The organism is Blastococcus sp. TF02A-26, from assembly GCF_003319125.1.
Lineage (GTDB): Bacteria > Actinomycetota > Actinomycetes > Mycobacteriales > Geodermatophilaceae > Trujillonella.
Genome location: NZ_QOHG01000016.1, coordinates 1 through 115,343 on the forward strand (window position 1 = coordinate 1; position 115,343 = coordinate 115,343).

At 73.4% G+C, this 115,343-nt stretch carries 103 protein-coding genes, 4 tRNA genes and 1 pseudogene (1 of these 108 running past the window's edge); 34 read left to right on the forward strand and 74 right to left on the reverse strand.

The features are described from left to right. Positions 1–43: 43 nt before the first annotated feature. Both DQ240_RS16960 and DQ240_RS16965 read right to left on the reverse strand, forming a co-directional pair. Positions 44–559 carry a diguanylate cyclase domain-containing protein gene (locus DQ240_RS16960; RefSeq protein ID WP_113840807.1) on the reverse strand — a complete coding sequence of 172 codons (516 nt, stop codon included), beginning with the start codon at positions 557–559 and terminating at the stop codon, positions 44–46. Then, positions 560–973: a HAMP domain-containing protein gene (locus tag DQ240_RS16965; protein ID WP_113840808.1), complete on the reverse strand. Its 414-nt coding sequence runs from the start codon at positions 971–973 to the stop codon at positions 560–562. A 174-nt stretch (positions 974–1,147) separates the two neighbouring features. Between DQ240_RS16965 and DQ240_RS16970 the strand changes: the two genes are divergently transcribed. Further along, on the forward strand, positions 1,148–1,495 hold the full coding sequence (locus tag DQ240_RS16970; protein ID WP_113840809.1) for a hypothetical protein: 348 nt from the start codon (positions 1,148–1,150) through the stop codon (positions 1,493–1,495). A 397-nt stretch (positions 1,496–1,892) separates the two neighbouring features. Here DQ240_RS16970 and DQ240_RS16975 read toward each other — a convergent pair whose 3' ends face one another. After that, positions 1,893–2,141 carry a hypothetical protein gene (locus DQ240_RS16975; RefSeq protein WP_113840810.1) on the reverse strand — a complete coding sequence of 83 codons (249 nt, stop codon included), beginning with the start codon at positions 2,139–2,141 and terminating at the stop codon, positions 1,893–1,895. Positions 2,142–2,441: 300 nt separating this feature from the next. On the opposite strand from DQ240_RS16975, the gene DQ240_RS16980 reads away from it, so the two are divergent. The 3 genes from DQ240_RS16980 to xerC all read left to right on the forward strand — a co-directional run bounded on the left by DQ240_RS16980 (position 2,442) and on the right by xerC (position 4,585). Next, the gene (locus DQ240_RS16980; protein ID WP_113840811.1) at positions 2,442–2,804 is read left to right on the forward strand and encodes a hypothetical protein; all 363 of its coding nucleotides are present in this window, start codon (positions 2,442–2,444) and stop codon (positions 2,802–2,804) included. A 267-nt stretch (positions 2,805–3,071) separates the two neighbouring features. Next, positions 3,072–3,287 carry a helix-turn-helix domain-containing protein gene (locus DQ240_RS16985; RefSeq protein ID WP_233498788.1) on the forward strand — a complete coding sequence of 72 codons (216 nt, stop codon included), beginning with the start codon at positions 3,072–3,074 and terminating at the stop codon, positions 3,285–3,287. Positions 3,288–3,439: 152 nt separating this feature from the next. After that, positions 3,440–4,585 carry a tyrosine recombinase XerC gene (gene xerC, locus DQ240_RS16990; protein ID WP_147262014.1) on the forward strand — a complete coding sequence of 382 codons (1,146 nt, stop codon included), beginning with the start codon at positions 3,440–3,442 and terminating at the stop codon, positions 4,583–4,585. A 125-nt stretch (positions 4,586–4,710) separates the two neighbouring features. Here the strand turns inward: xerC and DQ240_RS16995 are convergent. Then, a tRNA-Asn gene (locus tag DQ240_RS16995) sits at positions 4,711–4,783 on the reverse strand. A 140-nt stretch (positions 4,784–4,923) separates the two neighbouring features. Here DQ240_RS16995 and DQ240_RS17000 point away from each other — a divergent pair. Next, the gene (locus DQ240_RS17000; protein ID WP_233498796.1) at positions 4,924–5,124 is read left to right on the forward strand and encodes a hypothetical protein; all 201 of its coding nucleotides are present in this window, start codon (positions 4,924–4,926) and stop codon (positions 5,122–5,124) included. Position 5,125: 1 nt separating this feature from the next. On the opposite strand, the gene DQ240_RS17005 is transcribed toward DQ240_RS17000, so the two are convergent. The 8 genes from DQ240_RS17005 to dusB form a co-directional block, all read right to left on the reverse strand. Further along, positions 5,126–5,707, reverse strand: coding sequence for a hypothetical protein (locus tag DQ240_RS17005; RefSeq protein WP_113840815.1), 582 nt, complete (start codon positions 5,705–5,707; stop codon positions 5,126–5,128). After that, positions 5,707–8,055: a DNA primase gene (dnaG, locus tag DQ240_RS17010; protein ID WP_113840816.1), complete on the reverse strand. Its 2,349-nt coding sequence runs from the start codon at positions 8,053–8,055 to the stop codon at positions 5,707–5,709. Before dnaG ends, DQ240_RS17005 begins: the two co-directional genes overlap by 1 nt. Then, complete coding sequence (locus DQ240_RS17015) at positions 8,055–8,567, reverse strand: hypothetical protein (RefSeq protein ID WP_113840817.1); 513 nt, start codon at positions 8,565–8,567, stop codon at positions 8,055–8,057. The genes dnaG and DQ240_RS17015 overlap by 1 nt, the downstream gene beginning before the upstream one ends. A gap of 9 nt (positions 8,568–8,576) precedes the next feature. Further along, entirely contained in the window at positions 8,577–9,209 is a 633-nt protein-coding gene (locus DQ240_RS17020) for a YdcF family protein (RefSeq protein ID WP_199589367.1), read from the reverse strand. Between the two features lie 68 nt (positions 9,210–9,277). Next, positions 9,278–12,004: a pyruvate, phosphate dikinase gene (gene ppdK / locus DQ240_RS17025; RefSeq protein ID WP_113840818.1), complete on the reverse strand. Its 2,727-nt coding sequence runs from the start codon at positions 12,002–12,004 to the stop codon at positions 9,278–9,280. Positions 12,005–12,126: 122 nt separating this feature from the next. Next, the gene (locus DQ240_RS17030; protein ID WP_113840819.1) at positions 12,127–12,642 is read right to left on the reverse strand and encodes a hypothetical protein; all 516 of its coding nucleotides are present in this window, start codon (positions 12,640–12,642) and stop codon (positions 12,127–12,129) included. 98 nt (positions 12,643–12,740) lie between these two features. After that, the gene (locus DQ240_RS17035; protein ID WP_113840820.1) at positions 12,741–13,187 is read right to left on the reverse strand and encodes a hypothetical protein; all 447 of its coding nucleotides are present in this window, start codon (positions 13,185–13,187) and stop codon (positions 12,741–12,743) included. Beyond that, the gene (dusB, locus tag DQ240_RS17040) at positions 13,184–14,347 is read right to left on the reverse strand and encodes a tRNA dihydrouridine synthase DusB (protein ID WP_113840821.1); all 1,164 of its coding nucleotides are present in this window, start codon (positions 14,345–14,347) and stop codon (positions 13,184–13,186) included. The genes DQ240_RS17035 and dusB overlap by 4 nt, the downstream gene beginning before the upstream one ends. 167 nt (positions 14,348–14,514) lie before the next feature. Between dusB and DQ240_RS23350 the strand changes: the two genes are divergently transcribed. Continuing rightward, the gene (locus tag DQ240_RS23350; protein WP_158548761.1) at positions 14,515–15,588 is read left to right on the forward strand and encodes a type IV toxin-antitoxin system AbiEi family antitoxin domain-containing protein; all 1,074 of its coding nucleotides are present in this window, start codon (positions 14,515–14,517) and stop codon (positions 15,586–15,588) included. 124 nt (positions 15,589–15,712) lie between these two features. Beyond that, complete coding sequence (locus DQ240_RS17045) at positions 15,713–16,549, forward strand: acyl-CoA thioesterase II (RefSeq protein WP_158548763.1); 837 nt, start codon at positions 15,713–15,715, stop codon at positions 16,547–16,549. 48 nt (positions 16,550–16,597) lie between these two features. Here DQ240_RS17045 and DQ240_RS17050 read toward each other — a convergent pair whose 3' ends face one another. From DQ240_RS17050 to DQ240_RS17060, 3 genes are all read right to left on the reverse strand, one after another. Beyond that, positions 16,598–18,001, reverse strand: coding sequence for a glycine--tRNA ligase (locus DQ240_RS17050; protein WP_113840823.1), 1,404 nt, complete (start codon positions 17,999–18,001; stop codon positions 16,598–16,600). Positions 18,002–18,074: 73 nt separating this feature from the next. After that, positions 18,075–18,338: an antibiotic biosynthesis monooxygenase gene (locus DQ240_RS17055; RefSeq protein WP_233498789.1), complete on the reverse strand. Its 264-nt coding sequence runs from the start codon at positions 18,336–18,338 to the stop codon at positions 18,075–18,077. Positions 18,339–18,373: 35 nt separating this feature from the next. Continuing rightward, positions 18,374–19,198 carry a hypothetical protein gene (locus DQ240_RS17060; protein ID WP_113840825.1) on the reverse strand — a complete coding sequence of 275 codons (825 nt, stop codon included), beginning with the start codon at positions 19,196–19,198 and terminating at the stop codon, positions 18,374–18,376. Positions 19,199–19,502: 304 nt separating this feature from the next. Here DQ240_RS17060 and DQ240_RS17065 point away from each other — a divergent pair, with 304 nt between their 5' ends. Together DQ240_RS17065 and DQ240_RS17070 are read left to right on the forward strand one after the other, a co-directional pair. After that, a complete protein-coding gene (locus DQ240_RS17065) occupies positions 19,503–21,368 on the forward strand; it encodes a serine/threonine-protein kinase (protein ID WP_158548765.1) in 1,866 nt (621 codons plus the stop codon). Between the two features lie 121 nt (positions 21,369–21,489). Continuing rightward, a complete protein-coding gene (locus DQ240_RS17070; protein WP_113840827.1) occupies positions 21,490–22,530 on the forward strand; it encodes a hypothetical protein in 1,041 nt (346 codons plus the stop codon). Here DQ240_RS17070 and DQ240_RS17075 read toward each other — a convergent pair. Beyond that, a complete protein-coding gene (locus DQ240_RS17075) occupies positions 22,517–23,356 on the reverse strand; it encodes a protein kinase (RefSeq protein ID WP_113840828.1) in 840 nt (279 codons plus the stop codon). The genes DQ240_RS17070 and DQ240_RS17075 overlap by 14 nt on opposite strands. A 234-nt stretch (positions 23,357–23,590) precedes the next feature. Here DQ240_RS17075 and DQ240_RS17080 point away from each other — a divergent pair, with 234 nt between their 5' ends. Further along, positions 23,591–25,678, forward strand: coding sequence for a cation:proton antiporter (locus DQ240_RS17080; protein ID WP_199589368.1), 2,088 nt, complete (start codon positions 23,591–23,593; stop codon positions 25,676–25,678). On the opposite strand, the gene DQ240_RS24450 is transcribed toward DQ240_RS17080, so the two are convergent. From DQ240_RS24450 to DQ240_RS17095, 3 genes are read right to left on the reverse strand one after another with little or no spacing between them, the layout of a single operon-like run. After that, complete coding sequence (locus tag DQ240_RS24450; RefSeq protein ID WP_113840829.1) at positions 25,672–27,105, reverse strand: FHA domain-containing protein; 1,434 nt, start codon at positions 27,103–27,105, stop codon at positions 25,672–25,674. The two genes, DQ240_RS17080 and DQ240_RS24450, sit on opposite strands and share 7 nt — an antisense overlap. Beyond that, the gene (locus DQ240_RS17090) at positions 27,102–27,539 is read right to left on the reverse strand and encodes a hypothetical protein (RefSeq protein ID WP_113840830.1); all 438 of its coding nucleotides are present in this window, start codon (positions 27,537–27,539) and stop codon (positions 27,102–27,104) included. Before DQ240_RS17090 ends, DQ240_RS24450 begins: the two co-directional genes overlap by 4 nt. Positions 27,540–27,580: 41 nt before the next feature. Then, complete coding sequence (locus tag DQ240_RS17095; RefSeq protein WP_113840831.1) at positions 27,581–29,110, reverse strand: hypothetical protein; 1,530 nt, start codon at positions 29,108–29,110, stop codon at positions 27,581–27,583. Positions 29,111–29,268: 158 nt separating this feature from the next. On the opposite strand from DQ240_RS17095, the gene DQ240_RS17100 reads away from it, so the two are divergent. Further along, positions 29,269–30,843, forward strand: coding sequence for a serine/threonine-protein kinase (locus DQ240_RS17100; protein ID WP_199589369.1), 1,575 nt, complete (start codon positions 29,269–29,271; stop codon positions 30,841–30,843). Between the two features lie 16 nt (positions 30,844–30,859). Here DQ240_RS17100 and DQ240_RS17105 read toward each other — a convergent pair whose 3' ends face one another. The 9 genes from DQ240_RS17105 to DQ240_RS17145 all read right to left on the reverse strand — a co-directional run bounded on the left by DQ240_RS17105 (position 30,860) and on the right by DQ240_RS17145 (position 38,137). Further along, entirely contained in the window at positions 30,860–31,636 is a 777-nt protein-coding gene (locus DQ240_RS17105; protein WP_113840833.1) for an isoprenyl transferase, read from the reverse strand. After that, entirely contained in the window at positions 31,633–32,379 is a 747-nt protein-coding gene (gene recO / locus DQ240_RS17110) for a DNA repair protein RecO (RefSeq protein WP_113840834.1), read from the reverse strand. Before recO ends, DQ240_RS17105 begins: the two co-directional genes overlap by 4 nt. After that, the gene (gene era / locus DQ240_RS17115; RefSeq protein WP_113840835.1) at positions 32,380–33,297 is read right to left on the reverse strand and encodes a GTPase Era; all 918 of its coding nucleotides are present in this window, start codon (positions 33,295–33,297) and stop codon (positions 32,380–32,382) included. It lies immediately after the preceding gene. 113 nt (positions 33,298–33,410) lie between these two features. Continuing rightward, positions 33,411–33,743, reverse strand: a complete 333-nt coding sequence (locus DQ240_RS17120; protein WP_113840836.1) for a cytidine deaminase — start codon at positions 33,741–33,743, stop codon at positions 33,411–33,413. Between the two features lie 87 nt (positions 33,744–33,830). Continuing rightward, positions 33,831–35,183, reverse strand: coding sequence for a hemolysin family protein (locus DQ240_RS17125; protein ID WP_113840837.1), 1,353 nt, complete (start codon positions 35,181–35,183; stop codon positions 33,831–33,833). Between the two features lie 7 nt (positions 35,184–35,190). Further along, entirely contained in the window at positions 35,191–35,694 is a 504-nt protein-coding gene (ybeY, locus tag DQ240_RS17130; protein WP_113840838.1) for an rRNA maturation RNase YbeY, read from the reverse strand. Positions 35,695–35,699: 5 nt separating this feature from the next. Further along, positions 35,700–36,683, reverse strand: a complete 984-nt coding sequence (locus tag DQ240_RS17135) for a PhoH family protein (RefSeq protein ID WP_113840898.1) — start codon at positions 36,681–36,683, stop codon at positions 35,700–35,702. A gap of 257 nt (positions 36,684–36,940) precedes the next feature. Continuing rightward, entirely contained in the window at positions 36,941–37,756 is an 816-nt protein-coding gene (locus tag DQ240_RS17140) for an enoyl-CoA hydratase/isomerase family protein (protein ID WP_113840839.1), read from the reverse strand. A 21-nt stretch (positions 37,757–37,777) separates the two neighbouring features. Continuing rightward, positions 37,778–38,137: a histidine triad nucleotide-binding protein gene (locus DQ240_RS17145; protein WP_233498791.1), complete on the reverse strand. Its 360-nt coding sequence runs from the start codon at positions 38,135–38,137 to the stop codon at positions 37,778–37,780. Between the two features lie 121 nt (positions 38,138–38,258). Between DQ240_RS17145 and DQ240_RS17150 the strand changes: the two genes are divergently transcribed. Genes DQ240_RS17150 through DQ240_RS17160 form a run of 3 tightly spaced genes read left to right on the forward strand, consistent with a single transcriptional unit; the run spans position 38,259 to position 41,577 of the window. After that, complete coding sequence (locus DQ240_RS17150) at positions 38,259–39,215, forward strand: putative selenate ABC transporter substrate-binding protein (protein WP_233498792.1); 957 nt, start codon at positions 38,259–38,261, stop codon at positions 39,213–39,215. A 53-nt stretch (positions 39,216–39,268) separates the two neighbouring features. Further along, complete coding sequence (locus DQ240_RS17155) at positions 39,269–39,955, forward strand: phosphonate ABC transporter ATP-binding protein (RefSeq protein ID WP_255410912.1); 687 nt, start codon at positions 39,269–39,271, stop codon at positions 39,953–39,955. Next, positions 39,952–41,577, forward strand: coding sequence for an ABC transporter permease (locus DQ240_RS17160; RefSeq protein WP_113840841.1), 1,626 nt, complete (start codon positions 39,952–39,954; stop codon positions 41,575–41,577). The genes DQ240_RS17155 and DQ240_RS17160 overlap by 4 nt, the downstream gene beginning before the upstream one ends. Before the next feature lie 6 nt (positions 41,578–41,583). Here the strand turns inward: DQ240_RS17160 and DQ240_RS17165 are convergent, their stop codons facing one another. The 3 genes from DQ240_RS17165 to hrcA are packed head-to-tail and all read right to left on the reverse strand — an operon-like array spanning position 41,584 to position 44,512. After that, positions 41,584–42,339 (reverse strand): 16S rRNA (uracil(1498)-N(3))-methyltransferase, encoded by a 756-nt coding sequence (locus DQ240_RS17165; RefSeq protein WP_113840842.1) that lies wholly within the window; start codon positions 42,337–42,339, stop codon positions 41,584–41,586. A 4-nt stretch (positions 42,340–42,343) separates the two neighbouring features. Beyond that, positions 42,344–43,474 (reverse strand): molecular chaperone DnaJ, encoded by a 1,131-nt coding sequence (dnaJ, locus tag DQ240_RS17170; protein WP_113840843.1) that lies wholly within the window; start codon positions 43,472–43,474, stop codon positions 42,344–42,346. Positions 43,475–43,489: 15 nt separating this feature from the next. Further along, the gene (hrcA, locus tag DQ240_RS17175) at positions 43,490–44,512 is read right to left on the reverse strand and encodes a heat-inducible transcriptional repressor HrcA (protein ID WP_113840844.1); all 1,023 of its coding nucleotides are present in this window, start codon (positions 44,510–44,512) and stop codon (positions 43,490–43,492) included. Positions 44,513–44,787: 275 nt separating this feature from the next. On the opposite strand from hrcA, the gene DQ240_RS17180 reads away from it, so the two are divergent. Then, positions 44,788–45,108: a type II toxin-antitoxin system VapB family antitoxin gene (locus DQ240_RS17180; RefSeq protein WP_029429630.1), complete on the forward strand. Its 321-nt coding sequence runs from the start codon at positions 44,788–44,790 to the stop codon at positions 45,106–45,108. A gap of 25 nt (positions 45,109–45,133) precedes the next feature. Here the strand turns inward: DQ240_RS17180 and DQ240_RS17185 are convergent, their stop codons facing one another. Both DQ240_RS17185 and hemW read right to left on the reverse strand, forming a co-directional pair. Continuing rightward, a complete protein-coding gene (locus DQ240_RS17185; RefSeq protein ID WP_113840845.1) occupies positions 45,134–45,967 on the reverse strand; it encodes a mycofactocin-coupled SDR family oxidoreductase in 834 nt (277 codons plus the stop codon). Positions 45,968–46,074: 107 nt separating this feature from the next. Continuing rightward, positions 46,075–47,298, reverse strand: coding sequence for a radical SAM family heme chaperone HemW (gene hemW / locus DQ240_RS17190; RefSeq protein ID WP_113840846.1), 1,224 nt, complete (start codon positions 47,296–47,298; stop codon positions 46,075–46,077). A 50-nt stretch (positions 47,299–47,348) separates the two neighbouring features. Between hemW and DQ240_RS17195 the strand changes: the two genes are divergently transcribed. Then, positions 47,349–48,110, forward strand: a complete 762-nt coding sequence (locus tag DQ240_RS17195; RefSeq protein WP_113840847.1) for an enoyl-CoA hydratase-related protein — start codon at positions 47,349–47,351, stop codon at positions 48,108–48,110. A 91-nt stretch (positions 48,111–48,201) separates the two neighbouring features. On the opposite strand, the gene selB is transcribed toward DQ240_RS17195, so the two are convergent. The 3 genes from selB to DQ240_RS23355 form a co-directional block, all read right to left on the reverse strand. Beyond that, a complete protein-coding gene (gene selB / locus DQ240_RS17200) occupies positions 48,202–49,956 on the reverse strand; it encodes a selenocysteine-specific translation elongation factor (protein ID WP_233498793.1) in 1,755 nt (584 codons plus the stop codon). Continuing rightward, on the reverse strand, positions 49,953–51,263 hold the full coding sequence (gene selA, locus DQ240_RS17205) for an L-seryl-tRNA(Sec) selenium transferase (protein ID WP_113840849.1): 1,311 nt from the start codon (positions 51,261–51,263) through the stop codon (positions 49,953–49,955). The genes selB and selA overlap by 4 nt, the downstream gene beginning before the upstream one ends. 51 nt (positions 51,264–51,314) lie before the next feature. Further along, positions 51,315–51,410, reverse strand: a tRNA-OTHER gene (locus DQ240_RS23355). A 121-nt stretch (positions 51,411–51,531) separates the two neighbouring features. Between DQ240_RS23355 and DQ240_RS17210 the strand changes: the two genes are divergently transcribed. The 6 genes from DQ240_RS17210 (at position 51,532) to DQ240_RS17235 (ending at position 55,383) form a co-directional block, all read left to right on the forward strand. Further along, complete coding sequence (locus DQ240_RS17210; RefSeq protein ID WP_113840850.1) at positions 51,532–52,149, forward strand: YafY family protein; 618 nt, start codon at positions 51,532–51,534, stop codon at positions 52,147–52,149. Between the two features lie 19 nt (positions 52,150–52,168). Further along, positions 52,169–53,176, forward strand: a complete 1,008-nt coding sequence (gene selD / locus DQ240_RS17215; protein WP_199589370.1) for a selenide, water dikinase SelD — start codon at positions 52,169–52,171, stop codon at positions 53,174–53,176. 36 nt (positions 53,177–53,212) lie between these two features. Further along, the gene (locus DQ240_RS17220) at positions 53,213–54,181 is read left to right on the forward strand and encodes a zinc-binding dehydrogenase (RefSeq protein ID WP_113840851.1); all 969 of its coding nucleotides are present in this window, start codon (positions 53,213–53,215) and stop codon (positions 54,179–54,181) included. Between the two features lie 16 nt (positions 54,182–54,197). Further along, positions 54,198–54,506 carry an antibiotic biosynthesis monooxygenase gene (locus DQ240_RS17225; protein ID WP_199589371.1) on the forward strand — a complete coding sequence of 103 codons (309 nt, stop codon included), beginning with the start codon at positions 54,198–54,200 and terminating at the stop codon, positions 54,504–54,506. Between the two features lie 109 nt (positions 54,507–54,615). Continuing rightward, positions 54,616–54,849, forward strand: a complete 234-nt coding sequence (locus DQ240_RS17230; protein ID WP_113840852.1) for an RNA polymerase subunit sigma-70 — start codon at positions 54,616–54,618, stop codon at positions 54,847–54,849. 3 nt (positions 54,850–54,852) lie between these two features. Then, complete coding sequence (locus tag DQ240_RS17235) at positions 54,853–55,383, forward strand: Clp protease N-terminal domain-containing protein (RefSeq protein WP_113840853.1); 531 nt, start codon at positions 54,853–54,855, stop codon at positions 55,381–55,383. A gap of 4 nt (positions 55,384–55,387) precedes the next feature. Here DQ240_RS17235 and DQ240_RS17240 read toward each other — a convergent pair whose 3' ends face one another. Next, on the reverse strand, positions 55,388–56,044 hold the full coding sequence (locus DQ240_RS17240) for an MOSC domain-containing protein (RefSeq protein ID WP_113840854.1): 657 nt from the start codon (positions 56,042–56,044) through the stop codon (positions 55,388–55,390). Beyond that, positions 56,041–57,885 carry a translation elongation factor 4 gene (lepA, locus tag DQ240_RS17245; RefSeq protein WP_113840855.1) on the reverse strand — a complete coding sequence of 615 codons (1,845 nt, stop codon included), beginning with the start codon at positions 57,883–57,885 and terminating at the stop codon, positions 56,041–56,043. Before lepA ends, DQ240_RS17240 begins: the two co-directional genes overlap by 4 nt. A 208-nt stretch (positions 57,886–58,093) precedes the next feature. On the opposite strand from lepA, the gene rpsT reads away from it, so the two are divergent. Further along, entirely contained in the window at positions 58,094–58,360 is a 267-nt protein-coding gene (gene rpsT, locus DQ240_RS17250) for a 30S ribosomal protein S20 (protein ID WP_113840856.1), read from the forward strand. Between the two features lie 99 nt (positions 58,361–58,459). On the opposite strand, the gene holA is transcribed toward rpsT, so the two are convergent. The 11 genes and pseudogenes from holA to DQ240_RS17300 form a co-directional block, all read right to left on the reverse strand. Beyond that, positions 58,460–59,443 carry a DNA polymerase III subunit delta gene (gene holA / locus DQ240_RS24090; protein ID WP_233498794.1) on the reverse strand — a complete coding sequence of 328 codons (984 nt, stop codon included), beginning with the start codon at positions 59,441–59,443 and terminating at the stop codon, positions 58,460–58,462. A gap of 307 nt (positions 59,444–59,750) precedes the next feature. Next, positions 59,751–61,859 (reverse strand): annotated as a pseudogene (locus DQ240_RS24095) (ComEC/Rec2 family competence protein); the annotation flags it as partial. After that, positions 61,856–62,719 carry a ComEA family DNA-binding protein gene (locus DQ240_RS17260; RefSeq protein WP_113840857.1) on the reverse strand — a complete coding sequence of 288 codons (864 nt, stop codon included), beginning with the start codon at positions 62,717–62,719 and terminating at the stop codon, positions 61,856–61,858. The gene DQ240_RS17260 and the pseudogene DQ240_RS24095, both read right to left, overlap by 4 nt. Positions 62,720–62,866: 147 nt before the next feature. Continuing rightward, positions 62,867–63,739, reverse strand: a complete 873-nt coding sequence (locus tag DQ240_RS17265; protein ID WP_113840858.1) for a DegV family protein — start codon at positions 63,737–63,739, stop codon at positions 62,867–62,869. 56 nt (positions 63,740–63,795) lie between these two features. Next, complete coding sequence (locus tag DQ240_RS17270; protein ID WP_113840859.1) at positions 63,796–64,536, reverse strand: histidine phosphatase family protein; 741 nt, start codon at positions 64,534–64,536, stop codon at positions 63,796–63,798. Then, a complete protein-coding gene (gene rsfS / locus DQ240_RS17275) occupies positions 64,533–64,949 on the reverse strand; it encodes a ribosome silencing factor (protein WP_113840860.1) in 417 nt (138 codons plus the stop codon). Before rsfS ends, DQ240_RS17270 begins: the two co-directional genes overlap by 4 nt. Further along, entirely contained in the window at positions 64,946–65,680 is a 735-nt protein-coding gene (nadD, locus tag DQ240_RS17280) for a nicotinate-nucleotide adenylyltransferase (RefSeq protein ID WP_233498795.1), read from the reverse strand. The genes rsfS and nadD overlap by 4 nt, the downstream gene beginning before the upstream one ends. A 480-nt stretch (positions 65,681–66,160) precedes the next feature. Next, entirely contained in the window at positions 66,161–67,606 is a 1,446-nt protein-coding gene (locus DQ240_RS17285) for a VWA domain-containing protein (protein WP_113840904.1), read from the reverse strand. A gap of 5 nt (positions 67,607–67,611) precedes the next feature. After that, positions 67,612–68,502 (reverse strand): MoxR family ATPase, encoded by an 891-nt coding sequence (locus DQ240_RS17290; RefSeq protein ID WP_113840862.1) that lies wholly within the window; start codon positions 68,500–68,502, stop codon positions 67,612–67,614. 23 nt (positions 68,503–68,525) lie between these two features. Continuing rightward, entirely contained in the window at positions 68,526–69,785 is a 1,260-nt protein-coding gene (locus DQ240_RS17295) for a glutamate-5-semialdehyde dehydrogenase (RefSeq protein ID WP_113840863.1), read from the reverse strand. A 40-nt stretch (positions 69,786–69,825) separates the two neighbouring features. Continuing rightward, on the reverse strand, positions 69,826–70,260 hold the full coding sequence (locus DQ240_RS17300) for a MarR family winged helix-turn-helix transcriptional regulator (RefSeq protein ID WP_113840864.1): 435 nt from the start codon (positions 70,258–70,260) through the stop codon (positions 69,826–69,828). Between the two features lie 69 nt (positions 70,261–70,329). Between DQ240_RS17300 and DQ240_RS17305 the strand changes: the two genes are divergently transcribed. After that, positions 70,330–70,992, forward strand: a complete 663-nt coding sequence (locus DQ240_RS17305) for a maleylpyruvate isomerase family mycothiol-dependent enzyme (RefSeq protein WP_113840865.1) — start codon at positions 70,330–70,332, stop codon at positions 70,990–70,992. Beyond that, complete coding sequence (locus DQ240_RS17310) at positions 70,989–71,297, forward strand: hypothetical protein (RefSeq protein ID WP_113840866.1); 309 nt, start codon at positions 70,989–70,991, stop codon at positions 71,295–71,297. Before DQ240_RS17305 ends, DQ240_RS17310 begins: the two co-directional genes overlap by 4 nt. A gap of 7 nt (positions 71,298–71,304) precedes the next feature. Here DQ240_RS17310 and DQ240_RS17315 read toward each other — a convergent pair whose 3' ends face one another. The 12 genes from DQ240_RS17315 to ndk all read right to left on the reverse strand — a co-directional run bounded on the left by DQ240_RS17315 (position 71,305) and on the right by ndk (position 85,020). After that, positions 71,305–72,087 (reverse strand): isocitrate lyase/phosphoenolpyruvate mutase family protein, encoded by a 783-nt coding sequence (locus tag DQ240_RS17315; RefSeq protein WP_113840867.1) that lies wholly within the window; start codon positions 72,085–72,087, stop codon positions 71,305–71,307. 28 nt (positions 72,088–72,115) lie between these two features. Continuing rightward, entirely contained in the window at positions 72,116–72,598 is a 483-nt protein-coding gene (gene def / locus DQ240_RS17320) for a peptide deformylase (protein WP_113840868.1), read from the reverse strand. A 13-nt stretch (positions 72,599–72,611) separates the two neighbouring features. Then, a complete protein-coding gene (gene proB, locus DQ240_RS17325) occupies positions 72,612–73,733 on the reverse strand; it encodes a glutamate 5-kinase (RefSeq protein WP_199589373.1) in 1,122 nt (373 codons plus the stop codon). After that, positions 73,730–75,211, reverse strand: coding sequence for a GTPase ObgE (gene obgE / locus DQ240_RS17330; protein ID WP_113840869.1), 1,482 nt, complete (start codon positions 75,209–75,211; stop codon positions 73,730–73,732). Before obgE ends, proB begins: the two co-directional genes overlap by 4 nt. Before the next feature lie 89 nt (positions 75,212–75,300). Beyond that, positions 75,301–75,558, reverse strand: coding sequence for a 50S ribosomal protein L27 (rpmA, locus tag DQ240_RS17335; protein WP_113840870.1), 258 nt, complete (start codon positions 75,556–75,558; stop codon positions 75,301–75,303). Between the two features lie 7 nt (positions 75,559–75,565). Beyond that, on the reverse strand, positions 75,566–75,877 hold the full coding sequence (gene rplU / locus DQ240_RS17340) for a 50S ribosomal protein L21 (RefSeq protein ID WP_113840871.1): 312 nt from the start codon (positions 75,875–75,877) through the stop codon (positions 75,566–75,568). A 188-nt stretch (positions 75,878–76,065) separates the two neighbouring features. Beyond that, positions 76,066–79,179: an Rne/Rng family ribonuclease gene (locus tag DQ240_RS17345; protein WP_113840872.1), complete on the reverse strand. Its 3,114-nt coding sequence runs from the start codon at positions 79,177–79,179 to the stop codon at positions 76,066–76,068. 252 nt (positions 79,180–79,431) lie between these two features. Continuing rightward, positions 79,432–80,199 carry a TIGR03936 family radical SAM-associated protein gene (locus DQ240_RS17350; protein ID WP_113840873.1) on the reverse strand — a complete coding sequence of 256 codons (768 nt, stop codon included), beginning with the start codon at positions 80,197–80,199 and terminating at the stop codon, positions 79,432–79,434. Between the two features lie 2 nt (positions 80,200–80,201). Beyond that, positions 80,202–82,130, reverse strand: coding sequence for a TIGR03960 family B12-binding radical SAM protein (locus DQ240_RS17355; protein ID WP_113840874.1), 1,929 nt, complete (start codon positions 82,128–82,130; stop codon positions 80,202–80,204). 114 nt (positions 82,131–82,244) lie between these two features. After that, on the reverse strand, positions 82,245–83,438 hold the full coding sequence (locus tag DQ240_RS17360) for an acyl-CoA dehydrogenase family protein (RefSeq protein ID WP_113840875.1): 1,194 nt from the start codon (positions 83,436–83,438) through the stop codon (positions 82,245–82,247). A 14-nt stretch (positions 83,439–83,452) separates the two neighbouring features. Next, the gene (locus DQ240_RS17365; protein ID WP_113840876.1) at positions 83,453–84,490 is read right to left on the reverse strand and encodes an acyl-CoA dehydrogenase family protein; all 1,038 of its coding nucleotides are present in this window, start codon (positions 84,488–84,490) and stop codon (positions 83,453–83,455) included. Positions 84,491–84,609: 119 nt separating this feature from the next. After that, positions 84,610–85,020, reverse strand: a complete 411-nt coding sequence (gene ndk, locus DQ240_RS17370; RefSeq protein ID WP_113840877.1) for a nucleoside-diphosphate kinase — start codon at positions 85,018–85,020, stop codon at positions 84,610–84,612. 54 nt (positions 85,021–85,074) lie between these two features. Between ndk and DQ240_RS17375 the strand changes: the two genes are divergently transcribed. After that, positions 85,075–85,839 (forward strand): sugar phosphate isomerase/epimerase, encoded by a 765-nt coding sequence (locus tag DQ240_RS17375; RefSeq protein WP_113840878.1) that lies wholly within the window; start codon positions 85,075–85,077, stop codon positions 85,837–85,839. Between the two features lie 2 nt (positions 85,840–85,841). Here DQ240_RS17375 and DQ240_RS17380 read toward each other — a convergent pair whose 3' ends face one another. Together DQ240_RS17380 and DQ240_RS17385 are read right to left on the reverse strand one after the other, a co-directional pair. Continuing rightward, on the reverse strand, positions 85,842–86,228 hold the full coding sequence (locus tag DQ240_RS17380; RefSeq protein WP_113840879.1) for a DUF4233 domain-containing protein: 387 nt from the start codon (positions 86,226–86,228) through the stop codon (positions 85,842–85,844). Beyond that, positions 86,225–87,577, reverse strand: coding sequence for a folylpolyglutamate synthase/dihydrofolate synthase family protein (locus DQ240_RS17385; protein WP_113840880.1), 1,353 nt, complete (start codon positions 87,575–87,577; stop codon positions 86,225–86,227). The genes DQ240_RS17380 and DQ240_RS17385 overlap by 4 nt, the downstream gene beginning before the upstream one ends. A gap of 122 nt (positions 87,578–87,699) precedes the next feature. On the opposite strand from DQ240_RS17385, the gene valS reads away from it, so the two are divergent. Continuing rightward, the gene (gene valS, locus DQ240_RS17390; RefSeq protein WP_113840881.1) at positions 87,700–90,282 is read left to right on the forward strand and encodes a valine--tRNA ligase; all 2,583 of its coding nucleotides are present in this window, start codon (positions 87,700–87,702) and stop codon (positions 90,280–90,282) included. Position 90,283: 1 nt separating this feature from the next. Here valS and DQ240_RS17395 read toward each other — a convergent pair whose 3' ends face one another. After that, positions 90,284–91,198, reverse strand: a complete 915-nt coding sequence (locus DQ240_RS17395; RefSeq protein WP_113840882.1) for an oxygenase MpaB family protein — start codon at positions 91,196–91,198, stop codon at positions 90,284–90,286. Between the two features lie 24 nt (positions 91,199–91,222). Further along, positions 91,223–91,825: a hypothetical protein gene (locus DQ240_RS23360; RefSeq protein ID WP_158548767.1), complete on the reverse strand. Its 603-nt coding sequence runs from the start codon at positions 91,823–91,825 to the stop codon at positions 91,223–91,225. Between the two features lie 735 nt (positions 91,826–92,560). Here DQ240_RS23360 and DQ240_RS23365 point away from each other — a divergent pair. Next, positions 92,561–93,028: an endonuclease domain-containing protein gene (locus tag DQ240_RS23365; protein WP_158548769.1), complete on the forward strand. Its 468-nt coding sequence runs from the start codon at positions 92,561–92,563 to the stop codon at positions 93,026–93,028. 121 nt (positions 93,029–93,149) lie between these two features. Here the strand turns inward: DQ240_RS23365 and clpX are convergent, their stop codons facing one another. The 5 genes from clpX to DQ240_RS17425 form a co-directional block, all read right to left on the reverse strand. Beyond that, positions 93,150–94,418, reverse strand: coding sequence for an ATP-dependent Clp protease ATP-binding subunit ClpX (clpX, locus tag DQ240_RS17405; protein ID WP_113840884.1), 1,269 nt, complete (start codon positions 94,416–94,418; stop codon positions 93,150–93,152). A gap of 329 nt (positions 94,419–94,747) precedes the next feature. Next, positions 94,748–95,383: an ATP-dependent Clp protease proteolytic subunit gene (locus DQ240_RS17410; RefSeq protein WP_113840885.1), complete on the reverse strand. Its 636-nt coding sequence runs from the start codon at positions 95,381–95,383 to the stop codon at positions 94,748–94,750. Between the two features lie 19 nt (positions 95,384–95,402). Beyond that, positions 95,403–95,981: an ATP-dependent Clp protease proteolytic subunit gene (locus DQ240_RS17415; RefSeq protein ID WP_113840906.1), complete on the reverse strand. Its 579-nt coding sequence runs from the start codon at positions 95,979–95,981 to the stop codon at positions 95,403–95,405. A gap of 324 nt (positions 95,982–96,305) precedes the next feature. Beyond that, positions 96,306–97,745 (reverse strand): trigger factor, encoded by a 1,440-nt coding sequence (tig, locus tag DQ240_RS17420; protein ID WP_158548771.1) that lies wholly within the window; start codon positions 97,743–97,745, stop codon positions 96,306–96,308. A 107-nt stretch (positions 97,746–97,852) separates the two neighbouring features. Continuing rightward, positions 97,853–97,926 (reverse strand) — tRNA-Pro (locus tag DQ240_RS17425). A gap of 50 nt (positions 97,927–97,976) precedes the next feature. Between DQ240_RS17425 and DQ240_RS17430 the strand changes: the two genes are divergently transcribed. Both DQ240_RS17430 and DQ240_RS17435 read left to right on the forward strand, forming a co-directional pair. Further along, on the forward strand, positions 97,977–98,606 hold the full coding sequence (locus DQ240_RS17430; protein WP_113840887.1) for a class I SAM-dependent methyltransferase: 630 nt from the start codon (positions 97,977–97,979) through the stop codon (positions 98,604–98,606). A 32-nt stretch (positions 98,607–98,638) separates the two neighbouring features. Next, positions 98,639–98,712 (forward strand) — tRNA-Gly (locus DQ240_RS17435). A gap of 308 nt (positions 98,713–99,020) precedes the next feature. Here DQ240_RS17435 and DQ240_RS17440 read toward each other — a convergent pair. From DQ240_RS17440 to DQ240_RS17450, 3 genes are all read right to left on the reverse strand, one after another. Continuing rightward, on the reverse strand, positions 99,021–103,799 hold the full coding sequence (locus DQ240_RS17440; protein WP_113840907.1) for a type ISP restriction/modification enzyme: 4,779 nt from the start codon (positions 103,797–103,799) through the stop codon (positions 99,021–99,023). Positions 103,800–104,223: 424 nt separating this feature from the next. Further along, on the reverse strand, positions 104,224–105,660 hold the full coding sequence (locus tag DQ240_RS23145; RefSeq protein ID WP_147262016.1) for a hypothetical protein: 1,437 nt from the start codon (positions 105,658–105,660) through the stop codon (positions 104,224–104,226). Then, on the reverse strand, positions 105,660–106,268 hold the full coding sequence (locus tag DQ240_RS17450) for a hypothetical protein (RefSeq protein WP_147262017.1): 609 nt from the start codon (positions 106,266–106,268) through the stop codon (positions 105,660–105,662). The genes DQ240_RS23145 and DQ240_RS17450 overlap by 1 nt, the downstream gene beginning before the upstream one ends. Positions 106,269–106,896: 628 nt before the next feature. Here DQ240_RS17450 and DQ240_RS17455 point away from each other — a divergent pair. From DQ240_RS17455 to DQ240_RS17465, 3 genes are all read left to right on the forward strand, one after another. Beyond that, complete coding sequence (locus DQ240_RS17455; RefSeq protein ID WP_113840890.1) at positions 106,897–107,937, forward strand: IS110 family transposase; 1,041 nt, start codon at positions 106,897–106,899, stop codon at positions 107,935–107,937. A gap of 428 nt (positions 107,938–108,365) precedes the next feature. Further along, on the forward strand, positions 108,366–113,861 hold the full coding sequence (mobF, locus tag DQ240_RS17460; protein ID WP_233498799.1) for a MobF family relaxase: 5,496 nt from the start codon (positions 108,366–108,368) through the stop codon (positions 113,859–113,861). Positions 113,862–113,983: 122 nt separating this feature from the next. Beyond that, a complete protein-coding gene (locus tag DQ240_RS17465) occupies positions 113,984–114,796 on the forward strand; it encodes a DUF3800 domain-containing protein (protein ID WP_113840892.1) in 813 nt (270 codons plus the stop codon). 209 nt (positions 114,797–115,005) lie between these two features. On the opposite strand, the gene DQ240_RS17470 is transcribed toward DQ240_RS17465, so the two are convergent. Continuing rightward, positions 115,006–115,218, reverse strand: coding sequence for a hypothetical protein (locus DQ240_RS17470; RefSeq protein WP_113840893.1), 213 nt, complete (start codon positions 115,216–115,218; stop codon positions 115,006–115,008). A 121-nt stretch (positions 115,219–115,339) separates the two neighbouring features. On the opposite strand from DQ240_RS17470, the gene DQ240_RS17475 reads away from it, so the two are divergent. After that, positions 115,340–115,343, forward strand: the 5' end (the start) of a protein-coding gene (locus DQ240_RS17475) for a DUF5343 domain-containing protein (RefSeq protein ID WP_113840894.1). It continues 743 nt past the right edge of the window; 4 of the gene's 747 nt are visible here — the first part of the coding sequence; its start codon is at positions 115,340–115,342; the stop codon falls past the right edge of the window.

Sequence of the window (115,343 nt, forward strand, 5' to 3'; positions counted from 1 at the left end):
AGCAGGCGAGCATGATCCGTCGTTACATCGCCTGGCGGAACCGTCACGTCACCGACCCCCGACTCCGCAAGGTCATCCGCCGAGCCGAAACCATCAAGAGGGCGAAGGTTGCCTGACTCGGCACTAGGTCAGCGTCGCGCAGGAGCGTCTGCGCGTCGCGATCCGCAGCGCCGGCCGCCACGCCAACGCTGGCATCGATGACCAGTCGTCGGCCGGCGATGCACATCGGTATGCGGATGGCTTCACGAAGCCGGTCGGCGGCTTCGAGCGCGCTGTTCAAACCGGCGGACTGAGCGATCAGGACGGCGAACTCGTCCCCGCCCAGGCGCGCGCACACGTCAGTGTCCCGAACGACCTCCCGCAATCTGCCGGCCATCTCGATGAGCACCTGATCCCCGACGATATGGCCGAAGGAGTCGTTCACGGACTTGAAGTCGTCCAGGTCGACCAGCAGCAGCGCCCAGTCGCCGCCGTCGACGCCCAGTTCGGCGATGCGCCGCAACAGCAGTCGGCGGTTCGGGAGTCCGGTCAGCGGATCGTGCTCCGCGCCGTGGGCCAGCTACGACTGGGTGAGTTCCAGTCGGTCGGCCATGGCGTCGAAGGCCCCGGCCACCTGGCCGAGCTCGTCGGCACGATCGAGCGCTACACGGGTGGATAGATCGCCACGCCCGAGCTTCTCCGCTGCGGCTCGGAGAGCCATCAGCGGTCGCAGTACCGATCGGGCCAGTCGGGAGCCGATGACGGTGGCTACCAGGAAGCCACCGACGCAGACCCCGACCAAGGCCAGCAGCGCCTCCTCACGAGCTGCGGATATCGCCGCCAAGTGCGCGGCCCAGTCGCTACGCGGTCCGGTGACCAGCCGATGCGCCGACTCGTTGACCTGGCTCAAGGAGAAATAGGCCGCGGCGGCGAGGTTCAGCAGCGGCAGAAGCATGATGGCGACGCCAAGCCGGAAGCGGGTCGTCAGAGACATCCGGCGGAGCCACCGACGGACAGCTGACTTTTCCGTCACTGCGTCGGGCGGCGTACACGTTCGCACGGTCACCCTGCAAATGTCGACAACTCCGCGTGTGAGCTGAACGGACCGACAGGTCAGTCCCCCCTTCGGGTCAGCTCTCCACCACGGTGCTGCGCTTGCAGAGGACTGGTGATTGCCGAGGGACTTCTTGCCAACCACCCGTCCCCATCCCTCAACATCGGGCGGCTCGCTGGCACCATTACCGGGAGCCACAGCCGCGCACCCCTGCCCACGTTGCCGGCCCTAATCGCCCGGGCGGAGCGCCTTGAGTTGCTGGGCGAAGAGACGGACCTCTTCTACCCTGCCCGCCTCAGGGACGACGGGGACCTCGTCCAGCCGGCATCGGACGTCGAGGCATTTGACGTGGTCGACGAAGTCATCGAAACCGTGCTCCAACGCCGCGGATGGGTCGCCCTGCTCGATGATGGCGCCCTACAGGCCGAAGACCGGATAGCACTCACCGTGCGGCGCGGGTGAACACTGGCTTTGAGACCGGCCATGTCGCGCCTGTCGTCAGCGGACGGACTTCAGACGACCGCCCCACCCTGCCAGCGTTCCGGACCCACCCCTCGACAGGACTGGAGACTGACGAAGTCACGAGGCGTCACACCTCTTGCACCGCCGGGTCTCCTGATCGTTGTGACGAGTCGCGACCGGCTGAGTCGAGTGCCCTTGAGCGTGAAGCCCCAGGTGGACACCGAAATGAGCCGTGTTGGCGGCACCGAGCATGCCGACCGTCCGTGGCTTCACCCAACCGTCGGTGCGCACTGCTCAGGAGCCGCCGCTCGCCGCGGAAGATCGCGGCGGTGATGGCAGATTGGCGCGTCACTTGAAGGTCCGGCAGTGGGCGCCGACAGACGGGTCCGCTTCCACATCACAGCCGCGAGTCAGCTGCCGAGCCCGCGCCCGTCACTGAAGTCGATCGACCCATCGCGAACATACGGGCGGCGGCGGTAGGCATCGAGGACGGCACCCCGAGTGCGTCCGACAGGTCCAGTGGATTGCGGTCATAGATGCGCCCGTTGTCGATCTGGGCGACGAGAGCGTCGAGCAGGCTAGGCCAGTCGAGTCGCGTCGGGCTGACAACCACCGGGACCTCGACGCGTCGCTCGACGATCTTCACAGCGGAACGGCCGGTAGGGGCGGCCCGCGTCTGCTGCCAGGCGCGATGCCGGCACGTGGCCGAACACCACTTCAGGATCGGACCACGGCGCGGTGATGGGTCCGCCGCATCAGGCGCACTCGTGTGCCCCGCCCGGCGTAATGCTGAGCGATCAGACTCCTGATTTCTTTCGCTTGGCCGAATCTCGTGCGGCGTCCGCTCCGCCTTTCGGCGCCGTAGGCCCTCAGCCTTCCGCCGTCGCGTTCGATAGTCCGCCGTCCCCTTGCTTCTCATGGCGTCGAGGCCGCTCAGCGGCCTCGCGTGCAAGTCCGGCCGATCGACGTCCGCGGCTTCTTCAGGCCGGATGTCGCGTTGCTCGAGCTGGCTGCCGCGGCGCTCGGGCTGGCCTGCCGGCCCGTCAGCCAGCGACTGGGGTATGAGGGGCTGGCAGATCGCTACCTGGCCGATCTGATGCTCGACGGCCGCACCGTTTGCCACCGGACACAGTTCGCCGTCTCTGCGGCCGCCTGCCTGCGCCGCGGACCGCATCCCGAGCTGCCGGTGGAGGCCGACGGCTGGGAGCCGCGGCTCTGGACGTACGGCGTCTCGGCGGTTGTCTACTGCCGCGCCCGCCGCGGAAGGCCTCGACCTGCCGACGGCGGCGATCGCCCGGCATGTCGCTGAGCAATTCGGCCTTAAGCCGCCCGCCACCGGCGGCGCATCCGAGTAGCTCCTGCCGTAGCGCTGCGCAGGCGAGGCGACGGGAGAGGCGCCGCCAGCCGTAGCCGCAGGACCACCTGTGCCCTGAACAGGAGAAGGTCTGGAGCCATCGGCGAGCAGCTGGCCGCGATCCCGTAGGGGCTGGAGAAGTGCGCGCACGGCACTGGAGAAGCACCGGTGGCCCGTCGGTCACCGTGAGCTGGACATCGCTAACGCAGGGGAGGCCTGGTCGTGACCGACGACTTACGAGACGTATCGCTGCTGACCCTCGCAGAAGCGGCCAGCGTTCTCCGCACACCCGTGGCCACCCTGCGGTACTGGCGGCACCGCGGCATCGGACCCGCCGGATTTCGCCTGGGCCGGCGCGTGCATTACCGCCGGCAAGACCTCGACCGGTGGATCGAAGAGCAACGTACCGCTCAGGCAGTCGACCGGCCTCTGCGCTGACCACCCGAGGGACGGTCCGGCGCGGCGTCATCCACAGGCCTTCTGCCATCCCCAAATCCACCCTGGGCCCGGTTATGGCGACCCACCCGACCGCAGGCTGACGGGTCCGGGTCAACTGCACGCATCCGAGGCCGACGCCGAGGGGAACAAACATGTCGAGACCGCCGCTGGCCGTGGGGACCTTCGGAAAGGTCAACTTCCTCGTGCTTGGCAAGGGCCGGGTTCGGGCGCAGGTCGGCTTTCGCGACTTCGACGGCCACCGCCGATCGGTCAGCCGCTTCGGGCGGACCAAAGCCGAGGCTGAGCGCCGCCTGCGAACTGCGCTGCGCGACCGCGACAGCGCCCCCGACGAGGGGAGCAGCGGCGACAGTCGGCTCGCCACCGTGGCCACCGCCTGGCTCGCCGAGGTCGACGACAGCGACCTGGCCACCGGCACCAAGCGGCTGTACCGCTTCGCCGTCCAGAGCTACGTCCTCCCGGGCATCGGTCAGCTCCGGCTGCGGGAGATCACCGTGCCCGCCGTCGACCGCCTGCTGACCGCCGTCCGCACGCGCCACGGTCCCGGAGCCGCCAAGGTCACCCGATCGGTGCTGTCCGGCATCCTCTCGGATGCTGTGCGCCGCGGGGCCATCCCGACGAACCCGGTGCGCGAGGCCGGCTCCCGCCGAACTCACCGTCGGCCGACGGCAGGGCCGCGCACCCTGACGGTCGCCGAGGAATACCAGCTGCGCGAGCGGCTCGCCGCCGACGACGAGACGGCCAAGCTCGACCTCCCCAACCTGGTCGACTTCATGCTCGGCACCGGCGTGCGCATCGGCGAGGCCTGCGCGGTCCGCTGGGCCGCCGTCGACGTCGATGCGGCGACGCTGCGCGTCGAGGCGACCTTGATCCGCGTGCCCGGCCGCGGCTTGGTCATCCAAGAGGCGCCGAAGACCACCGCCGGCCGGCGCACCATCGCCCTGCCGGCCTTCGTCGTGGACCTGCTCCGCCGACGTCAGGCGCAGGTGTCCACGGCCGTCGGCTCGGAGGTGGTCTTCACCAGCCCGACCGGTCGGCTACGGGATCCGCACAACACCAGCAGCAATCTGCGCCAGGCGCTGAACCGCGCCGGCTTCGAGTGGGTGACCTCGCACGTCTTCCGCAAGACGGTGGCGACGCGGCTCGACGAGGCGGGGTTGTCCGCCCGCCAGATCGCCGACCACCTCGGCCACAACCGGCCGAGCTTGACCCAGGACGTCTACATGGGCCGAGGCCTGGCCGCTCCGGAGGCGGCGACAGCGCTTGAGCGCGGACGCTAGGTAGCGCTGAGCGAAGGACTTCTCACCGGGGCCGCGCGCGAGACGGGGCGAGACGAACCTTCGTCGTATGTTCGTCGTATCGGCCGGCCCAGAATGGCTCCTCGGGCGCTTGACCTGGGGTTTTGCTCCCCCGACTGGACTCGAACCAGTAACCCTGCGATTAACAGTCGCATGCTCTGCCAATTGAGCTACGGGGGATCGGCGGGGCGACCCGCGCGCACGACGACACTACCTCACCGACTCCGGGGGGCCGCGGAGGCACCCCCGTCGCGCCGCCGCTCTCCCGGTCGTACGGTGATCACCCGACCCTGTGCCCTTGGAGGCCCCCCGTGGCGAAGATGTCGCTCCTCGTCGGCTTCGGTGCCGGCTACGTCCTGGGTGCCCGCGCGGGCCGTGAGCGCTACGAGCAGATCCGCCGTGCCTGGTCGCAGGCCAAGGAGGACCCGCGCCTGCAGGAGGTCGCCGGCATGGCCCAGGCGCACGCCGACTCGGTGGTGAACTCGGTCAAGGCCCGCATGGGCAGCGACGCACCGAGCTGACTCACTCGGGTCGTTCGGCCGCCACGGCGTCGGCCAGCTTCTGCCGGGCGACCTCGCGGGCGGTGGGGTCGTTGCGGTCGGCGTCGTCGTCGAAGACGACGCTCCACTCGCGCGCCGCCTGACCCGGGACGCGACGCGCCACCAGCAGCACCGCTCCCCCGCCGGGCAGCGGTGACCGCCTGCTGTCCACCACCGTCTGGTCGACCCGCTTGCGCACCACCGGCGGCAGCTCACCGGCGTCGGCCAGCGCGTACCGCTCGGCCGGCTGCCGGGCCTGGACGCCCGGCTCCACCTCGGTCAGCGGGACGACGGTGAAGCTGCCTCCCCCGTCGGCCGTCGCCGACCACCGCGCGGAGCCGATCTCGTGCCAGGGCAGCACGCCGACGTCGGCGGCGCCGTCCAGTGCGAGCCCCGACGGCACGGAGCGCAGGCCGCGGGACGTGGCGACCAGCCATCCCCCGCCTCGGACCAGCTCGCCCCACGCCAGCACGCGCTCGTCCGGGTCAGGCGAGGCGAGGACGACGGCCCGGACGATCTCCGGCGGCCGGGCGAACCGCCGGCGCAGCCACTCGCTGACCGGCATCAGTCGAGCCCGCCCATCGCCCGCTTCCGCAGCGAGATGGCCCGCTGCTCCAGCTCCAGCAGCTGGCCGAACACCTTCATGTAGTCGTCGCCCGCGTCGACCGGGTTCATCCGCTGCAGCCGGCCCTTGAGCGCGGCCACCTGCCGGACGACGTGCATCTCCTCCAGCCGGGCCAGCACCGCTCCCACGTAGCCGGCGTCGGCGTCGCCCACCGAGCGCAGCGGCTCCACCGCGAGGGCGGTCAGCTGGGCCCGGGCGGTGTCGCGGTCGCAGTGCGCGGCGATTTCGTCGAGCCAGGCCGGGCCGGTCACGGTGGCCGCGGCCGCTCCTCCGGCCGCGGCCACGGCGGCCGCGACGGCGGCGTGGTCGGGATCGGTGTAGGCCTCGGGCGGGATGGCGTCGAACGACGGCCCGGCCAGCTCCGGCACCTGCAGCGCGGCCTTGACGGCCTCCCGCTCCACCTCGAGGGCCAGGTCGTCCGGGCTGCGCCGCGGGGTGCGCGGCCGGCCGCGGGACGGCTCGTCCCCGCCGCCCATGATCCGGCGGACCCGGGCCAGGACCTCGGCCTCGTCGGTGTCGCCGATCAGCGCGGCCAGGCGCCGGGCGTACGCCGGGCGCAGCGCGTGGTCCTTGACCTGGGCGAGCAGCGGCGCCGTGCGGTCCAGCGCCGCGATCCGCCCCTCGACGGTCTCCAGGTCGTGCTCGGCGAGCAGGGTCCGCAGGACGAACTCGATCAGCGGCGTGCGCCGGGCGACGAGGTCGCGGACAGCGGCGTCGCCGTGCGCCTGCCGCAGCTCGCACGGGTCGCGGCCGTCGGGCTCGACGGCGACGAAGGTCTGCGCGACGAAGCGCTGGTCCTCCTTGAACGTCTTCATCGCCGCGGCCTGCCCGGCCGCGTCGCCGTCGAAGGTGTAGACGACCTCGCCGCGGAACTCGTCCTGGTCCATGAGCAGGCGGCGCAGGACGCTGATGTGCTCCGGCCCGAAGGCGGTGCCGCAGGAGGCCACCGCCGTCGTCACGCCGGCGAGGTGGCAGGCCATGACGTCGGTGTAGCCCTCGACGACGACCGCCTGGTGCCGGCGGGCGATGTCCCGCTTCGCCCGCTCCAGGCCGTAGAGCACGGTGCTCTTCTTGTAGAGCGGGGTCTCCGGCGTGTTCAGGTACTTCGGGCCGGGGTCGTCGTCCATCAGCTTGCGGGCGCCGAAGCCGATGACGTCGCCGGTGATGTCGCGGATCGGCCAGACCAGCCGGCGGTGGAAGCGGTCGATGAGCGTCCCGCGGCTGGACTCCTTGGCGAGGCCGGCGGTGACCAGCTCCTCCTGGCTGAAGCCCTTGGCGCGCAGGTGCCGGGTGAGGGCGTCCCACCCGCCGGGGGCGAAGCCGCAGCCGAAGTCCAGCGCCACCTGGCGGTCGAACCCGCGGTCGGCGAGGAACTGGCGGGCCGGTGCCGCGTCGGGCGTGCGCAGCTGCTCGGCGTAGAAGTCGGCCGCGGCGGTGTTGGCGGCGACCAGCCGGGCTCGCTGCCCCACGTCGCGCCGGTCGGGTGCACCGGTGGGCCGCCCGCCGTCGTCCTCGTAGTGCAGCTGGACGCCGGTCTGCCCGGCCAGCCGCTCAACGGCCTCGCTGAAGGTCAGGTGGTCGACCTTCTGGATGAAGGAGATGACGTCGCCGCCCTCCCCACACCCGAAACAGTTCCCGGTGAGGATGTCGTCCTCGAGCGTGAACGCATGCGTGCCGGGGACCTCGGCGCAGTAGACCTCCTCCACCCGGTCACTCCACTCGACCGACTGGACGATCCACTCCGCGCAGTCGCCCGATCCACCTCCGCTGTCCGGACGCGCGGCGCCGACCGAGGCCAGCTGCCGGGTCCCGGCCAGCGTGCGCACCAGCCGGTCGCCGGCGAGGAGGTCCTTCGTGAGCACCTCGCGGGGGGCAGCGGCGGAAGCGACGAACCAGCGGTGTTCGTCGGTCGCGTACAGCTCCTTCACGCGACCGTTGCGGGTGAGCATCACCTTCATCAACCGCTGGACGCCGTACGAGCGGAAGGGCGCCTCGACCCATCCGCCGTTGCCGTCCAGCACGCGGACGGTCCGCCCGGCGAGCTCCCGGATCGGCACCACACCGTCCTCGGTGAGGACGCCGGTCTCCCCGGCCAGGCAGTGGTAGAGGCCGCGCGCGGGGGTCACGTGGAAGGACGGCGACTTCTCGTCGTGGAACGGGCACAGGCCCTTGAGGCTCCCGCCGCCGGCCCGCTTGAGCTGCAGGTGCTCGCCGATCACCTCGTCGATGCGGCTGCGCTCGCGGACCGCCGCGATGTCGGCGGCCCGGATCTTCCCCCGGCCGGCCATCAGCTGCCCGCCGCGGCGGCGCCGCCGGCGACGATGGCCCCGGTCGCGGCCGAGTCGTTGCGCCGGCCGATGACGAGCATCAGCCAGAGCAGGAACACCTGGTGCTCCAGGGGCATCGAGTCCGGGAGCCGCACGGTGGGCCGCGGCGACCAGCCGCCGGTCGATCCGCTCTCCCCGAGCACCCGGTCCCCGCTGGTGAACCGGTGGGTCCCCTTCCAGACGGACAGCTTGGCCACCGAGACCGGCACGCCCTCCAGGTCGGCCTCCCAGGTGCCCTTCCACATCGAGACCTGCCGCGCCCGGAGCCGGGCGCTGCTCTCCGGGTCCAGCGCCCACCGTCCGGTGAGCTCGCGCTTCTGCTTCGCGAACACCCACTCGCGCTCGCCGACGACGGCCGCGGCGGACTCCTTCCACCCCGAGGTGCGCAGCTGTGCCACGACGACCCCGTCGCGGAGCACGGGCACGACGTCCTTCCCGACGCCGGCCGAACCCCGCTTGCCCACTTCCAGCACGGTTCCTCCTCAGCCGATCCCGGGGGCGCCGGCGACGCTCTCGCCGGTCACGCGGTAGAGCAGGTAGGCCGCCGTCTCGCGCAGGATGTAGCGGAACTGGGTGGTGCGGGTCTGCACCGCGGGCCCCTGACGAGTGGGCGAGCTCTCCGCGGTGATCCCGGCGTCCTCGGCCATCCGCTCGGCGCGCATGGCGTGCCACGGGTCGGTCACCAGCACCGCGCTCTCCCAGCCGCGCTCGGCGAAGGCGCGCCCCACCGCCCGCATGCTCTCGAGGGTGTCCACGCCCTCCTCGATCGCCAGCAGCGCGTCGTCGGGCACGTCGCCGTCCTCGGCGAGGTACTGCGCGCCCGCCTCGGCCTCGGTGAACTGGTCGCCGGCGGCCTTGCCGCCGACGGTCACGATCACCGGTGCCACGCCCTGCTCGTAGAGCTTGAGCGCGTGCTCCAGCCGGGCCTCGAAGATCGACGACGGGACGCCGTTGTACTGGGCCGAGCCGAGCACCACGATCGCATCCGACGTCGGCCGCGAGTCCTGCCGGGCGGTCCACCAGATGGCCAGCGCGGTCGAGGCGACGAGCAGCAGCACGGCCAGGACGGCGGCGCCGACCAGCCGGACGACCAGACTCCGGATCCGCACCGCCACGGGTCATGGGTACCACGCCCCACCGACCCGGTGGCGCACCCGGGACCGGTGGTGGACGGCGACCTCCGTTACGTCCCGGCGGGCTCCCCGCCCAGCGCCGCCCGCCCGGCCTCCAGCCGCGCCACGGGGACCCGGAACGGCGAGCAGGACACGTAGTCCAGCCCCACCTCGTGGAAGAAGTGGACCGAGTCCGGGTCGCCGCCGTGCTCGCCGCAGATGCCCAGCTTCAGGTCCGGCCGTGCGGCCCGGCCGGCCTCGGCCCCGATCCGCACCAGCCGCCCGACGCCGTCGCGGTCCAGCGACTCGAACGGCGAGATGCCGAAGATGCCCTTGTCCAGGTACTGGTGGAAGAAGGCCGCCTCGACGTCGTCCCGGGAGAACCCCCAGGTCATCTGGGTGAGGTCGTTGGTGCCGAAGGAGAAGAACTCGGCGTACTCGGCGATCTCGCCGGCGGTCAGCGCCGCGCGGGGCACCTCGATCATGGTGCCGATGAGCGGCCGGACGTCGATGCCGCAGTCCCGGCACACCTCGCCCAGCACCCGCTCGGCCTCCTCCCGGATGGCCTCGAGCTCCTGCACCGCGCCGACCAGCGGGATCATGATCTCCGGCCGGGGGTCACCGCCGGCCTTCGTCCGCTCGCACGCGGCCTGGGCGATGGCGCGCACCTGCATCGCGAACAGACCGGGCACGACCAGCCCGAGGCGTACCCCGCGCAGCCCCAGCATCGGGTTGGACTCGTGCATCCGCCGCACGGCCGCGAGCAGTCGCAGCTGCCCCTCGTCGTGGTGTCCCTCGGCCTCGGCCACCGCGACGCGCACCGACAGCTCGGTGAGGTCGGGCAGGAACTCGTGCAGCGGCGGGTCCAGCAGCCGGACGGTCACCGGCAGCCCGTCCATCGCCTCGAAGATCTCCAGGAAGTCCTGCTTCTGCAGCGGCTCCAGCGCGTCCAGCGCCGCCTGACGCTGCTCGTCGCCCTCGGCGAGGATCAGCTTCTCCACCAGCTGCCGCCGGTCGCCGAGGAACATGTGCTCGGTGCGGCACAGCCCGACGCCGCGGGCGCCGAAGCGGCGGGCCCGGGCGGAGTCCTCGGGGGTGTCGGCGTTGGTGCGGACGTCGAGCCGCCGGGCGGCGTCGGCGTGGGTGAGGATCCGGTGCACGCTGCGCACCAGGTCATCGGCACCGCCGTCGGCTTCCGTCGACTCTGGGTCGATCTCGCCCTCGAAGTAGCGGACGACGGACGACGGCTCGACCGGCACCTCGCCGAGCCAGACCTTGCCGGTCGACCCGTCGATGCTGATGACGTCGCCCTCGCTCACGACGGTGCCGTCGGGCGCGGTGAACCGGCCGGCCTTGGTGTCGACCTGCAGCTCCTCCGCCCCGCACACGCAGGTCTTGCCCATGCCGCGGGCGACGACGGCGGCGTGCGAGGTCTTGCCGCCGCGGCTAGTCAGCACGCCCTGGGCGGCGATCATCCCGGCGAGGTCGTCGGGGTTGGTCTCCCGGCGCACGAGGACGACCGCCTCGCCCTTCTGCGCCTCCTCCACGGCACGCTCGGAGGAGAACACCGCCTTGCCCACGGCGGCGCCGGGCGAGGCGTTCATCCCCTGCGTCAGCTGCGTCGCGTTCCCGCCGGAGACGAACCGCGGGAACATCAGCTGGGCCAGCTGGTCACCGGTCACCCGGCGAACGGCCTCGTCCATGTCGATGAGGCCCTCGTCGACCAGCTGGGTGGCGATCCGGAACGCGGCCCCTGCGGTGCGCTTGCCGACCCGGGTCTGCAGCATCCAGAGCTTGCCGCGCTCGACGGTGAACTCGATGTCGCACAGGTCGCGGTAGTGCGACTCGAGCCGGGCCATGATGCCCATCAGCTCGTCGTAGGCGCCGCGGTCGATGTCGGCGAGGTCCACCAGGGGCACCGTGTTGCGGATGCCGGCGACGACGTCCTCCCCCTGCGCGTTCTGCAGGTAGTCGCCGTAGACGCCCTGCTCGCCGCTGCCCGGGTCGCGGGTGAAGGCGACGCCGGTGCCGGAGTCCATCCCGAGGTTGCCGAAGACCATCGAGCACACGTTCACCGCGGTACCGGCGTCGCCGGGGATGCGCTCCCGCCGGCGGTAGAGGATCGCCCGGTCGGAGTTCCAGGAGTCGAAGACGGCGTTGATCGCCAGGTCCATCTGCTCGCGCGGGTCCTGCGGGAAGTCCCGGCCGGTGTGCTCGCGGACGATCGCCTTGAACCGGCCGACGACGTCGCGCAGGTGCTCCGCGTCCAGGTCCAGGTCGAGGTCGGTGCCCTGCTCGGCCTTGACCGCGTCGAGGGCCTCGTCGAACAGCTCGCCGTCGATCGCCTGGACGGTCTTGCCGAACATCTGGATCAGCCGCCGGTAGGAGTCCCAGGCGAAGCGGTCGCTGCCCGACTGCGCGGCCAGCCCCTCCACCGACTCGTCGTTGAGGCCGACGTTGAGGACCGTCTCCATCATCCCCGGCATCGACGCCGCGGCCCCGGAGCGGACCGAGACCAGCAGCGGGTCGGCCGAATCGCCGAGCGTCTTGCCCATCGCCTTCTCCAGCGCGACGAGGTGCTCGCTGACCTGGTCGGGCAGCTCGGGCGGGGTGCTGCCGTGCTCGAGGTAAAAGCGGCAGGCGTCGGTGGTGATCGTGAAGCCCGGCGGGACCGGCAGACCGAGGTTGGTCATCTCGGCGAGGTTGGCCCCCTTGCCGCCGAGGAGGTCCTTCTGGTCCTTGCTGCCCTCGCTGAAGTCGTAGACCCACTTCGCGGGGGTCGGGGTCGTCGTCGACACCGTCTGCCACCTCCGAGTTCGTGCCCGGCGCGCTGCGGAGGAGCGGGGCTCCTCCGGGCGAGGACTGGCAGCCGATCGTGCCGTACGGGGGTCCCGCCCGCACCGCCGCGACCGCGCGGTCGTCAGCCGAAGCCGCAGACCCGCCAGCCCTTGTCCTCGACCACCGTCGCGGTCCCGGCCGCCTCGTTCCCCAGGGAGTCGGTCACGCGGTAGGGCACCGCCGCCGCTTCCTGCCCGGGCACGAGCAGGTCCGTCGCGTCGCCGACCTCGATCGACACCTCCTGCATCCCGGCCAGGGGGCCGGACGGCGTCATCAGCTGGTCCTCGCTGATCTGGGCGCGCAGCTCGTCGCAGAGCAGGTCGTGGGCCCGGCTGCTGTCGCCATCGGCCAGCGAGCTGAACAGGCCCTCCACGGCACCCTCGGGGCTGTTGGCCCCCCGCCCGCCGACGATCAGGAACCCGACCACCGCGAAGACGACCGTGACCAGGACGACGACCGTGCCGACGACGAGCCCGGTCCGCCGCGGCGGCGAGGGCGCCGGCGACCGGTAGTTCGGGAACCCCACGGCCAGCGGGCCCCCGTGCGGGAGCTGCGCCTGCTGCGGCGCGGGGACGTGCGGCTGCGGCGGCTGGGACACCGGTCACCCCCTCGAGCGGGCCCGGGCCGGTCGTGCCACGAGCGGGGCCATGGTGGCAGCCGCTGCTGGCGGTGAGAAGCCGGGCCCGCGCGGTGGCGCTAGTCGATCCCGCAGATCCGCGGGCCGTCCTCGCCGCGGATGGTGATGGTGTCGGTCTCGCCGTCGTCCCAGCGGACGGTCACGGTGCGGACCGTGTCGCCGTCCACCTCGGCCTCGCCGGTGCCGGTGACCTCCGGGTCGCTCCCCCGCAGGTACGCCTCGCCGGGGTCGGTGTCCCGCAGCCGGTCGCGCTCGGCGGAGCACAGCATCTGCGTGGCGGTGTCGAGGTCGCCGTCGGCCAGGGAGGCGTAGAAGACGGTGACCGCCGCCTCGGCCCGCTCCCCGGGGGTGCCCTTGACCAGCGGCATGAGGAGCACCATCGCCACGCCGACGACGATCGTGGCGAGCATGATCCCGAGCAGCAGCCCGTTGCGGTTGCGCGGTGGTGCCGTGTGCAGGTTCTCCGGGCCCTCGTCGTAGAGGTAGGGCCCCTCGGGCGCGCTCATCCGCCGCTCACCATCAGTTCTGCGCCCGCCGGCGGACGCGGGTCGTCACGGTCGTCGAGCCAGCCCTCGGGCAGCGCGACCGGCCGGGGCTGGCTGGTCCGCCCGCGCGGGCCGCCCAGCACGGCTGTGGGATAGGGCTGGTCGGGGATCTGCGCGAGCAGGCCGGCCAGCTCGTCGAGCGAGGACACCATCGCCAGGGCGCGCCGGACGTCCGAGCCGACCGAGAAGCCCTTGAGGTACCAGGCCACGTGCTTGCGGAAGTCGGTGCAGCCGTGCAGCTCGCCCTGCTCGGCCGACAGGAGCTCGGCGTGCCGGTGCATGACGGCGGCCACCTCGCCGAACGTCGGCAGTGCGCGCTCGGGCCGGCCGGCGAAGGCCGCGGCGAGGTCACCGAACAGCCAGGGACGCCCCAGGCAGCCCCGGCCGATGACGACGCCCGCGCAGCCGGTCGCGGCGACCAGCCGCAGTGCGTCGTCGGCCTCCCAGACGTCGCCGTTGCCGAGGACCGGGATGTCCACGGTCTCGACCAGCCGCGCGATGGGTGCCCAGTCGGCGGTGCCGCTGTACAGCTGGTCGGCGGTGCGGCCGTGCAGCGTGATGGCCGCGGCACCCTCGTCCTGGGCGATCCGGCCGGCGTCGAGGTAGGTGACGTGGTCGGCGTCGATCCCGATCCGCGTCTTGATGGTCACCGGCACGTCGCGGGCCGCGGCCACCGCGGACCGCACGATGTCGGCCAGCAGCCGGCGGCGCCAGGGCAGCGCCGAGCCGCCGCCCTTGCGGGTGACCTTCGGGACCGGGCAGCCGAAGTTCAGGTCGATGTGAGCCGGGCGGGTGCCGGCGACCTCCTCGTCGACCAGCATCTCGACCGCGCGCCCGACCGTGGCCGGGTCGACGCCGTAGAGCTGCACGGAGAAGCCCTCGGCGGCCTCCTCCGGCGTGGCCTGGACCATCTGCAGCGTCTTGGCGTTGCGCTCCACCAGCGCGCGGGTGGTGATCATCTCGCAGACGTAGAGACCCGCGCCGAACTCCCGGCACAGCGTGCGGAAGGCCGGGTTGGTGATGCCGGCCATCGGGGCGAGGACCACGGCGGGGTCGACGGTGAGCGGCCCGAGCCGCAGCGGCGGCAGCGCCGTCGTCGTCGGCTCCAGCGTGGCGGTCACGGCACCCAGGGTAGGTGGGTCCGCGCGACCGTCCGTGGAGCCGGGTCACGGCGCGGCTCCAGGGTCGCTGGAGCGGCTCGAGCCGGTCGTCGTCCCCACCCCGGCACCGGGTCCACAGGCAGGGCCGCCGTGCGAGGGACCGGCACGAGCGCGGCCAGGGTCGGGACGTGCTCACGTCGCTGACTTCACCGCTCGCCGTCGACCACCCCGCTCGCCGCCGTCTCGGCGTCTTCTGCAGCGCCGATCTGGCCGCACGAGGCGTCACCGAGCGGGAGGTGCGGACGGCGGTGCGGACCGGCGTCTGGGTGCGGCTGCGGACCGGCGTCTTCGTGCGTGCCGAGGACCTCGCGGAGGTCGAGCGGACCGGGCGCCGGCCGGGGTTGGAGGCCCTCGCCGTGACCGCCTCGCTCGACCGGTCCTCGGCCGTGCTGAGCGGTGCCACGGCGGCGTGGGTGTGGGGTCTGCCCCGTCCTCGCGACGCGGCAGCGGTGGTGCAGCTCACCGACCCGTATCGGTGGCGGCGCGGCCGGGGGTACGTGATGACCCGCGCCTCCCTCCCCGACGACGAGGTCACCGTCCGCGGCGCCTACCGCGTCACCACCGCGGCACGCACCCTCGCCGACGTCACGCGCGCCTGGCCGGAGGTCCCCGCCGTGGCCGCTGTCGACGCCGCTCTGCTGCGCGGGCTGACCACCCGCGAGGAGCTGAGCCGGGTCCTCGACCGGCAGGCCTGCGTCCCCGGCGTCCCCCGTGCGGTCCGGGCGCTGGAACTCGCTGACGGCCGGGCCGAGTCATGGCTGGAGACGGCGGGGCGGCTCACCTTCGCGGCCCTCGGGCTCCCACCCTTCGTCCCGCAGGTGGAGCTGTGGCTGGACGGGCGCCTGCTGAAGGTCGCCGACGGCTGGTACGCCGACGCCGCGGTGGCGGTCGAGTTCGACGGCCGGGTGAAGTACCGGCGCCCGCGCTACGGCCGGACGCCGCAGGAGGAGCTGTGGCAGGAGAAGCGCACCGAGGACCTGCTCCGCTCGCACGGGGTGCGATTCGTGCGCGTCGTCGCCGATGACCTGGGCGCCGGCCGGACCGAACTCGACCGGCTCGTCCGCCGGCACCTGGCCGCCGACGGTCCCACGGTCCGGGCCTTCACGGAGGTGCCGCGGCCCGAGGGTCGCTGGCGCGGCGGCGATGCGGGCGACGACGGGTGGCTCCACCGGACCGACGACCGTGTCGGTGGCCCGGCTTGAGCCGGTCCGCCGACCGTTGAGCCGTGCTGCGGCGCGGCTCAACGGTCGGCGAGGCGGGTCAACCCGCCTCGCCGCTGGCACCATCCGCGCCATCCCACCGACCGCCCTCCCGAGGAGACGCCGGATGTCCGACCTGCCCGAGCTGCTGCAGCTGACCGAGATCGGCGACCGGCGCCTCAAGGTGTTCCAGCCGGCCGAGTCCGCCGAGGGCCGCGACGTCGTCTTCAGCGGCCAGCTGCTGGGTCAGCTGATGATGGCCTCGGACCGGTACGCAGGGGGCAAGGACGTCCGGTCCGTTCACGCGGTCTTCGCCCGCGCCGGGTCCTACCGCTCCCCCATCGAGCTCGAGGTCGAGTCGTTGCAGGCCGGCCGCACCTGGGCCAGCGACACGGTCACCGCCCGGCAGGACGGCAGGCTGCTGTGCCGGGCGACGGTGCTCCTGAACGTGCTGGACGACGACCTGATGCGACACGGGCCGGCGATGCCCGACGTCCCCGGCTGGGCCGACCTGTCCCCCGACCCCCGCGCCCAGGCGTTCCCCGGCGCGGAGGTCCGCCCGGTGCCGGGCGAGCCGATGGACGGCGACGTGCCGCTCGAGGCAGCCTGGCACCGCTACGACCGGCCGCTGGTGGCCCCGGCGGCGAACCAGGCCGTGCTGGCGTGGGCGACCTGCGGGCAGCTGATCGGCCTCGCCGTCCGCCCGCACTCCGACACCGTCGACTTCGGGCAGGCGCACGTCACCCTGAGCACCGGCGTCATCGGGCACACGCTGCACTTCCTGGAGCGCTTCGACGTGAGCCGGCCGCTGCTGATCACGCAGGAGGCGACCAAGGCCGCGACGGGTCGGGTCTACGGCCGGGGCAGCGTCTTCACCGAGGACGGCGTCCTGGTGGCGGCGTTCGAGCAGGACTCGATGGCCAAGCACGCCGGCCGGTCGCTGGACCCGCGCACCGCGATGTAGCGGCGGAGGGGATCCGTGGGGTCACGCCCACGGATCCCCTCCGCGCACTCAGCAGCCGGGGAGGCGAGCGCCGAGGTAGGACTGGACCTGGTCGAGGGCCACCCGCTCCTGGCTCATCGAGTCGCGCTCCCGGATGGTCACCGCCTGGTCCTCGAGGGTGTCGAAGTCGACGGTGATGCAGAACGGCGTCCCGACCTCGTCCTGCCGGCGGTACCTGCGGCCGATGGCGCCCGCGTCGTCGAAGTCGACGTTCCAGTTCCGCCGCAGCGCCGCGGCCAGGTCGCGGGCCTTGGGCGACAGGTCGGCGTTGCGCGACAGCGGGAGGACGGCGGCCTTGACCGGCGCCAGCCGCGGGTCGAGCTTGAGGACCGTGCGGGTGTCGACGCCGCCCTTGGCGTTGGGCGCCTCGTCCTCGGTGTAGGCCTCGACGAGGAACGCCATCAGCGAGCGGGTGAGCCCGGCTGCCGGCTCGATCACGTACGGCGTCCAGCGGGTGTTGGTGGCCTGGTCGAAGTAGGACAGGTCCGTGCCCGAGTGCTGGGTGTGCGTCGTGAGGTCGAAGTCCGTGCGGTTGGCGATGCCCTCGAGCTCACCCCACTCCGAGCCCTGGAAGCCGAAGCGGTACTCGATGTCGACGGTGCGCTTCGAGTAGTGCGACAGCTTCTCCTTGGCGTGCTCGTAGTGCCGCAGGTTGTCCGGGGAGATGCCGAGGTCGGTGTACCAGCGGGTCCGCTCGTCGATCCAGTACTGGTGCCACTCCTCGTCGCTGCCGGGCTCGACGAAGAACTCCATCTCCATCTGCTCGAACTCGCGGGTCCGGAAGATGAAGTTGCCGGGGGTGATCTCGTTGCGGAACGACTTGCCGATCTGGCCGATGCCGAACGGCGGCTTCTTCCGCGCGGCGCCCATGACGTTGGCGAAGTTCACGAAGATGCCCTGCGCGGTCTCCGGGCGCAGGTAGTGCAGCCCCGACTCGTCCTCGACCGGGCCGAGGTAGGTCTTCAGCATCATGTTGAAGTCGCGCGGCTCGGTCCACGCGCCCTTCGTGCCGCAGTTCGGGCAGGAGATGTCGGCCAGGCCGTTCTCCGGCGCCCGGCCCTTGCGCGCCTCGAAGTCCTCTTCGAGGTGGTCGGCCCGGAAGCGCTTGTGGCAGCTCTGGCACTCGGTCAGCGGGTCGGTGAAGACGCCGACGTGCCCGGAGGCGACCCAGGTCTGTCGCGGCAGGATCACCGAGGAGTCCAGGCCGACGATGTCGTCACGGCTCTGGACGACGGTGCGCCACCACTGCTTCTTGATGTTCTCCTTGAGCTCGACGCCCAGGGGCCCGTAGTCCCAGGCGGAGCGGGTGCCGCCGTAGATCTCGCCGGAGGGGAAGACGAACCCCCGGCGCTTGCAGAGGTTGACCACCTTGTCGAGGCGGGCGGGGTCGTGCTTGGTCGGGCTCTCGGCCACGGGCTCTCAGGCTCCATCCGGCTGGCGGTCGGCGGTTGACCCGCCCACGGTAGTCGCCTCGCCCTGCGTCCCCTCAGTCGACGGCGTAGACCCCCGGTTCGTCGACCGCGTGGACCCACACCGGGGCGCCGGCGATCTTCACCTCGGCCGCCGAGAGGGCACGGCGGTAGGCGCCGACGCCCTCCCAGACGGTCACCAGCGCCCACAGGCCCGGCTCCTCGGCCGCCTCGCCGGCGTGCCCGTCGCGGAAGCCGGGCCGACCGGCCAGCGCCGACAGCAGCGCGGCCACCGCCGCCGGGAATTCCTCGGCGTCGGTCGGCACGCGCAGCCGGGTCACGGCGAACACCTGGCACCCCCTCCGGGCGGCGTCGTTCAGGGCAGCTCGAGGTCGGCGACCAGCAGGTCCTCGTCGACGTACATGGTGAGGGTCCGCTCCGCGCTCGCCGTCCCGACGGTGACCGTGACGGCCTCCAGACCGCTGCCCTCGTCGTACTCGACGCCCACCAGCTCGGCGTCGGTGATCTCCTCGTTGCCGAGCACGCGCTCGTAGAACACCGCCACGAGGAACTCCTCCGGGGCGACGCCGTTGGCCGCGGCCTCCTGCTCCACCACGGCGAGCAGATCGGGGCCGACCAGGTCCAGGGCGTACGCGCCGTCTCCCCCGACGAGCGCCTCGAAGAAGGTCGCCGCGACCTCGACCGAGCCGGGGATCTCCTCCTCACCGGAGGGGTCGTCGGCCTCCTCCATCGGGACCTGGGCGCCGGTGGGCAGCTCCACGTCCGGGTCGACGAGCTCGCCGTCCATGTCCTCACCGGCGGCGGTGGTCGTCGCGGTCGGGGCCGCCGGGCCGGCCGAGTCGTCGGAGTCGTCGCCGGACAGGAGGAAGAACAGCAGGACGCCGACGCCCGCGACCAGCACCACGGCCGCCGCGATCAGCCAGGGCAGCGCGCGCCGCCGCTTCGGCGGCCCGCCGTACCCGCCGGGCGGGAGCCCCCCGCCGGGCTGCCCGTACGGGCCCGGGGCGCCGTACTGGCCGGGCGGCCCGTACGGCGCGGGCGCGCCGTACTGGCCGGGCGGAGGCGGCGGGACGGGCGGGCGGGGACCGCCGGCCGGCGGCCCGTACCGACCGGGGGCGCCGTACGGACCGGGGGCCCCGTACTGGCCGGGAGCGCCGTACGGACCTGGGGGTTGGCTCATGGTGCTCCGCTCGTCCGGCCGGGCCGGGACCCCGCGACCCCGGCGACGACAGCACGGTAGCCACGCCCACCGGCCCTGCGCGCCCTGTTCGTCGCCCGGCCGGTGTCACAGCTCCGTCACGAACGCGCTCCGGCCCGCACCCGAGGCGTCCGGACCCCGCAGGCTGGGCCGGGCACCGCGGCCGGGATCCTGGCCGGTGTCCGGGCGCGTCCCTACACTCCGCCGACGACCGCATCCCGGCGCCGGCGCGGACCGACGGACGCCACGACCAGCCGGGCAGCGGCACACGGAGGGACCTCAGCGCGTGGATCTGGAGCAGTTCGGCCCGTACCGCATCGAGGCCCTGCTCGGTCGCGGCGGCATGGGCGAGGTCTACCGGGCCTTCGACACCGAGCACGAGCGGGTCGTCGCGCTGAAGGTGCTCTCGGAGTCCCTGGCCACCGACGCGGGCTACCGCGAGCGGTTCCGCCGCGAGGCGCACCTGGCGGCCCGGCTCAACGAGCCGCACATCGTCCCGATCCACCGCTACGGCGAGATCGACGGCCGGCTGTTCCTGGACATGCGCCTGGTGCCCGGCCGCGACGTCGCCGCCGTCCTGGCCGAGGACGGGCCGATGGACCCCGCCCGCGCGGTGTCGGTCGTCGGCCAGACCGCCCGGGCCCTGGACTCCGCGCACGCCGACGGGCTGGTGCACCGGGACGTCAAGCCGTCGAACATCCTGGTCACCGGCGGCGCCGACGACGAGTTCGTCTACCTCGTCGACTTCGGCATCGCCCGCTCGACCTCCGACGCCGCCGGCCCCTCCCTCACCCAGACCGGTGCGGCGCTGGGCTCGTTCGACTACATGGCGCCCGAACGCTTCCTGGAGAAGCCGATCGACCGGCGCGTCGACGTCTACGCACTGGCCTGCGTGCTGTTCGAGTGCCTCACCGGCCGCCGTCCGTTCACCGGCGACGGGCTGGCCACGTTGATGTACGCGCACCTCAACACCGAGGCGCCGGCACCGTCCTCCCTGCGCCCGGGGCTGCCGCGGCAGCTCGACGCCGTGGTGGCGAAGGGCCTGGCCAAGGACCCCGCCGCGCGGTACTCCACCTGCGGCGAGCTGGCGGCGGCCGCCCGTGCGGCGCTGCGCGCGGCCGGAGCGCCGGCGGCACCCCTCCCGACGGCTCCGCCGACGACGGTGACCCCGGTCCGGCCGCAGACCGTCGGCTTCTCCGACCCGGGCCCCCGCGGGTACGGGCCGCCCTCCTCCCCCGGTCCCGGCGGGTACGGGCCGCCGTCCTCCCCCGGTCCGGACGGCTACGGGCCGCCGTCGTCCCCCGGACCGCGCAGCTACGGGCCGCCGTCCTCCCCCGGGCCCTCCGGGTACGGGCCGCCGCCCGGGAGCGGGCCGTGGGCACCGGCGCCCGCCGCCGGCCACGGAGCGCGCTCCAACCCCGGTCCGCCCGGCTTCCCTCCCGGCGGACCGCCGCCCGGGTACGGCGCCGCGGGGTTCCGCGCCGGCGCCTCGCCCTCCGGCGGTCGCCGGCCCAACCGCCTGCCGTGGGTCCTCGGCGGGGTGGCCGTGCTCGTCGTGCTCGCCGTGGTCCTGGTCATCGCGCTGGCGGCGTCCGGTGGGGACGACGACGAGCAGGCCGACCCCACCCCGACCCCGACGACGACCTCGTCGAGCACCAGCACGAGCAGCAGCAGCACCGCGCCGCCCGAGGACGACCCGGAGGAGACCCTGCGGGCGATCCTGCCGAGGGGCTTCGACGAGGAGGACTGCGACACCGGCTCCCCCACGAACGACGGGGCGCTCGCGGTCCTCGACTGCGGGGCGTCCCCGGAGCAGCCCGGGCCCACGGCCGGCAGCTTCTACCTGTACGAGGACGACGACGCCGTCGACCAGGTCTTCCTCGCCGACATGGGCCGCAACGGGATCACCCCGCTGGCCGACGGCGCGCTGTGCCCGGACGCGCAGGGGTACGGCTACTACACGATCGACGAGCAGCGGGCCGGGCGGCTGGCGTGCTACATCGACGACGAGCAGAACGCGATCATCGTCTGGACGCAGGACGACGTGGGCGCCGAGGGGCTCATCGGCATCAGCGGGGGCGGCCAGGAGGGGCTGGTGACCCTCTACGAGTGGTGGGTCGAGCAGTCGAACAGCGACTTCGTGGCGGAGTGAGCCCGGCGGCCCGACCGCCGGGGGACGCGGCCGGCCGCGTGGCGTGCCGCGGGGACGGCGGCGGCAGTGCGAACCTGGGGCGGACGCACGCGCCAGCCACGCCCAGGAGGAACGTCAGCACGTGGACCAGGAACAGCCCGGTACCGACCTCGCCACCGTCCTGGCCGACGGCGGGCCGATGGAGCCGGCGCGGGCCGTGGCGATCGTCGGCCGGGTCGCCTCCCTCCTCGACACCGTCGCCGACGGGGGCGCCGTCCGCGAGATCACACCGGCCGACGTCCTGCTGAGCGGGGGCGACGACGTCCGGCTCACCGCTCCCGCGGAGGCCGCGGCGGTGCCCGGCGGGCGCCCGGACGTCCCGGCGCTGGCCCGCGTACTGGCCTCCTGCCTCCCCGACCGGCGCGACGAGCTCGACGCCGTGGTGCGGCGCGGGCTCGACGGCGGCTACGCGACCTGCGGTGACCTGGCCGCAGCGGCCGCGGCCGCCCTGCCGGCCGACAGCCCGACGACTCCCGCCCAGCGGTCCGCTCCGTCCTCCGTCCGCCTGCCGCTGCTCCTGGGGGCCGTCGCCGCGGTGGCCGTGCTGGCGCTCGTCCTGGTCCTCGTGCTCACCGGCGGGTCGGACGACGACGACGCGGCCGATCCCGAGGCCACCGGCACCCCGACCACCGCGCCCCCGCTGGCCGCCGACGACACCGACGACCCGGCGCAGGCGCAGCTGCGGGCGACCATCCCGCCCGACTGGATCCCGGTGGACTGCGACCACGGCGAGCTGCCCGACGACGGCGCGATCGCCGCGCTCGGGTGCGGCGCCGCCAGCACGCAGCCGGGGCCGGAGGACTCGGTGTTCTACCGCTACGCCGACGCCGCGACGGTCGACGCCGTGTTCCTGGCCGACATGGAGCGCAACGGCGTCGCACCGCTGCCGCCGGGCGCGGAGTGCCCCAGCGCGTACGGCCACACCACCTACGAGGTGGACGGCGAGCCGGCCGGACGGATGGGCTGCTACATCGACGGGAACAACAACGGGATCCTCATCTGGACCCGCGACGCCGTCGCCACCGAGGGCATCGTGACCGTGATGGACGGCGGCCAGATCGGCCTGGACGTGCTCTACGACTGGTGGGTGCAGCAGGAGCTGAGCGACTTCATCCTGCCCTGAGCGCGGCGGCGGCCATCGCGTCCAGCCGTCGGGCGACCAGGTCCGCCGTCGCCGGCCGCTGACCGATGGGCGCCAGGCAGTCGCTGACCAGCGCCGCCTCCTCGTGGGTGAGCCCCGGGGCCAGCGCCGGCTCCGCGCTCATGACCCGGCGGATGGCCAGCAGCGGCTCGCTGTCGGGCAGCTCCCCGTAGAGCCCGTTGCCGGTCAGCGCCCGGTGCAGGGTGGCGCCGAGCGCGAACAGCTCGGTCGCGCGCGAGGGCCGGTCGCCGCGCAGCAGGGCGGGGTCGAGGAACTCCACCGACGCCGCGCTGGCCATGCCGGTCAGCGTGACTCCGGGCGTGAGGAACCGGGCCAGGCCGAGGTCGGACAGCTTTCCCCCGCCGTCGGTGAGCAGGATGTTGGCGGGCTTCACGTCACCGTGGGTCAGGCCGGCCTCGTGCAGCGCGTGCAGGGCGTGCGCGGCGTGTGCGACGGCGCGGAGCACCTCCCCGCGGCTGAGCGGGCGGGCCGGGGCGGCGAGCGAACCGAGCGGGCAGTACTCCATGGCGTACAGGAAGCTGTCCTGGAGGACGGCGTCGTAGACCCGGACCAGGTACGGCGAGGTCACCTGGGCGAAGGCGCGCAGCTCCCGCACCCCGCGCTCGTAGGCCTGCTCGCTGTGCGTCCCGGTGAAGACCTTCACCGCGACGTACTCGTCGGGGAGCCCGAGCCGCGCCGGCGGGCGGGCCAGGTAGAAGCGTCCGTTGTTGCCCTCGCCGAGCACCCGGATCACCTGGTAGTCCGCGATCGTGGCGGGCGCGGGGCCCGCCAGGCCGACGGCGTCCATGCACGTCCTCCTGAGCTGTCGTGCTCCCGGCCGGAGCCGGGTCGCCGCCGGTGCGGCAGCGGGTCAGTGTGCCCGGGTCGGGCACGTCCGGGAAGGCGACCGTGCCCGGTTCCGGAGTCCGTCCCGCTCGCGCGGCCGGGGTCACCACGCGACGCGGGCCGCGGCTAGCATCCGCGCCCGCACGATGCCCGCGCCGGCGTCGCGTCCCCCGCCCCCTGCCCCACCGGAGCGACCGTGGAACCGCGCCCCATCGCCGAGGTCATCGCCTACGTCTTCGTGGACCTGGCCGTGATCATCGTCCTCGCCCGTCTCGCGGGCCGCCTCGCCGTACGGCTGGGCCAGCCCGCGGTGGTCGGCGAGATCGTCGCCGGCATCGCCCTGGGCCCCACCCTGCTCGGCGCCCTGCCGGGCAACCTCGACGAGCACCTCTTCCCGCCCGACATCCGGCCGTTCCTGACCGTCCTGGCCCAGCTCGGACTGGTGCTCTTCATGTTCCTGGTCGGCCTGGAGGTCGACCTCTCGTTCATCAGGGGCCGGGAACGCGTGGCCGCCTCGGTGTCGCTGGCGTCCATCGCGCTGCCGTTCGGTCTGGGCGTGCTGCTGGCCACCCACCTGCACGACCGGCACGACGTCGCCGCCGGCGAGCCGGTCGACCTGCTCGGCTTCGCGCTCTTCCTGGGCGTCGCCATGTCGATCACCGCGTTCCCGGTGCTGGCCCGGATCCTCTCCGAGCGCAACATGCACCGGATCCCCGTCGGCGCCCTGGCGCTGGCCTGCGCCGCCGTGGACGACGTCCTCGCCTGGTCGCTGCTGGCGGTCGTGGTGGCCATCGTGGCGGCGACGTCGCTCACCGGCGTCGTGCAGATCCTGGCGTTCTCGCTGGTGTTCGCCGCCGTGATGTTCCTGGTCGTCAAGCCGCTGCTGAGGCGCCTGGTCGCCGCCCGTCAGCGGTCCGGGCGGCTCACCCCGGACATGCTGGCGCTGGTGCTCGCCGGGATCCTGCTGAGCGCCTGGATCGCCGAGGAGATCGGCATCCACTTCATCTTCGGGGCGTTCCTCTTCGGCGTCGTCATGCCGCGGCAGGGCGCGGCGGAGCTGACCCACGAGGTGACCGAACGCCTCGAGCAGGTCAGCGTCCTGCTGCTCCTGCCGGTCTTCTTCGTGATCACCGGGGCGAACGTCGACATCGGGGCGATCACCGCGGCGGGGTTCGGCGAGCTGCTCCTGATCCTGCTGGTGGCCATCGCCGGGAAGTTCGTCGGCGCCTTCGCCGCCGCCCGGGCCCAGCGGGTCCCGCGGCGGCAGGCCACCGCGCTGGCCGCGCTGATGAACACCCGGGGCCTCACCGAGCTGGTCATCCTCAACGCCGGCCTGCAGCTGGGCGTCCTCGACGACACGATGTTCACGCTGATGGTGATCATGGCCGTCGTCACCACGGTCATGGCCTCGCCGCTGCTGACCGTCATCTACCCGCAGCGGGTGCTCGAGCGCGACATCGCGGCCGCCGAGCGGGCGGCGCTGGGGCTGACCGACGCGTACACCGTCCTCGTGGTGGTCGACGACCCGGACGCCGACGCCCCCCTGGTCGACCTCGCCTGCGACCTCGTCGGCCGGGAATCGCCGGCCCAGGTGGTGCTGACCCGGGTGGTGGGACGCACCCAGCCGAAGCCAGAGGTGGCCAGCGGTCTCGGCGCGGACCTGCTGCTCATGGCGACCGCCGGCGAGGAGCTGCGCCGGGTCGCCCGCCGCGTGGAGGCGCGGGGCCTGCGCGCGTCCATCGCCTCCCGGTTCGGCGACGACCCCTGGGCCGAGGTGGCCGAGCTCGCCGCCGGCGCCTCGGCCGACGTCGTCCTCGTGCGTCGCGGCTGGGGCGTGCCGGAGGGGACGACCGACGCCGCGCCCTGGACCGACCGGGTGCCGAGCGCGGTCGCCGTGGTCCACGGCCTCCCCGGCGACCGGGACGGCGCCGGGCCGATCACCCTGGTGCAGGACGGCGACGCCGACGGCCGGGCCGCCCTGCGCCTGGCCGCCCAGGTGTCGGTCGGCCGCGCGGTCCCCCTGCAGCTGCGGGCCGGGACCGGGTGGCGGGCCGGACGGCGCGCGGCCGGGGTCGGCGAGTCCCTGCGCCGGGCCGGGGTCCCGGTGGCCGCCGAGGGCGAGCCCGCTCTCCCCTCGCTGGTCGTCGTCCCCGCCGGGGCTCCGGACGACGACGCACCCGCCGGCGTGCCGGTCCTCGCGGTGCACGCCGGCACGGCCGACCGCGACCGGGACCTCGACGAGACCCTGGCCGGGATCGGCGGGAGCGCGCCGTCGGGTCAGTAGCCCCCGTGCGGGGACTCGAAGGTGAACTGCCGGCCCCCCATGCGGACGGTCGTGCCGGGGAGCAGCTGCACCGGCTGGCCGGGGATCAGCGACGTCCACGCCAGGTCGCCCCGGCGGGCGAAGAGCGTGCCGTTGGCCGATCCGATGTCGGTCAGGACGACGTCCCACCCCTCCAGCCGGATCTCGGCGTGGTGCCGGCTCACCCCACCGGTGTGGTCGACGACGAGCAGCGGCCGGTAGCCGGCGCCGCGCACCCGCGGATCGGTCTCCGGCTCCCGGCCGAGCAGGTAGTCGGCGTCGAGGCTGACCGTCGCGCCGTCGTCGAAGACCAGCAGCCCGAGCGGCGGCCGCACGCCCTCCACGGGGACCGCGGTCTGCTGGGTGGTGCGGATGCCGCACTGCGCGCAGAAGAGCACCCGCGGGTCGTTGAGGTGACCGTTCTTGCAGAGGATGCCGGCCACCCGGGGGCGGGGGTCGGCCTCGTCGGACCGCAGCGCCCCCGGCGGCTGCGGCTCGGTGACCACCGGGAGCGGCGGGCGCGGCGGCTCCACCTCCTCCGGTGCGGGCGGGTCGAGGAACGACACGGACCGGGCCGGCGGCGGGAGCTCGACCGGCAGCGGCGCCACCGGTGCCGACGGCGCGGGAGGCGCGGGGGCGCTCCCCGACGACCGGGCCGGGGGGTGCGCCGGCGGGACGGGCGGGGTGGACGGGCGCACGACCGGCGGCGTGGGCACCGCGGCGACGACGGTCCCCCCGGTCGACGGCGGCGCCGGTGCGGTCGGGGTGCCGGGCACCGGTGCCGCCGAGAGGACCGCGCCCGCGCCCGGGACCACACCGGCCTCCAGGTCGGCCAGCGGGTGCGGGGCGGTGCCGCTGGTGGCGCCCGCCGACAGGCGCAGCGCCGCCGGCGGCCAGGCGACCAGCCGGTCCAGGTACGGCCGCCCGTCGGGCAGCGGCTGCTCCCCCTGCGCGCTGGTGAGGCGCAGCCCGAGGTCGGGGACCTCGGCCACGCCGTCGCCGAGCAGGGCCAGCGCCAGCCCCTCCTCGGTGGCCGCGGCGAGCGCGAACGACGGCACCCCGGTGGCCGTCGGCAGCCAGGCGCGCAGCTCCTCGTGCAGGCGCCGGCCCGGCGCGCGGCGACCCGCGGCCGACACCCGCCGGCACAGCGCGACCAGCTCGCCCGCCCGGCGGTCCCCGGCCGCCGGGCGGGCAGCCGGCTCGCCGGCCGGCGCGGCGCCCCAGCCCCCGAGAGCGCTGCCCCGCGCGGGCGCGGGCGCGGACGTCCCGGCCGCGACGACGAGGACGATGCCGGGGAGCCGGACGACGAGGTCGGCGCCCGGGACGACGGCCACCGCGACCTGGTCGAACGGCGGGACGCCGACCGCGGGCGGGGCGGCGGCGGGTGCGGTGCGGACCGGCGGGGTCATGGGACGAGCCTGCCGCCGTTGATCCGCCAGTGGACGAACGGCACGCGCATCGGACCGTTGGCGACCAGCCAGACCAGCAGCCACGTGGTCGTGAAGTGCAGGACGAACGCGGCGCCGGCGACCCCGTCGCTCCACGGCACCACCCCACCGGCGAACAGGAACCAGACCAGCAGGCCCTCGGGGATGCCGGTCAGCAGGCCGAACAGGGTGGGCCAGTCCTTCTCCCAGCGGAACTGCTGCAGGCCGTGCCACAGCAGCTCCCACAGCACGCCGAGCACGGTGGTCACCAGCAGCACCGAGAACGTCGCGCCGTAGGAGGCGCCGACGTCCGCACCGGTCGGCAGGACGGGCGTGATGATCAGGGTCCAGGGGCCGCCGACCACGACCAGGAGGAAGATCCGGGTCTGGATGCGGCCGCTCAGGGTGGGGAGCACGGGGTCTCTCTCGGTCGTCGCGGGGGCTCGGGTCGTCGGGGTCAGATCTGCGTGTTGCGGACCCACTTCCACCACTGGCTGGTCGACCGGCCCGGGCCCAGCCGCTGCACGAACCCCTGCCGGGCCAGGTCGTCGGCGATCTCCTGGGCGGCGATCTGCAGGCCGAAGAAGGTGTCGACGCCGGGGAACGGGCCACCGAGGGTGGCGCTGCCGGAGGCGTAGATCTTGCCGCCGTTGCGGGTGCCCAGGAGCTCGAAGTCCGTGCCGACGTCCAGCCGGCCGACCGGGTTGCGGCCGGCGCCGGAGTGGTCGAGCAGGTCGGCGAGCACGCGGTGCTCCCGGATGTCGGCCTCCAGGCCGGTGCAGTCGATGACGGCGTCGAAGGTGCCCAGCTGCGGTCCCTGGTCGGTGCCGGCGGCCACCTCGACGAGGTCGCCGACCGGGCGCATGTCCTCGATCTGGCCGATGACCACGCGGTACCAGCCCTCCCGGCGGCCGCGCGCGAGCTGCTCCAGCCAGTCGTCGCGCAGCGGCGTGTTGGTGCCGCCCATCTCCTTGTACAGCCGGGCCCGCTCCTCACCGGAGGTCCGCCGCATCCGCTGCTTGAGCTGACCGCCCCACACCGACTTCGGGTAGTTGAAGCCCTGGTAGGCCCAGCCGTCGGCACCCGGGCGGCGGGAGAAGACGCTCGGCCCGTGCGCCCCGGCCACGTAGGTGCGGAACAGGTGCACGACCTGCGTCTGCAGGCCCCGCTGGTCGCGGTCGTCGATCAGCCGCTGCAGCACCCGGGAGGCGACGATGCCGCCGCCGCGGACGAGCACCGTGCCCGGCCGCCGGTGCAGCCGCTCGTACACGTGCTCGTGCGGCTCGTAGGCGTTGACCACCCGGGCGAAGTCGTCGTAGCGCTGCCGGTAGCGCTGCAGGTCCGGCAGGAACTTCAGCCCCGGGTAGCCGACGGCGACGTGCACCCACTGGCTGCGATAGGCGATCCGCCGGGTGGGGGCCGCGCCCTCGGGCGGCGTGAGGATCGTGAAGTAGCCCCCGCCGGCCCGCCTCCGCACCATCCGCACCTGCCCCGGCACGACCATCTCGGGATACCGGATGCGGTGCATCTCCCGCTCCATGGCGGTGAACGCGTGCCCGGCCCGCGGCGTGTAGTAGCGCGTGAAGATCGGCTCGAGGAAGACGTTCCACCACTGCTTCGGGCCCTCGGCGATCGCGTAGCTCGGGAAGCCCCAGATGTTGTCGGGACGGGACTGGGAGTCCGACCGCAGCCGCTCGCTGCGCGGGATCTGCGACACCGTCGTCAGGTACTCGTAGCTCTCCCACGGCGTCCGCAGCGGGGTGAGCACCCGGATCGCGCTGGTCGGGACCCCGCTGATGCGCAGGTAGTCGACGGTGACGAACGAGCCGATCCCGCCGCCGAAGGTGACGAACGGGACGTCGACCACGGGGATGCCGGCCTCGGCCAGCATCTGGTCGGTCCAGACGTCGGTGGCGACCAGCCGGTCGGTGAGGTCGCCCGGTCGCGGCGTCCGGGCGTGCTGCTGCGCGATCGGGCTCTCGCTCACGGGGGTGGTTCCGTCCTCGTCCGTCCGGGGAGCCGCCACTGTCGGCGGACGCCGCCGTCCGTGTCAACCGGATCCGCCGTCCCGGCGGCGCCTAGGATCCCGCTGTCCGGATGCGCGGGAGACGGCGTGGCGGCGCTGGGTCCCGGGGAGGTCGGTCGGTGGAGCTGAGGGAGTTCGGTCCCTACCGGATCGAGGGGCTGCTCGGCCGCGGCGGCATGGGCGTCGTCTACCGGGCCTACGACACCGAGCACCGCCGCCAGGTGGCCCTCAAGGTGCTCGCCGAGGACCTCGCCGCCGATCCCGGCTACCAGGAGCGGTTCCGGCGGGAGGCGCACACCGCGGCCCGGCTGACCGACCCGCACATCGTGCCGATCCACCGCTACGGCGAGACCGACGGCCGGCTGTTCCTCGACATGCGCCTGGTGCGCGGCAGCGACCTCGCGGCGGTCCTCGCCGACTCGGGACCGATGGCGCCGGCCCGGGCGGTCGGGATCGTGTCCCAGGTGGCCGCGGCGCTGGACTCCGCGCACGCCGACGGCCTGGTCCACCGGGACGTGAAGCCGTCGAACGTGCTGGTCTGCGCGCCCGCCACGGACACCGACGGCGACGAGTTCGTCTACCTGGTGGACTTCGGCATCGCCCACCCGGTCGTCCCGGACGTCGCGCAGCCGAGCCTCACCCAGACCGGCTCGGCCGTGGGCAGCTTCGACTACATGGCCCCCGAGCGCTTCCTCGAGGGCCCGGCCGACGCGCGCACCGACGTCTACGCGCTGGCGTGCGTGCTGTTCGAGTGCCTGACCGGGAGCCGGCCGTTCCCGGTGACCGGTCTGGCGCCGCTCATGTACGCGCACCTGAACCAGGCACCGCCGGCGCCGTCGTCGCTACGCCCCGGGCTGCCGCGCGCGCTGGACGAGGTGGTCGCGCGGGGCCTGGCCAAGGACCCCGCCGACCGCTGGCAGTCCGCCGGCGCGCTGGCGGCGGCCGCCCGGCGGGCGCTCACCTCGCCGGTGCGGGTCCCCGACCGCGCCCCGGACACCCCGCCGCCGACCCCGCTGCCCCCGGCGCCCTCGCACTCGTCGCCCTCGGACTCGCTGCCCTCGCCCCTGCCGTCCCGGACCGATCCGGGCAAGCGGACGTCGGACCGGCGGGGCGGGAGCCGGCTGGCCACCGTCCTGACCTGGACGGCGGCCGCGCTCGTGGCCGCGCTGGTCGGCGTCCTCCTGCTGCTGCGCGACGAGGAACCGGCCCGCGACCGTCCGGAGCCGCCGACGGCCGGGCCCCGGCACGACGACCTGCTGGCGATCCTGCCGGCCGACTACGACCCGGCGCGGTGCCGGCCGGCGCCGGCGGCCGACGACGGCGAGGTCGCGGCCGTCGACTGCGGGCCGAGCGCCACCCGGCCGGGGCCGGGCAGCTCGCGGTTCTTCCTCTACCCCGACGCCGCGACGCTGGACGAGGTGTTCCTGGAGGACGTGGAGCGCGTCGACCTGGACGAGCAGCCGCCCGGCACCTCGTGCCCGGCGACCCAGGGCCACGGCGTGTGGGAGGAGGACGGCGTCGGTTCGGGCCGGGTCGCCTGCTACGTGGACGCCGCCAACGACGCCGTGCTCATCTGGACCGAGGACGAGGACGCCGTCGAAGCCGTGGTCCGCATCCGGGGTGGCGGCACCCAGGGGCTGACCGAGCTGGTCGACTGGTGGCGCGACACCGACGTCGCCGTCTTCGGCGACTAGCGGCCCCGGGCCCTGCCTACGCGCTGCCGAAGCGGCGCTGGCGGGAGGCGTACTCCTCGCAGGCGGCCCACAGATGCCGGCGGTCGACGTCCGGCCAGAGCGTGTCGAGGAAGACGAACTCGGCGTAGGCCGACTGCCAGAGCAGGAAGTTGCTCGTCCGGTTCTCCCCGGAGCTGCGCACGAAGAGGTCCACATCGGGCATGTCGGGCTCGTCGAGGTAGCGGGCGACGGTCGACTCGGTGACCTTGCCCGGGTCGAGCCGGCCGGCGGCGACGTCCCGGGCGATCGCGGCGGCGGCGTCGGCGATCTCGGCGCGGCCCCCGTAGTTGACGCACATGGTCAGCGTCAGGACGTCGTTGTCCTTGGTGAGCTCCTCGGCGATCTCGAGCTCCTTGATGACGCTGCGCCACAGCCGCGGGCGGCGGCCGGCCCACCGCACCCGGACGCCGAGCTCGTGCATCTCGTCGCGCCGGCGGCGGATGACGTCGCGGTTGAAGCCCATGAGGAAGCGGACCTCCTCGGGGCTGCGCCGCCAGTTCTCGGTGGAGAACGAATAGGCGCTGATCGCGGTGATGCCGAGCTCGATGGCGCCCTCGACGCAGTCGAACAGCGAGGACTCCCCCGCCTCGTGCCCGGCCGTGCGGGGCAGGCCGCGCTGCTTGGCCCAGCGGCCGTTGCCGTCCATCACGATGGCGACGTGCCCGGGGACCTTGTCGGCCGGGATCTGCGGCGGCCGGGCGCCGGACGGGTGCGGGTTCGGGGCCCGGACCTCGCGCTCCGGCGGCTTCCTCACGAGCGGTCCACCAGAGCCAGCGACCGCAGGCCGCGCTCCAGGTGCCACTGGAGCAGCGCGGCGACCAGGCCGCTGCCCTCCCGGCGCTGCGCGGCCTCGCTGGCCTCGGCGCTCGCCCAGTCGCCGGACAGCAGGGCCTCGAGCAGCTCGATGGTGACCGGGTTCGGCATGGCGGAGCCGGTCGGGCGGCAGTCGCGGCAGACCGAGCCCCCGGCCGGCACCGAGAAGTGCCGGTGCGGGCCGTCCTCGCCGCAGCGGGCGCAGGCGGTCAGCGCGGGCTCCCAGCCGGCCACCGACATCGCGCGGAGCAGGAAGGCGTCGAGCACCAGCGGCGCGGGGTGGCTGCGCTCGGCCAGCGCCCGCAGCGCGCCGATGACGAGCAGGAACATCCGCAGCGAGGGTTCCTTCTCCTCGGCGGTGAGCCGGTCGGCGGTCTCCAGGACGGCGGTGCCGGCGGTGTAGGCCGGGTAGTCGCCGACGACCGCCTGGCCGTAGGCGCGGATCGACTCCGCCTGGCTGACGACGTCGAGGTTGCGGCCGGTGTAGAGCTGCAGGTCGACGTGGCTGAACGGCTCCAGGCGGGCACCGAACTTGCTCTTCGTGCGGCGCACCCCCTTGGCGACCGCGCGGACCTTGCCGTGCCGGCGGGTGAGCACGGTGATGATCCGGTCGGCCTCGCCCAGCTTCTGGGTGCGCAGGACGACGCCCTCGTCGCGGTACAGCGACTGCGGTGTGGTGCTCACTCAGTAGCCCAGCCGGTTCAGCTTCTTGGGGTCGTCCTGCCACTCCCCCAGCACGGTCACGTGCAGGTCGAGGTGGACCCGGGCGTCGAGCAGCGTCTCCATGCCGGCACGGGCCTCGGAGCCGATCGCCTTGATGATCGACCCGCCCTTGCCCAGCAGCATCGGCTTCTGGCTGGCCCGCTCGCAGTGCAGCAGCGCGTGCACCTCGACCAGCTCGCCGCCGTCGCGCTTGGGGTCGGGGCGGCGGTTCAGCTCCTCGATGGTCACCGCGAGCGAGTGCGGGACCTCCTGGAAGACCTTCTCCAGCGCGGCCTCGCGGACCAGCTCGGCCAGCTGCCGCTCGACGTCCTCGTCGGTGGTCTGCTCCTCCGGGTACAGCGGCGGACCTTCGGGCAGCAGGCCGACGAGCAGGTCCTCCAGCAGCTCGACCTGGTCCCCCCGGACCGCGCTGACCGGCACGACCTCGGCGGCCTCGACCAGCTGGCTGGCGGCCAGCAGCTGCTCGGCGACCTGCTTCTTGCCCGCGGCGTCGGTCTTGGTGACGACGACGACCACCGGCGCCTTCACCTCGCGCAGCTGGCGGGCGATGAAGCGGTCGCCGTTGCCGACGGGCTGGTCGGCCGGGACGCAGAAGACCACGACGTCGACGTCGGAGAGCGTGTCGCGGACGACGTCGTTGAGGCGCTTGCCCAGCAGGCTCTTGGGCTTGTGCAGGCCGGGGGTGTCGACCAGCACGAGCTGCCCGGCCGGCCGGTGCACGACACCGCGGATGGCGTGCCGGGTGGTCTGCGGGCGGTTGCTGACGATGCCGACCTTCTCGCCGACCATCGCGTTGGTCAGCGTGGTCTTGCCGGCGTTGGGGCGGCCCACCAGGCAGGCGAAGCCGCTGCGGTACGGCTGCTGCTCGGGCGTGCTCACCGCACCAGTCTCCCACTGCGGTCGGATGGTTCCGCGGTGCCCAGCCGCCGTCGGCCCCGCCGCAGGGGCCCGCGCCGGGGCCTGGGAGGCGTGGGGGGCGGCGGGGTCCTTCTTCAGGCCTGGGTGCGGACCTGGCCGTCGGGGCCGGCGAGGAACACCGGGGCCGACGGCGTCAGGTCGTGCACGGCGGCCAGCCCGTCGGCCTCCACCGCGTCGGCCGACGACACGATCGCCGCGGCCTCCAGACCGGTGACCCCGCTCGACACCGCGGCGGCCACGGCCGCCTGCAGCGCGGAGAGCCTCAGCGACGGCAGGTCCACCGTCGCCGCGAGGTAGGTCCGGCCGTCGGTGTCGCGGACGGCGGCGCCCTCGGGGGCTCCGGTCCGGCCCAGGGCGGAGCGGGCGAGGGTGACGAGCTTGGCGTCCTCGGGCTGCAGGTCAGGCACAGGGCCATCCTCGTCGATCCGTCGGGACGGCCCTCCTGCAGGGGCCCGCCGCGAGTGTGCGAGCGGTGGGGGGCGGGGGGTCCTTCGTCAGCTTTCCACCACGCCGGCCGGCTCCTCGGCGCGGGTCGCACCGGACGACCGCGGGCTCTCCGCCTCGTCGTCGGCACCGGGCTCGGGCACCCGGCACACCAGCAGGGTGTCGATCCGGTTGCGCCGGCCGCCGGTGCTCTCGGCGACCAGCCGCAGGCCGCCCACCTCGGTGGCCGAGCCCTCGATCGGGACCATGCCGAGCTCGCGGGCCAGCAGCCCGCCGACGGTCTCCACGCCCTCGTCGGTGGGCAGCTCGACGTCGAACAGCTCGGCGAGGTCCTCGACCGGCAGCCGCGCGGTCACCCGCATCGAGCCGTCGGGCAGCTCCTCGACCGGCGGGCGCTGGAAGGCGTCGTGCTCGTCGGCGATCTCCCCGACGATCTCCTCGAGGATGTCCTCGATGGTGACCAGGCCGGCGAAGCCGCCGTACTCGTCGACCACGATCGCGATGTGGATGCGGCGGGCCTGCATGTCGCGCAGCAGCTCGTCGACCGGCTTGGACTCCGGCACGAACGTGGGCGGGCGCATGAGCTCCTCGATGCGCGGGCCGCGGCCGTCGCCGAGGTTCTGCGAGCGGCGCACCAGGTCCTTGAGGTAGACGACGCCGACGACGTCGTCCACGTTCTCGCCGATCACCGGGATGCGGCTGAACCCGCTGCGCAGCGCGAGCGCGAGCGCCTGGCGCACGGTCTTGGTGCGCTCGATGTAGACGACCTCGGTGCGCGGGACCATGACCTCGCGGGCGATCGTGTCGCCCAGCTCGAACACCGAGTGGATCATGTTGCGCTCGCCGGACTCGACGACGCCGCGCTCCTCGGCCATGTCGACCAGTTCGCGCAGCTCGACCTCGGAGGAGAACGGGCCGTCGCGGAAGCCGCGGCCGGGGGTGATCGCGTTGCCGACGAGGATGAGCAGGGTGGCGACCGGCCCGAGCACCCGGCCCAGCAGCTTCACCACGCCGGCGGTGGCCAGCGCGGTGCCGTAGGCGTGCTGGCGGCCGAGGGTCCGCGGGCCGACGCCGATCAGCACGTAGCTGACCACGGTCATGATCGCCGCGGCGGTGAGCACCGCCTGCCAGCCGCTCCCCCACAGCTCGTAGAGGACGACGGTGACGAGGACCGCCGCCACCATCTCGCAGACGATCCGCAGCAGCAGGAGCAGCGAGACGTGGCGGGCGCGCTCCTCGAGGACCTCCTCGAGCGCCCCGGCGCGCTTGGCGCCCTCGCGGCGCATCTCCTGGACCCGGGCGGCCGACACCCGCTGGAGGGCGGCGTCCATCGCGCCGAAGAGGCCGGCGAGGGGCACGAGCAGGACGGCGACGACCACCATGGTGATCTGGCCCGACGTCATCGCGGCCTCACCGGGTGCGGGGCTCCCGGTCCGCGGGCTCCCCGGTGACCGGCCGGCGGGGCGCGGAGCGCCAGGAGTCCAGCAGCTTGGCCTGCAGGCCGAACATCTCCTTCTCCTCCCCGGGCTCCATGTGGTCGTAGCCGAGGATGTGCAGCACCCCGTGGGTGGCGAGCAGGACGAGTTCCTCGTCCATCGTGTGCCCGGCCGCGCGGGCCTGGCGGACGGCGACCGACGGGCAGAGGACGACGTCGCCCAGCAGCGCCGGCCCCGGCTCGGGGTCGTCGGGCCGGGAGGTGTCCAGCTCGTCCATGGGGAAGGCGAGCACGTCGGTCGGGCCCTTCTCGCCCATCCATCGCTCGTGCAGGGTCGACATGTAGTCGGGGTCGACGCACAGCACCGACAGCTCGGCCATCGGGTTGACGCCCATCTCGGCGAGGACGAACCGGCAGATGCCGGCCAGCTCCGCCTCGTCGACGGCGATCTCGGACTCGTTGGCGACCTCGACGGGCACCGCGATCAGCTCCCCTGCCGGCGCGGGCGGGGACCGCGCGCCGGTGCCGGGCCGGCCGGGCGCCCGGCGGCCGGCTGGTGCGCGGAGTCCCAGCGCTCGTAGGCGTCGACGATGTCGCCGACCAGCCGGTGGCGGACCACGTCGGAGCTGGTCAGGTTGGCGAAGTGGACGTCGTCGATGCCGTCGAGGATCTCCCGCACCACCCGCAGGCCGCTCTGCGCGCCGCCGGGCAGGTCGACCTGCGTGACGTCACCGGTGACGACGATCTTGGACCCGAAGCCGAGGCGGGTGAGGAACATCTTCATCTGCTCGGCGGTGGTGTTCTGCGCCTCGTCGAGGATGACGAACGCGTCGTTGAGCGTGCGCCCGCGCATGTAGGCCAGCGGCGCGACCTCGATCGTCCCGGCGGCCATCAGCCGCGGGATCGACTCCGGGTCGACCATGTCGTGCAGCGCGTCGTACAGCGGCCGCAGGTAGGGGTCGATCTTCTCCGACAGCGAGCCGGGCAGGTAGCCCAGCCGCTCGCCGGCCTCGACCGCCGGGCGGGTCAGGATGATCCGGTTGACCTGCTTGGTCTGCAGCGCCTGCACGGCCTTGGCCATCGCCAGGTACGTCTTGCCGGTACCGGCCGGGCCGATGCCGAAGACGATCGTGTTGACGTCGATCGCGTCGACGTAGCGCTTCTGGTTCAGCGTCTTCGGCCGGATGGTGCGGCCCCGGCGGCTGATGATGTCCAGGCTCAGCACCTCGGCCGGGCGCTCGGAGCCGCCGCTGCGCAGCATGCCCATCACGCGGCGGACGGAGTCCGGGCGCAGCGCCTGTCCGGTGCCCAGCAGGGCGATCAGCTCGTCGAACACCGCGACGGCGAAGGCGTTGTCGGCCGGCTGGCCGGTCACCGAGATCTCGTTGCCGCGGACGTGCACGTCCGCGGCGACCTCGGCCTCGACGAGGCGGAGCAGCTCGTCGCCCGAGCCGAGCAGCCCCACCATGGAGACGCTCTCGGGGACGGTGATCGTGGTGCGGACGGGTGCGGGCTGGTCGCCCGCCGGTACCGACGTGCCGGCCGGGGCACCGTCCACCGCGGCAGCGGAGGCCGAGGCCTCACGCGACGTGGGGGCTCCCGGCACGGGGACGTTCGGGGAGGAGTCGGGCAAGAACCCTCGACCCTGCCTTCCTGCTGAGGCGGTGCGGACCCGTCGAGGGTACCCGCCGCAGGGCTCGGGGAACCCGGGTTTCGGCGAACGGGTCAGCGGCCCCGGTACGTGGCCTTGCCGGGCCCGTCGGTGAGGAAGGACGCGACGGCGCCGCGCAGGTCGTCGGAGCCGAAGAGCGGGCCGGAGACCTGCGGGGTAATCGCGTCGGCCGCCCGGACGCCGTCGCGCGCCGCGGTCCCGACCAACCGCTTCGTCGCCGCGTGCGCGACGGTCGGGCCGGCCGCGACCCGTGCGGCGTACTCCCGCGCCGCCTCGGCGAACCCCTCGTCGGGCAGCACGCGGTTGACCACGTTCCAGCGCTCGAGGACGGCGGCCGGGTAGCGCTCGCCGGTGAAGATCAGCTCCTTGGCCCGCGCCGGACCGGCCCGCTCGGCCAGCCGCTGCGGTCCGCCCATCGACGGGGTCAGGCCGACGACGATCTCGACCAGCCCGAACGAGGCGCGCTCGGCAGCCAGGAGGACGTCGCAGGCCAGCGCCAGCTCGAAGGCGGCGGTCAGGGTGAGGCCGTGGGCGGCGAAGACCGTCGGCACGGGCAGGTCCTCGAGCGTCTGGCTCATCCGCAGCAGCCGGGACCACAGCGCCGTCCCCTGGCCGACGGGGTCCGGGCCCTCGGCGATCGCCTGGAACGCGTGCACGTCGACGCCACCGGAGACGACCTTGCCGCGCGCCTCGAGCAGGACCGCGCGCGCCCGGTCCGGGCGGCCGGGCTCGGTGAGCGCGACCAGGTCGGCCACCGCCCCCTCGAAGCCGGCGAAGACGGACTCGTCGAACAGGTTCAGCGGCGGGGCGTCCAGGACGACGACGGCGACGTCGCCGTCCCGCTCGACCCGGACGGGGCTCTCGGTCACCCGCCCACCCTGACAGGCGGGTCAGCCGGGCGGCCAGCCGAGGTCGCGGCCCCCGAGGACGTGGACGTGGAGGTGGTGCACCGTCTGGCCCGCGGCCGGTCCGGTGTTGGCCACCAGCCGGTAGCCCGGCTCGGGACCGTCGGCGGTCGCCAGGCCCTCCTGGACGGCGACGGCGTGCGCGGCCGCGACCACCTCGGCGAGCAGCTGCGGGTCCGCGCCGACGAGCGCCCCGGCGGTGGCGTGGTGGTCCTTCGGGATGACCAGCACGTGCGTCGGGGCCTGCGGGTTGATGTCGCGGAACGCCAGCGTGCGGTCGGTCTCGGAGACGACGTCGGCGGGGATCTCGCCGGCGACCATGCGGCAGAACAGGCAGTCGGTCACAGCTGCCGACCCTAGAGGCGCCGGGCGGCCGGTGCGGGGCTCCCCCAGGATGGTCGGCGACCCGTCCGGCGTCCCAGGAGGAGCCCACCGTGCCCGTCCACCAGCCCCGCACGACGACGTAGTGAGCCGTCGCAGCGCTCTCCGGTCGGGGAGCCCCGTCGTCCCGTCCGCTCTCCCCCCGCTCCCCCGGCGCGGCTTCCTCTCCGCCACCGGTCTCGCCCTCGCCGCCGCGGCCACCGGCTGCGGCCGTTCCTCCCCCGTCTCCGATCCGGGGTCCGGCGCCGACCCCGGACGCCTGCGGATCAGCGCGATCCCCGACCAGGACCCCGAGGTGCTGCAACGGCTCTACGGCACCGTCGCGACGTCGATGGCCGAGGCGCTGGACCTCGAGGTGACCTACGAGCCGGTGACCGACTACGCCGCCGCCGTCTCGCTCTTCCGCCGCGGTGACCTCGACCTCGTGTGGTTCGGCGGGCTCACCGGCGTGCAGGCCCGGCTGCAGACCCCGGGCGCCGAGCCGGTCGCCCAGCGCAGCATCGACGCCGACTTCCACTCGGTGTTCGTCGTGAACTCCTCGACCGGCCTGGCACCGTCGGACGACCTGCGCCCGCTGGCCGGCCTGCGCTTCACCTACGGCAGCGAGACCTCGACGTCGGGCCGGCTCATGCCCGCCTACTACCTGCGCGAGCAGGGGGTCGACCCGGAGGGCTTCCCCGGCGGTCCCGGGTTCTCCGGCTCGCACGACGCCACGCTGCAGCTGGTCGCCTCGGGCAGCTACCAGGCCGGCGTCCTCAACGAGCAGGTCTGGCTCGCCCGGACCGCGGCAGGAGAGGTCGACGCGGCGGTCGTGGAGTACGCGCGCAGCCCCGCCTACAACGACTACCACTGGCTGCTGCACCCCGACGCCGCCGACCGGCTCGGCGACGACCTGGGCGACCGGCTGCTGGAGTACTTCGTCGGGCTGTCCGAACAGCCCGAGGTCCTCGAGCTGTTCGGCGCCGACGCCTTCGTCGCGACCGAGGCGGCGAACTACGACCGCATCGAGGAGATCGGCCGCGACCTGGGGCTGATCAGCTGACCGCCGTCCTGCGGCTGTCGGGGACCGGTGTCGAGTACGGCGGGGTACCGGCGCTGACCGGGGCCGACCTCACGGTCGGCGCCGGGGAGCGCGTCGCCGTCATCGGGGCCTCCGGCGCCGGCAAGTCGACCCTGCTGGCGCTCGCCAACGGCACGGTGGCACCGACGTCGGGGACCGTGGAGGTCCTCGGCAGCGATCCGGCCGCGCTGTGCGGCGCGGACCTGCGTCGACTGCGCGCCCGGGTGGGCACGGTGCACCAGCACCTGGAGCTGCCCGGGCAGCTGCGCGTGGTGCACAACGTGACCGCCGGGCGGCTGGCGTCGTGGTCGGCGGCGCGGGCGGCCTGGTCGCTGGTGCGGCCGCAGGCGGTACCGGAGGCGACGGCCGCGCTGGAGCGCGTCGGCCTGGCCGAGCGGGTGTTCGAGCGCACCGACCGGCTCTCCGGCGGCCAGCGGCAGCGGGTGGCGGTGGCGCGGGTGCTGCTCCAGCACCCCGACCTGGTGCTCGCCGACGAGCCGGCCTCCGCGCTGGACCCGGTGCTGGCCGACCGCGTCCTGGCGCTGCTGGGCGAGGTCGCCGTCCGCGGCGGGGCACTCGTCGCCTCGCTGCACGACCCGGTGCTGGCGCTGCGGCACTGCGACCGGGTCGTCGGGCTGGCGGCCGGCCGCATCGTGCTGGACGCGCCGGCGACGACACTGACGCCGGCCGACCTCGCCGCGTTCTACGGGGCGCCCGCGTGAGCGCGGTCCTGGAGCAGCGGGCTCCGGCCGCACCCCGGCTGCGCCGCGACCGCCGCCGCTGGGCGTGGGGGCTGGCCGCGGCCGCGCTCGTCGTCTGGTCGCTGGCCGGGCTCATGACGGGGCCGGTGCTCAACCCGCCGGGGGTGGGTGCCCTCGGCCGGTTCGCCGGCGCCGCCCTCTCCCCCGAGCTCGACGGCGCCTTCCTGTCGGTGCTGGGCACCGCTGCGCTGGTCACCGTCGCCTACGCCGCGCTGGGCGCGGCCATCGCGGTGGCGCTGGGCGCGGCTGGCGCCGTGCTGGTCTCGGGGACGACGTGGGGCCGGAGGCGCTGGGGCTGGACGGCGGCCCGCGCCGCGCTCGCGGTGCCCCGGGGGCTGCACGAGGCGGTGTGGGGACTGCTGCTGCTCAACGTCCTCGGCCTCGACCCGTGGGTGGGCGTGCTGGCCATCGGCATCCCCTACGGCGCGGTCACCGCCAAGGTGTTCGCCGACCTGCTCGACGAGGTGCCGCGCGGTCCGTACGAGGCGCTGCTCGCCGCCGGGGCCGGCCGGGTGGGTGCGGCGCTGTACGGGCTGGTGCCGCAGGCGGCCGGGGGGCTGGCGTCCTACGCCTTCTACCGTCTGGAGTGCGCGGTGCGCTCCGCCGTCGTCCTCGGGCTGATCGGCGCGGGCGGCCTGGGATACCAGCTGTCGCTGTCGTTCGCGTCCCTGCGCTGGGAGCAGGTCTGGACGGCGGTCTACGCCCTCGCGCTCCTCTGCCTCTCGGCCGACGTGGCCGGCCGGGCGGTGCGCCGGCGCCTGGCCGGCCCGCGGACCGGGAGCGGGACCCGCGGCGGCGGCCTCCGGCGGGACCGGGTGCTGACCGGCGCCGTGCTCCTGTCGGCGGCGGCCGTGGCCTGGTCGTGGTGGTACCTGGCCCTCTCCCCCGCCACGCTGGTGTCGGCGCGCACCGGCGACGAGCTGGCGTACGTGCTCGGCGCCGCCTGGCCACCGGACACCTCCGGCGCTCTCCTGGCCGACGTGGCCGGCGCTGCCGTCGACACCCTGGAGATGTCGGTGCTGGCGATCGCGCTGGCGACGGCGGGCGCGGTGCTCCTGGCGGGGGTCGCGGCCCGCCCGGCCGGTCCGGCCGCTCCGGCTCGGCGCCTGGCCGGGACCCTGGTCCGGGTCGTCCTGCTCCTGCTGCGCGCGGTGCCGCCGCCGGTGTGGGCCCTGGTCGTGCTGTTCGTGCTGCTGCCCGGCGTCCTCCCGGGCGCGGTCGCGCTCGGCGTCTACACGCTGGGCGTGCTCGGCCGGCTGGCCGCCGAGGCGACCGAGGAAGCCGATCCGCGGCCGCGGGCGGCGCTGCTCGCGATGGGCGCCCGGCCCGCCGGAGCGTGGCTGCTCGGCGTGCTGCCCCAGGCGGCCGGACCGGTGCTCGCGTTCGCGCTCTACCGGTGGGAGGTCGTCGTCCGGGACACGGTGATGGTGGGCCTGCTCGGGGCGGGCGGGCTCGGGGCGCTCCTGGCCTCGCGGACCGCCACCTTCGACTGGCCGGCGGTGACGACGGTGCTGGCCGCGACCGTCCTGCTCACCTTCGCCGTCGACGTGGTCAGCGACCGCGCGCGGCGGGCACTGCGCTGAGCGCGCTCAGCGCCAGCGGGTGCGCAGCGAGAGAGCGGCCAGGGCCGCGGCGCCCGCCGTCGAGGTCCGCAGCACCTCCGGGCCCAGCCGCACCGGCTCCGCACCGGCCGCGCGGAAGGCGAGCACCTCCCCGTCGGTGAGCCCGCCCTCGGGGCCGACGACGATCGCGACGGTCCCCTCGGGAGGGACGTCGACGTCGGAGATCCGCGCGCGGGCCTGCTCGTGCAGCACGACGGCGAGGTCGACGTCGGCCAGCTCGCCGCACACCTCGCGGGTGCTGGCGAGGTCGGCGACCTCGGGCACGCGGGGACGGCGGGACTGCTTGCTCGCCGCGTGCGCGGCCGCGCGCCACTTGGCCACGCCCTTCGCCACCCGGTCGTCGCGCCAGCGGGTCACGCAACGCGACGCCGCCCACGGGACGATCCGGTCGACGCCCAGCTCGGTGGCGAGCTCGACGGCCAGCGGACCGCGGTCGCCCTTGGGCAGAGCCTGCACCAGCACCAGGCGCGGCTCGGCCGGCGGCACCTCGAGCCGGACCTCGACGCGCACGAGCAGCCCCTGCGGCCCGGTGCCGGTGACCTCGCCCTCGGCGACCGTGCCGCGACCGTCGCCCACCCGGACCCGCTCGCCGGGGGCCAGCCGCAGCACGTCGACCGCGTGCCGGCCCTCCTGGCCGCCGACCAGCAGCTCGGGGCCCTCGGGCAGCTCGTCCAGCAGGAACAGCGGGGCTCCGTCGAGCTCCGGCATCCGGGTCTCGGTCATGACCTCACTTCAACACGTCCCGCAACCGCGAGAACAGCCCACCCTGCCCTTCCGGGGCAGCTCCGGGCCGGTCCTCGCCGCGCAGCGTGGCCAGCTCGCGGAGCAGCTTCTCCTGCTCGGCGTCCAGCCGGGTCGGCGTCTCCACCTCGACGTGGACCATGAGGTTCCCGCGACCGGTGGCCCGCAGCCGGGGAGCGCCGCGGCCGCGGAGGGTGAGCACCGTGCCCGACTGCGTGCCGGGGCGGATGTCGACGTCCTCCTCGCCGTCCAGCGTGGTCAGCGACAGCGTCGTGCCCAGCGCCGCGGCGGTCATCGGCAGCGTGACCCGGCAGTGCAGGTCCTCGCCGTCGCGGGTGAAGACGGCGTGCGGGCGCTCGTTGATCTCGACGTAGAGGTCACCGGCCGGCCCGCCGCCGGGGCCCACCTCGCCGTGGCCGGTGAGCCGGATCCGCATGCCGTCCTCGACACCGGCCGGCACCTTGACCGAGATCGTGCGCCGCGAGCGCACCCGACCGTCGCCGCCGCAGGTCGCGCACGGCTCGGGGATCACCTGGCCGGTGCCCTCGCAGGTGGGGCAGACCCGGCTCGAGACGACCTGCCCGAGGAACGAGCGCTGCACGCTCTGCACCTCGCCGCGGCCGGCGCAGGTGCTGCAGGTCGCCGGCTGCGTGCCGGGCGCGGTCCCGGCGCCGGTGCAGGTGTCGCAGAGCACCGCCGTGTCGACGGTGATCTCCTTCGTCGTCCCGAACACCGTCTCGTCGAGGTCGAGGTCCAGGCGGATCAGCGCATCGGCACCGGCGCGGGTCCGGCTGCGTGGGCCGCGCTGGCCCATCCCCCCGCCGAAGAAGGCGTCCATGATGTCGCCCAGCCCACCGAAGCCGGCGTTGCCGAAGGGGCTGCCGCCGCCTCCGCCGCCGGTCTCGAACGGGTCGCCGCCGAGGTCCACGATGCGGCGCTTCTCGGGGTCGGTCAGCGCCTGGTACGCCTTGCTGACCTCCTGGAAGCGCTCCTTGGCCTCGGGGTCGGGGTTGACGTCCGGGTGCAGGTCGCGGGCGAGCCGGCGGTAGGCCTTCTTGATGTCGTTGTCGGACGCGCCGCGGGCCAGCCCGAGGACGCCGTAGTAGTCGGTTGCCATGAAGGGGTCTCAGCCTCAGCTCTCGGCCAGCAACTGGCCGACGTAGCGGGCCACGGCGCGGACCGCGGCCATGTTCGTTGGGTAGTCCATGCGGGTGGGACCGACGATGCCCAGACCGCCGAGGGCCCGGTCGGGCGACCCGTACCCCACGGACACGACGGAGGCACCCGTCAGCGCCTCGTGGGCGTTCTCCTCGCCGATCCGGACGACGACGGTGCCGTCGGTGTCCACCTCGCTGATCAGCTTCAGCACCACGACCTGCTCCTCGAGCGCCTCGAGGATCGGCCGCACCGTGCCGGGCAGGTCGAGGGCCGTGCGGGTCAGGTTCGCCGTCCCGCCGACGACGAGACGGTCCTCCCCCGGCTCGACCAGGGTCTCGATGAGCGCGGCGCTGACCGCGGCGACGAGCGCCCGCAGGTGCGGTGGCGCGGTCTCGACCAGCTCCGGCACCTTGCCGCCCGCGTCGGCCAGCTTCGCGCCGGTGAAGGCGGAGTTGAGCAGCGTCCGCAGCTTGGCCACGGAGTCGGCGTCGACGTCGACCGGGCACTCGACGACGCGCTGCTCGACCCGGCCGGTGTCGGTGATGAGCACCAGCAGCAGCCGGGAGCCGGCGACCTGGACGACCTCCAGGTGCCGGACGGCGCTGCGCGACAGCGTCGGGTACTGGACGACGGCGACCTGGCGGGTCAGCTGGGCCAGCAGCCGGACGCTGCGGCCGAGGACGTCGTGCAGGTCGACGGCGCCGTCGAGGAACTTCTCGATGGCCTTGCGCTCGGCGGCCGACAGCGGCTTGACCGCCGACAGCCGGTCGACGAACAGCCGGTAGCCCTTGTCGGTGGGCACCCGCCCGGCGCTGGTGTGCGGCTGGGCGATGTAGCCCTGCTCCTCGAGCACGGCCATGTCGTTGCGGATGGTGGCCGGTGAGACGCCGAGGTCGTGCCGCTCGGCGAGGGCCTTGCTGCCCACCGGGTCGTTGGTGGAGACGTAGTCCTGGACGATCGCCCGCAGGACCTGCAGGCGCCGTTCGTCGTGCGCCACGGTGACACCTCCCCGTACCGGTCGACGCGCCGCGCGAGGGGGACAGCGCCCTCGCCGGATCGCTCCGTCGCACCGCCGGGAGGGCTGGCACTCGCACGGACGGAGTGCCAGCCCAGCATACGCGACGGACCCCGTCCTCCTCGTCGCTCGCGGCGCCGCGCGAGCCGCCGGACGGGGCCGTCGGCGGCGACCGCCGCGGACCACCGGCGACTCCGGCCGATAGGCTGGCCGACGGTCGCGGCAGGCGCGGGGCGGGTCGGACGGAGGTCGGTTCCCTGATCTTCAAAGCGGTGCGCGAGGGCCGCCCCTACCCCGAGCACAACATGTCGACCAAGGACTGGGCGATGATCCCGCCGCGGCAGATCCGGCTGGACACCCTGGTCACCACCAAGCGCGAGCTCGCCCTGGACGCGCTGCTCGCCGACGACTCGACGTTCTACGGTGACCTGTTCCCGCACGCGGTCCTGTGGCACGGGGAGATGTACCTGGAGGACGGCCTGCACCGGGCGCTGCGGGCGGCGCTGCAGCAGCGCACCGTCATCCACGTCCGGGTGCTGGACCTCGACGCGCTGATGCCGGCCGAGCCGGCCCGGTAGTCCCCCGGGCCGGCCGGCCGATCGCTCACTCGAGGGTCTTCAGGGTGCCGCCTGCGTCGACGGCGATGAACTGCCCCGTGACGTAGCGCGAGGCGTCCGAGGCCAGGAACAGGACCATCTCGCTGATGTCCTCGGGCTCGATCCAGGGCACCGGCATCTGCTGCAGGGTCATGAACGCCGGGGTGGCGTCCTCCTTGGTCGGGTTCTCCAGGTCCGGGCGGAAGAGCTTGTAGAGGTCGTCGTTCTGCAGCAGGTTGGTGTTGCAGTTCGTCGGGTGCACGCCGTTGACCCGGATCATCTCGTTGGCGACGGCGGCGGCGGTCGTCTGGACGAAGGGCACGAGCGAGCGCTTCGCCAGCGTGTAGGCGCTGCCGGACCCCAGCCCGCCCTTGAGCAGAGCCGCCAGCGAGCCGGTGACGATGATCGACCCGCCGCGCGGCAGGTGCGGCAGCCCGGCCATGACCGTGTTGATGACGCCGACGAGGTTGACGTTGAGCACGTCGATGTAGTGCTGGCGCGTCTGCTCGGTCGCGTACGCGGCGATCCCCGCGTTGGCGCAGATGACGTCCACGTGGCCGAGTTCGGCGATGCCGGTCTCGAAGGCGGCCTTGAGGGCGTTCGGGTCGCGCACGTCGGCGACGACCTTGACCGCCCGGCGGTCGAGGGCCTCGACGGACTTGACCGTCTGGTCGAGCTCCTCCTCGGTGCCCATCGGGTAGCCGACCGTGTCGTAGTCCTGGCAGAGGTCGACGGCGATGATGTCCGCGCCCTCCTGCGCCAGGCGGATCGCGTGGCTGCGTCCCTGCCCGTGCGCGGCCCCGGTGATGAACGCGACCTTGCCCTCGACCCGTCCCGCCATGGTGCGGTCCTCCCTGCTGCTGGGAGCGGGGACCTGCCCCGCCGGACGGCCGCGCCGTCCTGTGACGCAGCTAACCCTCCCGGCGGGTGGTCGTCCAGAACCGCGTTTCAGTCGGTCAGTTCTCTCACCAGGGCGTCGGCGAGCAGGCGGCCGCGGTCGGTGAGGACGGCCCGACCCGACTCGTGCGCGGCGGGGTCGAGCAGACCGCGCACCACGGCGTCCGCGGCGCGCAGCCGGCCGGCGGCCGAGAGCCGGGTCAGCGGCAACCCGTCGCGCAGCCGCAGGCCGAGCATCACGGCCTCGAGCGCGCGGTCGTCGTCGTCGAGGAACTCGGACCCGGCGGCCGGGCTCTCCCCCGCGGCGATCCGGGCCGCGTGGGCGGCCGGGTGCTTGACGTTCCACCAGCGCAGCCCGCCGACGTGGCTGTGCGCGCCGGGGCCGATCCCCCACCAGTTGGCGTTGGCCCAGTACAGCTCGTTGTGCCGGCAGCGCGCGGCCCGATCCGTCGCCCAGTTGGAGACCTCGTACCACTCGAGCCCGGCCCGCCGCAGCGTCGCGTCGGCCTGCTCGTACCGGTCGGCGAGGACGTCGTCGTCGGGCATCGGCAGCTCGCCGCGGGCGATCCGCCGGGCGAGCCGGGTGCCCTCCTCGACGATGAGCGCGTAGGCGCTGACGTGGTCGACCGGCGCCGAGAGGACGACGTCGAGCGACGTGGCCCAGTCGGCCTCGGTCTCCCCCGGCGCGCCGTAGATCAGGTCCAGGTTCACGTGCTCGAAGCCCGCCGCCCGAGCCTCGTGCGCCGCCTCGGCCGCCCGCCCGGGGGTGTGCCGGCGGTCCAGCACCGTCAGCACGTGCTCGGCCGCGGACTGCATGCCGAGGCTGATCCGGGTGAAGCCGCCCTCGCGCAGACGGGCCAGCGACTGCGGGGTGACCGACTCGGGGTTGGCCTCGGTGGTCACCTCGACGTCGTCGGCCACCGGGAACAGCTCGCGGACGGCGGCGAGGACGGCGACCAGGTCCTCGGCCGGCAGCAGGGTGGGGGTGCCGCCGCCGACGAAGACGGTGGAGACCTCCGGCCGGTCGGGGCCCAGCACCACGGCGGCGCGGCGCAGCTCGGCGACGACCGTGCCCGCGTACTCGGCGCGGTTGGCGCCCGGGCCTAGCTCGTCGGAGGTGTAGGTGTTGAAGTCGCAGTAGCCGCAGCGGGTGGCGCAGAACGGCACGTGGACGTAGAGCCCGAACGGCGTGGTCGCCAGCCCCTCGCGGGCCGGCCCGGGCAGCACGAAGGGGGCGGCCGGCGGAGCGGGCAGCAGGGGCAGGGCGGTGTCCATCTGCTCCCAGTGTGCCGCGCGCGCGGCCGGTGACCGGCAGGATCGGGGCTGTGACCTCCGACCGTGTGCTGCAGGTGACCGTCGAGCGGGGCGTGGCCCGGCTGACCCTGGACTCCCCCGCCAACCGCAACGCGCTGTCCCGGGCGATGCGCGCGCAGCTGCGGGAGGCGATCGACACCGCGCTCGCCGACGACGCCGTCCGGGTGCTCGTGCTGGACCACACCGGCCGGGTCTTCTGCTCCGGCATGGACCTCTCGGAGGCCGCCGGCAGCGGGGCGGAGGACCAGGGCATCCGCGAGTTCCCCGACCTGCTCACCACGCTGTGGGAGTCGCCCAAGCCGGTCCTGGGGGTGGTCCGCGGGCCGGCGCGGGCGGGAGGCGTCGGGCTGCTGGCCACGTGCGACGTGGTGGTCGCCGGGTCGTCGGCGACGTTCGCCTTCAGCGAGGTGCGGCTGGGCATCGTGCCCGCGGTGATCTCGGCCGTCGTCCTCCCCCGGATGCTCGCCCAGCCGGCGCACCGGCTGATGCTGACCGGCGAGGTCTTCGGCGCCGACGTCGCCGCAGCGAGCGGGCTGGTCGACCTCGCGGTGGCCGACGAGGAGGTCGACGCGACGGTGCGGGCCCAGGTCGACGCCCTGGCTGCGGGCGCCCCGGCGGCGCTGGCGGAGACGAAGCGGCTGCTGCGTTCGGGCGGCCTGCGTGGCTCCTTCGACGAGCTGCAGGAGCTGTCGGCCCGGTACTTCGCGAGCGAGGAGGGCCAGGAGGGCATCGCGGCCTTCCGGGAGAAGCGCCCCGCCCGCTGGGTGCCCTGAGGAGCGCCGAGGCGCCGGCCCGGACACCTGTCCCGAGCACGCTCGTGCTCTGCCCCGTATGCGGGGCAGAGCCCGAGCGAGCCGGGGAGGACTACCGGAGCCGGCGGGTGGCGTCGGGCAGCCGCTCGGTCACGCCGCGGGCGTCGAGCCACTCCATCAGCGGGACGGCGACCCGCCGGCTGGTCCCCCACGCCGTGCGGGCCTGGCTGAGGGTGAAGGGCGCGGGGATGCGGGCCAGCCGGTCGCGGGCGTCGTCCTCCACACCGGGCGCGAGCACGACACCGTCGGCGATCCGCTCCAGCTGACCGGCGCGCACCGCGGCGGCGAGCTCGCGCGTACCGAGGCCCGCGGCGGCCAACTGCTCGGCATCCGGCGCGGCGAAGGGGTCCTCCGCCAGCCGGGCGCGGATCGCGTCGACCGCCCGCTGCACGGCGGGAGGCAGCCCGGCGGAGGCCGCGGTGACCCGCCCGTCGCGCAGGGACAGGGGCGGCCGGACGGCGGCGCGGACCAGCTCGTCGTCGGGCAGGTCCAGCTCCCGCCGGACCACGGCGACCGGCGGGCCGGCCTCCAGCGGGTGCGCCGCGCGGTGCGCCGCCACCACCGCGGGCAGCGCGGCCGCCAGCTCGTCGAGCAGGCCCGGCGCGAGCAGCCACGGCCCGACCCGCTCCGCGCCCGGCGGCACCGGCCAGCCCATCGCCGCGAAGTCGGCCGCGCGGACGACGCGGCGCCGTGCCAGGTCGACCGCCGCCCCCGCCGGTCCCGCGGGTTGCACGGCCAGCTCGGTGGCCCGCTGCCGTGCCGACCCCCGCCGGCGCAGCTCGGGGGGCGCGACGTCGCGCACATCGGCGCCGAGCACCCGCCGGGCGCCGGGGTCGCGCAGCAGCAGCCGGTCCCCCACCCGCAGCGGCAGCGACGCCGACAGCCGCAGCCGCACCGCCGTCCCCTCCAGCGGCCGCACCCGGGCGGCCAGGGCCGCCGACCCGACGTGCACCACCAGCTCGGCCGGCAGCCGGTCCTCCGGCTCGGTCGCGAGGGAGACGTCGACGACCTCGGTGGACCGGAACGCGCCGGGGGTGAGCAGCGCGTCGCCTCGCGCCAGTTCCTCGACCGCGATCCCGCGCAGGTTGAGCGCGACCCGCGCGGTGGCCCGGGCGCGCTCCACCGGCTCCCCCAGAGAGTGCACGCCGCGCACCCGGACCTCGCGGTCGCCCAGCAGTAGCCGGTCTCCGGCGGAGACGGCGCCGGCCGCGAGCGTCCCGGTCACGACGGTCCCGGCGCCGGCGATGGGGAAGGCCCGGTCGATCCACAGCCGCACCGGCGCGTCCCGGTCGGGGGCCGGCAGCGCGGCCAGCAGCGCCTCCAGGGCCGCGGCGACCTCCGGCACGCCGGTGCCGGTCAGCGCGCTGACGGCCACGCCGGGCACGGACCCCATCGAGGTCGCGGCCAGCCGGGCCGTGACGTCGGCGAGCACCGGCGCGGGATCGGCGACGTCGGCCTTGGTGACCGCCAGCAGCGCGTGCCGGACCCCCAGCGCGTCGAGGACGGCGACGTGCTCGGCGGTCTGCGCGGACCACCCGTCGTCGGCGGCGACCACCACCAGGGCGGCGGGCACCGAGCCCACCCCGGCCAGCATGTTGCCCACGAAGCGCTCGTGCCCCGGCACGTCGACCACCGCGAGGCGGCGGCCGGACGGCAGCGTCGTCCAGGCGAAGCCCAGGTCGATGGTCAGCCCGCGGCGGCGTTCCTCCTCCCAGCGGTCGGGCTCCATGCCGGTGAGAGCTCGGACCAGGGTCGACTTGCCGTGGTCGACGTGCCCGGCGGTGGCGATGACGTCCATCCGCGTCATCCGGCGACCGCCGCCAGCACCGCGGTCGCCAGCGCCTCGTCGTCCTCCGGGAGGACGCTGCGCAGGTCGAGCAGGGTGCGGCCGGCCTCCACGTACCCGACCACCGGCGGCGACCCGGCCCGCAGCCGCGCGGCGTGCTCCTCCGGCAGCGACACCGCGGCACTGGCGAGCGGGTGCTCCGGCGCTCCTCCCCCGCCGACGCGGGCGGCGCTGTCCACCGCGGCGGCGTCGACCCCCGCGGCGACGAGCCGCGCGGCGAGGGTGGCCGCCCGTGCGCGGAGCTCGGCGACGTCGGCGACGAGCATCCGGCGGACCGGCGGCAGCGGGCCGCGCAGGGTGGCCTCCAGCGCGGCGAGGGTCGTCTTGTCGACCCGCAGGGCCCGGTAGAGCGCGTGCCGGCGCAGTCGCTGCACCAGGTCGGCCCGGCCGAGCACCAGCCCGGCCTGCGGACCGCCGAGCAGCTTGTCCCCGCTGGCGAGGACGAGGTCGGCGCCGTCGGCCAGGGTCGTCTGCAGGTCCGGCTCCCCCGGCAGCGCGGAGTGCGGTCCCGGCAGGCCGGAGCCGATGTCCGCGACCAGGGGCACTCCGGTGCCGGCGAGCGCCGCGGCGAGGCCCCCGACGGGGACCTCGCGGGTGAACCCGCGGACGACGAAGTTCGACGGGTGCACCTTGAGCACCGCGCCGGTGTCGGGCCCCAGGGCGCGGGTGTAGTCCTCGACGGTCACCCGGTTCGTCGTCCCCACCTCGCGCAGGCGCGCACCGGTGGACTCCAGCAGCTCCGGGATCCGGAAGCCGTCGCCGATCTCGACCAGTTCGCCCCGGGCGATGACCAGCTCCCGCCCCTGGCCGAGGGCGGTCGCCACGAGCGCGAGCGCGGCGGCGCAGTTGTTCACCACGATCGCGGCCTCCGCGGCGGGGACGGCGGCGCGGAGGGCCGCGAGTGCGGCCTCGCCCCGGGGACCACGCCGCCCGGTGCCGAGGTCCAGCTCGACGTCGGTGGTGCCGGCGGCCGCCGCGACGGCGGCGACCGCGGCCACCGACAGCGGTGCGCGGCCGAGGTTGGTGTGCACCAGGACGCCGGTCGCGTTGAGCACCGGCCGCAGGGCGGCGGCGGTCGCGGGCAGCTCGGCCAGGACGGCGGGGACGGCGTCGACCGGCGGCAGCGCACCTGCCCGGATGCGCTCCTGCACGGTGCGTATCGCGTCCTTCACCAGGAGGCGGCCCAGCCGCTCGACGGCGGGCACGATCTGCCCGTCGGCGAGCAGCGTGTCGGTGCGCGGCACCTGCCGCCGCGGGTCGGTGCTCATCGACTGCGGAGCGTAGGCGCCGGGCCGGGCGGCGGCCCGGCGCGGGACGGTTGGCGGAGGCGGACGGGAATCGAACCCGCCTGACCGAGGTGCTCGGCCACGTCGGCTTTAGAGGCCGCGGGGGCCACCAGGCGCCCTGACGCCTCCGTCGACCACAGTACTTGCCAACACCGTTCTCGGCGTGTCGCCCGGCGTGTCGCAGGTAAACCGCCCGCCACTCCGCGTCGCGCGAGGAAAACCGTCGGTGCCCGGTGTCAGCATCGCCGATGTGAGCAGACGCACTGAGCCACGCCACACCGCGACGCTGGCGCCGGTCGCGCTGGCCCCCGAGGAGGCCGCGGCGGTCGCCGTCGCCCTGGCCGCGCAGCCCGACGGCCCCTACGCCGACGCCGGCCGGGCCGCCCTCGAGAAGGTGCTCGCCGTCCTCGAGCCCGATCCGCAGCGGCGCGGACAACTGCTCGCCACCAGCCTCTGGGTGAGCGCCGAGGCCGGGCACTCCGCCGATCTGCGCGCCTCCGCCGAGCAGGCGGTGACCCGGCGCCGGGTCGTCGTCCTCGCCTACCGGGACGGGAAGGGCCGGGCCACCCGCCGGGTGGTCGAGCCGCAGCTGCTCACCCGCAGCAGCGACCACTGGTACCTGGTCGCCTGGTGCCGCGAGCGGCAGGGCCCGCGGTGGTTCCGGGACGACCGGATCGAGACGATCGAGGTGACCGAGGAGGCCGCGCCGCGGCGCGACCCCGGCCTCTTCGGCGCCCCCTCCACCACGCACCCCGCCGGCCGTGCGCTGGGCCGCGGCGCCGCGGCGCGCATCCCGGCCGGTCGCGTCCCGGTCGAGCAGGCCCAGCAGCCTCGGCTCACCGTCCTGCAGGGCGGCCGCGAGGGCTGAGCGCGCCTACATTCGGGCCGTGACCAGCGCCCCCGCCCGGATCCGCCTGACCCAGTACGCGCACGGTGGCGGATGCGCCTGCAAGATCCCGCCCGGTGAGCTGGAGCAGGTGGTCGCCGGGCTGACCGCGACCGAGCCCGCGTCCCCTGCCGCCGAGCTGGTGGTCGGGCTCGACGACGGCGACGACGCAGCGGTCGTCCGCATCGCCGACGGCCAGGGCATCGTGCTCACCACCGACTTCTTCACCCCTGTCGTCGACGACGCGTACACCTTCGGCCGGATCGCCGCGGCCAACGCGCTGTCCGACGTCTACGCCATGGGCGGCACCCCGGTCGTCGCGGTGAACCTGCTCGGCTGGCCCCGCGACGTGCTGCCGGCCGACCTGGCCGCCGAGGTGCTGCGCGGCGGGCTCGAGGTGGCGCAGGAGGCCGGCTGCCACGTGGGCGGCGGGCACTCGATCGACGACCCCGAGCCGAAGTACGGCATGGCGGTCACCGGCGTGGTCGACGTGGACCGGCTGATCACCAACGCGGGCGCCGTCGCCGGGACGCCGCTGTCGCTCACCAAGCCGCTCGGCGTGGGTGTGCTCAACAGCCGGATGAAGGCCACCGGCGAGGTCTCCGAGGAGGCCGTCGCCTCGATGACCGCGCTCAACCGGGACGCCGGCCGGGCCGCGGTCGCCGCCGGCATCCGCGCCGGCACCGACGTCACCGGCTTCGGCCTGCTCGGCCACCTCTACAAGATGGCCCGGGCCAGCGGGGTCACCGCCGTGGTCGACGCCGCCGCCGTCCCGTACCTGACCGGCGCCCGGGAGGCGCTGGCCGGCGGGTTCGTCTCCGGCGGCACCCGGCGCAACCTCGACTGGGTCCGCCCGCACACCGACCTCTCCGCCGTCTCCGAGGACGAGGCGCTGCTGCTCGCCGACGCCCAAACCTCTGGCGGCCTGCTGCTCGGGGGCGAGGTGCCGGGAGCACCGGTGATCGGCGAGTTCGTCCCGCGCGGGGAGTACGCGGTGGTCATCCGCTGAGGTGGCCGGGCCCGGCCTCGGCTAGGTTCCGAGGCCATGCTGGCTGCCTTCGTCTCGTCCCCGTCCCCCGAGGACCCGCTCTCCGTCCTGGAGATCGGCGACCGCCCCGAGCCCGAGGCCCGCGAGGGCTGGACGACGGTGCAGGTCAAGGCCGTCTCGCTGAACCACCACGACCTCTTCAGCCTGCGCGGCATCGGCCTGCCCCAGGAGCGGATGCCGATGATCCTCGGCACCGACGCGGCTGGTCTCGACGAGGACGGCAACGAGGTGGTCGTGCACGGCGTCGTCGTCGGCACGCCCGGGTGGACCGGCGACGAGACGCTCGACCCCAAGCGCACACTCTTCTCCGAGCTCCACCAGGGCACGATGGCCGAGCGGGTCGTCGTCCCGAAGCGCAACGTGCTGCCCAAGCCCGCCGAGCTCTCCTACGCCGAGGCCGCCTGCCTGCCGACCGCGTGGCTCACGGCCTACCGGATGCTGTTCGTGCGGTCCGGGCTCCGGCCGGGGCAGACGATCCTGGTCCAGGGCGCGAGCGGCGGCGTCGCCACGGCGCTGGTCGTGCTCGGCAAGGCCGCCGGGTACCGGGTCTGGGTGACCGGCCGCAGCGAGGAGAAGCGCGCCGCGGCGCTGGCGCTGGGCGCGGACCAGGCGTTCGAGTCCAACGCCCGGCTGCCCGAGCGGGTGGACGGCGTCATGGAGACCGTCGGTGAGGCGACCTGGTCGCACAGCGTCAAGTCGCTCAAGCCCGGCGGCGTCATCGTGACCTCCGGCGCGACGACCGGCTTCAACCCGGGAGCGGAGCTGAACCGGGTCTTCTTCACCCAGCTCTCGGTGATCGGCTCGACCATGGGCACCCGCGACGAGCTGGCCGACCTCATCTCGATGTGCCGGGCGACCGGGATCCGCCCGCAGATCGACGTCGAGCTGCCCCTGGCCGACGCCCGCGAGGGCTTCGCCCGCATGCTCGAGGGCCGGACCAACGGGAAGATCGTCTTCACCCTCTGACGCGGGAGGCGGCGCGGTGATCGCACGGATGTGGCGCGGCTGGGTCCGCACCGAGGACCGCGCCGCCTACCTGGACCACGTCGAGGCCACCGGCATGGCGGAGTACCGGCGGACGCCGGGGAACCGGGGCGCGCACATGCTCGCCCGCGACCTCGACGACGGCCGCACCGAGATCGTCACGCTCAGCTTCTGGGACTCCCTCGACGTCGTCCGGGGATTCGCCGGCGAGGACGTGTCGCGGGCGGTCTTCTACCCGGAGGACGACCGCTACCTCGTCGGCCGCGAGGAGACCGTGACCCACCACGACGTCCACGGCGGAGCCTGACCCGGTCCTCACCAGCGGGGCGCCCCACGCCCGGGGTGCCCCGCTGTCCTGCATCCGGGATGTCAACCGCAGTTGACACGACAGGGCGACGCAACTTAGGTTGACAGACATGGCGGACACGGCAGTGGTGGCCACGGCGGCCGCCGACGACGACCCGGCGGTCGGCCTGCGCGCCGTCCGGTCCCTCCGCGTGCTGGTGGAGCGGCTGGAGGTCCTGCAGGTCGAGAACGCGCGCGGCAAGGGCTGGACGTGGGAGCAGATCGCCACCTCGCTCGGCGTGAGCCGGCAGGCGGTCCACAAGAAGCACGCCGGCGGGCGCGGCCCGCTCCGACGGAGGGACTGAGGCATGTTCGAGCGGTTCACCCCGGAGGCACGGGCGACGGTGGTACGGGCCCAGACGGAGGCCCGCGACCTGCGCAGCGAGCGGATCGGCACGGAGCACCTGCTCCTCGCGCTGCTCAGGCAGGGCACCCCGACCGCGGCGGTGCTCGGGCGGCACGGGCTGAGCCCGGAGACGGTCACCGCGGCCGTCACCGGACTGACCGACGACCTCGACGCCGATGCACTCGGCACCCTGGGCATCGATCTGGACGCCGTCCGGGAGCGGGTGGAGTCGGCGTTCGGACCGGGCGCGCTGGACGACCGGCCGTCCGGTCGGCGCCGGGGCGGGCACATCCCGTTCAGCCCGCGGGCGAAGAAGGTCCTCGAGCTGTCGCTGCGGGAGACGATCGCGATGAGGCAGCGCACCATCACCGACGGCCACATCGCCCTGAGCCTGATCCGCGAGGGCCAGGGCCTGGCGATGCGCGTGGTCGCCGACCGCGGGATCGACGGCCGGCAGCTGGCCGGGGAGATCCGGGTCGCGCTGCTGAGCTGAGGGCTCAGGCGGAGCGGGCGAGCCGGGCCTCGATGCGGGCGGCGATCCTCGCCCGGGTGCGCTGCGGGAGGGCCGGCAGCGCCGGGGTCAGCTCGGGCAGCCGGTGCTTCTGCGTGGTGTAGGCCCGGAAGGCCGTCTCCACGGTGACGCCGTGGGCCGGCCGCTCGAGCACCTCGACCGCGTCGCCGGCGCCGATCTCGCCGGTCTCGAGCACCCGCAGGTAGGCACCCGGCGCCCCGTGCTGGGTGAACCGCTTGACCAGCTTCGGCACGCCCCAGAAGCGCTCGAAGTTGGCGCACGGGATGCGGCAGTCGGTCACCTCGAGCAGCGCCGTCCCGACCCGCCAGCGCTCCCCCAGCACGGCGTGCGTGAGGTCCAGCCCGGAGGTGCGCAGGTTCTCGCCGAACCGGCCGGGTGGCAGGTCCCGGTCGAGCTCGGCGGCCCACCAGTCGGCGTCCTCCTGGGCGTAGGCGTAGAGCGCCTGGCCCTCGCCGCCGTGGTACCGGCGGTTGACCTGCACGTCGCCGTCCAGACCGAGGGTGCGGACGGCGACCCGGCCGGTCACCGGCTGCTTGTCGATGCCGGTGCGCTGCGGCTTGCGGTCGGGGACGGAGGGGAGGTCCGTGCCCGAGACGCAGACGGCCTCGAGCCGGCCGCTCACTTCTTGGAGGCGGTCGACTCGTTGGTGGAGAGCGCGGCGACGAACGCCTCCTGGGGGACCTCGACGCGGCCGACCATCTTCATCCGCTTCTTGCCCTCCTTCTGCTTCTCCAGCAGCTTCCGCTTGCGCGTGATGTCACCGCCGTAGCACTTGGCGAGGACGTCCTTGCGGATGGCGCGGACGGTCTCGCGGGCGATCACCCGGGAGCCGACGGCGGCCTGGATGGGCACCTCGAACTGCTGGCGCGGGATGAGCTCGCGCAGCTTGCCGGCCATCGCCACGCCGTAGCTGTAGGCCTTGTCCTTGTGCACGATCGCACTGAACGCGTCGACGGCCTCGCCCTGGAGCAGGATGTCCACCTTGACCAGCGCGGACTCCTGCTCGCCGGCCTCCTGGTAGTCCAGGGAGGCGTAGCCGCGGGTGCGCGACTTCAGCGCGTCGAAGAAGTCGAAGATGATCTCGCCGAGCGGCAGCTTGTAGCGCAGTTCGACCCGGGACTCGCTCAGGTAGTCCATGCCGCCGAGCTGACCGCGCCGGCCCTGGCAGAGCTCCATGATCGCGCCGGTGTAGTCGCTGGGCGCGATGATCGTGGCGTTGACGACCGGCTCGTAGACGGCGTCGATCTTGCCCTCGGGCCAGTCGCTCGGGTTGGTCACCGTGATCTCGGAGCGGTCCTCCATGACCACCCGGTAGACCACGTTGGGGGCGGTGGAGATGAGGCTGATGCCGGCCTCGCGCTCCAGCCGCTCCCGGACGATCTCCAGGTGCAGCAGGCCGAGGAAGCCGACGCGGAAGCCGAACCCCAGCGCCGCGGACGTCTCGGGCTCGTAGACCAGCGCGGCGTCGTTGAGCAGCAGCTTGTCCAGCGCCTCACGCAGCAGCGGGTAGTCGCTCCCGTCGATCGGGTACAGGCCGGAGTAGACCATCGGCTTGGGGTCGCTGTAGCCGCCGATCGGCTCGGCCGCCGGCTTGTGCTGCAGGGTGACGGTGTCGCCGACGCGGGACTGGCGGACGTCCTTCACGCCGGTGATGAAGTAGCCGACCTCGCCGACGCCGAGACTGTCGACGGGCTTCGGCTCCGGGGAGATGACCCCGATCTCCAGCAGCTCGTGGGTGGCGCCGGTCGACATCATCTTGATCCGCTCGCGGGCGGAGATCCGGCCGTCGACGACGCGGACGTAGGTGATGACGCCGCGGTAGATGTCGTAGACCGAGTCGAAGATCATGGCGCGGGCCGGGGCCTCCGCCTCGCCCACCGGCGCGGGGATCTGGGCGACGATCGCGTCGAGCAGGTCGGAGACACCCTCGCCGGTCTTGCCGCTGACCTTCAGCACGTCCTCGGGCTCGCAGCCGATGATGTGCGCGATCTCCGCGGCGTACTTCTCCGGCTGGGCCGCCGGCAGGTCGATCTTGTTCAGGACCGGGATGATCGTGAGGTCGTTCTCCAGCGCCAGGTAGAGGTTGGCCAGCGTCTGGGCCTCGATCCCCTGCGCCGCGTCGACCAGCAGCACCGCGCCCTCGCAGGCGGCCAGCGACCGGGACACCTCGTAGGTGAAGTCCACGTGGCCCGGGGTGTCGATCATGTCGAGCACGTACTCGGTGCCGGCACCGTCACCCGTCCGCGGAGTCCACGGCAGGCGCACGTTCTGCGCCTTGATCGTGATGCCGCGCTCGCGCTCGATGTCCATGCGGTCGAGGTACTGGGCCCGCATCTGCCGTGCCTCGATGACCCCGGTGACCTCGAGCATCCGATCGGCCAGCGTCGACTTGCCGTGGTCGATGTGGGCGATGATGCAGAAGTTCCGGATGCGGGCCGGGTCGGTGGCAGCAGGAGTCGTCACAGTGCCGCCATCGTCCCATGCCCGACGGCGGGAGCGAGCGCCTCGTCGCGATCCGGCGATCCCCGCGGCGCCCGGGAGGTGACCGGACGGGTGTGGGCCGGCCACGTCGGCGCTGGTATCTTGGTAGACCGGTCCGTGATCGCAGGGTGTCGACCCCGTGTCCGGACGCACTGACAGACTCCTTCCAGCGAGACACCGAGGCTCACGCGTGGCGAACATCAAGTCCCAGATGAAGCGGATCAAGACCAACGAGAAGGCGCGTCAGCGCAACGTCGCGGTCAAGTCCGCCCTGAAGACGGCGGTCCGTCGCTTCCGTACCGCTGCCGACGCCGGGGACGTGGCCGCGGCCACCGCGGCGCTGACCACCGCCAGCAAGGCGCTGGACAAGGCCGCCAGCAAGGGCGTCATCCACAAGAACCAGGCCGCCAACCGCAAGTCGGGCATGGCCAAGCAGGTCGCCGGCCTCCAGGGCTGACCTCACCGCTCCTCCGTCGAGCCCCTCTCCCGCCCCGCGGGAGGGGGGCTCGTCGCATGTCGGGCCCCGTCGGGGCGCGTGGCCCCGACGCCGGCGGAGCTAGCGACGACCGGCGGTGGCCGAGCGGATGCCGACGAGCCGCCGGACGGCCCGCTCCAGGGCGTAGTCCGCACTGGCGGCGGCGCCCTTCACGTCGGCGTTGAGCTCAGCGGTCACCGCGACCGCCTGCTGGAGCCCGTCGATGCTCCAGCCGCGCGCCTGGGAGCTGGCCTTGTCGACCTTCCAGAACGGCATCCCGAGGGTCCGCGCCAGGTCGCCGGACCGTGCGTTGACCGACTTCACCCGGGCGGCGGTGCGCACGCCGTCGGCGATCGCGTCGGCGATCAGCACGTGCGCGACCCCGCGGCCGAGCGCCCAGCGCAGCGTCTCGAGCGACCCGGTCATGTCGCCGAGCATCACCTTGTCGGCGACGGCGAACCCGTTGGCCTCGGCCTGTCCGCGGTAGAACCGGGCGACGGCGTCCACGTCGATCGTCCCGCCGAAGTCGGAGACGAGCTGGCTCGCTGCCGACGACAGGTCCCGCAGATCGTTGCCCACCGCCTCGAGCAGGGCGTTGGCGGCGTCGGCCGCGATGCGCCCCCCGGCGAGGCGGACCTCGTTGCGGATGAACGCCAGCCGGTCGCCGGTGGACTTGATCTTCGGGCACTCGTCGACGGCGGCCCCGGCGGCCTTGAAGGCCTTGAGCAGCGCCTCGTTGCGCTTCCCGCCGTGGTGCACGACGACCAGCGTCAGGTCGGGGTCGGCCTCCTTGGCGTAGCCGGTGAGCGCGTCGCAGAGGGCACCCGCGGCCTCGTGCACCCCGGTGACCACCACCAGCCGGTGACCCCCGAACAGCGAGGGGGCCAGCACGTCGGCCAGCTCGCCCAGGGGGAGCCCGGCTGCGGCCAGGTCGTGCTGCTCGACGTCGGGGTAGCGACCGAGGACCGCGGCCCGGACCGCCGACAGCGCCCGGCTGCGCAGCAGCTCCTCCTCGCCGACGACGACCCGCAGATGCGACGTCGGGGCGGGAGGTGCGGCGGCCACTCCGGCATGGTGTCACGGCGGTGCGACCGTTCCGGTGCACCGCTGCCATGGAGGGTCCGGGCGCCGACGGGCCGACCGCGGCCGACGCGTCCTCGACTCCACGGGGGACGACGGCCCACTCCTCCCCCGAGCCGGTGACCGCGACGTCCCCCGAGCGGTCGGTGCGGTAGACCCGCATGCCGTCCTGCTCCAGCCAGCCCAGCAGCCGGCGGGTCGGGTGGCCGTAGGTGTTGTCCGCGCCGACCGAGACGATCGCCACCCGGGCACCGCTCGCCGCGAGGAAGCCGGGGTCGTTGTCGGCGCTGCCGTGGTGCGGCACCTTCAGCACGTCGGCCCGCAGGTCCGGTCCGCGCCGCAGCAGCCGCTCCTCGGCCTGCGCGCTGAGGTCCCCGGTCAGGAGTATCCGCAGGCCGCGCACGGTCACCCGCGCGACGAGCGAGAGGTCGTTGGGCTCGGCGCTGCGGGTGGCGATCTCCGGCGCCGGAGCCAGCACCTCGATCGTGGCCGGACCGACCTGCCGCCGGTCGCCCGGGACGAGCACCTCCTGCCGGGCTCCCGCTCCCCGGATCGTCCTCGCCAGGTCGTCGGCGCGGTCGTCGGCCGGTGAGAGCGTGCCGGTCGCCACGGTCCCCACCTGCCGATCGCCGAGCGCGCCGTCCAACCCGCCGACGTGGTCGGCGTCCAGGTGGGACAGCAGGACGAGCGGGAGCCGGTCGATCCCCAGCCGGTCGAGGCAGCGGTCCACCGGGACCACCTCGGGGCCCGCGTCGACCAGGACCCCCTCCCCCGGCCCGGTGGGCACGACGAGGGCGTCGCCCTGGCCGACGTCGCACGCCACGAGAACGGCATCGGCCGGAGGCCAGCCGCGGGTCACCTGGCGGAGCGGCCAGCCGATCAGCACGACCCCCACGGCGACTGCCAGCATCAGGGCCCGCAGCCGCGGCCAGCGCCACAGGGCCAGCGCGACCGTGGCCAGCAGGCCGGTCAGGAGCAGCGCGCCGGTCGTGCCGGCGGGCCACGCGGTCACCGAGTCCGGCAGTCCGGCCGCCGATCGCGCCACGAGGACCAGCCACCGCACCGGCCAGCCGGCGAGCCAGGTGAGGCAGTCGGCCAGAGGTGCCGCCACTGGCCCGGCCACGGCCGCCAGCAGTCCGAGCACCGTGGCCGGCGGCACCGCCGGCGCGGCCAGCAGGTTGGCCGGCAGTGAGACGAGGCTGACGATCCCCGAGAGGCCGGCGACCAGTGGAGCGGTCGCCAGACCCGCCGCCGCGCTCACGGCGACCGCGTCGGCGAGCAGGCGGGGCCAGCCGCGGGTCCGCAGCCGCCGCGACCACCCCGGCGCCAGCAGCACGATCGCGGCGGTGGCCACCACCGACAGGGCGAAGCCTGCGTCCCGCGCCAGGCCCGGGTCGACGAGGAGGAGGACGACCACGGTCGCGGACAGCGCGGGCACCGCCGACCGCGACCGTCCCGAGGCCAGGGCGAGCAACGAGACGGCGCCCATGGCGGCGGCCCGGAGCACGCTCGCGGTCGGCCGGGCCAGGAGCACGAAGCCCACCAGCGCCACGACCGCCACCGCAGCCTGGACCCGGCGGTCGACGGCGCGACGGCGGAGCGGTGCCAGCACTCCGCTGAGGACGATGGCCACGTTGGCGCCGGAGACCGCGGTGAGGTGCGAGAGCCCCGAGCGCCGGAAGTCCTCGGTCAGCAGCGGGTCGAGGCCGCTGGTGTCGCCGACCACGAGTCCCGGGAGGAGCCCGGCGGCCGCCGGGTCCAGGGTCCGCTCCGCCGACGCCGTCAGGGCAGAGCGCAGGTCCCCCGCCGCACGCTGCACCCAGGGCGGTCCGCCCAGGAGCTCCGGCGGGCCGCGTACGGACACCCGGGCCACCACCCCCTCGGTGGGTTCCGCCGCACTCACCACGGCGCGGGTGCGCACCACCTGTCCCGGCAGCAGCTCGGCCCATCCGTCTGCGGGCGCGAAGACGACGACCGCGTCGTCGAGCGCGATCGATCCGGCTCCGCGGACCAGGCGCGTCGCCGTCGCCTCCACCACCACACGGGGCGGACCCGCGCCGGCGATCCGTCGAGGGTCTCCGTCCGTCTCCAGCTGCAGCACCACCGTGCCGTCCGAGGCCGTCAGGGGCGAGGCCTCCCGCGCCCACGACCGCGCCGCGGCACTGCCCGCCGTCAGCACCAGCGCCGCGGAGGCCGCGGCCACCAGCCGTGCCCGACCGGAGCTGCCGGTCCCGACGAGGAGACCGGCCGCTCCCGCTCCGCCCACGGCGAGGCCGGCGAGCAGCGGCCAGGACAGGAGAGGCGCCACGAGCGTCGTCGTCCAGACGACGGCGGCGGCCGGGGCCAGCCGCAGGTCCGTCCACGTCCACCGCCGGTCGGACCACCGGTCGACGCCGCTCACACCGCGACCAGGTGAACCAGCTCCTCGAAGGTCGCCGGACCGATGCCCGACACGTCCTCCAGCTGCTCGACCGCCGTGAACGGCCCGTTCTCCGTGCGGTGGTCGACGATGCGCTGGGCCAGCACCGGACCGATGCCGGGCAGGGCGTCCAGGTCGGCCGGGGTGGCGCTGTTGAGCAGCACCCTGCCGCCCGCGGCAGCGCCCGCGACCGCGGGCGGTGCTCCCGGCGCCGGAACGCCCACCGCGATCTGCTGCCCGTCGGTGACGACGGCCGCGAGGTTGACCGCTGCCGGATCCGCTCCGGGTGCGAGGCCGCCGGCTGCCGCGAGGGCGTCCGCGACCCGGGAGCCCTCGGGCAGGACCACCAGCCCCGGTCGGGCCACCTGTCCGACCACCGACACCGTGACGGTCGCAGCCGTCTCGGCCGCGGTGCCCACGGACGGGCTGGCCGGTGCCGACCGGCTCGTCCCACCGACGGACCCGCCGTCCACGGGCTCCGCCGCCGGTCGGCTGAGCCACGTCCAGCCGACGAGGATCAGCGCGCCGACCAGACCGGCCACGAGCAGGGCACGCACACCGGGGCGCCCCGGTGCCACCCGGACCGCCGGTCCGGGAGCCCGGTGCCGGCCGACACCCGCGGGGAGGGCCCCGTCCTCCTCCCCGGCGCCCTGCGGAGCGGCGGAGTCCGGCTCTCCGGAGCGCGTCGCGGGCGCCTCCCGCCGAGGGAGTGGGTCGCCGGGCTCCTCGTCCAGCGGGTCGTCGGGGAGCCAGCCGCCGCTCCCCTGCCCCTCGCTCAGCAGCGCCCGCAGGCGCGCCCGGATCAGGTCGGCGTCATCGGCACGGCGGGAGGAGAGGCGCACCCGGCGGACGCTAGGCAGCCCTCCCTGCTCCGTCGCATGTCCGGCCGCACCTGTGGACCGGCCTCCCGCCTGTGGACAGCGCTCCGGCTCCCGTCGTCCGACGGCGGCAGGGTCCGGCGCGTGCCGATCCTCTGTCCCGTGCGCCGCCTACGAGCTGCCGTCGCCCTCCTGCTCGCCGGCCGGCGACACCACGACCCCGACCGCGCCCGGGCCGACGTGCGCACCGATGGCCGCGCCGAGCTCGCTGACCACCGGATCGCCGGCCTCGGGCAGGGCCTGGCGCAGGTCGTCGGCGAGCTTCTGCGCACGCTCGGGCGCGGCCAGGTGGTGGACGGCGAGCTCGACCACCCGCCCGCCCGCCGTCTCCACCACGCGCTGCACCAGGCGGGCGAGGGCGCGAGCCGACGTGCGCACCTTCTCCAGGGGCACGACCTGCCCGTCGACCACGTGCAGGACGGGCTTCATCGCCAGCGCGGTGCCCAGCAGCGAGGCCGCCGCACCGATGCGGCCACCGCGACGCAGGTGCTCCAGGGTGTCGACCACGAAGAGCGTGCGCGTGCCGGCCGCCGTGCGGCGGGCGGCATCGGCCACCGCGCGGGCGTCCTCACCGCGGGCCGCCGCCCGGACGGCGGCGAGCACCGGGAAGCCGGTGCCCATGGCGGCCGAGCGGGAGTCGATGACGGTGACGAGGTGCTCGCCCACCTGAGCGGCGGCCAGCCGAGCGGCGTCCCAGGTGCCGGAGAGCTCGGACGAGAGGTGGATCGAGACGACGCGCTCGGCGCCACGGTCCAGGCACCGGCGGTAGGCCGCGATGAAGTCCCCGGGCGTCGGCCGGGAGGTGGAGACCTGCTGGCCGCGGGTGCCGAGCGCCCGGGCGACGTCGAGGGGCGAGATCTCGGTGCCCTCCCGGCCCGAGCGGCCGGCGAGGACGACGTACAGCGGCACCACCTCGATGCCGTGCTGCCGGACGAGGTCCTCGGGCAGGTACGCCGTGGAGTCGGTGACCACGGCGACGGACATCCCGCGAGGCTAGCCCGACCGGTGGCCGATCCCGCCGGACCGTTCCCCCCGACGGGTCAGGCGAGGGCGTCGGCGTCCTGGGGCGGTGGCGGCGCACCCTCCGGGGTGGCCCCGTCCAGGGACTCCCGGACCGCCGGCCGGGACCGTTTCGACGGCATGTCGCCGAGCGGCGACCAGTTGTGCCGCACCACCCGCCAGCGGGAGCCCTGCGGCACGACCTCGGTCCAGGCGCAGTTGCCCAGTGGTCCGAAGACGCGCCGGTGTTCCGGTCCCAGGTCGAGCAGGGCCTCGAGCAGCCGGCCGCTGGTGCCGCCGTGGGAGACGAGGACGGCGACCCGGGCCGGCGGGAGACCGGCGACCACCGACAGCGCGCGGGCGGCGACCGCTGCGGGCTCCTCCCCACCCCGATCGCGCACCGGCCGACCGGCCAGCCAGTCGGCGTACTGCTCGGGGTGCTGCGCGGCGACCTCGTCGCGCGTCAGGCCCTCCCAGCGGCCCAGACCGTGCTCACGCAGCCGGGCGTCGACCTCCAGCGGCAGCCCGAGCAGCCCGGTGAGCGCGGTCGCGGTCTGCACGGCCCGGTCCAGGTCGCTGGAGACGACGACGGTGTCGGCGGCGGTCAGTTCGAGCGCGGACACCAGGTGTCCCGCGGCGACGGCGGCCTGGTGGTGGCCCTCGTCGTCCAGCGGCGGGTCCAGCTGCCCCTGGAAGCGGCCCTCGGCGTTCCACGCGGTGCGCCCGTGCCGCCACAGGACCAGGCGCGACACCCGGGTGGGCGGATCGGGCGCGGCGCTCACCGGCCGGGAGCCAGGGGTTCCGCGGAGTCGGCGTCCTCGGCCGCCGCGGGGGCGTCCCGGTCGACGAAGGGGATGGTCGGGCAGTCCTTCCAGAGGCGCTCCAGGGCGTAATAGGCCCGCTCCTCGGCGTGCTGGACGTGGACCACGACGTCGACGAAGTCCAGCAGCACCCAGCGGGCCTCGGCCACCCCCTCACGCCGGACGGGCTTCACGCCGTGCTCGCGCAGACGCTCCTCGACCTCGTCGACGATGGCCTGCACCTGCCGCTCGCTGGGCGCGGACGCCAGCACGAAGGCGTCGGTGATGGCCAGCCGGTCGCTGACGTCGACGATGGAGACATCGGTGGCGAGCTTGTCCGCGGCGGCCTGGGCGGCCAGCTGAGCGGTCTCCCGGGCCTCGACCGAGGCGGTCATCGGGGTACCTCCTGGGGATCGGTGGCCGGCGGTCCGCCGGCCGGAGTGGCGGCAGGGGCGCCGCCGGGGTGGGGCCGTCCGTCGGGGGACGGGCCCGGGGCCGCGGGTGCCCGACCGTCGCCGGCCCCGAGCCGGGCCGGCGGGGACGAGCGGTAGAGCCCGCGCTTCTCGATGTACTGCACGACGCCGTCGGGGACGAGGTACCAGATCGGCATGCCCCGCCCGACCCGCTCGCGGCAGTCGGTGGAGCTGATCGCCAGCGCCGGGACCTCGACCAGGCTCACCGTGCCCTGCGGGAGGTGCGTGTCCTCCAGCTGGAAGCCGGGCCGGGTCACGCCGATGAAGTGGGCCAGCTCCAGGAACCGGTCGCTGTCGCGCCAGCCGAGGATCTGGGCCAGCGCGTCGGCTCCGGTGATGAAGAACAGCTCGGCGTCGGGACGCTGGGCCTGGAGGTCGGTGAGCGTGTCGACCGTGTACGTGGGACCACCGCGGTCGACGTCGACCCGGCTCACCGAGAAGCGCGGATTGGAGGCGGTGGCGATGACCGTCATCAGGTAGCGGTCCTCGGCCGGGCTGACCACGCGGTCGCTCTTCTGCCAGGGCTGACCCGTCGGCACGAACACGACCTCGTCGAGTCCGAAGAGACCGGCGACCTCGCTGGCGGCCACGAGGTGACCGTGGTGGATGGGGTCGAACGTCCCACCCATGACACCGATCCGACCACCCGCCACCGATCGAGCCTAACCGGGTTCCGCCAGGTGCCATCCCGGAGGCGGGACAGGCCACCCGGACGAGGCGACCAGGGCCGTGCGTGGAACGGAGGGAGAGGCGCCCGGGGCCGGCCACTGGGGCCGGCCCCGGGCGGGGCGCCGAGATCCTCCCGGCCGGGGACAGGTGCTCCGCGTGACCGGCTCCCCCGTGCAGCCGGTCACCGCCGGACCGTCGCCCCGAGGGACTGCCGGTCCGGCACCGGGACGAGCCCGGCACCCGCGCTGGACCAACGGGGACGAGCGGTTCCGGTTACGGCGCATCCGGCGTGTCGCGGTCGCTGTGGCGGAGGTCGCATGCCGGTGCCACCAACGGGGGTCGCCAGGTCGACGTGTCGCCACATCGACCTGTCGCCGTCTCGAGGGGTCGCCATCTCGACGGGTCGACCCGTCCCCGGGTCGCCTCGTCGACGCGGCGGTCGCGCCGGAGCACGCGGCGGCCGGTCAGAGGGTCGTGACGAAGTCCGCCAGCTGGGCGGCGTTGCGGCACTCGACCATGTCCACGACCTCGGCGTACTTCAGCGCCGCCGAGTCCCCGCTCCCCCACAGCCGGCGGGGTTCGGGGTTGAGCCAGTGCGCCGACCGGGACCGCTGCACGAGATCGGCGAGCACCGGCAGGCCCGGCGGGCGGTAGTTGGTCCGGCCGTCGCCGAGCACCATCAGGGACGTCTTCGGGCCCACGACCGTCGGCCAGCGGTCGGCGAAGACCTCCAGCGCGTTGCCGTAGTCGCTGTGCCCCTCGAAGGCGACGACATCGGCCTCCCGGCCGATCCGGCGGACCGCGTCGGCGACATCGGCACCCGGCGAGAAGAACCGCGTCACCTCGTCGGTGGAGTCGACGAACGCGAACGCCCGCACCCCCGAGAAGTGCTCGCGCAGCGCCTGGGTCAGCATCAGCGTGAAGTGGCTGAACCCCGCCACCGAGCCGCTGATGTCGCAGAGCACGACCAGCTCGGGCTTGTGGATCTTCCGCGGGCGGTGGTGGGTCACGACCGGCACCCCGCCGGTACCCAGCGACGCCCGGACGGTCTTGCGGAAGTCCAGCCGCCCCTCGCGGCCCATCCGGCGGCGCGCCGACAGCCGCACGGCCAGCCGGCGGGCCAGCGGCGCCACCATCCGCCGCAGCTCGGCCAGGTCGCCCTGCTGCGCCCGGAGGAAGTCCATCTGGTCGGCCAGCGGCTTCACCGCGCTCTTGGCGATGCGGTCGCGGCCGCGCTCGTCGGCCTGCCGACGCCGGACCTCGGTGTCGACGGCGTCCTTGAAGCTCTTCAGCCGCTCCCGGATCTCGCCGCGGGCCACCTGCTCGGCCATCCCGCCCCGCTCACCGCCGGCCAGCAGCCCCTCGAGCAGCGAGGACACCAGGGAGTCCGGCGACAGGGCACGCATCACCCGGTAGCTGAACCACGACTGCCCGGACGGGGACGGCGCCGTCTGCCCCAACAGGGCAACCGCCCGGCGGGCGAAGCGGGCCAGCTCCTCCTCGTCCCCCTCGGCCAGCAGCCGGGCCAGCTCCTCGCGCAGCCGCTGCGCGGGGTCCAGCTCCCCCTCGCCGTCCGGGGCGTCGAGGGTGACCGCCTCGGAGCCGTCCGTGTCCCCGTCGGCGTCGACGGCGGCCGGCCGGTCGCCCAGCGGCCACCACAGGTCGAACAGCGTGTCGTAGATCTGCCGCTGGTTGCCGCGCTGCAGCAGCACCGCCGCCAGCCCGTGCCGCAACTGCTCCCGGTCGAGCAGGTCCACCACGGTCAGGATCTCGGCGGCGTCGACGGCCTGGCTGATGCCGACCGGGATGCCGGCGTCCCGGATCGCCCGCACGAACCCGTCGAGGTGACCGGCCAGCCCGCCCGGGGCGGCCGGGCCGGCTGCGGGAGCCGCAGGCTGCGCGGCCGGCATCGCCATCAGTTCAGCCGCAGCTCGGCCGCGGCCCGCTCCTGGTCGCTGGCGTGCTTGAGCACCACGCCGAGCGTCTCGCCGATCGCGGTCTCGTCGAGGGTGTCCAGGCCGAGCTCCAGCAGCGTCTGCGCCCAGTCGAGGGTCTCGGAGATCGACGGCGACTTCTTCAGCTCCAGCGCCCGCAGCGCCCGGATGGTCCGCACCAGCTGCTCGGCCAGACCCGGCGCGAGGTCGGGCACCCGCGACAGCACGATCTCCCGCTCCCGCTCGGCGCTCGGGTAGTCCAGCGACAGGTACAGGCACCGGCGCTTGAGCGCCTCGGACAGCTCCCGGGTGGCGTTCGAGGTGAGGACGACGGTCGGCCGGCGGGTGGCCACCACCGTGCCGAGCTCGGGGATCGTCACCTGGAAGTCGCTGAGCACCTCCAGCAGCAGGCCCTCGACCTCGACGTCGGCCTTGTCGGTCTCGTCGATGAGCAGCACGGTCGGCTCGGTCCGCCGGATCGCGGTGAGCAGCGGCCGCGACAGCAGGAACTCCTCGCCGAAGATGTCGTCGTGGACGCTGTGCCAGTCCGCGCCGTCCGCCGAGGCCTGCGACGCCTGGATCCGCAGCAGCTGCTTCTTGTAGTTCCACTCGTAGAGCGCCCGCGCCTCGTCGAGGCCCTCGTAGCACTGCAGCCGGATCAGCTCGGCGTCCGTGGCGGCGGCCAGCGCCTTGGCCAGCTCGGTCTTGCCGGTGCCGGCCGGGCCCTCCACCAGCAGCGGCTTGCCCAGCCGGTCGGCGAGGAAGACGGTCGTGGCGATCTGCTTGTCCGTCAGGTAGCCCGCCGCCGACAGCCGCTTGGCGACGTCGGAGACCGAGGAGAACTGCGGGAGCTGCGTCGGCGGGCGGGGCATGGTTCTCCAAACGGGGAGGGACGTCAGCGGGTGTGACCGTCTCCGGTGACGACGTAGGTGGTCGAGGTCAGCTCCGGCAGGCCGAGCGGGCCGCGGGCGTGGAGCTTCTGCGTGGAGATGCCGATCTCGGCGCCGAAGCCGAACTCGCCGCCGTCGGTGAACCGGGTCGAGGCGTTCACCATGACGGCCGCGGCGTCCACGCCGGCGGTGAACTCGGCGATGGCCCGGGCGGAGTCGGCGACGATCGCCTCGGTGTGCCCGCTCCCCCACTGCGCGATGTGCTCCAGCGCCTGGGGCAGGTCGTCGACGACGCGCACCGCCATGTCCATCGACAGGTACTCGGTGGCCCAGTCCTCGTCGGTCGCCGGGACGACGACCGTGCCCTCGGCGGACCGGACGGCGTCGTCGTCCCCGTGCAGCGCGACGCCGGCCTGACCGAGGGCGGACAGCAGCCGCGGCAGCGCCGGGAAGTCCCGGTGCACCAGGAGCGTCTCCGCGGAGTTGCACACGCTGACCCGGTGGGTCTTGGAGTTCAGCACGATCGCCTCGGCCATCGCCGGGTCGGCCGAGGCGTCGACGTACACGTGCACGTTGCCGACGCCGGTCTCGATCACCGGCACCGTGGCCTCCATGACGACCCGCTGGATGAGCGAGGCGCCGCCGCGCGGGATCACCACGTCGACGAAACCGCGGGCGCTGAGCAGCTCCCCGACCGAGGCCCGCTCGGCGGGCAGCAGCTCGATCGACCCGGCCGGCAGCCCGGCCTTCTCCGCGGCCTCGGTGAGGACGGCGACCAGCGCGGTGTTGGTGCCGAAGGCCGACGCCGACCCCCGCAGCAGGGCCGCGTTGCCGCTCTTCAGGCACAGACCCGCGGCGTCCACGGTCACGTTGGGCCGCGCCTCGTAGACGATCCCGACCACCCCGAAGGGCACCCGGACCTGACGCAGCTGCAGGCCGTTGGGCAGCCGGGACCCGCGGACGACGTCCCCGACCGGGTCGGGCAGCGCGACCAGCTCGAGCAGCGCCCCGGCCACGCCGGCGACCCGTCCGGCGTCGAGCCGCAGCCGGTCGAGCACGGACTCCGGGGTGCCCTGGGCCGCCGCGGCGGCGACGTCGGCGGCGTTCGCGGCCAGGATCTCGTCGGTGCGCTCGACCAGCGCGTCGGCCATCGCGGAGAGAGCGGCGTCCTTGACGTCGGTCGGCAGCGTGCGCAGCACCCGGGAGGCGGCGCGGGCACGCAGTGCGGCGGCCCCGATCAGCGGCAGGGAGGCGACGTCGGACACGCCCGCGAGGGTAGCGCGGGGGATCCTCAGCCCGGACCGCTCAACGCCAGGGGTCGGTGACCTCACGCAACCGGGTGAGCGCCTCCCGCAGCGCGCGGGTGGACTCCTCCCCCAGGTGCGCGGTCCACTCCGCCTCCACCTCGACCTCCACCCGGCGGGCGACGGCGACGGCGGCCCGTCCGCGCTCGGCGAAGCACACCAGACGGGCCCGGCCGTCGGTCGGATCGGGGACCCGGCGGACGTACCCCGCCTTCTCCAGCTGCTCGACCAGGAAGCCCGCCGTCTGCTTGGTGACCTGCGCCTGCGCCGCCAGGTCGGTCAGCCTGGTGCCGTCCTCGCCGATCCGCGCGGCGATCCGGCCCTGGGCCAGGGTGATGTCGTCGAAGCCGGCCTCGTTGAGCGCGGCCAGCACGCGCGACTCCAGGGCCCGGTAGGGGAAGAAGCAGAGCAGTCCCAGGTTGGGCTCGACGGTCACGCGCACCTCTTGACGATGGTCAGTTTCCCTGATGAGACTGTCAGTCTAACTGACGACCTGGGGGCAGCCATGGACGTGGAGACGATCTGGCGGACGATCGACGCCGAGCGCGCGAGCCTGGCCGGCCTCGTCGAGGACCTGGCGCCGAGCGAATGGGAGACCCCGTCGCTGTGCGAGGCCTGGCGGGTGGGCGACGTCGCCACCCATCTCACCCAGGCGCACATGGGTCTGTGGGACGCCGCCGTGGCCGGGATCCGGGCCGGCGGCAGCTTCGACCGCATGATCCGCGACTCGGCGCTGCGGGCGCGAGGGCGGTCACCGCAGGAGTGCGCCGCCCGGCTGCGCGCGATGGTGGGCTCCCGCCGGATGGCGCCGTTCCTCCGGCCGGTCCAGCCGCTGCTCGACGTCCTCGTGCACGGGCAGGACATCGCCGTCCCGCTGGGCCGGACGCGGCCCATGCCGCCGGAGGCCTCCGCGGCCGCGGCGCGAGCGGCCTGGGCGACGAGCTTCCCGTTCGGCGCCCGCCGCCGGCTCGCCGGCTACCGGCTGATCGCGGACGACGCCGACCTCACCCTCGGCGAGGGTCCGGCGCCGGCCCACGGCCCTGCCGGCGCCGTCCTGCTCCTGCTGACGGGGCGGACGGCGACGGCCCTGCAGCGTCTCGAGGGTGACGGCGCGCTCGAGCTCGCGGCGGCGACCGGCCGCCGCGACGGCACGAGGAGGACGACATGACCTGGGGCGTGGTGGAGGACGTCCGCGGCCTGCCGATCGAGGTCTACGACGCCGCACACCGGGAGCTGCTGCGGCGGAGCGGCGGCACCGTGGAGGGCCTGCTCGTGCATGTGGCCCGGCGGACCGACGACGGCGTCCAGGTGATCGAGGTGTGGCGGTCGCAGGAGGACCACGAGCGCGCCGGCCGCGAGATCGTCGGGCCGGTGCTGGCCGGGGTCCTTGCCGGCGCCTCGCCGCCCAGGGCCGTCGTCACCCCGTTCGAGGTCAGGGGGCTGGTCCTCCCGGCCGCCGGGGTCACGATCTGACCGCCCCTCAGTTGAGCGCTCGCGTCCCGGGCGGGAGGGTGCCGCCGGCGACCAGCTCGGCCGTGGCGTCCTGCAGCGCGGTGAGCGCGACCCGCTGGGTGAACGGCCCGGTCGAGACCCGGGCCACCCCGAGCTCCTGGAGCTCACGCACCGGCAGCGAGGCGCCCGGCACGCTGATCAGCGACAGCTTCCCGCGGCCGAGGCCCTCGACCACCGCCGCGATCTCCTCCCGGTCGACCAGCCGCGGCACGAAGACGACCGGGGCGCCGGCCTCGAGGTAGGCCCGGCCGCGGCGCACGGCCTCGGCGACCAGCTCGCCGCGGTCGGCCCCCTCGGGAGCGAGGAGGAAGGCGTCCGTGCGGGCGTTGAGCACGAAGTCGATGCTGGCGTCCCGCCCCGCCCGGAGCACCGCCTCGACCGCGGCGACCGCCTCGTCGAGCGGCTTCATCTGGTCCTCGAGATTGCCGCCGACCGCGCCCGCGGCGATGGCCAGCCGGGTGGTCTCCCCCGGGTCGCCGTAGCCGGCCTCCATGTCCAGGCTCACCGGCAGGTCGACGGCCGAGGTGATGAGCTCGAGCATGTCCAGGTGCAGCGCCAGCGGGATGTTCTCGCCGTCCTCGTAGCCGAAGGTCGCGGCGATGCTGTGGCTGGCCGTGGCCAGGGCACGGACCCCGTCGGTGGCGGCGACCACGCGCGCGGAGACGACGTCCCACACGTTGGCGAGGACCAGGATCTCCGGCGCGGAGTGCAGGTCGAGCAGCGTGCGGGCGCGGGCGGCGAGGTCGGTCACCCGGCGACGGTAGCGAGCCCCGCGGCGGTCAGCGCGAGTTGAGCGCCCGGAACGCCGCCTTGCGGGCGTCCCCGGTCAGCCGGTCGAGGAAGACCTTGCCGTCGAGGTGGTCGACCTCGTGCTGCAGGCAGCGGGCCATCAGCCCGCTGCCGGCGATCCGCACCGGCTCCCCGTGCACGTCGAACCCCTCGACGACGGCGTGCATGGCCCGCACCGTCGGCGCCCAGATGCCGGGGACCGACAGGCACCCCTCGTCGCCGTCCTGCTTCTCCTCCGACAGCTCGACCAGGCGCGGGTTCACCACGTGGCCGATGACGCCGTCGATGTTGTAGCTGAACGCGCGGGCGCCGACCCCGATCTGCGGAGCCGCCAGCCCGGCGCGACCCGGGTGGTCGACGGTCTCCTCGAGGTCCTTGATGAGGGCGGCGAGCTCGCGGTCGAAGGCGCGCACCGGGTCGGACGGGGTGCGCAGCACCGGGTCACCGAGCTCGCGGATCGGGCGGATCGTCACGCGCTGCAGTCTCTCAGGAGCCGGAGCGGCGCCCGACGAGCACCATCTCGTCGCGGTGCACGACCTCGCGGCGGTACTCCGGCTCGAGGTCGCCGGTCTTGCGGCCGAACAGCGCCGGCAGCTCCGCGGCGTCGTAGGCGACGAGCCCGCGGGCCACCACGACGCCGTCCGGCCCGACCAGCTCGACCGGGTCGTCGGCGAGGAACTCGCCCGTGGCCCCGGTGATGCCGGCGGCCAGCAGAGAGGCGTTGCGCTCGCGCACCGCCCGCACCGCGCCCTCGTCCAGCACCAGCCGGCCGCGGGGCCGGCTGGCGTAGCGCAGCCAGAACTGCCGGGCCGACGGTCGACGCCCGGTGGGCCGGAACATCGTGCCCACCCGCTCGCCGGCCAGCGCGGCGGCGACCTGCACCGTCGAGGTGACCACGACCGGGACCCCGGCACCCGCGGCGATCTGCGCCGCCTCGACCTTGGTGGCCATGCCGCCGGTGCCCACCCCGTTGCGCGAGGCGGAGCCGAGCTGCACGCCGGCCAGGTCGTCGGGGTCGGCCACGGTGTCGATCAGCTGGGCGGGCCCGCTGCGGGGATCGCCGTCGTAGACACCGTCGACGTCGGACAGCAGCAGCAGCGCGTCGGCCTGGGCCACGTGCGCGACCAGCGCCGCGAGCCGGTCGTTGTCGCCGAACCGGATCTCCTCGGTGGCGACCGTGTCGTTCTCGTTGACGATCGGCAGCACCCCGAGGGTGAGCAGCCGGTCCACGGTCCGGTGCGCATTGCGGTAGTGGCTGCGCCGGGTCAGGTCGTCGGCGGTCAGCAGCACCTGCCCGACGGTGACCCCGTGCCGGTCGAACGCGTCGGCGTAGGTCTGCACCAGGCGGAGCTGGCCCACGCTGGCCGCGGCCTGCGCGGTGGCCAGGTCGCGGGGCCGGCCCTCGACGCCCAGCGGGGCGAGCCCGGCGGCGATCGCGCCGGAGGAGACCAGCACGACCTCGCGGCCGGCGGTACGGACGGCGCCCAGCACGTCGACCAGCGCGGTCAGCTTGTCGGTGTCCAGGCCACCGGGCAGCGTCGTCAGCGAGGAGGACCCGACCTTGACCACCACCCGGCGGGCGCCGGCGATCTCCGGCCGGGTCGTCACGCGTCGTCCCCGGGCAGGTCGTCGTCGGACCACGTCTCGGTGAGCTCGTAGGGCACCCGGCGGGCCTTCTTGGCGGCCAGGCGCTCGGCGGCGCGCACCCGGTGCGGCGCGTCGATGCGCGCGTCGGTGCCCCGCCCGCCGAGGCCGGCGGTCTCCTCGACCGACAGCGTCCCGGCGGGCAGCGTCGGCACGAAGTCGAAGCTGACGTCGCCGATGGTGACCGGGTCCCCCTCGACGGCGCCGGCCTTCTCGAGCGCGTCCTCCACGCCGAGCCGGTTGAGCCGGTCGGCGAGGAAGCCGACGGCCTCGTCGTTGGTGAAGTCCGTCTGCCGCACCCAGCGCTCGGGCTTGACGCCGCGCACGACGAAACCGCCGTACTCCGGGTCCGGCTCGACGGTGAAGCCGGTGTCGTCGACCGCGCGGGGGGTCAGCGTCACCCGGACCGGCTCGGGCTCCGGCAGCGAGGCCCGGTGCTCCTCGACCGCGGCGGCCAGCGCGAAGCCGAGCTCGGGCAGCCCCTCCCCCGTCACGGCGCTGATCGGGAAGACCTGCAGCCCGCGCTCCTCCAGGGTGGCGCGGACGAGGTCGACGAGCTCGCGGGCGTCGGGGACGTCGATCTTGTTGAGGACGGCGATCCGCAGCCGCCCCACGAGGTCGATCTCCTCGCCCGAGTACTCCGCGAGTTCGTGCTCGAGGGCCTCGATGTCGCTCTCCGGGTCGCGGCCGGGCTCCATCGTCGCCATGTCGACGACGTGCACCAGGACGGCGCAGCGCTCGATGTGGCGGAGGAACTCCAGGCCCAGCCCCTTGCCGGCCGAGGCGCCGGGGATGAGGCCGGGGACGTCGGCCATCGTGAAGCTGACGTCGCCGGCGCGGATCACGCCGAGGTTCGGGACCAGCGTCGTGAAGGGGTAGTCGGCGATCTTCGGCCGTGCCGCGGACATGGCGGCGATCAGCGAGGACTTGCCCGCCGAGGGGAACCCCACCAGCCCGACGTCGGCGATGCTCTTGAGCTCGATGACGATGTCGAGCGCCTCGCCGGGCTCGCCGAGCAGCGCGAAGCCGGGGGCCTTGCGCCGGGTGTTGGCCAGGGCGGCGTTGCCCAGCCCGCCCTTCCCGCCGTGGGCGACGACGACGCGGGTGCCGACGCCGACGAGGTCGGCCAGGACCTCGCCGTCGGGGGTGCTGACGACGCTGCCCGGGGGGACGCGCAGCACGCGCTCCTCGCCGCGGGCGCCGTGCCGGTTGCTGCCCTCGCCGGGGCGGCCGTTGCCGGCCTTGTGGTGCGGGCGGTGGTGGAAGTCCAGCAGCGTGTGCACGTTGGGGTCGACCTCGAGGACGACGTCGCCCCCGTTGCCGCCGTTGCCCCCGTCGGGACCGCCGAGCGGCTTGAACTTCTCGCGGTGGATCGAGGCCACGCCGTGCCCGCCGTTGCCGGCGGAGACGTGGACGACCACGCGGTCGACGAAAGAGGCCATGCCCGCGCCGCCTCCTCTATCTGTCTGTCAAGCGCCACGAGCGCACGGGCCGTCGGCCCGTGCGCTCGTGAGCGTCAGCTGAGAGTGCGTCAGGCCTCGACGGCCGTGATCGACACCGTCTTGCGGCCGCGGCGGGTGCCGAAGGTGACCGAGCCCGGCTCCAGGGCGAACAGCGTGTCGTCGCCACCGCGACCGACACCCAGGCCCGGGTGGAAGTGGGTGCCGCGCTGGCGGACGATGATCTCGCCGGCCTTGACGACCTGGCCGCCGAAGCGCTTCACGCCGAGGCGCTGCGCGTTCGAGTCGCGGCCGTTGCGGGAGGACGAGGCGCCCTTCTTGTGTGCCATGTCGTCGTCAGCCCTTCGTGATGTCGCGGACGACCACGTCGGTCAGCGGCTGACGGTGCCCCTGGCGCTTGTGGTAGCCGGTCTTGTTCTTGAACTTGTGGATGCGGATCTTCGGGCCCTTGCCGTGGCCGACGATCTCGCCGGTCACCGTGACGCCGGCCAGCGCGGCCCCGTCGGTGGTGACGGTGTCGCCGTCGACGAGCAGGATCGCGGGCAGCGCGACCGTGTCGCCCGCCTCACCGACCAGGCGGTTGACCGTGAAACGGTCACCGACGGCCACCTTGTGCTGCCGGCCACCGGCCTTGACGACTGCGTACACCACTGACTCCTCGATCGCCTGCTCGTGTCTGTCCTGGGCGCACCACCGCGCGGAGCGTGGGGTGCGGGACGGGCTGCGCGCGCCTCCTCGGCGGCACCGGGGACCGGTGCGCTGCCTGGCGGTGCAACCCGACCAGCGTACCCGAGCCGCCGGGACCGGGTCGAACGCGGTCCCGGCGGCTCGGCCCGCTACGACGCCGGCGGTCCGGCAGGCCGGCTGGCCGCCCGGCGGCGGCGCGGGCGGGTGCCCTCGACCACCGCGGGCGCGGCCGGCTCGTCGGGCCCGGCCGCGGCGGGGACGTCGTCCTCGTCGGGCGCGTCCTCGGGCTCCTCGACCGCGGGAGCAGCCGCTGCGGGCTCGACGGCCGGCTCGGCGACCGTCTCGGCGACGGGCACCGCGGCGACCGGGGCGGCCACGGCCGACTCCGGCCGGGCGACCGGCATGGGGGGCACGACCGGCGCCGGAGCGACGGCCTCGGCCGGCGCCTCCGTCGGCTGCTCGGCGGGCACCTCGGGGGCGATCCCGGGCGCGTCGGACGGCGTGCCGTCCTCCGACACGGGCTCCTCCGCCGGGCCCTCGTCGTCGCCGGTGGCCGGAGCGGTCCCGGCGAGCACCGCGGCGTCCTCGGCGGCGCGCTCCTCGCCGGACTGGCCGCGGTTGCGCCGGCCACGGTTGCGCCGCCCGCCGGATCGGGGCTCGCCGCCGTCGGCCGGGGTCTCCTCCGCCGTCTCCTCGGGGGCCGTCTCGGCCGGCGCCTCGCGGCGCTCGGACCGGTTCTGGTCCCGGGAGTCCTTGCTGCCGTTGCCGTTCTGGTCCTTGCCGCCGCTCCCGGCGTCCCGGCGTCCGCCGCCGTTGCCGGAGCCGCTGCCGCCACCGTTGCCCGAGCCACCGCCCGAGCCGTTGCCGCCGCGGCGCTTCTCGTCCACCGGGTCGGTGTGCACGAGGATCCCGCGGCCGCGGCAGTGCTCGCACGGCTCGCTGAACACCTCGAGCAGGCCCTGGCCGACCCGCTTGCGCGTCATCTGCACCAGACCCAGCGAGGTCACCTCGGCCACCTGGTGCTTGGTGCGGTCGCGACCCAGGCACTCGGTGAGCCGGCGGAGCACGAGCTCGCGGTTGCTCTCCAGGACCATGTCGATGAAGTCGATGACGATGATCCCGCCGATGTCGCGCAGCCGGAGCTGGCGGACGATCTCCTCCGCCGCCTCCATGTTGTTGCGCGTCACCGTCTGCTCGAGGTTGCCCCCGGAGCCGACGAACTTGCCGGTGTTGACGTCGACGACCGTCATCGCCTCGGTGCGGTCGATGACCAGCGAGCCGCCCGACGGCAGCCACACCTTCCGGTCCAGCGCCTTGGCCAGCTGCTCGTCGATGCGCTTGTCGCGGAAGACGTCGCCCTCGCCGGTGTAGCGCGACAGCCGGCCGACCAGCTCCGGGGAGACGTGCGCGACGTAGGCCTCGACGGTGTCCCAGGCGTCGTCGCCCTGGACGACCAGCGAGGAGAAGTCCTCGTTGAAGACGTCGCGGATGACGCGGATGGCGAGGTCGGGCTCCCCGTAGAGCAGCGTCGGCGCGTTGGAGGAGGTCTCGGCCTTCTTCTGGATGACGTCCCACTGCGCCTGCAGCCGGTTGACGTCGCGGGTGAGCTCCTCCTCCGAGGCGCCCTCCGCGGCGGTCCGGATGATCACGCCGGCGTCGTCCGGGACGATCTTCTTGAGGATGTCCTTGAGCCGCTGCCGCTCGGTGTCGGGCAGCTTGCGGCTGATCCCGGTCATGGAGCCGCCGGGCACGTAGACCAGGAAGCGACCGGGCAGGTTGATCTGCTGGGTGAGCCGCGCGCCCTTGTGCCCGATCGGGTCCTTGGTGACCTGCACCAGGACCTTGTCGCCGGACTTCATCGCGGTCTCGATGGAGCGCTGCTTGCCCGACAGGCCGGCGGCGTCCCAGTTGACCTCACCGGCGTACAGGACGGCGTTGCGCCCCTTGCCGATGTCGACGAACGCCGCCTCCATGCTGGGCAGCACGTTCTGCACGCGGCCCAGGTAGACGTTGCCGGCGAACGAGGTGGCCGAGGCCTGGGTGACGTAGTGCTCGACGAGGACGTCGTCCTCGAGGACGGCGATCTGCGTCCGCTCGCCGCGCTGGCGGATGACCATGGCGCGGTCGACGGCCTCGCGGCGGGCGAGGAACTCCGACTCGGTGAGGATCGGCGCGCGCCGGCGGCCGGTGTCGCGGCCGTCGCGCCGCCGCTGCCGCTTGGCCTCCAGGCGGGTGGAGCCGGAGACGCCCTTGACGTCGTCGTCGCTGGTGGTCCGGCCGTTGCGGCCGGCCCGCTCGGGGCGGTCGGCGTCGTCGGGGCCGGAGTCCCCGGCGTCCCCGCTGCTGCCGCGGCGGCGCCGCCGACGGCGCCGGCGGGTGCTCGACCCGGCCTCGCCCTCGTCGGAGTCGCCGTCCTCGCCGTCGCCGGTCTCCTCGGCGTCGTCCGATGCGTCGTCGGAGGAGTCGTCGTCCTCGTCGTCGCGGCGCTGCTCGTCGGCGTCCTCGGTCGCGTCGTCGTCCTCACCGCTGCGCCCGCGGCCACGGCCACGGCGGCCGCGGCGGCGCCGGCGGCTGCCGGCGCCGGAGTCGTCCCGGTCCTCGCCGTCGGTGGCGTCGTCGGCCTCGTCGGCGCCGTCGGTGTCGTCCTCGTCGGCCGAGGTGTCGGAGGAGGTGTCCCCGCCGCCGTTCCCGCCTCCACCGCTGCGGCGCCGGGAGCGGCTGCGGCGCGACCGCGGGGCCGGGGTCTCCTCGACGTCGTCGTCCTCGTCGTCGTCGTCGAAGGCGCGGCCGGCGGTGTCCTCGGCCTCCTCCGGGGACTCGGCGAGCGGACGGCGGCTGCGCCGCCGCGGGGCCGGGGCGTCGGCCTCGGCCGGGGCCACGAAGCTGATGAACGCCGGGACGGCCGGCGGCGCGGGCGGGGCCGGCTCGACCGAGTCGGGGTCGGCGGCGGCCACCGGGCGGGTGGCGCGGCGGCGCGGCCGGGCGATCACCGCGGTCGGCTCCGGGGAGCTGAACTGCGCCCCGAAGCGGGAGACCGGCTCCGGGTCGGGCTCGGGCTCGGGGTCCTCGGGGGGCAGCTCGGACGCGCCGGGCGCCACCGCGGCGACGGCCTCGTCCTCCTCGTCCTCCAGTGCCGCCGCGGGCTCCGCGGCCTGACCGGCGATGCCGGGGGCGGGAGCGGCGTCGGCCGGCTGCTCGTCGGCGGTGGGCGCCGCCGGGGTCTCCTCGGTGGTCGAGGTGGTGTCGTCGTCCTGGTCGGCCACGAAGGGCTCGCCTCCTGTGTGGTGCCCCCGGGCGCCGATACGGCGGCCGCGCAGGGGCACGGGTTGGGCGGGTCGGACGTCCCCACGGATCTGACGCGGAGCGTCCGTCCTGCAAAGTCTGTGGACGGCTCCCGCGCGACGGTTGCCGCGGCGGGGAGCCGGTGGTGCGGTGGTGCGGGGTGCGGTGGTGCTGGCTCTCGGGTGCGTCACGCCTGGCAGCCGTGTCGCGCGACGGCGCGGGCGCTCTGCGACTCAGACGGTCGCGTGCTCCCCCTGGCAGTGGGTGCTCGCGAGCCGGTCGGGCCCGAGCGGGTCGGCCACGGTCCCGGTGTCGTCGAGCCGGCCCTGCGCCTCACGCACGGCCCGGGGGGGCGACGGCGGGCGCAGGTCGGCGACGGCAGCCAGGGCGGCCACCACGTCGTCTGGTCGAACAGCGGGCGTCACCTGCCGGACGACCACGGTCAGTATGGCACAGCCCACCTCCCCGCCGACGGTCGCAGCGGCCACGGCCGCCCGGGCGTCGACGTCCTTGAGGCCGCTCTTGGTGCGCCGCTCGACAGTCACGACGTCGCGGGCGAGGAACGCGGCGACGGCCGAGCCGAGCTCCGCGGGCTCCACGCCGGGGAGCTCCAGCCGCCACACCGAGGCGTCGATCCGCTCGGCCAGGCCACCGGTCCCCTCCCGCGCCGCCACGCAGTCGACGACGTCGATGCCGGGCGGCAGCGCGGCGTCCAGGGCGGCCCGGACGGCGTCGGGGTCGCACGGCCGGGTCACCCCGATCTCGAGGTACTCGGCCTCGCTGGCGGCCCCGGTCGGCGCGGCCCCCACGTAGCTGATCTTGGGGTGCGGGCTGAAGCCGGCGGAGAACGCCATGGGCACCTGGGCACGGCGCAGCGCCCGCTCCAGGGCCCGCGCGAGGTCCCGGTGCGAGGCGAAGCGCAGCGGTCCGCGCTTGGTGTAGCGCAGCCGCAGCTTCTGGACGGTCGGCGGCGGGGGCGGCCCGTCGGGCTGGCGGGCCACCCTCAGCCCCCGACGACGGTCAGCGGCAGCAGGCTGCGCCCGGTCGGCCCGATCTGGATCTCGGTGCCGTTGGTCGGGCAGACGCCGCAGTCGTAGCAGGGGGTCCAGCGGCAGTCGCTGACCTCCTCCTCGTTCAGCGCCTCCTGCCAGTCCTCCCAGAGCCACTCCTTGTCCAGCCCGGAGTCCAGGTGGTCCCAGGGCAGGACCTCGTGCTCGGTGCGCTCACGGGTGGTGAACCAGTCGAGGTCGACGCCGAACGGCGCGAGCTCCTCGGCCGCGGCCGCCGTCCACCGGTCGTAGGAGAAGTGCTCGCTCCAGCCGTCGAACTTGCCGCCGTCGCGCCAGACCCGCTCGATGACCCGGCCGACGCGACGGTCGCCGCGGGAGAGCAGTCCCTCGATCACGCCGGGCTTGCCGTCGTGGTACCGCATGCCGATGGAGCGGCCGATCCGCCGGTCGGCGTTGATGGCCTGGCGCAGGACCCTCAACCGGTGGTCGATGGTCTCGGCGCTGGCCTGCGCGGCCCACTGGAACGGCGTGTGCGGCTTGGGCACGAAGCCGCCGATGGAGACGGTGCAGCGGATGTCCTTGCGGCCGCTGGCCTCGCGCCCGGCGCGGATGACCTCGGTGGCGAGCTCGGCGATCTCGAGCACGTCCTCGTCGGTCTCCGTGGGGAGCCCGCACATGAAGTAAAGCTTCACCTGCGTCCAGCCGTTGGCGTACGCGGTGGTGACCGTGCGGACGAGGTCCTCCTTGGACACCGTCTTGTTGATCACCCGGCGGATCCGCTCGCTGCCGCCCTCGGGGGCGAAGGTGAGGCCGCTGCGCCGTCCGTTGCGGGACAGCTCGTTGGCCAGCGTGACGTTGAAGGCGTCGACGCGGGTGCTCGGCAGGGACAGGCCGGTGTTGCTGCCCTCGTAGCGGTCGGCGAGCTCCTTGGCCAGCTGGCCGATCTCGGAGTGGTCGGCGCTGGACAGCGACAGCAACCCGACCTCCTGGTACCCGGTGGCCTTGAGCCCCTGGTCGACCATCGAGCCGATGCCGGTGATCGTCCGCTCGCGGACCGGGCGGGTGATCATCCCGGCCTGGCAGAAGCGGCAGCCGCGGGTGCAGCCACGGAAGATCTCCACGCTCATCCGCTCGTGCACGCTCTCGGCGAGCGGCACCAACGGGGTCTTCGGGTACGGCCACTCGTCGAGGTCCATGACGGTGCGCTTGCCGACCCGTGCCGGGACGTCGTCCCGGGTGCGGGCGACCGAGGCGATGGTGCCGTCGGGGCCGTAGGAGACGGCGTAGAAGCGGGGCACGTAGACGCCGTCGACGCGGGCGAGGCGGGCCAGGAGCTCGACGCGACCGCCGGGGCGGCCCTGCTCCTTCCACGCCTTCACGACGTCGGTGATGTCGCCGACGGCCTGCTCGCCGTCACCGAGGACGGCGCAGTCGACGAAGTCGGCGACCGGCTCGGGGTTGAACGCGGCGTGCCCGCCGGCGACGACGACGGGGTGCGTCTCGTCGCGGTCGACGGCGTGGATCGGCACGCCGGCGAGGTCGAGGGCCTCGAGCAGGTTCGTGTAGCCGAGCTCGGTGGCGAAGCTGACGCCGAGCAGGTCGAAGTCGGCGACGGCGCGGTGGCTGTCGACGGTGAACTGGCCGACGCCGGCCTCGCGCATGAGGGCGGCGAGGTCGGGCCAGACGGCGTAGGTGCGCTCGGCCAGGGCGTCCGGGCGCTCGTTGAGCACCTCGTAGAGGATCATGAGGCCCTGGTTGGGCAGCCCCACCTCGTAGGCGTCGGGGTACATCAGGGCCCAGTGGACGGGGACGTCCTCCCAGGGCTTCACCTGGGCGTTGAGCTCACCGCCGACGTACTGGATGGGCTTCTGGACCTGGGCCAGCAGGGGCTCCAGGCGCGGGTACAGCGTCTCACCAGTCATGACCCGTCCAGGGTAGACGCCGGCTCGCTCCCCCTCCCCCCTCGACGAGATCTGCACAGTCGTCGGCATCAGCGCCTGACGGCGACGACTGTGCAGATCTCGCCGGTCAGCCGGTCAGCGCACCCAGGCCTTGCTGCCGGGCAGGTTGAGCCGGGGCAGGCCGAGGACGTGCTGGGCGATCATGCCCTTGAAGACCTCGGTGGTGCCGCCGTAGGTCGCCGTCCCCTGCGCGAAGCGGTGGGCGTAGTCGATGACGCCGTCCTCGATCGCGCCCTCGGAGCCGTGCGCGAGCAGCGCCTCGGGCCCGACCATGTCGATGAGCTCGGCGATGCCCGCGATGTAGCTCAGCGAGCTCTTGTTGCGACCCATCGGCCCCGGGGTCACCCGGATGGCCTCGGTCTCCACCACGAGGTGGCCGAGCCGGTCGAGGAAGGCCGGGTCGTCGGCGACGAGCGTGCCGTCGGGCCGGGTGGTCCGCTTGGCCCAGCGGGCCGCGGCGTCGATGGCGGCTTCGAACTCCCGGGTGCCCATGGTCATGCCGATGTCGGACAGCCCGTCGTCCGGCCGGCCGGCGCCGTGCTCGGCCGAGAGCGGGCCCTGCAGGGTCGCCCAACCCGCGTTGACGTCGCCCATGCGGTACGTGTCGGACACGTGCACGTCGGTGTAGTAGACGGCGTTGGTCCGCTCGCCGCCGTAGGTGCGGATCGCCTGGATCTCCACGCCCGGGGAGTCCAGCGGCACGAGGAACATGGTCAGACCCTTGTGCTTCGGGGCCTCGGGGTCGGTCCGGGTGATCAGGAACGTGTACTGGCAGTTGTGCGCCCCGGTGGTCCACAGCTTCGAGCCGTTGAGCACCCACTCGTCGCCGTCGCGGACCGCGCGCAGGGTGGCGCCGGCGATGTCCGAGCCGCCCTCGGGGTCGCTGTAGCCGAGGCAGAAGCGCACCCGCCCGGCGGCCACCTCCGGCTTGAGGCGGGCGGCCAGCTCCGGGTCGGCGGAGAGCTCGACCGCGGACCACACCAGGCCCGTGGTGCTGTGGGTGACCATCGGCACCTCGCGACGGGAGAGCTCCAGGGCGAGGATCCGCTGGCAGACGCGGTCCAGCCCGGCGCCACCGTCGGAGACCGGCCAGGCGGGGAACAGCCAGCCCCTGCTCCCCAGGGCCAGGTGCACGCCCTCGTTGAAGCCGTCGCCGGTGCGGCGCTCGTGCTCGTGCACCTCCTCGGTGACGATCTCGTCGAGGAAGGCGCGCACCTCCTGCTGGAAGGCCTGCTGCTCGGGGGTCAGCTCGACGGTGCTGAGGTCCATGTCGTCGTCCTCTCTCAGACCGAGGCCAGCAGGGCGGTGGCGACGGCGCGGCGGTCGGCGCCCGGGTCGCCGCCCAGCACGCTCCAGCCCTTGGCGCGCAGGAAGAAGAGGCTGATGTCGGCCTCGATCGTGAAGCCCAACCCGCCCTGCGTGTGCGCGGAGACCCAGGCGGCCTCGGTGGCGGCGCGCGCGGCGTGCACGAAGGCGGCCAGCGGGAGGTCCGGCCGGGTCCGCGGCTCGTGGGTGGCGTACCAGGCGGCCTTGAGGACGAGGTTGCGCGCACCGGAGAGCTCGGTGACGACGTCGGCCAGCGGGAAGGCGACGCCCTGCAGCGCGCCGATGGCGACCCCGAGGGTGCGGCGGGTCTTGGCGAACTCGACGCCCAGGTCCAGCGCGGACTGGCCGATGCCGACCAGGGCGGCGGCGGTCAGCAGCTTCCACTCGCCGACGGCGGTGCGGAACAGCGCCTCGGCCTCCGGACCGGTGGCGAGCACGGTGCGCTCCCCGGCGGCTGGGTCGAACCAGGCCAGCGGCGTCGACCCCTGGTTGGGCACGTGGGCCGCGGGCTCGGCGACGGTGTGCAGGGTGAGGCCCTCGGCCGACCAGGCGACGACGTCGCGGGCGAGCGCGGCGTCGGGGACCAGCTGACGGTTGCCCCCGACGACGGGCTGCAGGGCCAGGGTGACGATCCGCTCCCCGCCGGCCGCGGCGGCGACCAGCTCGTCGGCTCCGCCCGCGCTCGCCAGCAGCCGCGAGGCGACGACGTGCGAGACCAGCGGGACCGGGGCGACGACCTTGCCGAGCTCCTCGGCGACCAGCACGAGGTCGACGAGCGTCGCGTCGTCACCGCCGACGGCCTCGGGCAGCGCCATCGAGGTCGCGCCCATCGCGACGACCCGCTGCCACAGGTCGGCGTCGAAGCCGAGGGGCTCCGCGTCCCGCACGAGCGAGGAGGGCACCTGCTTGGTGAAGAAGTCGCCGAACCCCTCACGCACCGCCTGCTGGTCCTCGTCGAGGGAGAAGTCCTGGCGCCGCAGCTCGAATCGTTCCATGCCTCTAAATCCATCACACGGACGCTGTGACGGACAAGGGGGTTCCCGGCAGGTCGGGCCGGAACGACGAGGACCCGGGCCGCCGCGTGGCGGGCCGGGTCCTCGGGGGAGATCGGCGGTTACTGCAGGCCGGGGAAGAACAGCGCGATCTCGCGGGCCGCCGACTCCGGGGAGTCCGAGCCGTGGACGATGTTGCTCTGCACCTCGAGCGCGAGGTCCCCGCGGATGGTGCCTGGGGCGGCCTTGACCGGGTCGGTCGCGCCGGCCAGCGCCCGGAACGCCTCGATGGCGCGGGGGCCCTCGACGACGAGGGCGAGCAGCGGGCCGCCGGTGATGAACTCGACGAGCGAGCCGAAGAAGGGCCGCTCGCGGTGCTCGCCGTAGTGCTCCTCGGCGACCTCGCGGCTGAGGGTGCGGAGCTCGGCGGCGACGAGGCGCAGCCCCTTGGCCTCCAGCCGGCTGATCACCTCGCCGACCAGACCGCGCGCGACTCCGTCGGGCTTGACCAGGACAAGGCTGCGTTCCGTCACGGGGCGGGAGCCTATCCCCCGCGCCCGGGCCGCTCGGGGCCCTAGCCTGCGCCGGTGCCCGTCGAGCTCGCGCTGACCCCCGACTCGCGCTGGACCGACGGCACCGCCGAACTGGCCGCGGCGGTAGGTGCGGCGGGGTTCGCCGGTCTCGGGCTCGGGGCCGACCGGGCCTCCGCCCCCGGCGCCGCGGAGGTGCTGGCCGGTGCCGGGCTGCGGTGCTCGGAGCTGCTGGCGCTGCTGGTCTCCCGCAACGAGGAGCGCACGCTGGCCTCGGCGTCCCAGCTCGCCGCCGCGGCGGCCGCGGTCGGCGCGCCGTGGGTGCTGACGGTGCCGGCCGCTCCCCCGTCGGCGGCGGCCGCCGCGCTGCTCGGCCGCTGCGCCGACGTCGTCGCCGAGGCCGGCGCGCGGCTGGCCGTGGAGTTCAGCCCGCTGGGCGTGGTGACGTCGATCCCGGCCGCCCGTGAGCTGATCGCCGCCGCCGACCCGGGCCGGACGGCGGTCATGGTCGACACCTGGCACTTCACCCGGGGCGACAGCACCTGGGCCGACCTGGAGCAGATCCCGCTGGAGGAGATCGCCTACCTGCAGTTCTCCGACGCCCTGGCCCCGGTGGGCGACGACGGCTTCGACGAGACGATGAACCGCCGCGTCTGGCCGGGCGAGGGCACGTTCGAGCTGGAGCGGTTCGCCTCGGTCCTCCGCGACCGGGACTGGAGCGGGACGGTCAGCGTCGAGGTGCTCAACGCCGACCTCGCCCGGCTGCCGGTCGCCGAGTTCGCCCGCGCCGCGTACACCAGCACGGCCCCGTACTGGAGCTGAGCTCAGGCGGGGCCGTCGTCCTCCGGCACGACCGGCTCCCCGAACGGCGAGCCCAGCAGCTCCTTGCGCACCTGGAGCAGGTAGAGCCAGATCAGCAGGAAGATGCCGCCGACGAAGAACATGGCGCTGGTGAGGACGCCGGTCAGCAGCACCGGGACCTGCAGGGCGGTGCCGACCACGAGCCCCCACGGCCGGCGCTGGACCCCGCTGGCGAGGATGAGGACGACGGCCAGCACCAGCAGCGCGGTGAGCCAGGAGCCGCTGAGCCCCTGGTCGGTCGGCGCGACGCCGCGGGGCACGAAGAGGACGGCGATCCCCTCCAGGGCGAGGATCGCGGCGGCCGCACCCCGCAGCGCCCGCGCCGCCCGGACCGGGTCCGGCGCTGTCATGCCTGCTTCCTGCTCAGCAGCGTGCGCGCCTCGCCGGCGGTGATCACGCTGCCGGTGACCAGCACGCCGGATCCGCCGAGGGCGTCGTCCGGACCGGCCTCGGCGAGCTCGATCGCCTCGGTGATCGCCTCCGGCAGCCGCGGGTTCACGCTGACCCGGTCGGCGCCGAACACCTCGACGGCGAGCGCGCCCAGCTCGTCGGCCGGCATCGCCCGCGGGGAGGTGTGCTGGGTGACGACCAGCTCCGCGCAGATGCCCTCGAGCTCGGCGAGCATGCCCGCGACGTCCTTGCCGCGGACGCAGCCGACCACGCCGACGAGCCGGGTGAAGTCGAACGACTCCCGGATCGCCTCGACGGTCGCGGCCATGCCGGCCGGGTTGTGCGCGGCGTCGACCAGCACCGTCGGCGAGGTGCGCACGCGTTCCAGCCGGCCCGGCGAGCGGACGGCGGCGAACGCGCTGCGCACGGTCTCCACGTCGATCGGCCCGGTGGAGGCGCCGGCGCCCAGGAACGCCTCGACGGCGGCCAGCGCGGTGGCCGCGTTCTGCGCCTGGTGCGCGCCGAAGAGCGGCAGGTAGACGTCCTCGTACTCGCCGCCCAGACCCTGCAGCCGCAGCTGCTGACCGCCGACGGCGACCGCCCGCCGGAGCACGCCGAACTCGGTGCCCTCGCGGGCCACGACCGCCTCCACCTCGACCGCGCGGCGGACCAGGGCGTCGAGGGCTCCCGGCTGCTGGGTGGCGAGGACGGCGATCGCGTCGGGCTTGATGATCCCGGCCTTCTCCCCCGCGATCGTCGCGACGTCGGGGCCGAGGTACTCCGCGTGGTCCAGCGCGACCGGGGTGACGACGGCGACGCGGGCGTCGACAACGTTGGTGGCGTCCCAGCGCCCGCCCATGCCGACCTCGACGACGGCGACGTCGACCGGGGCGTCGGCGAACAGCGCGTAGGCCAGGCCCACCATCACCTCGAAGAACGACAGCGGGTGCTCGCTGCCGGCGTCGACCATCTGCACGTAGGGCGCGATGTCCTCGTAGGTCTCGACGAAGCGCTCGGCGCTGACCGGCTCGCCGTCGAGCACGATCCGCTCGCGCATCGACTCCAGGTGCGGGCTGGTGAACCGGCCCACGCGCAGGCCGAACCCGCGCAGCAGCTCGTCGACCATCCGCGCCGTCGTCGTCTTGCCGTTGGTGCCGGCGACCTGGACGACGGGGAACGCGCGGTGCGGCGACCCCAGCAGGTCGACCAGGGCGTTGATGCGGGTGAGGGAGGGCTCCAGGCGCGTCTCGGGCCACCGCGCGAGCAGCTCCTTCTCGACCCGGGCCATGTCACCGGTGCTGCCGCTCATCCGCCCCAGGATGCCAGGCCATGGCCCCGGGCCGACTCCGCGCCTCGGTCCGCTCCTCGCTCGTTCCTCGCTGCGATGCTCCCGCGGCTGTCGTCGGCCGGTCGCTTCCTAGGATGGGGGGCATGACCACCGACACTCGCACCCCGGACGCCGCGGCCCCGGGAGTCGGCGGTGGCGTACCCGAGAAGCCCACCCTCGACGGCCTCGAGGAGAAGTGGACCGCCCGCTGGGCCGCCGAGGACACCTACGCGTTCGACCGCGAGGCGGCGCTGGCCGCGCCGCGCGAGCAGATCTACTCGATCGACACGCCTCCGCCGACCGCGAGCGGGTCGCTGCACGTGGGGCACGTCTTCAGCTACACCCACACCGACATCGTCGCCCGCTACCAGCGGATGCTCGGCAAGCACGTCTTCTACCCGATGGGCTGGGACGACAACGGCCTGCCCACCGAGCGCCGGGTGCAGAACTACTACGGCGTGCGCTGCGACCCCGCGCTCCCCTACGACGGGGACTTCACGCCGCCCGAGAAGCCGGGCAAGGAGCAGCAGCCGATCTCCCGCCGCAACTTCGTCGAGCTGTGCGAGCGGCTGACGGAGGAGGACGAGAAGGCCTTCGAGCAGCTGTGGCGCCGGGTCGGCCTCTCGGTCGACTGGAACATCGTCTACCGGACGATCTCCGTGTCCTCCCGCGCGACCGCGCAGCGGATGTTCCTGCACAACCTCGAGCGCGGCGAGGCCTACGCGCAGGAGGCGCCGACCCTCTGGGACGTCACCTTCCGCACCGCCGTCGCCCAGGCCGAGCTGGAGGACCGCGAGCGCCCCGGTGCCTACCACCGGGTCGGCTTCGCCGGTCCGAACGGTCCGGTGTTCATCGAGACCACCCGCCCCGAGCTGCTGCCGGCCTGCGTCGCGCTGGTCGCCCACCCCGACGACGAGCGCTACCAGCCGCTGTTCGGCCAGACCGTGCGCACGCCGCTGTTCGACGTCGAGGTGCCGGTGGTCGCCCACCGCCTCGCCGAGCCGGACAAGGGCTCGGGCATCGCGATGATCTGCACCTTCGGCGACCTCAACGACGTCACCTGGTGGCGCGAGCTGCAGCTGCCCACCCGCGCGGTGATCGGCTGGGACGGCCGGTTCGTGGGCGACGCCCCCGCCGGTGTGCCCGCCGAGGTCTACGCCGAGCTGGCCGGGAAGACGGCGTTCAGCGCCCAGCAGCAGATCGTGGAGATGCTGCGGGAGTCCGGCGACCTCGAGGGCGAGCCGCGGGCGATCACCCACCCGGTGAAGTTCTTCGAGAAGGGCGAGCGCCCGCTGGAGATCGTCACCACGCGCCAGTGGTACATACGCAACGGCGGCCGGGACGCTTCTCTGCGCGAGGCCCTCGTGGCCCGTGGCAAGGAGATCCAGTGGGTGCCCGAGCACATGCGGCACCGCTACGAGAACTGGGTCGAGGGCCTCAACGGCGACTGGCTGATCAGCCGCCAGCGGTTCTTCGGCGTGCCGTTCCCGGTCTGGTACCGGCTGGACGCCGAGGGTCTCCCGATCCACGACGAGCCGCTGCTGGCGCCCGAATCCGCCCTGCCGGTCGACCCCTCCTCCGACGTGCCGGAGGGCTTCTCCCCGGAGCAGCGCGGGGTCCCCGGCGGCTTCATCGCCGACCCCGACGTCATGGACACCTGGGCGACGTCGTCGCTGTCGCCGCAGGTCGCCTCCGGCTGGGACACCGACCCGGAGCTGTTCGCCAAGGTCTTCCCGATGGACCAGCGGCCGCAGGCACACGACATCATCCGGACCTGGCTGTTCTCGACCGTCGTCCGCTCGCACTTCGAGTTCGGCGCGGTGCCGTGGTCGCACGCCACCATCTCCGGCTTCGTCGTCGACCCCGACCGCAAGAAGATGTCGAAGTCCAAGGGCAACGTCGTCACGCCGATCGACGTGCTCGAGCGCTACGGCACCGACGCGGTGCGCTGGCGCGCAGCCGGTGCCCGGCCAGGTGCGGACTCGCCGTTCGACGAGGCGCAGATGAAGGTCGGCCGGCGGCTGGCCATGAAGATCCTCAACGTCGGCAACTTCGTGCTGGGCCTGGGCGCCACGGCGGGGCTGTCGGCCGAGCAGGTCACCGAGCCGATCGACCGCGGGCTGCTCGCGGGCCTGGCGACGGTCGTCGAGGAGGCGACCACCGCGCTCGAGGCCTACAACTACACCCGCGCGCTCGAGGTCACCGAGGCGTTCTTCTGGTCGTTCTGCGACGACTACGTGGAGCTGGTGAAGACCCGCGCCTACGGCACCGGTGCCGCCGCCGAGTCCGCGCAGGCCGCGCTGGCGATCGCGCTGGACGTGCAGCTGCGGCTGTTCGCGCCGGTGCTGCCGTTCGTCACCGAGGAGGTCTGGTCCTGGTGGCAGACCGGCTCGGTGCACCGCGCGGCGTGGCCGGTGGTGTCGGAGCTGCCCTCGGGCGGCGACCCCGCGGTCGTGACGGTGGTGGCCGAGGCACTGGCTGCGGTGCGCAAGGCGAAGTCGGAGGCCAAGCAGTCGATGCGGGCCGACGTCGAGTCCGCCACCGTGACGGCGCCTGCCGCGCAGGTGGCCCTGGTCGAGGCCGGTCGCGACGACCTCTCCTCGGCCGGGCGGATCGCGTCGCTGTCGGTGGTCGCGGGTGAGGGCCCGCTGGCCGTCGACGTCGTCCTGGCGCCGGCGGCGGGCTGACCTACAGCCACGCGGGGGCGGGGCCCATCCCCAGCCGCCACCGCGCGGCCTCCTCCGAGGGGCTGTAGCTGCCCAGCGCGAGCCGCAGCGCCCGCAGCTGGACGCGGGTGACGGCGAGCTGGGCCGCGCCCCCACGGCCCCGCCCAGGGACGCCCGCGCAGCCGGCGATCGCCGGTGACACGACGTACGCAGCGGCGCCGGAGAGGCCCCGGTAGACCAGCCGCTCCGGCGCGCTGAGGCCGGGCGGGGCGGCCAGGAACTCGCGCAGGTGGTCGGGCACGGGCTGGAGCTCGGGGCGGTGGGCGGCCAGCGCCTCGGCCAGCTCCGCCTGCGTGGCCGGCAGGTCGGTGGCGCCGAGCTCCCGCGCCGCGCGGGCCCACTCCGCCACGTACGCGTCGGGCCAGCCCGGGCCGAACCGGCCGCTCAGGTCGCTGCCCACGGTCAGCTGAGCCGCGAGGAAGGCGTCGGTGAAGGCCAGGTGCACCCAGCGCAGCAGCGTCGGGTCCGACGCCGAGTACGGGCGGCCGTGGACCCGGCCCCGGACGCGGGCGTGCATGCCGCGGACCCGGGCCGCCTCCCGCTCGGCGAGCTCGACGGAGCCGAAGGTGCTCACCACGAGCCAGCGGGCGGTGCCGGCCAGCCGCTTCCACGGGTCCTCGCGGTAGGCGGAGTGCCGTTGGACGCCGGCCAGGGCGAGGGGGTGCGCACCCTGGCCCATCAGCGCCGCGACCCCACCGACGAGGGTCGAGAGGTCGCCGTGCACCCGCCAGACGACGCCGTCCGGCTCGAACCAACCCGGGCCGGTGCCGACGCGGGCGATGTCGCGCACCCAGTCGGGCGCACCGCTCGGGTCACCGGAGACCCGGGCCCGGAAGGTCTCCCGCAGCTGCTCGGGGACCCGGGTCAGTGAGCGCACTCCTCCGAATGTGCCACGCGGCGGCTACTGGAAGCCGATGACCACCGCGATGCCGTCCTCGTCCGCGACGTACACGCCGAGACCGGAGTAGCTGCCGTCGGGGAGCTCGACGGTCAGGGTGACGACGTCGGCGTCGTGGCCGCTGTCGGACTGCACCGCGTCGATCGTGTAGTCCACCGGCAGCGCGGTGGTGATGGCGGCGATGTCGTCGGCCAGCAGCGTCTCGTCGGGGCCGTAGCGGTCCTGGAAGTCGGAGCCGCCGTGGCCGACCGCGCTGGGGAAGTCGCCGAGGACGACGTCGTCCATGAAGGCGGCGGCCCGGTCGACCGAGCCGGGCACGGTGCCACCGTCGCCGGTGTAGGGGGCGCCGTGGTCGTCGGGCACCTGCTCCTCGTCGGCCTCCGGCGGGACGACCGCGTCGCCGTCGACGTCGCCCAGCTGCTCCTCGGCCTGGACGCGCTCGTCGCCGGTGGTGGCGCGGCCGTCGTCGTCGGCCTCGAGCAGCAGGAAGGCGATCACGCCGACCGCGGCGACCAGCAGGACCAGTGCGGCGACCAGCCACGGCACGAGACTGCGCCGCGGCGGGGCCCCGGTGGCGGGCGGCGCGTACTGCTGCTGGATGGTCATCGGGGGCTCCTCCGTCGCCGGCGTGCGGTCGCGCGGGACGCTAGGGCCCGGGCGGTCGGCCTCCGGGGCGGCGCTCGGGACGTTCCCGGTCCGGTTTCACACCCGCCCCTCGCGGACCGCCTGGGGCCGAGCGTTCTACCTGGGTGGCCGGTTCCGGCTCGCCAGCGTTGGCCCTCAGCCGGCCATTCGTCCCTGGCTGGTGGCCGCCCGGGGGACAACGCTCGCGCCGTTGTCCACAGATCGGTGTCTGACGACCGACGACGGAGCCGAGCAACGCAGGCTGCCCGGGTGCACGACCTCCTCCGCCTGCTCGGGCCCGCACGGACGACGTCGACAGTCGCCCTCGCAGCTGCGGCCAGTGAGCGCAGCGTCGGACGCTGGCTGTCCGTCGGGCGGCTGGTGCAACTCCACCCGGGCTGGGTGACTGTGCCGGAGCTGGCCGAGGACTGGACGGTCCGCGCACATGCCGCCACCGGTTACGCGGGCGGACCGCTCAGCCACCTCAGCGCACTCGCCGCGCACCGCGTGATCGACTTCCGGCCGACCCGTCTGCACGTCACGGTGCCGACCGGACGACGGGTCCGGGGGTCGCGGCACCTGAGGGTCCACCGCAGCCAGACGCCTCCCGGCGTCGTCCGGGCGGACGGCCTCCCGGTGACATCGCTCGCGCGGTCGCCGGTCGACGCTTGGGGCGTCGCGAACCGCAGGAACGCGCTACGAGGGACCGATGCGGTCGTGCGCGGCGCCCTGCTCAGCGCCACCCGCGAGAAGCGGCTCACCGCCGCCGCCGTGGGTGCCGCGCTCGACGCCCGGCCCGAACTCCCCGGCCGGGCAGCGCTGGTGGAGCTGCTCGGGCTCATCGGCGGGGGCTGCCAGAGCGAGCTCGAGGTCTTCGGGGTGCTGCACGTGCTCGACGTCCCCGGTCTCCCTCGGTACAGGCAGCAACACCGCGTCGGCCTCCCGGGCGGCCCGGTCGAGCTCGACGTCGCCTGGCCCGAGGTCCGGCTGGCCGTCGAGCTGGACGGCGCGGCCTTCCACGGAAGTCGGGAGGCGCGGGAGGCGGACATCGCCCGGGACGTCGCCCTGGCCGCCCGCGGCTGGCTCGTGCTCCGCTTCAGCTACCGTCGGCTGACGCGTGCCCCGGAGGGATGCCGCGCCCAGATCGCGGCTGTCTACCGGCAGCGTCTGGGCGTTGCCCCGTGAGCAGCCAGTCGTGACGACGTGGTGGCCGGTGCAGGGCCAACGCTCGCGGCGAGGAGTGACGAACGCCGACGAGCCCGCCCCCGGGGTCGGGGACGGGCTCGTCGAGGCGGAGCGAGAGCGGCTAGGCCGACTTCTCGCGGGGAGTGCGGGTCGGCTTGCGGGGCACGATCGTCGGGTTGACGTGCTCCAGCACGACCTCCTTGGTGATCACCACGGAGGCGACGTCGTCGCGGCTGGGGACCTCGTACATCACCGACTGCAGCACCTCCTCCATGATCGCGCGGAGCCCGCGGGCGCCGGTGCCACGGAGAATGGCCTGGTCGGCGATCGCCTCGAGCGCGTCGTCGGAGAACTCGAGGTCCACCCCGTCGAGCTCGAACAGCCGCCGGTACTGGCGCACCAGGGCGTTCTTCGGCTCGGTGAGGATGTTGATCAGCGCCTCGCGGTCCAGCTTCTGCACCGCGGTGATCACCGGGAGCCGGCCGATGAACTCGGGGATCATCCCGAACTTCAGCAGGTCCTCGGGCATGACCTCGTTGAACATGTTCGACTCGTCGAGCTCGCGCTTGCTCGTGATCTCGGAGCCGAAGCCGATGCCCTGCTTGCCGACCCGCTGCTCGATGACCTTCTCGAGCCCGGCGAAGGCGCCACCCACGATGAACAGCACGTTCGTGGTGTCGATCTGGATGAACTCCTGGTGCGGGTGCTTGCGCCCGCCCTGCGGCGGCACCGAGGCGGTGGTGCCCTCGAGGATCTTCAGCAGCGCCTGCTGCACGCCCTCACCGGAGACGTCGCGGGTGATCGACGGGTTCTCGCTCTTGCGGGCGATCTTGTCGACCTCGTCGATGTAGATGATGCCGGTCTCGGCGCGCTTGACGTCGTAGTCGGCGGCCTGGATGAGCTTGAGGAGGATGTTCTCGACGTCCTCGCCGACGTAGCCGGCCTCGGTCAGCGCCGTGGCGTCGGCGATCGCGAACGGGACGTTGAGCATCCGCGCGAGGGTCTGCGCCAGGTGCGTCTTGCCGCACCCGGTCGGACCCATCAGCAGGATGTTCGACTTCGCCAGCTCCACCGACTCGTCACGGGTGCCGCCGCCGGCCTGCACCCGCTTGTAGTGGTTGTAGACGGCGACGGCGAGGGCGCGCTTCGCCGTCTCCTGGCCGATGACGTACTGGCCGAGGAAGTCGTGGATCTCCTTGGGCTTCGGCAGCTCGTCGAACTTGAGGTCCGACGACTCCGAGAGCTCTTCCTCGATGATCTCGTTGCAGAGGTCGATGCACTCGTCGCAGATGTAGACCCCGGGGCCAGCGATGAGCTTCTTGACCTGCTTCTGGCTCTTCCCGCAGAACGAGCACTTGAGCAGGTCACCGCTCTCACCGATTCGTGCCACCTGCTGACCTCCAGATCGGGGGAAAAGGTCCGTCGGTCCGCGGACCCGCTGTCTTGCTGGACTGCCCGTGCTCGACCCCGCTGCCAGTGCTCCGCGAGGTGCTCCTCCCGGCGCTGCCGGCCGGGGATCGGGCGCTCGTCGACGGTACCCGGCGCCCCCGACGCCCGGGGCGTCCGACGCACCCGCCGAGCCGGAGCCCCACGGGTGGTGTCGTCCCACTCGGCACTGGTGACCCCCTGCGCACTGCGCCCCCGGAAGGGGGCTCCTCAGACGGTACGGGCCGAGGGCGCGACACGCGACGCCTCGGCCCGTACCGACTCAGGAGGTGATCAGCTGCTGGCCGGCAGCGCGTTGAGCTTCCGGCTCTGGATGACCTGGTCGACGATCCCGTAGTCCTTGGCCTCGGTGGCCGTGAGGATCTTGTCGCGGTCGATGTCCTGCCGGACCTGCTCGGCCGTCCGGCCGGTGTGCCGCGCGAGGATCTCCTCCATCTGCGTGCGCACCCGCTCGATCTCGGCCGCGTGGATCTCCAGGTCCGACACCTGGCCGCCGGCCTCGCCGGAGGGCTGGTGGATCAGGACGCGGGAGTACGGCAGCGCCAGTCGCTTGCCCGGGGTGCCGGCCGCGAGCAGGACGGCGGCAGCGGAGGCGGCCTGGCCCATGCAGACGGTCTGGATGTCCGGGCGGACGAACATCATCGTGTCGTAGATGGCCATCAGCGACGTGAACGAGCCACCGGGCGAGTTGATGTAGATCGTGATGTCGCGGTCGGGGTCCGTGGACTCCAGCGTGATGAGCTGGGCCATCACGTCGTTGGCCGAGGCGTCGTCGATCTGCACCCCGAGGAAGATGATCCGCTCCTCGAAGAGCTTGTTGTAGGGGTTGCTCTCCTTCATGCCGTAGCTCGTCCGCTCCACGAAGGAGGGGAGGATGTAGCGGCTGGAGGGCAGCTGGAAACCGCTCATGGTCGTCAGTCCTCGCTGCTCAGTTGTCGGTGACCGGGTTGGCGCTGTCGGTCATGGCGGCCTTGCTGACGACGTGGTCGACGAAGCCGTACTCGAGGGCCTCGGCCGCGGTGAACCACCGGTCGCGGTCGGAGTCCTTCTCGATCTGCTCGACGGTCTGCCCCGTGTGGAAGGACTGCAGCTCGTTGAGCTCCTTCTTCGTGCGGCGGAACAGGTCGGCCTGGATGGCGATGTCGGCCGCGGTGCCGCCGACGCCGGCCGAGGGCTGGTGCATCATGATCCGCGCGTGGGGCAGGGCGTACCGCTTGCCCTTGGTGCCCGCGGTCAGGAGGAACTGGCCCATCGAGGCGGCCAGGCCCATGCCGTAGGTCGCGACGTCGCAGTCGATGAACTGCATCGTGTCGTAGATGGCCATGCCGGCGCTGACCGAGCCGCCGGGCGAGTTGATGTACAGGTGGATGTCGCTCTTCGGGTCCTCGGCGCTCAGCAGCAGCATCTGCGCGGCGAGCTGGTTGGCGATGACGTCGTCGACCTGGGTGCCCAGGAAGATGATGCGCTCGCGCAGCAGGCGCTCGTAGACCGAGTCGTTGAGGTTCATCCCCCCGCCGGCGCCGCGCAGCAGCGGGGCGCTCGCCGGGTTCGAGTGGGTGCTCACGGGTGTGGTGACCTCCGTAGGACGGTCGGGCAGTCGGTCTGGAGTGGACGGTTCGAAGGTGGTGCGGGGCCCGATGGCGCGCCGCCCGGAGGGGTCTCCCCCGGTGCTCGCCTGAGTCCTGTCGACCCTAACGCGCGGCCCGCGGGCAGGAGTCCCGACCGGAGGGGTGTTCGCCGTGGGCGCAGCGCTCCTACCCGGCCCGGAAACGCAACGACGCCGTCCCTCCCCCGGATCGCAGGGGCGGGACGGCGTCGTCTTCCAGGCGCGTCAGGCCTTGGTGTCCTCGTCGGGGCTGTCCGCGCTCTCGGAGCTGTCGGCGCTGTCCGCGGACTCGAGGTCGGCGGGCGAGGCGTCGGCGTCCTCGGTGGCGGCGTCGGCCTGGATCGTCTTCGGGCGCAGGGCCTCGAGGTCGACGACGTTGCCGGACTCGTCGGTGATCGTCGTCTGCTCGAGCAGCTGGGCGAGGGTCTTGGTGCGGCGGACGTCGGCCACGAACTCGGCGATGTTGCCGCCCTGCTGCAGCTGCTGCGCGTACTGCTCCGGGCTCATCCGGTTGCGCTGGGCCTGGGCCATGATCTGCGCGGAGAGGTCGTCGTTGTCGACGGTGACCTCGCGCTCGTCGGCGATCGCGTCGAGGACGAACTGCGTCTTGACCGCCTCCTCGATGTTCTTGCGCTGGTCGGCGTCGTAGGCCTCACGGCTCTCGACCCCGGACATCTCGAGGAAGGCGTCCCAGTCCATGCCGGCCTTCTGGAGCTCCTGGGCCATGGCGTTGTTGCGCCACTCGACCTCGCGCTCGACCAGGTTCTCCGGGATCGGCACCTCGACGGTCTCGAGCAGGTGCTCGACCAGCTTGTCGCGGGCCTGCGCGCCCTGCTGCAGCGTCTTGGTGCGGGAGAGGCGGGTGCGGACGTCGTCGCGCAGCTCCTCGAGCGTCTCGAACTCGCTCGCGGTGGTGGCGAACTCGTCGTCGAGCTCGGGGAGCTCCTTCTCCTTGACCGAGCGGACGGTCACGGTGACCTCGGCGGTCTTGCCGGCGTCGGGGCCGTTGAGCAGCGCGGTCTCGAAGGTCTTCGACTCGTCGACGGACAGCCCGCGGACGGCGTCGTCGAGGCCCTCCATCAGCTGGCCGGAGCCGACCTCGTAGGACATGCCGCTGGTGGAGCCGTCCTCCAGGACCTCGCCGTCGAGCTTGGCCTCGAGGTCGATGGAGACGAAGTCGCCGTCCTGGGCCGCGCGCTCGACGGCGTTCAGCATGGCGAAGCGCTCGCGCATGACCGAGATCTGCTGCTCGACGTCCTCGTCGGAGACCTCGACGTCGTCGACGGTCACCGTGAGCTCGCCCAGGTCGGGCAGCTCCAGCTTGGGGGCGACGTCGACCTCGGCGGTGAACTCGAGGACCTGGTTGTCCTCGAGCTTGGTCACCTCGACGTCGGGCTGGCCGATGACGCGGACCTGGTTCTCGCGGACGACCTCGGAGTAGACCTCGGGGATCGCGTGGTTGACGACCTGCTCGAGGACGGCGGGGCGGCCGACGCGCTGGTCGATGATGCGGTTGGGCACCTTGCCGGGGCGGAAGCCGGGGATGCGCACCTGGTTGCGGAGCTCCTTGTAGACCTCGCCGAACGCGTGGTCCAGGTCCCCCCAGGGCACCTCGATCGCCAGCCGGACCCGCGTGGGGCCCAGTTCCTCGATGGTGCTCTTCACAGCGCAGTGCTCCTCGGAAATCGCAGTCAGGATGGGCGTCGGGCAGGACGGACGACGCCGGTCGACCCCCGAGTCTAGAGAGGTCGCGGCTTGGGCCGGTGTGGCGGTCGGGGTGACAGGATTTGAACCTGCGGCCCCCTGCTCCCAAAGCAGGTGCGCTACCAAGCTGCGCCACACCCCGTGGCGGGCCGAGTCTAGGTGCTCGCCGGACCGCTCAGAGCCGAGGAACCGATGACGACGGTGTCCCACCCGGTGTTCGCGCGGCTGTGGCCGCGGCTGGCGGCTGCCGGGGAGCGCCAGGGGACGTCTGAACTGCGGGACCGGCTGCTTGCTCCTGCTTCCGGCCGGGTGCTGGAGGTCGGCGCCGGGAGCGGCACCAACTTCGGGCACTACCCGCCTTCGGTGAGCGAGGTGGTGGCGGTCGAGCCGGAGCCGCGGTTGCGTGCGCTGGCGGCTGCGGCTGCTTCTCCTGTACTGGTTCGGGTGGTGGACGGCGAGGCCTCTGCCCTGCCGGCCGGCGACGGCGAGTTCGACGTGGTGGTGGCGTCGCTGGTGCTGTGCAGCGTGCCAGCGCAGGCGCGGGCGCTCGCCGAGGTGCGACGGGTGCTGCGGCCGGGCGGGCGGCTGCTGTTCTGGGAGCACGTGCGCGGGGACGGCGGACTGGCGCGGACGCAGCGGGTGCTGGACGCGACGGTGTGGCCGTTTCTCGCGGGCGGATGTCACACGGGGCGGGACACTCTGGCCGCGATCGAGGCGGCCGGCTTCACGATCGAGCGGCTGGAGCGCTTCGACTTCCCGGAGCTCGCGGTGAACCTGAACCCCACCCGGCCGCAGGTCCTCGGGACGGCGGTCCGGGGCTGACCGCGGGACCGGTTACGCTGACCGGGCACCTCGCGGGTGTAGCTCAATGGTAGAGCCCCAGCCTTCCAAGCTGGCCATGCCGGTTCGATCCCGGTCACCCGCTCCATGCCCTGACCGGCTCGTATGCCCGTCTGCGCAGCTCAGCGCAGCCTGTGCGCCGCTCCCGTGCCTTAACGGTGCTGACCCTTGCTGACCGCTGATCACCGGCTTTGGCCGGTGCTTAAGGCACGGATAAGGCACGCCCCGGCCGTGAATGACCTCGACGTCGCGCAGCTTCGTGCAGGTGCAGGGGCACGGGCCGCCAGCCCACGAGCGACGCTGCGTATGGACCGCCAAGCGTTGTCTCGTGGCCGGCCTGTGCCGCATCAAGAGCGGCCGGCGCACCGTGATCGCGGGCTGACCGTCCCGCGTCTTTCACGCGTCGTGGCGGACATCAAGCGGGGGCAGCGAGTCCACCACCCTGATCGTCTCCAAGGAGACTGTGACGACGCGTGCCAGCAGATCAACGATGTAGCGCGGATCGCCGACTTCGCGGGACCAGTCGTTGGGGTCGTTGACGATGCCCGACGCCTTGTCGGTCTTCACCCAGTAGCGGTCGATGATCCACTCGATCGCCGACCGGCTGCCGAGCATGTACCGGTACGCCTCTTCTGGGATGCCGCGCAGGGTAATCCGGTCGTTGTAGTGGATCACCGACCGATCGTGTCGTAGCCCAGCGGCCTTCTGCTCCGCGGTCGGCTTGCCGACGGCCATCTTCTTGTCCCGGACAGCGAAGAACGCGTAGTCCGCCTCGCCGCCGGGACCGGGGACGTCGAGGCCCTCCAGCGGGTACGGCTCGACGGTCTCGTAGCCCAGGTGCAGCTCGGCCAACTGCTTACCCGCGTCGACGAAGGCGCGGAAGTCCATAGCGAACGGGATGCGGGGCAGCATCTTCTTCAGATCCGCGGCGTAGGTCTCCCGGTACTCCGGCGAGTGCAGCAGCCCGTACACATAGTTGAAGATGTCGTCCTTGCTCAGCGACTCGTCTGGGTACGCCGCCGAGAACGCGGCCAGTGCCTCATCGGTGATGTTGTCGATCCGCCGGTAGCCGTCGACCACCTCCCCCTGGTGGACGTCGAACATCCCCGACTCGTCGACCTTCTCGTACCGCCACCGCGCGAAGAACTTGCCGCCACTACCTGCGCCTGTGACATGAAGGTTCGGTAGGCAGTCGAGACTGAGTACCGAGAAGGGGACATCCGAGCCCGCCCCAACCTGGTAAATGCCGAGATTGCTCGCCTGTGGAGCAGGGAAAAGCTCGTACAGGCGGTAGACCATGTCGTTCAATGCACGACTGAAGTAGACCGCTTGCTTGGTGAATGGGCGATACACACTGGTCACGACTCGGTCCTCTTCGAAGCGGCGCTCCCGCCGCCGGTCGAGGTCCGCCAGAAGACTGCGGTTCCAGCTGATCAGCTTGTCGTCGCGGGTCGCATTGGACGAGGACCGCCCAGCGGCCCTGTCAGCCTCGTAGGTGCTGACAAGGCGCCGCATGTTTGCTTCGACCACGTGTGGCCCGAACGAGTAGCACCAGGGATCCCGGTTCGTCTTGAGGCCGCCCGACTGGACGGCGAACACGTCCTCCACGGGCAGAAAGCGGTCGAAGTCGTCGGTTCGCTGATGCACCCAGTCGCCGTGCTCGTTGGCGATGATGACGACCGGGGTCAGGCTGCCGATGCTGCCGACTTCTGCAACCGTGGCAAGCTTCTCCTCGCGGGTGAGATAGTCGCCGACGTCGGTGTAATGCACGCTGGCCGGCCCAGTCGCTGCCGGCTCCTTGACCAGAATCGTGATGGCCACGGTGGCCCGGCTGCCGCTGCCGAAGACCTTGCCGCCCTCGCGCCGAGAATCCTCACCCGAGGTGCGCTGGTTGCCACGCAGGTTGAAGACGTGAATCGCGGAGAACTCTTCGGCGAGCGTCTTGCGCATGCCGTCAGCGGTGTTCGAGTCCAGAAACCCGCCGTTGGTCACGAACGCCACGATGCCGCGGTCCTGAATCCGCAGCGTGGCCCACTTGATGGCCCGGATGTACGAGTCGTACAGCGAGTTCTTGTTAGTCGCCGTCGACCGAGCGGCGTAGGTGTCCCGAATCGCGGCGTCCAGGGTCGGGTACTTCTCGTTCGCGTTGTCGTCGTTGGCGGAATCCTGCCCAGATGAATAGGGCGGATTGCCGATGATGACCTGGATCGGCAACTGCTTCTGCCGTTCCAGCCGCTCGTTGTTCTCCGGCATGACGTCGATGTCCTGCTGGTCGCCGTCTTCCCACGACTGGAAGCTGTCGGTGAGCACCAGGCCGGGAAACGGCTGCGGCGTCCCCTCGAGATCCTCGAACGTCGTCTCGATATTGGCCGCGGCGATGTAGTAGGCCAGCAGCAGAATCTCGTTGGCGTGCAGCTCGTTGGCGTACTTCCGCGCCAGATCGTGCGGCTCGATCAGCCCGCTCTGCAGCAGCCGCACCAGGAAAGTCCCGGTGCCGGTAAACGGGTCGAGCACGTGCACGCCCTCATCGGTAAGCCCCTGGCCGAACTCGGCGCGCAGCACCTCGTCGGCCGAGCGGAGGATGAAGTCGACGATCTCCACCGGCGTGTAGACGATGCCGAGCTTCGCCACCGTCTTCGGGAACGCGGTTGCGAAGAACTTGTCGTAGAGCTCGACGAGCACCCGCTGCTTGCCGGCCGCGTTGTCCACCCCGGCCACCCGCTTGCGCACGGTGTCGTAGAAGCCCTCGAGCGTCTCGTTCTCCACGCCGACAGCGTGCGCATCGAGCACCGCCAGCATGTTCTCCATCGTCCGAGCCACCGGGTTGCCGGCCAGGAAGCTGGAGTGGGCGAACAGCGCCTCGAACACCGGCCGGGTGATCAGGTGCTGGGCCAGCATGTCGATCGCGGCGTCATCGGTGATCGAGTCGTTCAGATTCCCGCGCAGGCCGGCGACGAAGTGCTCGAACTCGTCGGCCGCCGGTCCGGGCTTGGCGAGCAGGCCCTTGATCCGGGTGACGTGCGCGGCGGCGATGTCGGCGATGTCCTTCGCCCAGGTCTCCCAGTACCGGCGCTCGCCGACCTTGGCCACGATCCGCGCGTACATCGCGTCCCGGAATTCGTCCGCCGGGAACTCCATGAGCAGTTGCTCGGTGGTCTTCCGCGTGGGCTGGTCCGGGTCGGGCACGGTCACGCCGTCGCCGTCCGTCGGGCCGGTGATCGTGACGACCTCGATGGTGTCGGGCTTTCGCTTGTTCAGCTCGATCTGGTTGACCATCGCGTGGAAGCGGTCATCGTGGCTGCGCAGCGCCTGCAGCACCTGCCAGACGACCTTGTAGCGCTCGTTGTCCCGCAGCGCCTCCTCCGGGGCGATGCCGCTGGGCACCACCACCGGCAGCACGATGTAGCCGAGCTCCTTGCCGGGCGCCTTACGCATCACTCGGCCGACGGACTGCACGACGTCCACCTGCGAGCCACGCGGGGTGAGGAAAAGGACGGCGTCCAGCGCCGGCACGTCGACGCCCTCGGACAGGCAACGGGCGTTGGTGAGCACCCGGCACACGCCGTCCTGCGGGGTCTCCTTCAGCCAGGCCAGGTGGGTGTTGCGCTCGTGTACCCCCATCGTGCCGTCGACGTGCGCCGCTTGAATGCGCAGTCGCGGCCGGTCCTCGGGCGCGTCGATCTGCGCCCGGTCGGCGAGGTCGGGGAACGCTGCAGCCGCGGCCTTGGACGCCCTGATGTGCTGGGCGAAAGCCACGGCCGTCCGCATCGGTGTCCGATCGACGACCACACCATCGCCGATGGTCGCCGGTCCGAAGTTCTTTGCCAGTCCGTTCCAGCAGCCGATGAGCTTCGCGGCCTGGTCCAGGGGGATCTCTCCGGCGTTGGCCATCGCCTGCTGGAAGTTCTCCGCGACGTACTTCTCGTCGACCGCCAGCACCAGCACCTTGTAGTCGGTGAGCAGGTCGGCCTCGACCGCCTGCCCAAACCCGAGCTTGTGCAGCTCGGGGCCGAAGACCTCGACGTCGCCCATGTCGGCCAGCACCGCGTCGGCTTCGGTCGCCTTGCGCTTGACCTCGTCGCCGAACACCCGTGGGGTCGCGGTCATGTAGAGCCGCTTGGTCGCCTTGAGGGCGTCGGCGTCGTGCACCCGGACGAACGTCGACTCGTCCCCCTCGGCCAGAGTGACGCCGGTCGTGCGGTGGGCCTCGTCGCAGACGACCAGGTCGAAGCTCGGCAGACCCCGCTCCTGGGCCTGGATCACCACGTCGATCGACTGGTAGGTGGAGAAGACCACCCGCATGCGTCCGGGAGCCTGCTCGCCCTTCTCGAAGCGAGTCAGCAAGGTCTGCGGATCGGTCGAGGCGGGCTCGGTCAGGTCGATCGGGAGCTGGTCGGCGTCGTCGGACGGCGTGCGCCGTCCGACCCGGACGTCGGAGCAGACTGCGTACGGCGCGATGTCCACCTCGGCGTTGGCCATCCACTCCCGCAGGCTCTGGCTCAGCAGCTGGATGCTCGGCACGAGAAACAGCACGGTGCCGCCCGCGCCCACCAGGTCCTCAGCGATCCGCAGGCTGGTGAAGGTCTTCCCGGTGCCGCAGGCCATCACCAGCTGGCCCCGGTCGTGCTCGGCGAGCCCGGCTCGAACGTCGTCCAGCGCCTTCTGCTGGTGCGGGCGCAGCGCCTTCTTGCCCGTCGGGACGACGACCTCCGGCGTCGTCCAGGAGAACTGGTCCCAGTCGATGGCGGCGTCGGCGAGATACCCGATGTCGACGCGCTGAGCGACGCCCCCGGCGAGCGTCTCCTCGGCGTTGGCCGACCAGCCGGCCGCGGTGTCGAACACGATCCGCCTGGTGAACTGGGCGGAGGCGGAGGCGGAGACGAACGAGTCGATGTCGGCCTTGGCGACCGTGCGACCCGGTGCGTAAAACTTGCACTGGATCGCGGTGAGCCCGCCGTCGTCGGCGTTCGCAGCGACCAGGTCGATGCCGGTGTCCGGCCGGCCGGCGCGCTCGGGCCAGTCCGACCACAGCCAGACGTCGGAAAACCGCGACTTCCACTCGGGGTCGGAGGTCAGGTAGGCCCTAATCAGTCGCTCGAACTTGCTGCCCTTGTCCCGCTCGTCCAGCGCTTCGCTGCGCAGCCGGTCCAGGACAGCGTGGATCGTCCCCGTCACGCTTCGTATCTTGCCCGACAGAACCCGCAGACAGGGTTGCCCGTCCGGACGAGTCCTCCCGGCGTAGCGCGCGAGATCGACAGAGCCCTCGTCCGCCGCCGTTGCCCCACGGTCGACGACCACCTCCCCAGCCCCGTCACGCGTCAGGCACCCGAGGCTCCGCAACTCGTGGTGACGGGTTCCCTAACGTGCCTACTGCATTGGACGGCGCACTCGACGACGGTCCACGACCGCGAGTTGATTAGACGGGCTGCCGGCTGGAACTCGGGACCCCGACACCGCGAGGCCGGCCTGACGTTCACCGACGTCCGCCGAAGTGCGAAAAGGACTGATGAGCGCTGGGTTACCGCTTTGCCGGACGATGGCGAACGAGCGCGAATCAAAATCAATTGAAGACAACTGCAACCACGATCGAATGAGCCAATTAATCGACCACATCGTCGTCGATGGTTGCGAGTAAGCCATCGCCGTCGACCCTCAGATAGTGCAACTGCTCCTCGCTGAGAGGCTGCACTAGCGGGAGGGCGGACTCCAGCATCTCGGGCAGACGAAACTTCGCACCCGTCCTACCCTGAGCGCGAGACTCCTTTAGATCGCAGATAATCTCGCGCCCACTGCTCATGGGAATAGCGACCGAAACAGCAGTGGCATTGTTTTCAAGCGGCTCCGTGAGCTCAAGCAATAGCGTGTCGCCGGAAGCCCTCGCCGGCTCGGCCGGACGAAACGCCAATGCAGCCCCAGACGATGCGATGAACCGCATCTCCGAGAACGTCAGATCCCGATCGTTCAAACGATCGAGTAGCACTCTGATGCCCAATCCGCCACTGTTACGGGCTTGGCCTATAGCGTTGAGTTGACCCGTGTCCGCGACAAATCCGACTCGGAAGTCATGCGCCTGGAGTCCCAGATATCCCTCGCGGGCATACCACCGCAACTCATCGGTGCCCAGGAAAGGGTTTCCGTCATCCGTGACGGCGAAGCCGCGCCCCCGGAGTCGCGGAAGCGCCTGCTGTACAAGGCTCTGAAATCGCTGCGACTCGGGTGGCACTGAGAGTCGAACGAGTTCGGAGAGATCGAGCCGCGCAGCGACTCGACTCCAGAACCCATCGTCCCCGACCTCGCCGAGATCAAGCAGAAACTGCAGGCTGTCAACGGTCAGCGGCCCACCCACCCCTGTCGCCCCAGGGAAGGAAAACTCGGACCCGCCACCGCCGATCCAGACCGCCTGTAGTAGGCGGGTGATTGCAGTAGCTTCTCCAAGACGGACAAGATTTTCGATGCTCTGAACAGCAGCCTGCGTTGAGTCCACATCGGATGACTGGGCACCCTCATAGCCCAGTTCCACCGTACGACTGGCGGTACGGGCTCGATCTTCATCGAGCAAGCCTCGGCCGCCTCGAACGACAGCCTGCGAGAAGAGTCGACCAACCACAGAAGCGTGTTGCCCAGAGCGCAGTTCAGTCAAAGAACCAGGCGTGGCCACCATGGCATCTCGACTTGTCGCAGCCTCATTTAGCAGTTCTTCCAGCGGGCCATCGCCATCATCCGTATCCGTCGACACCAGCTCGGCGAGAGGGAGCAGTAGCGGCGCGTCAGAAGCCAGCCAACCCAGATCGTCTATCAGGGAGATTTCTCGACTATCCGTCCGAATGAACACCTGACGAGAACCACTTGACGACCCTGTCCACCGCAGGACCAGATCTGGGGCAAAGCTATGATTGAAGTATTGCGTCTTCTCGATCGTCAGACTTTCGTCGGTCTCCCGAAGATAATTTACTACCGCCGTCTTGATGGCTTCAACGTTCTGTTCGGGATTTTCCGAGTCGAGATTTGCCAAAGTGGACTGCAGGCCGTTCTCCATTAAACGTCCTCCTCCTCAGTCTCTCGCTGCAAGATCCACCCGCGGTGCTTCTTCGACACGACAAGCTCTTCTTGCTTATCCGAGAGGACGATTAACCAAAGTTTGTCTGCAACTTGCTTGACCACGTCGGTGTCGATCAGCGCCCTAGCCTCGTCCTCACCCTCGAGGTCGAACACTCTCTTGCGGTTCTTGGGTTTCAATAGGCCGTCAACGACAGCCTTCTCCGTGAGCTGATCCGACCAGTTGTCGGCTCGAAAGGGAGACCACGTGATGTACATGTAGTGGTCGGCCAGTCGGGGATGATCACGACTGAGGACGTAGCATTGCGCTACAAACTTATCGTAATGTGTTCCTTGATCACGGGCGTTGTCGTACATTTTTGACTCCGCCACGAACAACTGATTATCGAAGGTGTCGCCTCGCATGATGCCGCCGAGGTCGAATGAAAACGGTTGGCCACCGTAGGGCCACTCGAAGGACAGGCGACCCACAGCCACCCTGTCCGCATTTGTCCAGGACTTGGCGACCCGTGTGGTGGCGTCGAGCCATCGCCTAGCCCGACGGGTGCCGTCCTCTCCCTTACGATGGTTGTCCTCCCCGACGGTCACGGGCGAATCTAAGCAGCCGCCGCTGACCTGCCAGCCAGCCACCCGGTCGGCTCGGTTCCGTCAAGATCACGGCTGCCGTCGGCGCCTGCGCGAATCCGCGCCTGCGCGCCGCCTGTGCGACGTGCCAGTGTCTGTTGAGCCAGTCGGCCGACAGCGTCCTGTCCTATGTCGGGCCGGCTGGCAATGGGGACAGCGTTACCCAAGAGCACGGGTTCTGGCCTCGGGCATGACCTGCCTTGCATCCGCGGATCGACATCTCCCGAGCGCCGCCACCCCCAGGACCGCTATGCGACCGTCAGCCAGTAGCTCATCGCGAGCCCGTCCGCTCTACACGCGCCCAGCGCGAACCGCCTCAAGGTCACGGACCGACACACGTCTTGCATCTGCGGTAATAGGCCCCGCTCCGTCACCGATGGCGGAGTGCTCGCGGGCGTCACCGGCGAGGCTCGACGTCTTGCTGCCCGTCGCGATCCTGAGTGGCTTTCGCAATGAGTGCCCGCCGGTGACGTCTGTCGGGGTTCGGGTGGTTGACGCCTGATAGGAGCCTCGGGCCGCGGCAGCCCGCAGATGCATGCGCTCCGCCCGTACACCGGCTTTCGCGAGCTCCTCGAACGCTGGAAGGAGTCGCGTGCTCGCCGGAATCGACACCCACAAGGACACCCTCGCGGTGGCCGTCATCGACCTCGCCGGCCGCTCGGTGCTCGTCACCGAGCTGGCCAACACCGAGGCCGGCTTCGACGCCCTCGAGGAACTGGTCAAGGAGCACTCGGTGGCCCGGGTCGGCATCGAGGGTTCGGGCAACTACGGCCGCGGCGCCGCCATTCGACTGGTGCTCGTCGGCGGACTGGAGGTCGTCGAGGTGCCGCCGAGCCTGACCGCTCGGGAACGCTCGGGCCGGCCCGGTGCCGGCAAGACCGACCCCGGCGACGCGGTCGCCATCGCCCGGCTCACCGCCCGCGAGACCGGCCTGCCCCCGGTCCGCCTGGCCGTCGGGCAAGCCGCTGACCTGCGAGCGCTGGCCGACTACCGCGCCCAGCTGGTCGCCGAGCGCACCGCGCTGGCCAGCCGCACCCACGCCGAGCTGCACGGCCTGCTGCCCGGCTACCAGGACCGGGTGCCGCGACTGACCGCGCCGACGTTCATCGCCGCCGCCACCGATCTGCTCGCCGGCGACACCAGCGTCCGCGCGACCCTGACCCGCCGCCGGTTGGTCCGGCTGGCAGAGCTGACTGCAGAAATCCAGGAGGTCCACGGCCTCATCACCGACGCGGTCCAGCAGGTGAAGACCGGGCTGACCGACCTCTACGGCCTGGGCCCGGTCAGCGCCGCGACGATCCTCGGCGAGGTCGCCGACATCCGCCGCTACCGCTCCCGGCACGCCTTCGCCGCCGCCAACGGCACCGCCCCGATCCCGGCCTCCTCCGGACGAACCAGCCGGCATCGGCTCAACCGCTCCGGTAACCGACAGCTCAACCGGGTGCTCTACACCATGGCGATCACCCAAATCCGCGCCGACACCGAAGGACGCGCCTACTACCTGCGCAAGCGCGCCGAAGGCAAGACCGGCCGCGAAGCCCTGCGCTGCCTGAAACGACGCCTCTCCGACGTCGTCTACCGAACCCTGCACGAAGACCTGGCGACTACCGCCCCGCCGGTGATGACCGGCTGAGGACGGTGAGTGCGGCAGCGACAAAACGGACGCGTCTCTACGGCCGAAGCCAGCTGCGCGACAGGCTCCCAGTCCCAGACCTGCTCTTCGCTGCGGTCAGTCCACCGCACCCACCGCCGACTCGGACGCTACGCCCGAGCCGCCTTGACACATAGGAGCTCATTTCGGCCAGTCGCCCGTCCCGGCGCTCAGCCGGGCAAGCAACAGGCGGACAGCTCATGTAGCTGACAAGGCGCTGGCGTCCGCGGTAGGTCGCGGTGCGGAGTTCGTGAGGGGTGGCCTCGTGCGTGCTGCCCAGGGATCGGCGTGGCTGAGGGATGCCGTCGACGCGAGCGACGGGGGCTCCATCCCGGAGTTCCGCGGGACCTGGCTACTGGAGAAGTGCGGCAGCCGTAGTGGAGTCCGCCTTTCTACGGTCCGCGGCCGTGATGACGCTGCACAAGTTGACGGCCGGGGACGGCTACACCTACCTCACCCGGCAGGTCGCAGCGTTCGACGCGACGGAGCGGGGTCACACGGGCCTGGGTGATTACTACTCCCAGCGCGGGGAGTCCCCTGGAAGGTGGGCCGGCAACGGCCTGGCCGGGTTCAGCGGCGTGAGCGCCGGTCAGCCCGTCGCCGAAGACCAGATGAAGTTGCTCTTCGGGGAGGGGCGGCATCCCGACGCGCTGCGGCTCGAGAGGGAGGCCCTGGCCCGGGGACAGGCGCCGCAGGAGGCGCGGGCGGCAGCAGCCTTAGGGCGGGCCTTCTACCTCTTCACTCCTCAAGCCGACGGCTTCCGAGCCCGCTGTTCAGAGGAGTTCGCCGCGTTCAATACTGCCCGCGGGCAGCCGCCCACAGCGCCGGTCCCGGACGGCGACCGAGCGAGGATCCGCAGCGACCTAGCCCGGGTCATGTTCGCCGAGGCCTACGGCCGCGCGCCACGCGATGCCCGCGAGCTGTCGGGGTTCCTCGCTCGGGTGTCGCGGCCGGCAACGACAGCGGTGGCTGGCTACGACCTCACCTTCTCCCCCGTCAAGTCGGTGTCGGCGTTGTGGGCTCTGGCGCCGCGGGAGGTGGCCGAGCAGGTCGAGGCCGCCCACGCCGCCGCGGTCGCCGACGCCCTGTCCTGGCTGGAAGCCAACGCGTCTTTCACCCGGCTGGGGACGGACGGGGTGCGGCAGGTGGAGACCACCGGGTTGATCGCCGCGGTGTTCACTCACCGCGACTCCCGCGCCGGCGATCCCGATCTGCACAGCCATGTGGCGGTGAGCAACAAGGTGCAGACCCGCGACGGGCACTGGCGGGCTCTGGACGGGCGGGTGCTGCACAAGGCCGCCGTCGCCGCCTCCGAGCGCTACGACACCCGGCTAGAGGCCCACCTCGTCACCCGCTTGAGGCTCCGGTTCGCCGACCGTCCTGGCGCCACCCCGGGACGGCGGACGGTGCGCGAGATCGTCGGCATGGAGGCCGCCCTCCTGACGGCGTGGTCGTCGCGGCGTCGGGACATCGACGCCCGCCGCGCGGTGCTGGCCGGCGACTTCCAGCGCGACCACGGCCGGCCGCCGACGGCGGTGGAGGCGATCGCACTGGCGCAGCAGGCCACGCTGGAGACACGCGGCCCCAAGCACGAGCCGCGCTCGCTCACCGAGCAGCGGGCCGCCTGGCGGCGAGAGGCCGCCGCCGTCCTCGGCGGGCCCGACCGCATCACCCGGATGCTCGGTCGCGTACTGGGCGCGCGAGGGTCCCCGCGCCCGGGGGTTACCGGGGCTTGGGTCCGGTCGGCCGCCGTCCGGGTGCTGAGCACCGTCTCGGAGGCGCGGGCCACCTGGCAGGTCTGGCACGTGCGCGCCGAGGCCGAGCGATTGGTGCGCGGCGCCGCACTGGCACCGGACGACGTTGACGTCGCGGTCACCCGGGTCACCGAGGGGGCGCTCTCCCTCGCTCTGTCTGTTCCGCTTGGTGAGTCGGAGCCGGTGGTCGAGCCGCCGGAGCTGCGCCGCTCGGACGGGGCCAGCGTCTACACCGTCGCCGGTGCCCGGCTCTACACCAGCAAGGCCGTGCTGGACGCCGAGGCACTACTCATGGGAGCCGCCGGCCGCAGCGACGGACGACGCGCCGATCCGGCCACCGTGGAGCTCGCGCTGCTGGAAGCCGCCGCCAATGGCGCCGATCTCAATCCCGGCCAGGCGCAGCTGGTGCGCGAGCTGGCCGGTAGCGGCGCCCGGGTGCAGTTGGCCCTCGCCCCGGCCGGCGCGGGCAAAACGACCGCGCTGGCGACCCTGGCCCGCGCCTGGACCGCCGGCGGCGGGAAGGTGCTCGGCCTGGCGCCGTCGGCCGTGGCCACCGCCGGGCTGCGCGACTCCTTGAAGGCTCCGTGCGACACGCTGGCCAAGCTCATCTGGTGCCTCGACGCCGAGCAGGCACCCGACTGGATGGCCGGCATCGGCCCGTCCACGCTTGTGGTCGTCGATGAGGCCGGCATGGCCGGCACTCGGGAGCTGGCCCGCGCGGTCGAGTACGTCTTGGGGCGAGGCGGGTCGGTGCGGCTGGCCGGCGATCATCAGCAGTTGACCTCGGTTGCCGCTGGCGGCGTGCTGGCCGAGATCGCCGCCACCCACGGCGCTGTCACCCTCACCCAGTTGGTGCGCTTCACCGACGCGGCCGAGGCCGCGGCCACCGTCGCCGTCCGGGACGGCGACACCCTCGGGCTGGGCTTCTACCTCGACTCCGGCCGGGTGCACGTCGGGGACCTGGCCGCCTGCGCCGAGCAGGCCTACGCCGCCTGGGCGGCCGACTCCGCCCGCGGCATGGACGCACTGCTGCTGGCCGCCACGCGGGACCTGGTCACACAGCTGAACCAGCGGGCGCAGGCCGACCGGCTGGCAGGCGCTGCCTCCTCCCCGGGCGCAGAGGTCGAGCTGGCCGACGGCACCCGCGCCGGCACCGGGGACCCGGTCATCACCCGCGCCAACAACCGGCGGCTACCGATCACCGCCACCGAGTGGGTGAAGAACGGTGACCGCTTCACCGTCCAGGGCGTCGGCCGGGACGGCGCACTCGACGTCGTCCACACCGGCACCGGACGGCGGATCACCCTGCCGGCGGGCTACGTCGCCGAGCACGTGCAGCTCGGCTACGCGACCACGGTGCACGGCGCCCAGGGCGTCACCGCCGACGTCTGCCACACCGTGCTCACCGGCGGCGAGTCGCGACAGCTGCTCTACGTCGCGCTCTCCCGCGGGCGCGTCGCCAACCACCTGTACGTGGCCACCGTCGGCGATGGCGATCCGCACAGCATCGTCACCCCCGCCGCCGTGTCACCGCCCACCGCCACTGACCTGCTGGCCGGCATGCTGGCCCGTGACGGCGCCCAGACGTCCGCGGCCGGCGCCCGCCGGGCGCTGGCCGACCCGGCCGAGCAGCTGCACGCCGCCGCCCTCCGGTACGCCGACGCGCTACGGGTCGCCGCTGACCACCGCCTGGATGCCACGACTGCAGAAGAACTGGAGAACGCGGCTGAGCGGATGCACGCCGGGCTGACCTGTGCGTCGGCGTGGCCGGCGCTGCGCGGACACCTGGCGCTGCTCGCGCTCACCGGCGCCGACCCTGTCGCCGTCCTGAGGACGACGGTCGAGGCGCGGGAACTGAATACGGCGAACGACCCCGCTGCCGTCCTCGACCAACGGCTGCCCGAGTTCGGCCCCGCCGGCCCGCTGCCGTGGCTGCCCGGCATCCCGGCGGCCCTGGCCGACGATTCGCGGTGGGGGCCCTACCTGACCGCCCGCGCCGACCACGTCACCGCCTGCGGGGCACGGGTCGCCTCCGCCGCGACCGAGATGACCGCGGCCACTGCGCCGGTCTGGGCCCAGCGCCTGCTGGGCCTCGACCACGAGGGACTGCGGGCCGACCTCGCCGTCTGGCGCGCAGCACTCGCCGTTCCCGACAGCGACCGGCGCCCCACCGGACCTTCCCGGCGGCCAGCTGCGGAACGCCGATCCCAGACGCGACTGGACGAGGCGGTGACCGCCGCCGCTCCCGCCCGGGACAGCTCGGTGTGGGCGGCGCTCGCCGACAGCATCGAACCCCGCATCCGACGCGACGAGCACTGGCCGGTCCTCGCCGACCGGCTGGCCGCCGCGGACCGCGCCGGTCTCGATGCCGCCGGCATGCTCGCCGCCGTCGCCGCACAGCGTCCCCTGCCCGACGACCTACCCGCCGCGGCCCTGTGGTGGCGGCTGGCCCCCCACGTCGCCCCGGCCACCGTTCCCGCGGCGCCGGGCGCGACCAGACCGCGCCCGGACTGGTGCCCCACCCTGGTGGGCCGGCTGCCCGATGAGCAGGCCCGGCGTGTACTGGCCGACCCCGCGTGGCCCGCGCTGGTCGCCGCCGTCACTACCGGCCTCCGCACCGGCTGGTCCCCCGCCGACCTGCTCACCGCCGCATTCGCCGGGCTGCCACCCGCGGTGACCGGCGACGCGGCCGGACTGGCCGAGGCGCTGGTCTTCCGGATTGCCGCCCTCACCGACCCAGCCCCCGTGCATCACCCGGAACCCCTGCCCGCCGATCTGCAGCCACCCGACGACGCGCACCTGCTGCCGCCCGTGCCCGCCCCCACGACCGCCACCGACCCGGCGGACGTGCCGCGCGGCGACGAGGACGCGCCGTTCGACCCCGACTACGACACCCCTCCCCCGGCGGCGCCGCCGCGGTACCTCACGCCGGACCCGTTCACCCTCACCAGCGCGCTCGATGCCGCCGACGACGCGGACTACCTGCTCGAGCAGCACTTCTGGGCCACCGCCGTCGTCGGCCGCGACCGGCTCATCGAGCTCAACACCCAGGCCGCCGCCTTCTTCACCGACCACTACTCCGACGCCTGGGCACCGGGCTACCTGCACGACCGGCTGGGCACCGACCTCACCGCCGATCCTCGCTTCACCCCCGGCTACGCCCCCGCCGGCTGGACCACGCTCGTGGATTCACTGCGTGGCCTCGGCGCCACCGACACCGAACTGGTCGCCGCCGGCCTCGCCCAGCACGCCCGCACCGGAACACTGATCGACCGGTTCCGCGACCGGCTCACCTTCCCGATCCATGACGCCGACGGCGCCATCGTCGGCTTCATCGCCCGCCGCAACCCCACCGCAGCCGACGACGGACGCGCCGGACCCAAATACCTCAACACCCCGGGCACCGACCTCTACCGCAAGGGCGAGCACCTGTTCGGGCTCCACGAGACCCGAGTCGCGCTCACCGGCGGAGCCACCTCAGCCCTCGTCGAGGGACCACTGGACGCGATCGCCCTCACCCTGGCCGGTGCCGGACACACGGTCGGCGTCGCCACCCTCGGTACCGCGCTCACCGACCGACAAGCCGACCTCCTCGGCCACTACATCCGCGACGACGGTCCCGGCATCCTCGTGGCCACCGACAACGACCCGGCCGGTCAACAGGCCGCCGAGCGCATCTACTGGCAGCTCACCAGCCGCGGCGACGACCCGCGCCGCCTTGCCCTACCCGAAGGGCTCGATCCCGCCGACCTCGTTCACCGTGACGGCGCCACAGGGCTGCGGAGAGCCATCGGCTCCTCACGCAGCCTCGCCGACATCCTGCTCGACGCGCGCCTCACCCCGGCCTCGCGCGACTGCAGCACGTCGGAACTGCAGGCGACGGTGCGTCACTTGGCCGCCATTATCGTCGCTCTGCCACCCAGTCGGTGGCTGGCACGCATCGACAGGGTCACCGAGGCCCTCGGCCTGCCGCCCGGCAGCGTCCACAGGGCTGTGGTCGACGCCGACCCACACACCTCGGCGCCTCGTAGGAGCACGGCCGGACCTCAACGGACGTCCCGCTCGACGCCCCGAAGCGAAGACTCCATACAGACGGCCCATGCGCGACAGGCGGCGCAGGGCAGCCCGCCCGACCTGCATCTCCTCCGGTAATGGTTCGTCATCCGAGACATCCACTGACGCCGAGATGAGGGCGATGTGTGACCCGACTGACCACACCGTCAGTGATCATGTGAGTACGTAAGACACGGGCACGGGCGAGATAGTGTGCGGCGGTGAGTGGCGGGCGAGGACCTGGCGGACGTGCCGGGGAGGCAGGCGTCCTCAAACAGGATCACCGCTGCGCCACCGCCTTCCTCGATGAGAGCGGTGCGATCCCAAAGGATCAGATCTTCGGGGTCGGGCTCCTCAAGGCTCCCGAGCCGTCGCGCCTGTTACGAGCTCTCCAGAAGGAGCGCGACCGCTACCACTGGTACAAGGAGTTCAAGTTCTCGGACGTGACCGTGAAGGTCCTTCCGATGATGAAGTCGATCGTGGACGTCGCGTTACAACCCGGCTTGACGGAGTTCTGGTGCTTCATCGCCGACAGGCACGAAGCCGACCCCATCGAACGTTTCGGTTCGGCATGGGGCGCCTACGGGAAGCTGGCGGAGCAACTGGTCACAGGGGCGATCCACCCCGACGGCGAGTTGGTGTCGATCCTGGCCGACAACTACTCGACACCCGACACGATCCTGTTCGAGGAGGAACTGAAGCGAAGCGTGAACCGCCGCCTCGCCCGGCTGGCCGTAACATCTGTGTGCCGACTCGACTCCAAGGCGGCCGACGGCTTACAGATGGCCGACATCCTCACGTCGGCCGTGGCGTTCGAGTTCCGCGCCGCTCTCGGCTTTGCCTCGCCGACCTCCCCTAAGGGTCAGTTGGCCGCCCACGTCCGACAGCGCCTAGGAGCAACGAGCTGCCTCAGCGGCTGGCGGAATGCCGCTCACAGTGTCGCGCTCTACGAGCACGGCTCTTGGACGCCTCCACCCCCACGGAGGAAAGTCTCGCGGCGCGGCGTTGCCCCACGGCAACCCGGCGCTATATAGTGCCGTCATCGGGTGTGGGCCCCTGGCCTAACAGCCCGTGACTTACGGAGACCGGCTCAGTCGTCTGACTGAGCCGGTCTCTTGTCGTTTGAGCCCTTGGCGTCCTTGGAGGCTAGCTCGTCGTCCGGCCGCACCGCGAGCAGTGCTCCAGCGCCTCCTCGGGGTCAAGCCAGTGAGGGTGACCCGCTCGTCCCGATTGCGGCGTTCGGTCACGCCGTTGCCAACTCCTGCACAGCGTCCAGGGGCCACGGGAGACCGTCAGCCTCGTCGCCAACCGCCTGAGACCGCCGCCACTCCGCCTCGGTGCAGACCCACACCACGGGGAAGTCCCGCCCCTGCATCGGGGCGCCCAGCGCACGCAACTCGATGGTGCCTCCGCCCGCTGTCGTCGCCTTCAGGACGTCGCCGCGCTCGATTGCCATAACCCCACGGTCCGCCCTGCCACAGGATCTGTGAAGAAAAATCCTCCGACGACGCGCTTACGGCAGATCGGTATGGCAGACTGTCGGCGACGGCCAGCGACCTTCCGGAAGGGGCATCGGCGTGG

Coding starts and splice junctions, on each gene's coding strand:
- selA (WP_113840849.1), bottom strand. CDS start 51,263: ATGAGCACCGACCCGCGGCGGCAGGTGCCGCGCACCGACACGCTGCTC.
- DQ240_RS17230 (WP_113840852.1), top strand. CDS start 54,616: ATGGCGGACACGGCAGTGGTGGCCACGGCGGCCGCCGACGACGACCCG.
- DQ240_RS17355 (WP_113840874.1), bottom strand. CDS start 82,130: ATGACTGGTGAGACGCTGTACCCGCGCCTGGAGCCCCTGCTGGCCCAG.
- DQ240_RS17220 (WP_113840851.1), top strand. CDS start 53,213: ATGCTGGCTGCCTTCGTCTCGTCCCCGTCCCCCGAGGACCCGCTCTCC.
- DQ240_RS17430 (WP_113840887.1), top strand. CDS start 97,977: ATGACGACGGTGTCCCACCCGGTGTTCGCGCGGCTGTGGCCGCGGCTG.
- DQ240_RS17125 (WP_113840837.1), bottom strand. CDS start 35,183: ATGACGTCGGGCCAGATCACCATGGTGGTCGTCGCCGTCCTGCTCGTG.
- dnaJ (WP_113840843.1), bottom strand. CDS start 43,474: ATGGCAACCGACTACTACGGCGTCCTCGGGCTGGCCCGCGGCGCGTCC.
- DQ240_RS17365 (WP_113840876.1), bottom strand. CDS start 84,490: ATGGAACGATTCGAGCTGCGGCGCCAGGACTTCTCCCTCGACGAGGAC.
- DQ240_RS17000 (WP_233498796.1), top strand. CDS start 4,924: ATGTCGCTCCTCGTCGGCTTCGGTGCCGGCTACGTCCTGGGTGCCCGC.
- DQ240_RS17265 (WP_113840858.1), bottom strand. CDS start 63,739: ATGTCCGTCGCCGTGGTCACCGACTCCACGGCGTACCTGCCCGAGGAC.
- DQ240_RS23360 (WP_158548767.1), bottom strand. CDS start 91,825: ATGACCATCCAGCAGCAGTACGCGCCGCCCGCCACCGGGGCCCCGCCG.
- DQ240_RS17290 (WP_113840862.1), bottom strand. CDS start 68,502: ATGCCCCGCCCGCCGACGCAGCTCCCGCAGTTCTCCTCGGTCTCCGAC.
- DQ240_RS17075 (WP_113840828.1), bottom strand. CDS start 23,356: ATGGACGCCGTCGGCCTGGCGGGCCCCGCGCCCGCCACGATCGCGGAC.
- DQ240_RS16965 (WP_113840808.1), bottom strand. CDS start 973: ATGTCTCTGACGACCCGCTTCCGGCTTGGCGTCGCCATCATGCTTCTG.
- DQ240_RS17360 (WP_113840875.1), bottom strand. CDS start 83,438: ATGGACCTCAGCACCGTCGAGCTGACCCCCGAGCAGCAGGCCTTCCAG.
- DQ240_RS17035 (WP_113840820.1), bottom strand. CDS start 13,187: ATGAGCGCGCCCGAGGGGCCCTACCTCTACGACGAGGGCCCGGAGAAC.
- DQ240_RS17305 (WP_113840865.1), top strand. CDS start 70,330: ATGGACGTGGAGACGATCTGGCGGACGATCGACGCCGAGCGCGCGAGC.
- DQ240_RS17380 (WP_113840879.1), bottom strand. CDS start 86,228: ATGACAGCGCCGGACCCGGTCCGGGCGGCGCGGGCGCTGCGGGGTGCG.
- DQ240_RS17415 (WP_113840906.1), bottom strand. CDS start 95,981: ATGAACCTCAACGACTCGGTCTACGAGCGCCTGCTGCGCGAGCGCATC.
- mobF (WP_233498799.1), top strand. CDS start 108,366: ATGACGCTGCACAAGTTGACGGCCGGGGACGGCTACACCTACCTCACC.
- DQ240_RS17235 (WP_113840853.1), top strand. CDS start 54,853: ATGTTCGAGCGGTTCACCCCGGAGGCACGGGCGACGGTGGTACGGGCC.
- valS (WP_113840881.1), top strand. CDS start 87,700: ATGACCACCGACACTCGCACCCCGGACGCCGCGGCCCCGGGAGTCGGC.
- DQ240_RS17470 (WP_113840893.1), bottom strand. CDS start 115,218: ATGGCAATCGAGCGCGGCGACGTCCTGAAGGCGACGACAGCGGGCGGA.
- DQ240_RS24450 (WP_113840829.1), bottom strand. CDS start 27,105: ATGACCCCGCCGGTCCGCACCGCACCCGCCGCCGCCCCGCCCGCGGTC.
- obgE (WP_113840869.1), bottom strand. CDS start 75,211: ATGGCCTCTTTCGTCGACCGCGTGGTCGTCCACGTCTCCGCCGGCAAC.
- DQ240_RS17185 (WP_113840845.1), bottom strand. CDS start 45,967: ATGGCGGGACGGGTCGAGGGCAAGGTCGCGTTCATCACCGGGGCCGCG.
- DQ240_RS17385 (WP_113840880.1), bottom strand. CDS start 87,577: ATGAGCGGCAGCACCGGTGACATGGCCCGGGTCGAGAAGGAGCTGCTC.
- DQ240_RS17005 (WP_113840815.1), bottom strand. CDS start 5,707: ATGCCGGTCAGCGAGTGGCTGCGCCGGCGGTTCGCCCGGCCGCCGGAG.
- DQ240_RS23145 (WP_147262016.1), bottom strand. CDS start 105,660: ATGGAGAACGGCCTGCAGTCCACTTTGGCAAATCTCGACTCGGAAAAT.
- DQ240_RS17410 (WP_113840885.1), bottom strand. CDS start 95,383: ATGAGCGGTTTCCAGCTGCCCTCCAGCCGCTACATCCTCCCCTCCTTC.
- DQ240_RS17285 (WP_113840904.1), bottom strand. CDS start 67,606: ATGCCGGCCGCGCAGCCTGCGGCTCCCGCAGCCGGCCCGGCCGCCCCG.
- xerC (WP_147262014.1), top strand. CDS start 3,440: ATGTCGAGACCGCCGCTGGCCGTGGGGACCTTCGGAAAGGTCAACTTC.
- DQ240_RS17045 (WP_158548763.1), top strand. CDS start 15,713: ATGTCCGACCTGCCCGAGCTGCTGCAGCTGACCGAGATCGGCGACCGG.
- rpmA (WP_113840870.1), bottom strand. CDS start 75,558: ATGGCACACAAGAAGGGCGCCTCGTCCTCCCGCAACGGCCGCGACTCG.
- DQ240_RS17165 (WP_113840842.1), bottom strand. CDS start 42,339: ATGACCGAGACCCGGATGCCGGAGCTCGACGGAGCCCCGCTGTTCCTG.
- hemW (WP_113840846.1), bottom strand. CDS start 47,298: ATGGACACCGCCCTGCCCCTGCTGCCCGCTCCGCCGGCCGCCCCCTTC.
- DQ240_RS17060 (WP_113840825.1), bottom strand. CDS start 19,198: ATGAGCCAACCCCCAGGTCCGTACGGCGCTCCCGGCCAGTACGGGGCC.
- rsfS (WP_113840860.1), bottom strand. CDS start 64,949: ATGACCGCCTCGGTCGAGGCCCGGGAGACCGCTCAGCTGGCCGCCCAG.
- DQ240_RS17135 (WP_113840898.1), bottom strand. CDS start 36,683: ATGGTGGGGCTGCTCGGCTCGGGCGACGAGCTGCTCCGCCTCGTCGAG.
- dnaG (WP_113840816.1), bottom strand. CDS start 8,055: ATGGCCGGCCGGGGGAAGATCCGGGCCGCCGACATCGCGGCGGTCCGC.
- selB (WP_233498793.1), bottom strand. CDS start 49,956: ATGACGCGGATGGACGTCATCGCCACCGCCGGGCACGTCGACCACGGC.
- DQ240_RS17310 (WP_113840866.1), top strand. CDS start 70,989: ATGACCTGGGGCGTGGTGGAGGACGTCCGCGGCCTGCCGATCGAGGTC.